The sequence below is a fragment of the Pararhizobium sp. genome (assembly GCF_035497515.1).
Lineage (GTDB): Bacteria > Pseudomonadota > Alphaproteobacteria > Rhizobiales > Rhizobiaceae > Pararhizobium.
The window spans coordinates 1-97,536 of sequence record NZ_DATJDJ010000112.1 but is presented as its reverse complement, the minus strand read 5'-3'; the positions used below and the strand labels follow the sequence as shown (position 1 = coordinate 97,536).

The window sequence follows — 97,536 nt, the reverse complement described above, 5'->3', positions numbered from 1 at the left end:
ACGGCGGCCTCGAGAATATTGCCGGTGCCGGTGCGGGCGACCCCGGTGAGGGCGGCAAGTGCCGCGGCGACCTCGCTTGCACTGCGGCGGCGCCTGGTCTCCTCGATACGCCTGATCTGGGCGGCACGCACGGCGGCATTGTCGATGTCGAGAATGTCGAGATCGTCCTCGGTTTCCAGCCGGTACCTGTTGACGCCGACGATGACGTCCTCGCCCTTGTCGACGGCCGCCTGGCGGCGGGTGGCGGCCTCCTCGATCAGCCGCTTGGGCAGGCCCTCAGTGACGGCCTTGGTCATGCCGCCGAGCACCTCGACCTCCTCGATCAGCGCCCAGGCTTTTTCAGCAAGCTCCGACGTCAGGCTTTCGACATAGTAGGAGCCGGCCAGCGGATCGACCACCTTCGTCACGCCGGTTTCGTGCTGCAGGATCAACTGCGTGTTGCGGGCAATACGCGAGGAAAATTCCGTCGGCAGCGCGATCGCCTCGTCGAAGGAATTGGTGTGCAGCGACTGCGTGCCGCCGAGCACCGCCGACATGGCCTCGAACGCGGTGCGGACGATGTTGTTGTAGGGGTCCTGTTCCTGGAGCGAAACGCCGGAGGTCTGGCAATGGGTGCGCAGCATCAGCGACGACTGCTTCTTCGGCTGGAACTCCTGCATGATCCGGGTCCAGAGCAGGCGGGCGGCCCGGAGCTTGGCGGCTTCCATGAAGAAGTTCATGCCGATGGCGAAGAAGAACGACAGGCGGCCGGCGAAGGCATCAACATCAAGACCCTTGGCGATGGCCGCACGGACATATTCTCGCCCGTCGGCAAGGGTGAAGGCCAGTTCCTGCACAAGCGTCGCACCCGCTTCCTGCATGTGGTAGCCGGAGATCGAGATCGAATTGAATTTCGGCATTTCGCGGGCGGTATAGTCGATGATATCGGCGACGATCCGCATCGAGGGCTCGGGCGGATAGATATAGGTGTTGCGGACCATGAACTCCTTGAGGATGTCGTTCTGGATGGTGCCGGACAATTGCGCCCGCGACACGCCCTGTTCCTCGCCCGCGACGATGAAGGAGGCAAGGATCGGGATGACCGCGCCGTTCATGGTCATCGACACCGAGATTTTTTCGAGCGGAATGCCGTCGAACAGGATCTTCATGTCCTCGACACTGTCGATCGCCACGCCGGCCTTGCCGACATCGCCCTCGACTCGGCGGTGGTCCGAATCATAGCCGCGATGGGTGGCAAGATCGAAGGCGACGGAAACGCCCTGCTGACCGCTCGCCAGCGCCTTGCGATAGAAGGCATTCGAGGCTTCGGCGGTGGAGAAGCCCGCATATTGACGGATGGTCCAGGGCCGGCCGGCATACATGGTGGCACGCGGCCCGCGGGTGAACGGCGCAAGGCCCGGCAGCGAGCCGAGATGATCAACAGCTTCGAGATCGGTCTCGGTATAGAGCGGCTTGACGGCGATGCCTTCCGGCGTCTGCCAGGTCAGGGCATCCGGCGAGGCTTTCAGTTCGCGTTCGGCAAGGGCGGACCAGTCTTCGATCGTCTTGTCGGACATCACTCGAACTCCATGATCAACTCATCCACCGCAAGGCTCGCACCCGCAGCCACGGCCACGCGCTTGACGGTGCCGCGGCGTTCGGCGCGCAGGATGTTCTCCATCTTCATCGCCTCGACGGTGGCGAGCGCCTGGCCGGCTTCGACGGCTTCTCCAGCGGTTACCGTAACCGTGGTGATAACGCCGGGCATCGGGCAGAGCAGCATCTTCGACGTATCCTGCGGCAGCTTCTTCGGCATCAGCCGAGCAAGCTCGGCCACGCGCGGGCTGCGGACATGGGCGGTGACATCCATGCCGCGCCAGCGCAGCCGGATACCGGTGCCGACGAGGTCGATCTTGACGCCCATGGCGGTACCATCGACATTGAACCGGGCATGGCTGCGGCCGGGCGTCCAGTCGCCGGCGACGGCCAGGCGAATGCCGCCGTCCATCTCGACATAGGCGCCATCGGCGGAATAATCGAGCGTCAACGCCTGTTCCCGGCCGGCAAAGCTGACGACCCAGTCCTTGCCGATGACGCGGCGATGATTGCCGATCGTGCCGGAAATCTGCGCCGCCCGGCTCTGCAGCGCCTGGTGAACGAGCGCTGCGACGGCGGCAAGCGTCCGGCCCGAGGCGGGGTCCGGTTCGACGCCCTGGAAGCCTTCGGGAAATTCCTCGGCGATGAAGGCGGTGGTGAGCCTTCCCTCGCGAAAGCGCTCATGCTGCATGACCGCCGACAGGAAGGGCAGGTTGTGGCCGATGCCCTCGACTTCGAAATTGTCGAGCGCCGCACTCATCGCATCGACGGCAGTCAATCTGTCCGGCGCCCAGGTGCAGAGCTTGGCGACCATCGGATCGTAATACATCGAGATTTCGCCGCCCTCGAACACGCCGGTATCGTTGCGCACCACGGTGCCATCCGGTTGCGGGCCTTCCTGCGGTGGGCGATAGCGGGTGAGACGCCCAATCGAGGGCAGGAAATTGCGATAGGGATCCTCGGCATAAAGCCGGCTTTCGATCGCCCAGCCATCGAGCCGGATATCCGCCTGACCGAAGGAAAGCTTTTCCCCGGCGGCGACGCGGATCATCTGCTCCACGAGATCGATGCCGGTGATCAGCTCCGTCACCGGATGCTCGACTTGCAGGCGGGTGTTCATTTCGAGAAAGTAGAAATTGCGATCGCCATCGACGATGAATTCGACCGTACCCGCCGAGTAATAGCCGACCGCCTTTGCCAGCGCGACGGCCTGCTCGCCCATGGCTTTGCGCGTTTTCGGGTCGAGGAAGGGCGACGGCGCTTCCTCGATGACCTTCTGGTTGCGCCGCTGGATCGAGCATTCGCGCTCGCCGAGATAGAGCACTGTGCCGTTGATATCGCCGAGCACCTGGATTTCGATATGGCGCGGCTGGGTGACGAATTTCTCGATGAAGATGCGATCGTCGCCGAAGGAGGCTTTCGCCTCGTTCTTCGAGGATTGGAAACCCTCGCGCGCCTCCGCGTCGTCAAAGGCGATGCGCATGCCCTTGCCGCCGCCGCCGGCAGACGCCTTGATCATCACGGGATAACCGATCTCGCTGGCGATCTTCACCGCCTCGTCGGCATCCGCGATCAGCCCCATATGGCCGGGCACGGTGGATACACCGGCTTCGGCGGCGAGCTTTTTCGAGGTGATCTTGTCGCCCATCGCCTGGATCGCGCCGACCGGCGGGCCGATGAAAGCGACGCCCGCCTTTTCCAGCGCGGCAGCAAAAACGGCGTTTTCCGACAGGAAGCCGTAGCCCGGATGCACCGCATCGGCCCCGGTCTGGCGGATCGCATCGAGGATCCGGTCGATGACGATATAGGACTGGTTCGACGGCGCCGGCCCGATATGCACCGCCTCGTCGGCCATTTTCACATGCAGCGCATCACGATCGGCATCCGAATAGACCGCGACCGTCGCAATACCCATCTTCCGCGCCGTCCGGATGACCCGGCAGGCGATCTCGCCACGGTTGGCAATGAGGATTTTCTTGATCATGGATGGCTGACCTCGCTCATTCGGCGGTTTTCTTGATGCCGCGCGCCGTGGCAGCATCCTTCTTCTCATCCTCGAAAGCCTGCGGGAAATTCTTGCGGGCCAACGGCTCGTTGAATTTCAGCAATGCCTCGTAGGACGCCGGATCGAAGCCCCTTTCCGCCGGCAGCAGTTCGCGGCCGAACAGGCGGCAGAGCCGCTCTCCGTCCAGATTACCCCGCTGGAACGGCGTCGTGCCGAAATACTGCCAGAGGGCCTGGACAAAGCCAATATCCGCGAGCGCGACAGTCTGATCCATGGTGCGCTGCCGCGGCCAGGCGGTCAAAGGGGTCACCCTGGAGTTCGCCCGGCGCAGGGTGAATTGCCATTGCGTTCCGAGCAGGCCGGCCGGAAAGCCGCGATGCTTGGGCATTTCGGGGGTCTTGGCCATCGCGTCACACCTCGAACACGTCTTCGAACGATTCCGGAAAGCTCTTGCGCGCCACCCGTTCGTCGATCTGCAGCAGGGCTTCGTAGGATGCGGGGTCGAAGGGGCTTTCGGCGGGGATGACCTCGCGGCCGAACAGGAGGTTGAGCCGCCCGGCATCGAGATTGCCGCGCTCGAACGGTTCCGTGCCGAAATGATGCCAGAGGGCATGCAGGAAAGCGGCATCGACCTTCTGCCCGGTCGTGTTTGGACGCGCGAGGCGGGTCAGCGGTTTCAGCGGGGTAACCGCCTTCTCGTTCGGTCTGCGGATAGTGAAATGATGGCCATGGCCGGGCAGGCCGGAGGGGAAGCCCCGGTGTTTCGTCATCTCGGTCCGTTTGGCCATCTTGTTTCTCCTTACGCCTTTGCCGCGTCGGTCGGGGCGATCTTGTCCTGCGTCTTCGTCTCGAAGTCGGAGGCGTCGTGGCGCTCGTGCAATTGTTCGGCCGGATCACCCATCACCCGGTTGACCATGCGGCCGCGCTTGACGGCCGGACGTTCGGCGATCTCGGCGGTCCAGCGCTGGACATGCCTGTAGCTCTGGACGTCGAGGAAGGCGCCGGAATCGCCATATTGCTTGCCCTGCGCCAGGTTGCCGTACCAGGGCCAGGTGGCGATGTCGGCGATGGTGTATTCCGCGCCGCCGAGATAGCGGTTGTCGGCCAGATGCCGGTCGAGCACGTCGAGCTGGCGCTTCACCTCCATGGCGAAACGGTCGATCGCATACTGGATATGCATCGGCGCATAGGCATAGAAATGGCCGAACCCGCCACCGAGATAGGGCGCGGACGCCATCTGCCAGAACAGCCAGTTCATCGTCTCCGTGCGGGCCTTGTGATCTCCAGGCAGGAAGGCGTCGAATTTTTGGGCGAGATAGAGCAGGATCGAGCCGCTTTCGAAGACGCGGGTCGGTTCAGGCGCCGAATGGTCCATCAGGGCCGGGATCTTCGAGTTCGGATTGACATCGACGAAACCGGAACCGAACTGGTCGCCATCGCCGATCCGGATCAGCCAGGCATCGTATTCGGCGCCCGCATGGCCGGCGGCCAGCAATTCCTCCAGCATGATCGTCACCTTGACGCCATTCGGCGTCGCCAGCGAATAGAGCTGCAGCGGATGTTTTCCGACCGGCAGCACCTTGTCATGGGTGGGACCTGCGATCGGTCGGTTGATATTGGCAAAGGCGCCGCCATTGCCCTTGTCCCAAGTCCAGAGCTTGGGGACTTCATAGCCGGCGGGAAAATTATCGGCGGGGGATTTTTCGGTCATGGACGGGTCCTTGATGGTGGCGACGCATGCGGGAAGGGCAGCATAGCCGGCTGGTCTGAATTCTCTCCGTCATCCTCGGGTCAAGCACGAGGATGGCGACATTAGTGTGCTGGGCATCTTCACCTCACAACGGGATCGTGTCGTGCTTGCGCCACAGCTGTTCCTTGCGCTTGTTCCTCAGCGAGGCGAAGGCGCGGGCGATACGTTTGCGCGAGGAATGCGGCATGATCACCTCGTCGATGAAACCGCGTTCGGCGGCCTTGAAGGGATTGGCGAAGTTGACCTCGTACTCGGCAGTGCGGGCGGCGATCTTGTCCGGGTCGCCCAGTTCGGAGCGATAGAGAATCTCGGTCGCGCCCTTGGCGCCCATCACTGCGATCTCGGCGGTCGGCCAGGCATAGTTGACGTCTGCGCCGATATGTTTCGATGCCATGACGTCATAGGCGCCGCCATAGGCCTTGCGCGTGATCAGCGTCACCATCGGCACGGTGGCTTCGCTGTAGGCAAACAGCAGCTTGGCACCGTGCTTGATGACGCCGCCATATTCCTGCGCGACACCGGGCAGGAAGCCGGGCACATCGACCAGCGTCAGGATGGGAATGGAGAAGGCGTCGCAGAAGCGGACGAAGCGGGCGGCCTTGCGTGACGAATCGATGTCCAGGCAGCCGGCCAGCGCCATCGGCTGGTTGGCGACGACGCCGACGCTCTGGCCTTCGATGCGGATGAAGCCGGTGATGATATTCTTCGCAAAGGCCTGCTGCAGCTCGAAGAAATCGCCTTCGTCGGCGATGGCCAGGATCAGTTCCTTCATGTCGTAGGGCTTGGTCGAGCTATCCGGGATCAGCGTGTCGAGCCGGCTTTCGATGCGGGCCGGGTCGTCGTGGAACGGACGGACCGGCGGCTTCTCGCGATTGTTGAGGGGCAGGAAATCGAACAGCAGGCGGACCTGTTCCAGTGTCTCGATATCGTTTTCATAGGCGGCATCGGCAACGGAGGATTTTTTCGTGTGGGTGCCGGCGCCGCCGAGTTCTTCAGCGGTGACGATTTCGTTGGTGACGGTTTTCACCACGTCGGGGCCGGTGACGAACATGTAGGAAGAATCACGCACCATGAAGATGAAATCGGTCATCGCAGGCGAATAGACGGCACCGCCGGCGCAAGGGCCCATGATGACGGAAATCTGCGGGATGACGCCGGAGGCCTCGGCATTGCGGCGGAACACTTCGGCATAGCCGGCAAGCGAGGCGACGCCTTCCTGGATACGGGCGCCACCACTGTCGTTGAGGCCGATCACCGGCGCGCCATTGCGCATGGCCATGTCCATGATCTTGCAGATCTTCTGCGCATGGGTCTCGGAGAGAGAGCCGCCGAGCACGGTGAAGTCCTGGGAGAAGACATAGACCTGGCGGCCGTTGATCGTGCCCCAGCCGGTAACGACGCCATCTCCGGCGACCTTTTGCCCTGCCATGCCGAAATCGACCGCGCGGTGGGTGACATACATGTCGTATTCTTCGAAGGAGCCTTCGTCGAGCATCACCTCGATGCGTTCACGCGCCGTCAGCTTGCCCTTGGCATGCTGGGCGTCGATCCGCTTCTGGCCGCCGCCCAGACGGGCCTCGGCGCGCTTGGCTTCCACAGTCTCGATAATGTCGCGCATGCCGCCTCCGGTCGTCTCTGCCCTCTGCTTACCCGGAAACGGGCTTGAAGGAAATCGCCGATCGCAGATGCGGGCGTGACCGGCGAAAACTTTGGTATGAGGGCGAGGGGCGGCGAGCGCCGGTCAGGCCCCGCCGCGCGCTCGGTTTCGGGAAGGTTCAGGCCGGGTCCGCGCCCATGACGAGGCCTTCGATATCGTGCTTCTGTACGATCGGCTCGAGTTTTTCGACGACTCGGCAGACGAGATGCTTGCGCGCCTTTTCCGGCAGGGCGTCGTAATAGTCCTGCGTCACCATCATGTCGTGCAGTTCGGCATGCCCGGCGCCGGGCGCATCGACGCCCAGAACCATGACTGGCCGGGCGATCGGGGACAGATGCTCGGTGCCGCGATGCATGGTGAGCGCCGAGCGGCAGGAAATGTCGCCGCGCTGTGGAAACTTGCGGACCGCCCGCTCCTGGTAACGGCCCCAGAGCGCCTTGTCGGGAAACATTTCGTGTTTCCACTCCCGCCCGTCGTCCCACTGCGTGCCTGGGGCGACCTCGAACGGTCCCATGTCGGGGGTGACATCGACCCCGGTGAGGTTGAAGGCCAGCGAGGTGATGCGGTGATCGACATATGTGTCTGATGGCGAAGGGAAGTCGCGATGCCAGGGCTGGTAACGCGCGCCTTCGAACGGCACGTCGAAACCGATCTCGACGATCTGGTAATCCGGTCCCAGCGCGTTTTCGCACATGGCGATCACCCAAGGATGCATGATGAGGTCGGCGAAGCCGCGAAAATCCTGCGGATGGATTTCCACGTACCATCGGCGCGGCCCGCGCCCGACAGCACTTCCCGGACGCTGGATGGCCGACCAGAAGGCATTCATCATGTCTTCCTTCATCGCATCCGCCCATTCGGTGGGGAACGCACCCTTCAGGCCGGTAATGCCGTCCGCCTGGAGGGTCTTCAGATTGGTTTCGATGTCGAACTGCACCGGTGCATTGATGGTCATGTCCTGTCCTCCTTGATAAGGTGAGGGTAGTTCAATTAATAATTATTAGTCAATATGCTTATGAGAATTAATAAAGTAGCCTGAGGCGGGATTCAGGAGCAGCCTGTGACGAAAACGAAACATGAAAAACCGCCGCGCCGCGTGACGATGACTGATGTGGCGAGGCTCGCGGGATGCTCGCAAGCGACCGTGTCCTTCGTGCTGAACAACGCGACCGGCGTGAAGATTTCCGCCGAAACCCGCGGCAAGGTCATCGAGGCCGCCCGCAGTCTCGGATATGGTGCCGCATCGCTCATCCATCGGCCGCTCCTGAAGAATATTCGAAGCGGCTCGATCGGCTTCCTGTGTGACCAGCTCGCCACCAGTCCCGAAGCGGTCAACGCGATCGAGGGCGCGCGGCAGGCCTGCTGGGAAGAGGGCGTGACCATCCTCGTCGCCCAGAGCATGGGCAATTCGGACATGGAGAAAAAGGCGGTCGAGACCATGCTGCGCGGCGGCATCGACGGGCTGATCTACATGACCATCTTCACCCGCCAGGTCACGCCGCCGGAGTTTCTCCACGATCTGCCGGTGCCGATCGTCCTGCTCAACTGCTTCTCGGCGGATCACTCGTTTCCCTCTGTCGTGCCCGATGAAACGGCCGGTGGCTTCGATGCGACCAATGCCCTGATCCGGCTTGGCCATCGCCGCATTGCCACCATAATCGGCGAACCCTTCATGTCGGCGACGCAGGACCGGTTGAAAGGTTACAGGAAAGCGCTTGCCAAGGCCGGCATTGCCTATGATGCGGATCTGGTGGCGGAGGGAAACTGGTCGCCGACCTCCGGGTTTGAGGCGACGCAGCGGTTCCTGGCGCTGAAGGAGCGGCCGACAGCGTTCTTCTGCCAGAACGACAGGATGGCGTCGGGCTGCTACAACGCCTTGCGCGATGCAGGCTTGAATATTCCGCAGGATGTCTCGGTGATCGGGTATGACGATGACGAGCTCTGCCGCCATGTGCGGCCGCAGCTTTCCACGCTGATCCTGCCACATCGGGCGATGGGCGCATGGGCGATCGGACAACTGGAAACGATGACGCCGCGCACGGCGCAGACCTATCCGCTGACCAAGATGGATTGCAATCTCATCGAGCGTGCTTCACTGGCCGGAACCGGACAGGCGGTTCCGGCCAGATGAGAGCGGTTTTACCCGAGGACGGTCTTCAGTGCCGAAATGACCGTGTTCTGGTCGGCTTCTGTGAGCTGCGCATACATCGGGATGGAAATCGTCCGGCTGTAATAGTCCTCCGCGTTGGGGAACGACGCGCGGTCGAAACCCATGCGGACATAATACGGCTGGCGATAGACCGGGATGTAATGGACGTTGACGCCGATGCCGGCGGCGCGCAGCGCGTTGAACGCCTCCAGGCGATTGACCGGAGCATGGTCCGTCAAAAGGATTGGGTAGAGATGCAGGCCCGACCGCTGGAAATCCGGCTCATGAGGCAGGGTCAACGGCAGGTCGGCGAGTGCGCGATCGTAGATCACGCGGCGTTCGTGCCGGGCGTCGATGAACGAATCCAGCCGGGCAAACTGGCTGGTGCCCAGTGCCGCCTGAAGATCGGTCATCCGGTAGTTGTAACCGAGCTCCAGCTGCTCGTAATACCACGGGCCTTCCGATCCATTTTCCATGCGGGAGGCGTCGCGGGTGATGCCATGCGTGCGCAGCGTAAACAGGCGGTGCGCCAGTTCCGGATCGTTGGTGGTGGCAAGGCCGCCTTCCGCCGTCGTGATGATCTTCACCGGATGGAATGAGAAGACGCAGATATCGCTATAGGCGCAATTGCCGACCGGCGCGTTGTGATAGCTGCCGCCGATCGCGTGGCTGGCATCCTCGATGATGCGGAAGCCATATTTGTCGCGCAGCTTGCCGAGGCGGACCATGTCGCAGGACTGGCCGGCGAAATGAACGGGGACGACGATCTTCGGCAGCTTGCCGTCGCGCTCGGCCACTTGCAACTTGGCTTCCAACGTATCGAGGCACATGTTGTAGGTGGTTTTGTCGATATCGACGAAATCGACCTGAGCGCCGCAATAGAGCGCGGCGTTCGAGGAGGCGACGAAGGTGATCGGCGACGTCCAGAGCCAGTCGCCTGGCCCAAGATCCAGCGCCATGCACGCCACATGCAATGCGGCCGTCGCGGAACTCATGGCAACGCCGAAGGCGCTGCCGCAATAGCCCGAAATCGCGGCTTCGAAAGCCGCGATCGCCGGTCCCTGAGTGATGAAATCGCTCAGAAGGGTGGTGCGGACGGCTTCGATGTCCGCTTCGCTGATATCCTGACGGCCGTAAGGGATCATTGCTGGGCGATCTTGTTGAATTCGCGGATTTCTTCGACGGTCATGAAGTGCGGGTTGCTGCCCGACTCGTAACCATGGCCGCGCTCGACCGGAACACCCTTTTCGCCAAGCGCGTTGACGTTGAACTGGACGTCGCGGTCGTGGAACTTGATCGTCGGCTGGATGACGAAGTGATCGGCAAATTCCAGCGTCAGGTGGCTGTCGTCGGCCGGGCACATGACTTCATGCAGCTTCTCGCCCGGGCGGATGCCGATGATTTCGTGCGGGAGACCCGGTGCCATCGCGGTGGCGAGATCGGTGACACGAACCGATGGGATCTTCGGAACGAAGATTTCGCCGCCGTGCATGCGCTCGAAGTTCTTCAGAACGAAATCGACGCCCTGCTGCAGCGAAATCCAGAAGCGGGTCATGTCGGCATCGGTGATCGGCAGGCTCTTGGCGCCCTGGGCAACCAGGTTTTCGAAGAACGGAACGACCGAACCGCGCGAACCGACGACGTTGCCGTAGCGCACGACGCCGAAGCGGGTCTTCTTCGAGCCGGTCATGTTGTTGGCGGCGACGAAAAGCTTGTCGGAGGCGAGCTTGCTGGCGCCGTAGAGGTTGATCGGGTTGGCGGCCTTGTCGGTCGACAGGGCGATGACCTTGGTGACGTTGTTGTGCAGCGCCGCGGTGATGACGTTCTGCGCACCGTCGACATTGGTCTTGATGCATTCGAGCGGATTGTATTCGGCGGCCGGAACCTGCTTCAGGGCGGCTGCGTGAATGACGTAATCGACACCTTCCATGGCAACCGCCAGGCGCTGACCATCCCGGACGTCGCCGATCAGATAACGCATCTGCGGCGAGTTGTAGGTCTGCGCCATTTCGTATTGCTTCAGTTCGTCGCGCGAGTACACGATGATCTTGCGGGGATTGTAACGGGAAAGAAGTGTGCTGACATATTTCTTGCCGAAGCTTCCGGTGCCACCGGTAATCAGGATATTCTTGTCGTTAAACATCGTTCTCACTCTTTTGATTTATTGCATAACCCGTCACATGGGTTGTCCGCATGAGCGATTGCCCGATAGCGTCCCTGTTATCCATCTGGGTGTAAAACGGAAACAATACCCCTGAAGTGCGTAAGTCCTGTGAAGTGGATCGCGAACGCGATTTTGAGCTTTCCTCAAGCTTTACTATAGCTGAACAGAACGCCCTCCGCCTGTCCGGCATCGATGACCGATTTTACGGCCTTGAAGAGTTCGGATGCCCTGGCAACGCGCAGGCCGTTCCCTTCCTTCGGCTTGTCTCCACTATATATTTTTTCTTCCCACAACCGCTTCTCCATGCCTTCGACATCCGTTAAAACGCCTTTTTCGAGGTCGCGGACGAAGATCGAGAAGGTCCTGGTATCCGTCTTGCCGTCCCATCCCGTGTAGTTCCCGGTGAAATCCTTGTGATAGCGGTAGGGCACGTCGCATATTTCCTCGACGTGGTGGTAAAACGTCATACTGTTCTGGCCAGGCATATCCAGAACGGCAACCTTGCCGTCCAGTTCGATGATTTTTGCGAACGGAGAATCCTTGCCATAGGCGCTCTTGTTGACGATCCCGGCAAACTGGTCCTTCGCCGCGCCGATGACCGCAAAGGAGTAGACGGGATGACCGGTCCGCACGGCACCGGGAGAGGCGCGCGCGGCTTCGGTCAGCGTGCCCATGTGGGATGGCGTTTCGCGGATGTCGAAATCGGCACCCTTGCAGAAGTCGAAGTTGAACAACGGAAAGATCACCGTGCCGCCGGGCCCGACGGCATCGATGAACGACTGGAGAATCTGGGTCGGTGTATAACCGAGACCACACGTTCTTTTGATGCTGCTGTGGATGAGAACGATGTCGTTCTCATTGATTCCGGCGTCCCGCCAATGGCGCGTCAAATTTTCCGTCACGGCAATTTCCCTCTTTTGCCTTTAAACCTTCGCCACCGTCTTGATCATGTCCATTTTCTGCAGTTCCCGCAAAATTGGCATCAATTGATCGGCACCGCAGCCGATTTTCGCGGCAATTTCCAGAAGGCCGCGTTTTCCATCGGCGAGCGACAACATCATCAGAAGACGATTCAGCGTCGTGCGATGATCGGTAAAGCCATCGCTGGAGCTTCCCCGGTTCATCGGTGAGTTGATGGTCGGGTAGAGTCCGCGCCGGCCGAGTTGAGGCTCGCCGTGAGGGTGTGTGTTTTCCAGATGACTGTCGTGGAGATCGAACACTTCGATGAATTCGGCAAGCGCATCGGCGGCGCGCTCCACCTGTTCGATGCGCATGAACCGCTTGTCATCGGCGGAGGTATGATATTCGACAAACTGGCCGTAGACCGTGCGGGCCGCCTGGATAACCGGAAGGTTGAAGCCCGGAGAGCAGAACTGCCGTTCATCCGAACCGGATATCGGCGTGAATTCGCGGATTTCGAATTTCTTCGGATACCAGGTCGCAAAGGTTCTTGCGAGCGAGTCGATGGGACCGGGCGTGCCCACCCAATCCTGCCGCGACATCTTGAAGCTCAGCGTATCGCGGTGACCGCCAAGGCATGTCAGCACCAGGCCGCCCACGAGCCGCTTGCCGATCTCCTCGCCGAAGCGGCTGAGATAGCAGATCGATCCGATCGTTTCCGGGCAGAGCAGGAAGAGATAGGTGTGACGCCGATACGGCATCGCCTTGATCCGCTCGTACATGCGCAGCAGACCCAGCGGCCCGGACAGCTCGTTGTTGGCCATGCTTGGATGGCAGAGATAGGACGATATCAGGATCGTCTTGTCGGATTCACCCGGCAGCACGGATGTGGCGAAATTCACCGCTCCCGGTTGCAGCTTCGTGCGGATGTCGACGACATATTGCCCCTCCTGCAGCTCTTCGCGCTCGCGATGAGTGAGGCAAAAACCCCAGCGAGGGCTGTAATAGCTGGTGACATAGGGAATGGCGTCCGGCAGATGCGGCAAGGAATGCAGGTGTGGCTGCAGATCGGCCAAAGACAGGGTAGCCGAGTGCGGGATCGAATAGTTCACGAGATGGAGATTGTTTTGCGCAAAGTCGCAAACGACATTTCCATCCGGTCCGATCAGCCTAGCGCTTTCGACAGACCACTCATCGGGAACCGTCCAGTCCAGGACGGTTTCGCCGCTGGCAACGCCATGCATTTCGAGCGGCATGTATTCACCAAGAATTTCAAGGCTTTCCCGCAGGCCGGGTCCCGTTATGCTTCGGCAAATCGGAAACAATTTATCGAAAATGGAAGAAAGATCAAACATGGGTTCAAAACTTCTCGTTATCGCCTAAGCGCTCAATTGCATCGGAGGAACAAATATATGGCTGTTTTCGGCGCCGGGTTCCTTTCCGGTTCCGAGCGCACGCGCGGTCAGTTCTAATACGGCCGGATCGTCCGTTTTCTTCAAATCTTCGCTGTACCAGGTTGGTGGATACAGCGTTTTATTGGTCACGGGTCGCGTGTGGTAGCGGTATGGCAGGGTGAAATTGTCGCTGGCCATGTAGGTCAGCCAGCAGGCTGCCCGCTCGCGAATGTCTTCCGCCATCACGATCGGCTTCTCGAAGCGAAGCATGCGCTCGAAGTCCGCACGGTCCTTGGGGACGGGATGTCCGATCGGGTAGTCGATCGGGGCAAAATGTCCGGCAAGAATGCAAGGAATGCCCATGATGCCAAGCTCGATCGTCGTCGTGCCGTTATAGATGAGGCCGATATCGATCAGTTGCTCCATGTCATGCATATCAAACCAGCGATGGCCCAGAACCATGACGTTTTCGCTCGACGGATTCTTGATGAGGTCCGTGAAGAGCTCATTCGGGAAGGTCGCGATCTCGTTGTTCATCTCATGCGGATGCGGCTTGATCAGCAGAAGCGTATTGCTGCCATCGACGGCATCGACGCAATGGTTGATCCAGTCCTGCATGTTGGCATGGGCCGGGCCGCCGTCGAACGGCAGGCCTGAATCACAGACCACCTTGCCGAAGGCGCAGGCAACCTTGCCGCCCTTCGCGCGCCATGCGGCGATTTTCTCCCTGGCTTCCAGCGCCTCCGGCGGAGGTATTTTGACGCCGCTTGTCGAACGCTTCACCCGCGTGACGTTTTCGAAGCGTTCCAGCATTTCCGGCGCCTCGAGGCGGCGCTCCTCATAATAGCGCTCGAAATTCTCCGGCACGGGAAAGCTTGCGGAGCGAACGTTCTTGTAGCGCGTCATGTTTCGCAGCACGAGGCGCTGGGACACGTTGGTGGAAAAGTTCGTGAAGTAGTTCTGATAACCATTGGCGGCATGCAGGAAGAAGAAGGTCTCGGAATTGCCTCTCCGGTCACAGAAGAAACGATGCAGGGAGTCCGGCAGGCGATTGTTGTAAAGGGACATGGTCGCAAAACGCAGGCCCGTCTGCTGCTGGACGCCCAGAGCATAGTCCAGAACCCGGGCCGTACATCGTGTCCAGCTCGCCAGTCCGCTGATATAGCGCTGCAGGGATGGGCAGCCGTAATCGACATTGTAGCAACGACGGTTGATCGCCGCATCCTCCCAGATCGGATGCGACAGATCCAGATCACCCCACCGTAGGCGGCCAGTCGCCGGCTCGAACGTAAAGTCGGCGACATCCGGCAGGATTTTCGCACGGCTGGGGTGAATGGAACTCATGCGCATGACGGCGCCGTTCATGGCGTCGATCACGGCAATCCCGGTCTTTTCGATTGGAAGAAGCCCCTCGACCGTCGGGACGACGGCCCAGCCCTGCCGCTTCATCTCCATCAGGACCTGGATAGGATAAAGCCGCAACTGGCTGATATTGCGGGGCGATACCAGAACGACGCCCTTGGGGTTCCTGGGCTGCGGGACGCTTGAAAAGATCGTCGCCGTCTTCTCGAGGAATTTCAGTTCGCCGATACGATTGATGAGCTGATAGCTCAATGTCGGCGAGAAACGGCCAGGTTGGGACAGCAGCTGGCCATAGATGTTATAAACGATCGTGACGGCGTCCTTGAACCTGCCCTGCCGCTCGACGATATTGACGTATTCGAGCGAGCACGGCATCAGTCGGAACCGTTGGGGCAATGTGTTGAACATCGCGACCGCGTCCTTGTAGCGGCCTGAGCTTTTTGCCCAGCGGAAGTAGCTTTTCACGTCCAGCGCCCTGGTCGGCTGCAGGTGAGCCACATGGGCGATGATCGTGTTGGCATGCTTGATGTCCGCCATTTCGGACGAAATTTCCGCGGCGGCAGGCCAGATCGACGGCTGATACATGACTTTGCGGGAAAGGCTGACGCATCTGCGGATAATCTGCTCGCTCTCGTCCGTGAGCCCCAGCTTCCGGGTGAGATTGAGCATCGCGCAGAGTTCGGAAACAACCTGCCTCGGCCCGCCAGCTTTCTTGTCGCTACGCTGGAAAATGTCGGGGTTTTCCTCGATAAGCTCAAGCACCCGCTTTCTCGCAAGATCGTATGCGTCGGCATAGCTGGTGACGCGTCGCACGCCTTGACGGAGCATTTCTCCGATCACGTTCAGCTTCGTCTGCAATGTCGGCGCTTCATGGAAGTCGCGGTCACATGCATCGAGATATTCTGTGTGCAGACGTCCCTGGAGATAATGCTCCTTGAACCGAAGGAGCTGTTGGGTCACTTCTGGAAGCGCCTGCTGCTCGGCATCCTGCGTCGTCGCGGCCTCCTGTTCGAACACCTCTTTTTCGACGAGCGCTTCCTTGTAATTCGTGGAATCCGGCTGCTGGCCGTTCTCGACGGAATCCGCGGTTAATTGTTCCGCCTTGAGCTCGCCCTTATCGACGATATTGCCGTAATTCATTGAATCATCGACGAAATCCATTTGATCGCGGGCGATCTGGTCGACGGTTCGCCAGCAGTTGCGCAGGGCGGTGAAACGGCGCTTTTCTATCGGGTTATCCGCCAGATGAGGTCTCTGCAATTCACGGGCAACCGTCTGGCTTGCTTTGCGGTATTCCCCTTTCATCGCCTCACACATGGTGACGATGTGAATGAGATAGACGCTGCGTGGATATTTTTTCCGGACCGCCAGAGCGGCCTTCAACAGCCGGCGTCGTCCGCTTTCCTGTACGATTTCCCGGGAGATTAGCCGACCCACTTCGAATGGCGCGGTCCTGTCCATTTTCTCCAGTTGAGCGAGACGGACGAAAATCCTGTGAAAGTCCTTGAGCCTGATACGCTTCAGCAGCTTGCCGTTGGCCAGCCGCGCCTTGTAATCTTCAGCCGCGTCAAAATTTCCGGCGATCCGGCTCATCTTTTCAAGTTGGCGGAGCATTCGAAGTGTAGCCGGGCCGTTCTTGTCCGCGATCTTGAGCGCGGGTAGGGCAAGGCGAGACATTTTCAGGTCGGCAAGCCACCCACCCACCACGCGGGGCGTATGGTAGAGAAGATCGTGTGTGATGCGCGAAAGGAGGCCGGTTTTGGCGTGTACTGCTTTCTGTGTCAAACGTCGTTCCTCTCCAGCAGGTCCCAGCTCATCGGCGTACCACGGCTGACGTCGCGGCCGATGCGGCGGCCGAGCAGCATTTCGTAGTATTTCGGCGCAAGGCCCGAGCCTGGGCGGATACGGCGCAGCGACGTCTCCGTCAGGACGTCACCGGCCTTCAGGTCTTCGCCGATATAGAGCGAGCGGCGCTTCTTGCGACCTGCCATTTCGGACGCGGTGCCGCCGAAATGGATGTGGCCGAGCGCCAGGTAGGCACGTTCGGTTTCCTCGACCAGACTCTTGAATTCGTCCGGCTCCAGCGAGAAGGCGGAATCGACGCCACCTTCGCTGCGGTCGATGATGAAATGCTTCTCGATGACGCTGGCGCCGAGCGCGATCGCGGCAACCGACGCGCCGATACCGAGCGTGTGATCCGAGAGGCCGACATTGACGCCGAACGTCTTCTGGATCTGCGGGATCGTGACCAGGTTGGTGTTCTCGGGCGATGCCGGATAGCTCGAGGTGCACTTGAGCAGCGTCAGGTTGGTACAGCCATTGGAAAGTGCCGCTTCGACAGCTTCCTCGATTTCGGCGATCGTCGCCATGCCGGTGGACATGATCATCGGCTTCTTGGTGCGCGCGACGGTCTTGATCAGCGGAATGTCGGTCAATTCGAAGGATGCGATCTTGTAGCAGGGTGCATCGAGGGATTCGAGCAGTTCGACCGCGTCGTCGCTGAACGGGGTCGAGAAGCAGAGAATGCCCTTTTCCTTCGCGCGATCGAAGATCGGCTTGTGCCATTCGGCAGGCGTCTTGGCTTCCTCATAGAGATCATAGAGACGGCGTCCGGCCCAGAGCGACTTCGGATCCTTGATGGAGAATTCGCCCTCGTCCATGTCGAGCGTCATGCTGTCGGCTGTGAAGGTCTGGATCTTCAGCGCATGCGCCCCGGTGGCGGCTGCCGCATCGACGATCTCCAGGGCGCGCTGCAGGGACGCATTATGATTGCCCGACATTTCGGCGATGATGAAGGGTGATCCATCCACCTTGAAGCCGTGCGCAGCGCCAAGTTCGTCCTTCAGTGTGAGCATGCGAAAACACCTTTCAAATGAAATATCGCGGCTTTTCAGCCTGTCAGGCCGCGCGATGGCGCGTATTGCGAAAATCTTCGAGACCACCGCGCAAGGAGTAGCGCGGTTCCCATCCCAGTTCTGCGCGGGCTGCCTCCAGATCCATAACGGTTCGGGGCGCCTTTTTCTTCACTTCATCTTCGATAGAAAGATTGCCGTCATTGTCGAAGACGGCATTGACGGTTTCAGCGATTTCCAGCACCGGCAAGGCCCGGCCGCCGCCGATATTGAAAACTCCCCCCGCGCAAGGTGCACGCAGAGATGACAAAATTGCGGCAGTCGCATCACGGATGTAAACTTGATCGATGCGGTAGTCCATATTTCCCTTCAGTACGAGCGTTTCGCGCCGGCCGGCCTGGTCGATGAATTTCATCAGTGCGGGCGTGCCTTTTTCGCCGTGGCCGTACACGGCGGCAAAACGCAGCGACAGGGCGGCGAGGCCAAGAATCCGTCCCATCATCTCGACGCAGGATTCGCCCATCAGTTTCGACAGGGCATAGGCATTGATCGGCCGCGTGGGCGAGGTCTCGCGATAGGGCAGGCCGCTCGATGGAGAATAGACGGCGATCGTCGAGGCGTAGACGACCTTCTTGACGCCCACCGCCCTGCAGGCGGTCATCAGGTCGGCGACGGCCTCGACATTGGGACTGAGAAACGGCGTGACGTCGTTCGGGTCGTCCTCGCGGGTCATGCGGCGGCCGGCGAGATGCACGACGGCATCGACACCCTGAAGTGCTGCCTTGAGGCTGTCGCGGCTGTAATCCGTCTGGCGACGGTCGCCACCATCCACTCCATCGCGGCCCAGCACGATGGGCATATAACCGGCCGCCTTCAGGTCATCGACGAGATATCGGCCGATGAAGCCTGAACCGCCGGTGACCGCGATCGTGCCGGTTTCAATCTTCATGCGGACTCCCGCACATAGTAGCCAACGACTTCCAGCGTGCCGTTCACGGCGCGGACAGCCTCGCCGTCATCATAGCGGTATTCGTGGTAGACCGCGTTGACAGGCTTGGGGAACCTGCTTCTGTCGAGGCCGTCGCCCGGAGGCATCTGCTGGAACATCAGTTCCATGTTCGGGCCGGAATATTCGGGCGCGACATGGTTGACCTGCTTGCCCGTCAGGGTATCCACGGTCATTTCGATGAGATCGGCGCCATACGAGGCCTTGATCAGCCGCCACATATGGCAGCCGTCGAGACGCGGCGCGATTTCGACGACGCGCGGGCCTTCCCTGGTGATGATCATCTGGAAATAGAGCACGCCGGCCTTGTGGTTCATCCTGGCCAGGATCGCATCGACCAGCGCCAGCGCTTCCCGCTGCTGTTTTTCGGTGATGTGGATCGGCGGGATGAGATGGCCGGCCGGCAGGCCGAGAGCCAGGTCCTTGTGCACGAGACGCTCCGACAGGGCCTTCATTTCCGTCTTGCCGTTGTTGATCAGCACGTTACAGGAGACTTCGACGCCGTCCAGATAGGCTTCGACGATAGCCTTCTTCGACCGGGAAATTTCCAGTCCATGGACGATGGCCGCATTGAGTTCGGCCGCATTGGAAACCTTGAGGACGCCGCGCTGGCCTTGGCCGTCGACCGGTTTGACGACGCAGGGGAAATCGGTCCAGCCGGCGGCTTCCTCGACCGATGATACCTGCATGAAGGGGACGGGGCTCAGGTCATGCTGCTTCAGGAAAGCGCGAAGGGTTGCCTTGTTGTCAAGCAGGTCGATGAAGGCGCTGTCGAAGAAATGCGGCAGGCCCATGCGCTCGCTCAGCGCCACGACCGACTTGATCGCCACGTCGGACGAGATCGAATAGATGATGTCGACCTTGTGCTTGCGCGCCACGGCCTCGAGTGCATCGAGATCGACGATATTGATGTGCTCCACGACGTCACAGAACTGCTGGCCGACTTCGCCGACGATCGGCGAGCAGCCGATCACTGTCCAGCCGATCGACTTCAGATGGCGGATCAGATCCGCCTGACCTGCATTGGTACCGAGAACAAGAGCCGTCTTCGTCATATTTCATCTCTCTCAAGGAGGGCCGAGACCAGGCGCTGCCCTCCGGATTTATCCACCATCGCCTGTCCGCGAAGCGCCATGTCCGTCCTGCGCGCCGTGTCGGACACCAATGCCTCCAGGGCGTCGCGAATCATCTCCACCGTAACCGTATCGACCGTGCCGAGCATCTCGGCTCCGGTCTGCTCCGCCCAGCCGCGGCATGGGCGCAACTGGTTGGGCGCCAGCGCGATCAGCACCATCGGCAAGGTACACAGAGCGGCCTCATAGCTCATGGTTCCGCCCGCAATTATGACGAGATCGCAACAATTCATCAGGACGGCGACATTTTTTGGGTGGATGTGAAATTCCGCACGGCCCGGTGGCAGCGTCGCGACATGGGCCGCGTGCTCTGCATTGCGGGGGTTGCTGTTGCCGGAAACGATCACGGCGGTCACGCCCTCGGCGCCCGCTGTGTCAGCAAGCGCGTCCAATGTCAGCCGGATCGCGCCGAGGTCGTCGCCGCCGCCGAAGGAGACGAGGATACGCCGCACCGGCCGGCCGGCCGGGCGGATATCCAGTTCGCTGAATTCAGGACGCAGGACCGCGTATTTCGGCCCGAGAAGCAGTTGTGCGTCCGGGTTCTTGACATAAGTGGCATAGTCTTCCGCCCGCTCGTAAGGGCTCGAATTGACGATGATATCCGCGTGAAAGTCCCACGGCTTGCTGGCGTCGAACTGCTGCATGAAACGGATGCCCTGCGCCTTCAGGCTGGCCTGGTAGGCAGGATCGACGCGATAATCGTCCATCACGGCGTGAACCGCGCCGGCCTCGCGGCAGATGGCGATGAAGTCCCTGGCGTCCTGCTCGGGGCCTTGCTCGCCCGACATTGGGATCCAGCGAACGAACAGGGTGTCGTCATTGGGCTCGCGCAGATCCTCGGACGGGCCGACGATGGTGCAGGCATGGCCTGCCTCGGTCAAAAGACGCGCCATCTCCCGGCACCGCATCAGGTGACCCAGGCCAACACGCGAACTGGCGTTGCAACGAAATACGACAGGCAAGGTCATCCGGTGCGTGCCACTCCATTCTTGATCGCAAACAGCAGTTCGGCGAACTCCCAGTCCTCCGGCGTGTCGATATCCTGAACGCGGCTGCGCGGCAGGAGATAGGGACGCGACAGCGGTGAAAACATCGGATGCCGATCCATGAAGGCATCGCGCCAGCCCCAGTAGAACTGTCCGGCATCGTGGAACGCCTCGGGCAGATCCTGGCTGCGGGTCTTCTGGTACTCCGGGTACAGCATGGTGACACCCAGCGCGCCATCGCGCAGCATGGCGCGCTGTACCGGATGCGGATAGGTCGCGGCGGCAAAGACGAAATTCGGGACCGGCGGCTGGTCGAGAAGGGCGCGGGCAGCGACCAGATCCTCCGCCTCGATGAGCGGGCTGGTTGCGTAGATGCAGCATGCCGAGACGACCCGCTTGCCAAAGCACGATTCGGCTTGCGAAATCGTGTCGTTGATCGCGTCGCGGGCCGGGCTGTGATCATTGGAGAACTCGGCCGGGCGCCGGAACGGCACGCTTGCGCCCGCGGCGATTGCAACTTCCGCGATCTCGTCGTCATCGGTCGAAACGATGACATGGTCGAAGAGTTGGCTCGACAAGGCAGCGCGAATAGGCCAGGCGATCATCGGTTGACCGCCGAACAGCTTGATGTTTTTCCGCGGGATGCGCTTGCTTCCACCACGCGCCGGAATGATAGCTATCTGCATGCAATCGTCCGCCCTAGCTTCCTGCCAGAGCAGGGTTAATGATAGAAAAGAATCGCGCTGTAAAGTCTTGCGTTGTAAAAAACTCGGTGCGGAAGGTATTTCCATCCTTCGGTAAAGGCTGCTTCTGGATTTTCTGGCCCGGAGAAACCGGCTGAAAACTGAAGGTGAGCCGCGTGAAAACCGGGTGGAATGGACCAAAAAACGGTCGTCCCCGACCGACACTGCATGCTTGCTCGCCAGAAGACCAACGACGAGAGTGCCGCCCGACATGCTGCCATGGATTGCACGGGAGAGATGAAATGGCCGACACCGCGGTTCGGGCCCCGATCTGGTCAAGTCCGAACCCAATCCATTCGTGCTCATGCTCCGCACCCATCATTCGCTGCATGGTGTCACCGCGCGCGCCGAAGCCTCATCTGCGCCGCCTTGCCATCTGGTGGGGCTGGTTCCCCGGAGTCGATCAGTCCAATTTCGTCCGCGGCGACCTGCAAAGATGCAGTAAGTGTAAGGCAGGCACTTTATTTCTGGGGAACAATCAGTTCAAAAATGTGTTGTATAACCCTCCCGGCACGTTCAAGCGGCGTGCCGGCACACATAATTTCAATTGAACGTGACACACGCCTGATTTACCGGTGCTTTGATTGTGATTGGTCGAAGCCGCGGGGCATTCGAACAGTCAAGACGGGAAGACCCAGATAAAGGCAAGTTTGGTTGATGAAGGTTCCGACGCGAATTCGTTTTTTGGGCGACCACAGCGAGGAACATTGCGGCTGCGAGGCTGTCACGGATGTCATCCAGGCAATCATTGCTCAGCGGGGCGTAATCGTCGGCCCGAAGGATGATTTCGATGCGCTCGTCGTCAACGGCGAAGGCTCGATGCATCATGGCCGCAAGAACTTCCTCAGCAAGATGCATGAAATCCGCTTGGCGCAGGAACGCGGCAAGCAGACTTATCTGATCAATACCGTCTGGGATAACAATCCGCGCGGTTACGATGATTGCCTCGCCAATCTCGACGGCTTCTGGGTGCGCGGCGTTGCGAGTTCGCGCGATCTCCTGGAGCGGCACAATCTCGAGATCCCGCATTTTATCGATTTGAGTTATTTCACCGAGATCGATGAGACGGTCGCCGCCGTCGATCTCAAGCAGTCCATTGTCGTGACCGATGTCTATGCGCCGCAGTTCGGCTTTGTCTGGCTTCCCAAGTCAAAGACCAAGGGCTGGATCAATATCGACATGCGCAAGCATTCGTGGTCGTCCTTCGTCCGCAGCCTGCGTACGGCGAAGCTGCTGGTTACCGGGCGGCACCATGGAATGTATGCGGCCTGCCGCGCCCGCATCCCGTTTGTTCCCATCGCTGGAAACTGCCACAAGTTCGAGGACCTCCTGGAAAGCGCCGGGGTGGAGATCCCGATCGCGCAGGATCTGGCCGACGCGAACACGCTCGTCAAATGGGCGCTGAGCAATCGGGGCGAGTATGAGAAGCTGTTCGCCTGGATGGACGAGCAGCCGCAATGGACCTTCAACGATACGGACGTCATGCCGCCACCCTCGACGTACATCATTCCGCCGCGTCGTACTTTGCTGCAGCGTGCGAACGATGCAACGACACGGCGCAATTGTGCCGAGGCCTCCGTTCTCTGGAAGGAACTGCTTGCTCAGCATGGCGAGCGCCTGCCTTATGCCCGCAATGCCTGCCTCGCCTTTTTCGGAAATGGCGATGTCGAGATCGGCATGGAAATCCTTGCCAGGACGCGGTTGAACAAGCCGGCTTCCATCATCTTTGCCAAGCTCCTGATGCAGGTTGCACGCCAGCAGCATATCTGGAATGGGCGCGAGGAAACCGAAGGCTGGTGGCCATGGCTGAGGGAAGCCGCCTATCAGACCCAGTGGGGAGAGATGGAGACTTCCCATGCCCTTGCCGCGCAGGCTTTGCGGAAAGTGCTGGAAGACCATGGTCCCGTGATGGCTTCCAGTGTCAGCTTCTTCTTCGCCTGCAAGCTCGTTCATCTCAATCATCATAGCCATGCCTTCGAGTTTCGCGAGCGGAATACGATCGAAGGGGTTCCGGACTGGATCCGGGATCAGGAAGATGTCCTCCTCAACGCACTCTGCCGCCGGTTCGACCAGGATGCCCTGCGGCTTCTCGATGCGGTGCAGGCCCAGGAATGCTGGAACGATCCGGCTTTCCGCGCTATCGTCATCCGCTATCGGACGCTGTTTTCCGGTCCGACCAGCGAACTGGTGCGGGAACTGAACCTGCACTGTCGGGAGTTCCCCAAGCACGCGGAATTGCGGGAACTGTTCTATTCCGTTGCCGGCGAGCTCGGCAAACTGGATTTCGTCAAGAAGCGCTTTGCCAAGGAAAAGGCCAGGATCGAGCGCGATGCGCTCGGGCTCCTGCCGCTGGCGTATTTTCTGGTGCGCAACGGCCTGTCGATGTCGCCCAAGCTCAAGGCGCGCGCCAACCTGTTCACGGCGTTCCAGCGCGGACGCAAGGAATTGGCGGAGCTTCTCGCCGACACGAGCAAGAGTGTCGCTGTCGTCGGCAATTCACCGGTCGAACTGGGCAGCCGGAATGGAGAACGGATCGATACGCATGATATCGTGATCCGTTTCAACGATTTCGTCGTCGATCCGCCTTTCGACGAGGATTATGGATCAAGGACGGACATCCTGTTCCAGACCTATTTGATTTCGTCCGAATCCAATGCCCAAATGCAGGCGAACAATGGTCTTCTGGTTCAACGGCATGCTTTCCACGTGTTCGAATCGCGGGACTGGGAGCCGGTCCTGAAAATGGCGACAGCGGGGCAGCGCTTCGCTTATTTCCCGCGTGACGCCTATATTCTCGCGGCAAAGATTCTGGAGGCGACGCCGAGCGCGGGATTTGCGGTTGCCAATTATATGAAACATCTGCGCGGTTTTCTCGATCGTTCCGATTTCTTCGGGTTTTCCTTCGTCGATCAGTTGTCCGGCAGCCAGAAGGCGCATTATTTCAGCGACGAGCGGCCGTCCTTCATTCATGACTGGCAGCGGGAAGCCACGGAGTTCGAAAAACTCTTTCGAACCGACGGTGAGATCGCCAGCGCGGCTGCCTGAAGCGGGGGCGAGAATCGGGCGACCGGCGATTTCATGCCGCGGCTGCTGTGTGTCGCGGCGCTGGAAAGCGTCTTCCAGGCTTGAAGGCCGGTGGTCAACGTCAAGTCGGCCTTGTTTGCGCGGAGAACTTTGACTGTATCCCGCCGATCCACATTAAGGATATCGGCAATTAAACATGCCGGAAAACCGGGAATTGTTGATTTCTTCCGAAGCATGCCTCAAGTTTTTCACGGACACAGCTATCGGAACTGATGACGTGACACTCTTTTACTTCGTTGAAATAATATACGTTTCGATAACGATAGGTTTTCTGACCGCAACCTTTATCGAAGGTTATCGCAGTCCGTGGAACTTTGCTCGTTTTGCCGGCCGGCCTTGCCAGTTGTCTCTTGTGGCCGGTCCTGCTCGTCACTTTCCTCGTGCGGCGCTCACAGCGTCCGTCCAGGCCGCAATCGTCGTCTGGTGCATCTGGTCTGTAAGATCGTAACCGAGGCTGCGGCGAACAATAACGGGGCCACATTTGTTTTGGGAACTGCTTTGCCGATGAGGCGGTGACGACACGCGCTGGCCTTCTGCCAATGCACGAGTCTCCAAGGGCGAGTCGGATGGTATGCACGCTGTAATCCAAACAGCATTCGCGTGGCCTTGTGCACGTTGGTCCCTGGGTCATGTCTCCTTAACCGATACCAGCCAGCCGGATCGCATCACAAAAACTTGTGCGCGCTCATCTTGCGCTTCGTTCGCGTTCTCCCTATTTCAGCGTCATATGTTACCGGTCACACCCTGATCCCGGATGTGACGGTTCGATGACATGGTTGAGGTGGCCCGGTGGGTCGCAACCCTGCATCTGCAGCCGTTGCGTTTCAGCAACAGTAAAAATTCCAACCTCACAAATCGGCTACGAGAACTGTAATTTTGATTGTTACAGTTCCGTCCGCATGTCATTTCGGGATGCGGTTTCGACCGCTGCCATTGGGGCTTGAATCGACATTTTGGGCTTGGAATGCTGACGAGTCAGCCACGTGAACCTGTGCCCAGTCGAAACTTGATTGGATCCGAAATGACTATCAAAGCTTTTCTTTTTGCATCTGCCGCGGCCTTGAGCACGGCAAGCGGCGCATTTGCCGCTGATGCCATCGTCGCCGCAGAGCCGGAGCCGATGGAATATGTGCGCGTCTGCGACGCGTTCGGTACCGGCTATTTCTACATCCCGGGCACGGAAACCTGCCTGAAGATCGGCGGTTACATCCGTACGGAATACCGTTTCGGCCGCGATCTGTCCGGCACGTCCGACTGGAACTTCCACACCCGTGCACAGCTTGAGTTCGAAGCAAAGAACGACACCGAATTCGGCACGCTGGCGAGCAAGATTGCTCTGCGCACGAACACGAATGATTCGGACAGCTCGAGCAACAACACCTTCCTCGACGAAGGCTATTTCGATATCGCCGGCTTCCGTGTCGGCATGCAGTACAGCTGGTGGGATGACGACCTGAGCGGCGAAACCGATGCCATCGCCAGCAACGAGACCCGTCACAACGCGATCCGCTACCAGTATGAAGCCGATACCTTCAAGGCCGGTATCGCTGTCGAAGAGCTGGAAGACGCCTATGACACGAAGCCGGGCGAGCACGCGAACAATGTCGGCATCACCGGCCAGATTTCCGGCACGGCTGGCGTGTTCTCCGCCTATCTGCTCGGCGGCTATGACGTCGATACGGAAGAAGGCGCTGTCCGCGCCATCATCTATGCCGATCTCGGCCCGGGCCAGCTCGGCGTTTATGGTGCCTACGCAACTGGCGCCAACTACTATTACGAAGAGTCCGAATGGACTGTCGGTGCTCAGTACGAACTGAAGATCAACGACAAGTGGGCGATCACTCCTGGTGCCCAGTACTTCAACAACATCGCGCTCAGCCGCAATGGCGAAGGCTTTGGTGGTGGCGACGCCTGGACCGGCGGCGTAACGGTTGACTACAAGATCACCGACGGCCTCAGGAGCAAGTTGAGCGTCCAGTATCACGACGAAGACGATGGCGATGACGAAGTCTTCGGCTTCCTCCGTCTGCAGCGCGATTTCTAAGTCACGTCGCAATGCGCCGACCGGCCGCGGACATGCGCGGCCGGCCAAAGGTTCGTCACGGATTTGATTGACCTCCGATCAGTGACGGGGGCGGCCGTTTCCCACCGGCCGTCCCACACGACAGGCAAGCCGGATCAGCCCGGAAACGGCGTCAGGACGCCATTGTCCTTCCTACCGGACACTTGCCGCCATCGATGGTCACCAATTCCGAGATTGCGTCCTCGACGGATTTCTCGCCCAGCAGGCCGAGCAGAGCCTGCTCCGCCTCCTTGCCGAGCTTCGCCGACCATTCGCTCATATTGCTGGAGATGAAGCATTCGGCGGGAATATCCCCGCGTGTCGCCCAGATCTTCTTGTCTGGCATCACCGCAAGATAGATTTCGCTCAGATAGATTTCTCCGGCGGACCGGCCAAGCCTGTATCCGCCCTGATATCCTTCCGACGAGACGAGGATGTTCTTCTGCATCAGCGGCGCAATCAATTTGCGCACAAGGCTGGGCCTGGCATCGAGCTTCGCTGCCAGCGCATCACTCGTCGAGCGAGTCTTGTTCCTTTCATTGACGGCCACTGTAATAATGATCTGCAGGGCCGACGAGAAGCGTGTGTCCATCATGACAGGACATACTAATGCAGACTTTTGAAAACACCAGTCGGTCAATGCGGACATGGTAAAACTCTCCGGCATTTTTACGCCAGAGATGACAATCGTCCATAGAGCAGGGTCCACTTTATTCGCTGACCTGGGTTTTGGTGCATTGCGTCGCAGCGAAACCTGACCCCAATATGAGGGTTTCGGCGGCCTGTTTCAATAAGGCAAATCCTCATATTGAGGGCCCATTTGTAATTTTATGTTTCTCAGTTGGCGATATCGACCGAAATTGGTGCCGGACCATATGGGCATGGGAAAAAAGCCTTTGTGCGGCTCAGAAATCGAAAGCGGATGAAGATTAGCCTCGCACCAAGCTCAATATTCTACGCGTGTCAGGCGCGGTGGCCGGTTCGGTCGGAACCCGCGCTCGCTACTCTCCAGCGATATCGGGTATCGTACCGGGCGCACTTCCGAAAAGCCGCTTCTTGAGGGCTTCTCTCACACTCTGAACGATGACGTAGAGGACAGGGATCACGACCAGTCCGAAAATGGTGCCGAGCAGTAGACCACCGAGAACCGTTGCACCGATGGCCTGGCGACTGCCCGCTCCAGCGCCCGAGGCGAGGACCAGCGGCACGACACCCAATATCGAGGCGAGGGCAGTCATCAATACTGGCCTGAAGCGCTGAGATGTGCCCTCGGTTGCCGCCTCGATAATGCTCATGCCTTCCTCACGGCGCTCTTTCGCGAACTCCACGATCAGGATGGCGTTCTTGGCTGCCAGCCCGATGAGCAGTAACAGTCCGATCTGGGCATAGATATTGAGATCGATTCCTCCAACGACGAGAGCGGCCAGAGCGCCGACGACCGCGACCGTGACCGACAGCATGACAGCGACCGGCACGCTCCAGCTTTCATATTGCGCGACCAGGAAGAGATAGGTGAAAACGATCCCCATGATGAGAATGAGCACAGTCTCGTTGCCGGCCTGCTTTTCCTGCAGCGCCAGGCCCGTCCATTCGAAGCCGAAACCGGCGGGCATCGCCTCGGCGGCCAGGCTCCCCATGATTTCCAGTGCCTGGCCCGAGCTGGTGCCGGCCGCGGCCTGCCCGTTGATCGAAGCGGACGAGAAAAGGTTGTACCGGTTGACTGAGCTTGCTCCATAGATCGTCGAGATCGAGACGAGGCTTTGCATTGGGACGAGGTCTCCCGACTGGCTCCGGACCCTCAGGCGCTGGATGTCCTCAACGCGCTGGCGGAAGGCTGGCTCATCCTGCAGCCGGACCTGATACACCCTCGAAAAGATATTGAAATCATCGACATAAGCGGACCCCAGATGGGCTTGCAGCGTGCTGAAAATGGCAGCGGGTGAAACGCCGTAGAGTTCCGCCCGCTTCCTGTCGATGTCCAGGTAAAGTTGCGGGACATCGGCCGAAAAGGTGCTGAATACGCCGGCAAGCCCGGGTGTCTGGTTGGCGTGGATGATGAGGTCGCGCATGACCTCGGCAAGCTCCTGTTGGCTCTGCCCGGTGCGGGCCTGAAGGCGGAAATCGAAGCCGCCGGTTGTGCCAAGGCCGGGAATTGCCGGCGGGTTAAAGGGCACGATCGACGCGGTTGAAACCGCCGCGAGCTCTGGGCGTAGCCGGTCGATCAGGGCGAACACGCTCTCTCCCGATCCACGCTCGCTCCATGGCTTGAGCGCGGAAATGATCATTCCGCTGTTCGAGCCGCCGCCACCGACCATGCTGGCGCCGGCGATGCCGATTGTGTTGGCGATCCCCGGAGTGCGTTGAAGAAGGGCGCTGACTTCGTTTATCGTCTGTCGGGTCCGCTCCAGAGATGCCGCGTTCGGCAATTGCACGTTGATGAACAGATATCCCTGATCCTCCGCTGGGACGAAACCCGTTGGGAGCACGCGATAGAAGCCATAGATGCCGCCCATAACGGCGACGAGGAGAACGCCCGCAAGCATCAGACGGCGTGCGAAGATTGCAAGCAGCCTGAGATAGAACCGGCGGGACGCATCCAGACCGCTGTTCAGCCTGCTGAAAATCCCGGTTTTGTGGTTCGGTGCCGGCCTGAGGATAAGGACGCAGAGCGCCGGGCTCAAAGTCAGCGCATTGATCGTGGAGAAGACGATGGTTACAAGGATCGTGACGGCGAACTGGCGGTAGAGCTCGCCGGTAATGCCTGCCAGGAATGCGACCGGTACGAAGAGCGCCGCGAGGACCAGTGTCGTCGCGACGATCGGGCCCGTGACCTGCTGCATGGTGGCGAGTGTCGCGGTGCGAATGTCCATGGAATGTTCGCTCATCAGCCGCTGGACGTTTTCCACCACGATGATGGCGTCATCGACCACGAGGCTGATCGCCAGGATGACGGCGAACAGCGTGATCGTGTTCGCCGAATAGCCCAGCAGATAAAGCACGGCGAAGCCGCCGATCAGGGACACTGGAATCGTCAGGGTCGGGATGATAGTTGCGCGCCAGTCCTGCAGGAACGCAAAAACCACCGCCACGACAAGCGCGAAGGTGATCGCGAGCGTCACGAAGATTTCGCGGATGGTCTCGCGCACGAAGGATGTCGTGTCAAAGACGAGCGTATAGGCAATGTCGTCGGGGAATTGCGTCGACAGTCTTTCAAGTTCGGAAAGTACGGCTGTCGATACCGCGAGCGCATTGGCATCGGACGACTGGTAGACCACGACGGTCGCGCTCGGGCGGCCGTTGAGCGTCGAGGCCGTGTCATAGGATTGAGCACCGAGTTCCACGCGGGCGATGTCGCGAAGCCGGACGATGCCGCCGTCGCGGTTGCTCCTGACAACGATGTCGCCGAATTCCGCCTCATTGGCGAGCCGTCCGCGCGCCGTCACCGTGAGTTGCAGTTGCTGTCCCGTCATGGTGGGGGGAGAGCCGATCTGCCCGGCAGAGGCCTGGGCATTCTGGGATTGGATCGCTGCGGCAAGATCGGCCGCGGTGATGCCCAGCGACTCCATCCGATCCGGATTCATCCAGATGCGCATGCTGTATGTCGGCCCGAACACGCTTGCCTCGCCGATACCGGGAAGGCGGGCGATTGCGTCGCGAATGTTGATTGTCGCATAGTTGCTGATGAAGACCTCGTCCCTTGTGCCTTTCGGTGAATAGATCGACAGGCCGAGCAACATGCTGGACGAGCGGCTGCGGACTGTCACGCCGGCCTGGGTGACAGCGGCTGGAAGGCGTGGTGTTGCCAGCGCCACACGATTTTGCACATTGACCTGGGCGATCGCGGGGTCCGTCCCCGCTTCGAAGGTCACGGTCAGGCTGTAAGTGCCGTTGTCGGTGCTGGACGACGACATGTACATCATGCCTTCGACGCCATTCACCTGTTCTTCGATCGGCGCTCCGACACTATCCGTCATCACCGTCGCATTGGCGCCCGGATAACTGGCGGCGACCTGTACTTCCGGAGGGGTGATCTGGGGGAATTGCGCGACTGGAATCTGCAGGAGGGCGACCGCGCCGGCAATGACCATGACGACGGCGATGACCATCGCGAAGCGCGGCCGGTCGATGAAAGGGGCCGAGATGTTCATTTGGACACCGCTGGGTGGGAGCCATCGGAACCTGTAATGATTTCGACCGTGATGCCTTCCGTAATGTTCTGGAGCCCCTCGACGATCACGGCTTCGCCGCCTTGCAGACCGCTTTCGACGATCCAGCTTCCGTTCATCTGCTCGGACACGGTGATCCGGCGCTGAACGGCTTTGTGATCCGGATCGACCAGCAGGACATATTTGCCTTCCCGGTCCTGCTGGACCGCGCCGAGGGGAACCGTCGGGCGCTCGATGCGTGCCGTTTCGGAAACGACGACCGTCACGAACTGGCCCGGAATAAGGAGAAGGTCGGGGTTGGGGAAAAGCGTTCGCACCGGAAGCGTCCCCGTTCGTTCATCGACTTCGCTTCCCAGGAATGCGCTGGCCGCCCGTTGCGCATAGGCCTGCCCGTTCGATAACCTCAGAGTCGTCGCATAACGGCTGGCAAGGTCGTCCTTGCTCACCCTGCCGGCAGCCTCCCGCAAATCGAGCAAGGCTCGATCGCTCACCGAAAAGACGACCCGAACGGGATCCATCTGCACGACGCGCGCCAATGCCGGCGAAGCGGAATTGACGAAACTGCCCACAGAAAGGGCAGCCGTTCCAATCCGTCCCTTGAGCGGAGAGGTGATACGGCTGTAGCTGAGGCTGAGTTCGGCCTGCCGCACGGCTGCCTCTGCGGACAGAATGCCTGCCGCGGCGGTGTCGCGTGCAGTCTCGCTCTGTTCTGTGACCGCTCGGGCGACCGTCTGGTTGAGGGAACGGTTCCGCGCCAGTTGCCGTTCGGCGTCGAGTAGAACCGCTTTGGCGCGGGCAAGGGCGGCGTTCGCGTCCGCCAGGTTTATATCGAGCGACCGGCTGTCCATGCGGAACAGTTCCTGACCCTTCTCGACGGAGGCGCCTTCCTCGAACAGCCGTTCATCGATGAAGCCGTCGATGCGCGAGCGAATATCGACAGCGTTAAGCGTTTCCACGCGACCCACGAATTCGTGTTTCGGCGATATGTCCTCGAGAGTGACGGTGATCGTTGCAACCTTCGGCGTGTCGTCCGCCCGTGCCGGGACTGCCATGAACTGAGAGGCTGCGATCAATGAGGCGAAGAAGAGGGCAGAAAAGCTGTCGGGGGTTCCCATCGGCTCTACTCCAGAAAACGTCAATATCCGCGGCCGAAGCCGGGAATGAAAAGCCGGAGGCGATCATCGCGTTCCGGGTGTCCGCACGGAAAGCATATTTCTGTATGACGCGAGCCGGAAAGCGGAAAATGCCTTTAAAACCCGGTATTTGCCGTCATCTGGATAAAAATGGACTCGGTGCATGGAACCGGGATAAACTGCATGGGATGCCGGTTGAGCCAGACAATCCTTTATCGGTCCTTGCGCTTCCAAAACCTGACCGCGGGATGGGTGAGGCATGCGGTGAGCAGATTCCTCATCGTGACGGCGATGTCTTGGGCGTCGCGTTCCGCACGATCCGGAAGTGAGCGATGCAGGAGCCTGCACTTCTGGCTGCCTTCGACGGCGTGATCCCCTTTGAAGTGGTATCGCTAACGCAAATGCAGCTCGTCGGGATGAATAATATGCTGGCAAACCTTCGGAAACAGGCCCGCCAGGCGCGGAACGTTCGGGTGTCCTTCATTCGAAGATTGCCGCGAGTTGCATGAATGCGGCCGCGAACGAAAGACCATGCTGGAAGGTGCCGCTGGGAAAGAAATTCAACTCCTCGATGACGACGATCGGATTGTACATCATGAAAGTGTGCGTCGCATGCACGACGAGATGGTCGGCCGCGCCCTCGAGCTTGGTGGATTCGACGGTACCTTGCCGTCGTTCGGCCCCGGAAGCACTGAGTTGAAGATGGGATTGACGGAGATGTCGCCGGCGATGATGCCGACCGGGTAGTCGGGCCTGGGCAGAAGGTTCGGAATTGCGTCCGCTCCCGTCCCGAGCTCAAGCCCGGCCGGACCATTGATCCATTCGAACGGCGACAGGTCGCCGAACACATAAGGGGTCGCGCTGACGCTCTTCGGTTTGTGACCGGACGCGGTTGAAACACGCAAACGGCTCGCTGTTCTCACAGGGTGTTCTTATGCACACGGCCGTCTTTCATGATCACCGTGAAATTCTTCTGCGGGTTTTCCAGGAGCTTGATGTCGTCGACCGGATTGCCGTCCACCACGAGAAGGTCGGCCAATGCACCGTCCTCGATGACGCCGATCTTGCCAGGATAGGGATTGCGCAGGTTGGAGAGCCCGAGTAGCTCCGCGTTGCCCGAGGTCGCCATTTGCAGCACTTCGGCGTTGCGGTACCAGTTGCTCAGATGGGTCAGCATGATGTTCTGCCGGGGGCCGAGTTCCGGTGAAAAGAGGACGTCGGAGCCCCAGGCAGTCTTGATGCCGTGCTTGCGCGCAAACTGGTAAACCCTCGGCGTTCCGGCGAAGAGCTGCTGTATGCGTTCAAGACCCGGCCCGCTTTGGGATGACGCATCCTCCATTGTCAGGAAGGGTTGCATGCTGAGCCATGCCCCCTTTTCTGCAATCATGACGGCCGTTTCCTCGTCCATGAGGTGAGCGTGCTCGATGCAGGTCACGCCGGCCTTGAGGGCGCGTTGCACGGCGCGAGGCGTATAGGCATGGATCGCGATATAGGTGTTCCAATCCTCCGCGACGCTTACGGCCGCGCGCAGGTCTTCCTCGCTGAACGTCGTCATGTCCAGCGGGCTGCGGGGGGACGATACCCCACCGCTGCCGACAAGCTTGATCTGCGAGGCTCCCTGCAGAAGCTGCTCCCTGATGCGAAGCTTCAGTTCGTCGATCCCGTCGACGATTGCGGAGCCGCCCAGGAGTTCACCTCCGCTCAGCTTGCCGCCATTCCTCGGAATCTCGTTCGGAAGACGCAGGTCCCCGTGCCCGCCGGACGTGGTGATCATGGCCCCGGACGGATAGATTCGTGGTCCGGGGATCATGCCGGCGTCGATGGCCTGCTTGAACGAAAAGACAGGCCCACCCAGATCCCGCACGGTGGTGAAGCCGCGCATCAGCGTGCGGTCGGCCTCGGCCGTCGAGGCCGCGTAGATGATGCCGGGATCCCCACCGAGCAGGAGGTTCAACGGAACCGCGGCAAAGATGGTGTGCCAGTGCGCATCGATCAGTCCGGGAATGATGACGCCGTCCCGGCAATCGAGAACGGTCGCGTCTTCCGGCGGCGGTGCATTGGTACGGTCGATCCCGGCGATCTGATTGTTGACCACGAGGACCTGAACATTGTCGGTGACTACGCCGGCCTTGCTGTCGAAAAGGCGCGCCTTGCGAAGCAGGGTCCTGGTCGGCTTGCCTCCCGCCTGCGCAAAGCCTTGTGCAGGAAAGCTGGTAGCAACGGCGGCCGCAGCCAGCCCGAATAGCAAGCCGCGCCGGGACAAGGCCTCCAGCCGGCGGGAGGCCTTTTGCAAGTCCGGACTGAAGCAAGGGCAGCCGCTATCATGAACAAGATGGCGATACTTCTTTCCGATGCGTAACATGGGCTTTCCTCTCTGGTTCCGGCAAATCGTGACAGGGCCTATTCGACCACGACATCCCCTCCGATGGCGCTTGCGCTGTCGAACAGGAAGAAGACGATGGGGGTTCCGGGCTCGGCCGTCGCGTCCGTCCGTCTTGCGCCGACCTTACCGCTACGCGCTGCGCGGTATTCCGCCACCACTTCGCCGAACGTGTTTCTCTGGATCGCGACCTTCTGGCCCGCCTCCACCGCTTCGTTGAGCTGCACCAGGAGTTCGACGAACCCTCCATGCGTCGTGATCACGGGGAACATGCCGTCGGCGATGAAGATGTTCGAGTCCTTGCCGGTACGGCCCATCGGCCCCGGCAGGATGCCATGATGCTTGATCACGTTCATCGTTCCTTCCACGAACAGATCTATCATCTCGTGGTCGAAAATGCGTGGCCGGCCGATTTCCGGCGTGAATGCTGGAATGCCCGCATCGATCAGGGCATTGGCAAGAAGGCCCGGCTCGGCCTTGTTGTCGAAGATCTGCTCGATTGGGTAGAGTTCCGCCATCGCGCGGACGTCCGGAAGATCCATCCGGGCGAGGTGGAATGCCGTCATGTCCATTCCCGTGGCGGCGGTATGGAAGTCGATCCCATAGTCGAGATTGGGCCGAAGCAGCCGGTTGAAAACGAGGCCCGCATGCCGCAAAGCTGCCTCCGGCGCCTGCTCATTGCCGGGAAAGAGGCGGTTGATGTCGATCAGGTCGATGCCGCGGCTCGAGCTTGGCCACCGGCGGGCCATCCCTTCCAGCGCGGGGCGGGAGATGTCGAAGACGGCCATCACCGTGCCTGACATCGCGGCTGGATCGAGCTGTTTCATCACTGTTTGGATCGCGTGGACGGGGCTCATCTCATCGCCATGCACGCCGCTCATCAGTCCGAGCCGCTTGCCTGGCGCAGCACCTTTGGCGACCATGACAGAGACATACCAGGTCTGGCCGGTCGGCATCTGCACACCCTTGAAATAGAGGCTGTGCGTTTTTCCGGGCTCCAAATCCGCAATGTCGAGCGAGGCGATGACCCGCTTTCCGTCGATGACATCGCCGGTATAAACGGTGCCTTGTTTGGCGACTGCCGAGCCACTGTCGCCGCCGGAGGACGTCTGGGCATTGGCCGTCGCCGTCATCAGCCCGGCCGCCCCCACCGTCGCAACCGAGGCGATCATGAAACTGCGGCGGTCCAGTCCCTCATTTTCTTGAGCCGTCATCGTTGCACTCCTCCATCCTGTCATCGACCTGCCGGCCAGCGTTGAGAAATTTTCCGTCCCCACGCCACAACCGATCTCGAACCACCAGATCAGCCGGACAGGCCAGCAACTTCCGGCGCGGCTTCCCGTATTCGCTGAACGTGTATCCGTCAGGTCCCATGGTCATCACGTTCTTCGGGGTCGCTATCGGTGCGGCCTGTACGGCGACTGTGGTGCTCATCAGGACAGGACGGGTGAAATGCCCGTGGTGGCCGCTGCTGTGACGCTGATCGGAAACACGATCAGAATCGTTGCGGTGTTGCTGATAGACTTTCGCCTGGGACGCGCCGCAATGACGGCGACCGGCAGAAGCGCGGCCACGGCGCCGTTGACCTTGGACGAGACGCTGCCTGGCCCAAGCCGTCCCGCTCAGGACCTCGAGCGCTGAACTGACCATGAAGAGTGTCACGATGATGAAGAGGACGGCAGGATCGTCGAAACCGGCAAACGTCTGGTTGAAGCTGAGGATCCCGGAGGTCCACAAGGACATGCATACCAGTATTGCCACGACAACGGCTGGCAGCGTGTTCCAGACGAACAGCACGATCGCCACAGTGATGATGGTCGCTATAGGTACCGGGCTCAATCGTGCTGTTCCTCTGAGAAGCCCGGTCCGGGTCCGGGCGCCACTGCCTGCCGGATACCGGCAGGCCATCGCGATCCGACCATTTGAGATTAGCCCGGCGGCGCGGCAAGTCATCAGCCTGGAATCCTGATGCTACGCATTCCGTCCCGGAGTCGAGAGCGACAATTTACTTTATGGCGCGAGGTCTTGACCGGGTGCGAAGTCTTCAATCAGGTTGGCGGGCGGACCGCGGCAAGTCCGTTGAGAAACAGACATTGGCACCGGGACAAGGGAAACCGCGTCGCGCGAAGCGCTGTCGTCGCCCAGGCGGAGGTCGAGACGGCGCCGGTAGCTGGCTTGTTAGAGGAAGCAGAGGACGAGGTGTGACCGCAATTCAAAGTACTTGTCTCATCATCTTTGCCACGATCGCCCTGTTTACGTGGAACAAGCTCCCGGTTATCGCTGTCGCCTGCGCTGCGGCTCTCGCCCTGTGGGCCGCCGGCCTCATCACCCTCAATCAGGCTTTTGCCGGGTTCGGCGACCGTGCCGTCCTGTTTATCGCCAGCCTTTTCGTGGTGGGTGCTGCGCTCGAAAGGACGGGCGTCACGGCCTGGGCCGGACAGATTCTCATGGCGCGGGCAGGCGAGAACAACCGCAACCGGCTTCTCCTCATTCTCATGATCGCCGTTGGCGGCCTGACGTCGCTCATCAGCGGAAGCGGCGCGGTCGCCGCGCTGATGCCCATCGCGGTGATCGCAGCGGTGCGGATGGGCCAGTCGCCCGCCCAATTGCTCATGCCGCTGGCATTTTCCGCGCATGCCGGGGCCAACCTGCTTCTGACCGGCGCTCCGAAGAATTTCCTCGTCTCGGAGGCGTTGGAGGATGCGGGCCTCGAAGGCTTCGCTTTCGCCGAATTCGCCTTTGTTGGACTCCCCTTGCTTGCCGGGACGATTCTCATCGTCCTCCTCTTCGGCAAGCGCCTGCTGCCCAGCCAGAGGGGTGCGCGGCTGCCGGCCGATTTCAGCCGGCACGCCCAGACCCTCGTTGAGCATTACGGTTTGCGCGATGGCCTGTTTCGGCTCCGCGTCAGGAAGAGTTCTCCGCTTGTCGGGCGGTCGCCCGAGAGCATCAATCTGGGGGGCTCCGGCGATCTGCAGGTCATGGCGGTACAGGCCTCCGCATCCGGCCTTCCCGTTCGCGGCCGCGCGATTACGTCGGAAGATTACCTGCTTGTTCGCGGTGCTGCGCAATCCGTCGCGGAAACGGCGTCTCGCCTGCATCTGGCCATTCGCGAAGATGCATCGTCGGAAGGCGGAAATCCCGCGTTCAATCGCCGGTCAGGGCTGGCCGAAGTGATGATTCCTCCGCGCTCCCACCTGATCGGGCGGCCCATGTACCCCGGCCTGGCAACGGAAAGTGGCGACCTGATCGTTCTGGCGGTGCGGCGGGGCGGCGAGGAAATCGACTACGCCAAACCGGAGCTGAAGGTGGGCGATACCATTCTTCTCGAAGGGAGCTGGCAAGCTCTCGACCGGCGGCTGGACGATCCCGATGTGCTGGTCGTCGATTCACCCGATCTCGTCCGCCGGCAGGCCGTGCCCATGGGCCCGGGGGCGGGGATCGCCGTCGCAACGCTCCTTGGGCTTGTCGTCATGCTGGCGTCAAACATCGTGCCGCCCGCCGTCGCAGGCCTTGTGTCCGCCTGCATTCTCGTCGGGGCGGGGGTGATCACGGTTGAGCAATCCTACCGCGCCGTCCACTGGACGACAGTGATCCTTGTCGGGGCGATGATGCCGATTTCGACGGCGATGATGGAGTCCGGCGCTGCGAAGTTCGTGGCCGATGAGCTTGTGTCTGCGATCGGCCCTGCGGGGCCGACGGCGCTGCTTGCCGGCCTTTTCATGCTTACGGCGTGCCTGGGCCAGGTCATGAGCAATACGGCGACGACAATGCTGGTCATTCCGATTGCAATGGCGGCGGCGGGCGGCATGCACATCGCGCCGCAGCCGGTTCTGATGAGCCTTTGCGTCGCCGGATCGGCATCATTCATGACGCCGATTGCCACGACGACGAACATGATGGTCATGGGACCGGGTGGGTATCAATTCGGCGACTACTGGAAACTCGGCACGCCTCTGATGGCCTGGTTTTTCATCGTGGCGGTTTTCATCGTCCCGTTGATCTGGCGGTTCTAGAGGGAGGCCGTCTGGATTTGGAAAATGCCGTCCGGACCCGACACCACGGGACGTCCAGCCTCTAACCGACGATGTTTTTCGGGTGAAATCGGAATCGATTTAAGGAATTATGCAACATATTTACAGTGTTACCTCGACCTTTGCGCGTCCTATTTGACGCGCGGCGCTGTCGTCTGGTTCTGACCTATCGGCCGCGTTCCGCCAGATAGCGCGAGAGCCTCTCGATATCTTCGGGGCTCCAGTCCTTTGGATCGGTTACCGCCAGCCAGGCCTTGAGATAGTGTTCCGGCGCGAACACATGGCCGAACCCCATGGGCGTGGTATTGGCCACCGCCATGTCTACGGCAAGCTGCAGCATGGTCACGATGGGAAACCACTGCAGATGTGGAGACACGTCCGGGCCGCGCGGCGCGTTCATCCAGTCGGGCCGGCGATAGAGGTCGCGATAGTCGAAGAAGGTGATCGCGTCGCTGGCATATTGGAGGTAGACGATCCGCATCGGCCCCCATTTCGTTTGCGCCGGCACCGTCGGGCCGTTCTGGTTCATGAAACGGAATGTCGAGCCGGTGCGAAATTCAGGCAGCCATGCTGGCGATCCGGCATTGCGCGCTTCCGTCACCTGGCGCCAAATCCTGCTTGCAAAAGGCGGCCCACTCCAGACCGCGCCCTGGATCGGGTCGCCGAGAATCTCGAAGATGTCCGTGGAGCGCTCCGAGTTCAGGGCTCCGAGGCTGAGCCCCTGCAGGTAGAGCTTTGGCCGGTGGTCATGCGGCAGGGTCGTCCAATAGCCGTAGACCTGCGCGAAGAGGGCCTGAGCCGCCTCCATGCCATAGTCGGGCTCGACCAGCAGGGAGAGGGGGCTCGAAAGATAGGAATACTGTTGCGCTACGCTGGCGATATCCCCGCGCTGAAGATATTCCACGGTGTCGATCGCGGCAGGATCGACCCAGCCGGTTCCCGTCGGCGTGATCACGACGAGGGCAGAGCGCTCAAACCCGCCGACACGTTTCAGCTCATCGAAAGCCAACTTCGCCCGTGTCGTGGCGCTGTCGCCAGCGCGAAGGCTTGCATAGACCCGTATGGGTTCCAAGGCCGGCTGGCCAGTGAATTCCGAAATGTCTTGCGCGTTCGGGCCGGAGGAAACAAAACGCCGGCCGGTCCTGCCGAGTTCCTCCCAGGCCAGCAGCGAGGCCGCGCTTCCGGTCTGAAGCGGTGATGTGGGCTGGTCGCGATCCGGCTCGAAGAGCGCGTCGAAGGCCGCAAAGGACGAATCCAGGACATGCAGCGTGTAGCGAACCAGCAGGCCGTTTGCCACCGACCAGAACAGGATGATCCCGAGCGAAAACCCCATGACGCGCGACACCCTCGGCGGGAGGACACGATCGGCACCCTTCGAAATCAGGTGAACGACGACCATGAACAGGCGGGCCAGCATCACGAGGGCGAGGAAGGTCAGGATGGCGATCAGGCTGACCTTGGTGGGATGGACGCTGCTGACCGGCTCCATTTCCATGAGCGCGTGGATCGAGTTCTGCCAATCTGTCGTGTTCCGGAGGAAGATGACTGCCAGTATAAGGCAGGCCCCCAAGACAACGATCTTGAGCCATCTTTCCAGTCGGCCGCGGGGTTCGGGCAGTTGCATGTAGCGCCAGAGCCAGCGCCAGCCAACGCCGATCGCATAGCCGATGGCGAAACATGCGCCGGAAAGACCGCCTTGGACGAGGAAGGACCGCGGAATGAGCGTCGGCGTCAGGGATGCGGCGAAAAATATCGTGCCGAGCACAACGCCCCCTGCCGACAGGGATCGCAGGAACCGTAGGACGCCGCCAACCAGGATCTGTCTCTTCACAAAGCTCAGCACGGCGGCAGCGGTGTTCCTTGCCACGGATCAGACGCCCCGATCGGCGTTGAGCCAGCCGACGCCATGCGCGACCAGATCAATCCCGAGGAATGTTCCTGTCCCCCAGCTGCTGGTTGATGGATATCCAGCCAGGGTCAGGAAGCCAGCAATCACGCCGAGCAGTCCAGAGAAGAACATCGTCGGCTTTCCGCCGCGCAGGTAGCGCACGCCAATGAAGACACGGGCAAGAACCAGCGCGATGCCGATGGCAGCATTGGGCCACCGAGACGATCGCGGATGGGTCTCATTGGCTTGGCTCATCATCGTCTGCCCCCTCAACCAACTGAAATTCGTGATGATCTATCGACGAAGCCGGCGGACATCGGTGACACGGCCGGTACGCGAGTTGAGGGCAATCTCAAAACGGCCGTTTCCGCGTCTTGCGTGATAGATGAACGTTCGGCCTCTGCAGTCGATCCGGCGGACATTCCGGAACCCCCGGTTCTGAAGAAGCCGCTGACCCTGGCTGCAGGTAATCGCACGCCCGAAATTGAGGCTCGAGCCGACATGGATGTTTATCTCCAGCGCTTGAGCCTGTGCCGGTGCCGACACAGGCAGCATGAGGCTGAGGGCGAGAACAAAGGCCGACCACATATTTTTGCGCATTTCTTCCTCCATGAAACAGAAGCTTTGAAACGTTAGGTTCCGCATCTGTACCTTGTCAAGAAGCGGCCGGGAGAGGCTTATATATTCAGACGCAACGCCTGTTTTGTGGACGATTTAATCAAAACTTCGTCGCCAGACGGAATGCGGGCATACGAAAACGCACCCGTTGCCCAACCCCTGCTGCTTCCGATCTTCGTGCCGTCAGGCCTGATCAATCTCGAGAGTGCCGCGAACCCAATTGCCGTCGGTCGTCAGTAGCGAAGGGGCGGCAAAGGGCGTCATCAGGCCGACCGTAAATACCGCGACACTCCATTTTACCATAAATGTTTCTCTCACCGTATGCGCGCGACATTCGGTTGCGATTGCCATGCTTTTCCGCGCCGATGTGTAAGGCGTTGCCGTGTTGCTGGCAACGGAGCAGGTATTGTCCTGTAACTGCCGTCGCTAAATTTGAACCTACAGCCTAGTTTCCGGATTCTAAGCTGATCACAGCCGAGCTTGCACCACTATATTCGCTAGGACGCCGCATAGGTTGCTGGTTCATTTCAGCGGATTGGCGACCATCACAGTGGAGAGAGCGATGAAAAAAGTGCTTCTGGTTTCCTTGGTCGGTCTGTCGCTTGCAAGCTGCACGGCAACTGAAAGGGGAGCGGGTGTCGGTGCCGCATCTGGCGCGATCATCGGCGGGGCAATTACCAACGATGTGCGAGGCGCTGCCGTTGGCGCGGCCATCGGAGGTGTTTCGGGTGCCGTAATCGGCAATGTGGCGGGGCAGCCCGGCCGTTGCTACTACCGCGATCGCAATGGCCGCCGCTATGTTGCGGCCTGCCCGCGCTAATTCAGCGAACGAGGCAGAAGCTGCCTCGTTTGAAGCGACAAAACGGTAACCAGCAATCGACCTACCGGTTCCAAACTCCGCTTTAAGGATCCGTTTGTTGCTCCCTCAGAGGTGACCGAATTCAGTTTGGCTTCGGGCAATGTGGCGGATATCGACAATGGCAAGCAGGGGAGGACATCCCGTCGAGACGCAGTACACGACGCATTGAATACGTGGGGAAACTGGTGCCGCGATCCGAAAGGCGCCCTTCAGCCATGAAGTCAATTTTCTAAACAGTCGGCGTCTGGAAGGCATCCGCACTGCGGATTGCCGCTATTCGTTTTGAACACTCGCCTATCCAGAGTTCAATTCCAGCGATCGCCTCGGGCGCAATTCTCAGACCTAACGGAGGCAAGACATGGCCACTGCCAATGCCGCATCGAAAACCACGATGCAAAGATTCCTCGACGGTGTCGAGAAGGTGGGCAATATGGTTCCCCACCCCGTCGTCATCTTCCTGATCCTGATCGGTATCGTCATCGTTTTGTCGGCCGTTATGGGCGCGTTGGGGACAGCGGTCACGTTCGAGCAGATCAATCCCGAGACGCATGCGATCGAGACTGCTTCGACAGGCATTCGCAGCTTGCTGAGTGTCGAAGGGATACGTTTCATGTATTCCTCGCTCATTCCCAACTTCATGAGCTTCACCGCGGTGGGGCTGATGATCGGTGCCATGATCGGTGCCGGGGTTGCCGAGGAATCCGGTCTGGTCACGGCCTTGATCCGCAAGCTCGTCATCGTCTCCCCGCGCTGGGCCCTGACCTACATCCTCGCCTTTGTCGGCATTCTCGCCAGCATCGCGGCGGATGCGGGTTACCTCGTCCTCATTCCTCTTGCCGGCGTCGCCTACCTTGCGGTCGGGCGGCATCCGCTTGCCGGCCTCGCCCTCGGCTTTGCCGCCGTGGCCGGCGCGTTCACGGTCAACATGCTGATCAAGCCGCTGGATGCGGTTCTGGTGGAATTCACCAACGATGCGGCGCGTCTGGTCGATCCGGCAGCCTCGATTGGCCTCGCGTCGAACGTCTGGTTCTCCATCGCCTCGGTGCTGTTTCTCACGGTCGTAATTGCCTTCATCACCGACCGTATGATCGCCCCGCGGCTGGGTGAGTACAAGCCGGACACATCGAACGGTGCCGTTCCGGACCAAGGCGCGACACTGTCCGCCGAGGAATCGCGCGGATTGCGGTTCGCGCTGTTCGGGCTTATCGGCCTCATCGTGGTTTTCCTCCTTCTGACGCTTCCGGCTGGAGCGCCGTTGCGCAATCCCGACACTGGCGAGTTGATCGGCAACTCGCCGTTTATGAACGGCCTTATCGCCCTCATTATGCTGGTGTTTCTGGTGACAGGCTGGACCTACGGTATCGGCGCGGGCACATTGCGTACCTTGGCGGAGGTGATCGCGGCGATCGAGAAGTCGATCAAGAACATGGGTGGCACCATCTTCCTGTTTTTCGTGCTGAGCCAGTTCGTCTCCTATTTCACCTATACCAACATCGGAACGGTCATGGCGCTCAGCCTCTCGGGCGTCCTTCAGTCTGCCAATATCGGCGCGCTGCCCTTGTTGCTCGGATTCATCATCGTGGTGGCCATCATCGATCTGCTGCTAACGGGCGCCATCGCGAAATGGGCAATCTTCGCCCCGGTCTTCGTGCCGCTATTGATGAAGCTCGGGGTCGAGCCGGAGGCCGTGCTGGCTGCCTACCGCGTTGGCGATTCACCGATGAACGCGATTACCCCGCTCAACGCCTACTTTGCTCTCGTCGTCGGCTTCGCGCAGAAATACGACAAGTCGGCGGGCGTCGGCACGATCGTCTCCCTGATGCTCCCCTATGTCGTGTGGATGTTCGTCCTCTGGACGGGTCTGTTTGCAATCTGGAAAGCGCTCGGATTGCCTTGGGGGCTGTGACGACGGCAGGTCACCAATCAAATTTAAATAATTGGAGAACATCATGAGCAACACCTCAATCCCCCTGGATGTCGCCGCGGCCGAAGAACATCTCATGCGGTTTCTTTCCGTCGAAGGCGTCACCGGGCAGGAAGCGAATATCGGCGCGGCCGTCTCCGAAGCTTTGCAGGCAATTGGCGTGCCGAAGTCAGCGATCCGTTTCGATGACGTCAACACGCGCATTCCACTTCCCACCGAAACCGGAAATCTCATCGTGGATCTTCCGGGAACGCGCCCGGGGCCGCGTCTTCTGTTCTCCACGCACCTCGACACCGTACCACTCTGCGCGGGCGCAAAGCCAAGGCGCGAGGGTGACCGCATCGTGTCCGACGGTACAACCGCTCTTGGCGGAGACGCCCGCACCGGCGTCGCGGTGCTCGTGGTGGTCGCCGAGACGCTTCTCAAGCACAAGCTCCCGCACCCGCCGATCACGCTGCTTTTCACCGTGCGGGAGGAGAGCGGGCTTCATGGGGCCCGCGAGCTGAACCCGGCCGATCTGGGTGGCGCGACGATGTGCGTGAATGTTGATGGCCAGAGTGCCTCGGACCTGATCATTGGCGCCGTTGGGCAGGAAAACTGGGAAGCGGTGATCACCGGTCGCGCATCCCATGCCGGCGTGGCGCCGGAAAAGGGCATCTCCGCGACGATGGTGGGCGCGATCGCTCTGGCCGAGGCACGGAATGCCGGTTGGTTTGGCAAGGTGGTCAAGCCGGATGGCCGGGGGACAAGCAATGTCGGCATCTTCGGCGGCAAGGACAACAAGCCAGCCGGTGACGCCACAAATGTCGTTACCGACTATACCTACATCAAGGGGGAAGCCCGAAGCCCGGAGGCCAGCTTCGCGACGAAAATCGCCAATGGCTACAGGCAAGCTTTCGCGAAGGCACAAGCCGAGGTGAAGGATCACGAGGGAGAGACGGCCGAGCTGACCTTCACTCAAACGGCGGCTTACCCGCCCTTTGAGCTGGGCAAGGATACTCCGATCGTAAAACGCGCCGCCAAGGCGATGCAGATACTCGGGATCGAGCCCGTCTATGTGTTTTCCAATGGCGGACTGGATGCCAACTGGCTCGACAAGCACGGCGTTCCCACCATCACCATTGGAGCCGGGCAGGCCGAAATCCATACCATCAAGGAGTATGTAAACCTCTCGGAGTTCGAAAAGGGTTGCCGCCTGGGCATCCTCCTGGCCACGCTTGACGACTAGTAGATTTGTAGGAAGCACGGCTTTCCTACCCGTGAGCCGCGACATCAGGTGCCGTCGGTGCTTTCGACAAGACAAGCTTCACCTGGTTTCCGGGTGAGGTCCGAGCGGCGATTTTGCTGCGTGCATGGGATGTATGGTGGTCTGCACCGTATGGCCTTGTGCCGCTCACGGTTTGGGTGGGTCAGGCAAGTCAGAACAGGGAGCGGAGCGTTTGAGCCCGATTGCATATACAGCCACCATTATCGCCGTCGTCGTCGTCCTGTTCGTCTGGAACAAGCTGCCGGTCGTCCTTGTCGCCATGGCCACCGCTCTGGCGCTATGGGCGACCGGTGTACTCACGATTGGTCAGGCTCTCGGTGGCTTCGGTGATCCGGCAGTCATCTTCATCGCGTCCCTCTTCGTCGTCAGCTCAGGGCTCGAGGTTACCGGCGTCACCGCCTGGGCCGGTCAGCTTCTGATCCGTGGCGCAGGGGAGGAAAGCCGCACGCGCCTTCTGCTTCTCACGATGGGGCTGGTGGCGCTGCTGACGGCGCTGATCAGCGTCAACGGCGCTGTTGCCGCATTGCTGCCAGTGGTGGTGGTCATAGCCGTCCGCCTCAAGCGCAACTCCTCGCAACTGCTGATGCCTCTGGTCTTCGCCGCCCATGCCGGTTCGATGCTTGCGCTGACAGGAACGCCCGTGAACGTCCTTGTTTCCGATGCTGGGACCGATGCTGGGATTGGTGGTTTCGGTTTCTTCGAGTTTGCTCTGGTGGGCGTGCCGCTTCTGGTCGGCACGATGGTGATCATCATTCTGTTCGGAGAGAAACTTCTTCCCAAGCGCGATGGCGCCACCATGCCCGCCGATTTCAGCCGCCATGCCAAGACACTGGTTGAGCAATATGGCCTCGCGAGCGGCATCTACCAGTTGCGTGTGCGGTCGAGTTCGCCCTATATCGGCACGTCGCCGTCCGGGATCGACCTCGCGGCCACTCCGGGTTTGCAACTTGTCGCCATTCAGGAGGGGGATACCGCCGGGCCGCTCCGCCGCCCTCTCATCGCCGAGGGTGACCATATATTGATGCGTGGCGATGCTGAGACCGCAGCTGCTTTTGCTGCGGAGAGGCATCTTGCGTTTCGCGACGAGAAGGCCGTAGGCCAGGGCGAAGAGACATTATTCAATCGCAGTTCGGGTCTCGCCGAAGTTGTCATCCCGCCGCGCTCGGGCCTCATTGGCGAAAAGGTGTTTCCGGGCATGGTCACGGAAAGCGGGGATCTCATCGTCCTCGCCGTGCAGCGGGCGGGTGAGGAAATTACTGCACGGAGTGCGACAAAGGATTCTGGCGGCATCGTGCTGCAGGCAGGCGATACGATGCTGCTGCAGGGAACATGGAAGGCCCTCGACGTTCATCTCGATGACCCCGATGTTCTGGTGGTGAACTCGCCCGAACTGGTCCGCCGCCAAGCCGTTCCCATGGGCCCGGGTGCGTATCAGGCCATCGCCATCCTGATAGCCATGGTTCTGCTTCTGGCAACGGGCGTCGTGCCGCCTGCCGTGGCGGGCCTTCTTGCAGCTGGTGCCATTATTCTGTCCGGAATCATGAACGTCGAACAATCCTACCGTGCCATCGGCTGGACTACCGTCATCCTTGTCGGTGCCATGATGCCGCTTTCCACAGCCATGGTGGAGACGGGCGCCGCCAAGCTGATGGCCGAGCACCTTGTTAATTTTGTCGGCGATGCCGGTCCCGTTGCCCTGCTCGCCGGGCTGTTCGTGCTGACGGCGATCATGGGGCAACTGATCAGCAATACAGCGACTGCGCTTATCGTAATCCCGATCGGCGTGGCTGCTGCGACGACAATGGGCATCTCGCCGCGCCCGGTTTTGATGAGCACGGCGGTTGCCGCCGCCGCCGCATTCCTGACGCCGATTGCAACGCCCACGAACCTGATGGTGATGGGACCGGGTGGATATGCCTTCAGCGACTATTGGAAGCTCGGATTGCCACTCCTGATCTGGTTTTTCGTTGTTGCCGTTTTTCTCGTTCCGATGATCTGGAGTTTCTGAGGGCAAGCGGCAACCGGCAGGCTTCACGTCATGCGATCTGCCGCCGGCAAGCCCCATGACGTCGCTCGGGTCTGAAAAGCTGAGCGTGGGATCGATCTACCGCGACCTGACAAGTCCGGAGAACCCGGCGACCGCGAGCAGGCTCAGGGCCCAGCCAATCACCGACTGGAAAAAGTAGTAGTTCAGCGTCATCGCTCCAGACGGCTTCATCGGGTTCGGTCTCCAGAAGTCTTTTTGCCCGATCGACAGTACCGGCAACAGAACGTCCAGTGAGTACATTACCGAATTGAACTCCGGGTAACTCGAAGCCTCGGGTTGATCGCGGAAACAGGAGAGCTGATTCTGGCCGGCTAATGCGCGTCCGGGGAAGACCTGGCCGCTCGACGGCATGTAGCGGCTTTCAGTTTGTTCAAGTCCGCACATCGTCCATTCAAGCGAGCGCAGGATGACCGGGCTGTTGGGCTTTATCGCGCCATTTCGCTGGGCGAAGGCGAACACGCCCGTACCAATTGCCCAGAACAGCATCAGCCAAAGCAGGGCCAGGAGAGGCTGACGCCCATAGCGGACGGTTATGGCCAGGATGCCGTCCCTGAACGCCAGGCCGGCGCGCAAGGCCGGATTTTTTGCGCGTGCCCGTCTTGCGCGCCGTTGCAACCGCTCCTTGGCGATAAGGACGGCGCGAGCATCCTCTTCATGGCCCATCTCCCCAAGCACCGTCGAAAGCTGTTCATAGGGCTGCGGCCAGAAATCCGATTTCCATCGCTCCGGCGCCTGGCGCGACAGCCAGTCGAGCCTGCTGGCCGCATCCACAGGACCGCCGATGATTGCACCGTACTGGCACCGGTTCATCAGCAGATCGCCGGTCTGCGGCCAGCTTTCCTGGTCATCGTCGATTGCACCGATCGTCGTTGCAGTGAGATCGAGCATGCCTTCGATAGAAGCACCCTGCCGCAGGAAGAATGCACCGTCGATGGCGGCATGATTGAGCCTAAGCGCATACCCGCCAGGCTGTGAGAGACTGGCCGAAGAGCAATCGATGTCTCCGCGGAAGCGGGCGCCAAGCAGCCTGGACTCGCCGACAATGGTCGCCCCTCTGAGAGCGAAGTCGCCGCCCGCCACGATCGCGTCGCCATTCAGGGCGACTTCACCGGGCCGCTCGATTCTGCCGCCGACCGCATTAACGTCTCCGCCGAGGCGCGCTGCCGACAGGTTGATGCCCCCTCGCACATTGGCGCCCCGCAAGAGAATGCCGCCCCTTGCGTCCAGGCCGCCGGCATCAAGGGCTATCGTGTCAGGGGAGATAATCGAGACACCATCGGCCTCGAAGCTGGCGCCGATGCGGGCCCCCGAAAACTTCATCTCTCCAGTGACAGTCGCGCCGCGAATCGAGATGCAGCCACGCGCCTCGAGCCGGTCGGCCTGCAGGCCTGGCAATACCGAGCCATCGAGGAACAAATTGTCGATGATCGCCGACCGAAGAATCGGAGAGGCTTCGAACCGGCAGTCCTTTAACCCGATGTCGCGCGGGATCCGGCAACCCTCGAGGTCGAGTGTGCCTGTCACCCAAGCTCCGCTGACCCTAACGCCCTTCTCGTGCGAATAGGAGTTGTTGTTGCCCAGAATAAGAAAGCGCAAAAGCTCCGCGCGCAACGTGCGCTCGGGATCGTCGCTCTCTGGCAGTAAGCCGTCACCCAGCCGGTCGAAATCACCGGAACTCAGATAGGCGACGATCTTGGTTTCGGCGGCGCTGAGCGGCTCGAAACGGGCGAGGCCGGGCACGGCGGTGGTGGCTCTGGCGCCCGCCTTCTCGTTCACAGGTGGAATATCCGTTTGGTGCCAGCCGATACCCGCCTCCGCACACCGCGCATTCCGGATTCCATTTTGCTTCCGTGACCTGGTCTGCTGGCGACGACGGCTTGTTTCGTCATGTGATCTTTCCTTTTGCGGTGGCAACCATCAGAAAACCAGGGGCCTCTGAAGCTTCCGTCGAGGGGATGGAATAGGACCTTCTTTCGTCAACCATGCCCGGAAGGCAGTTTCGGTTGGTTGTTTTGCGTTGGGTTCGATTGATTTATCCGTTTTCGGTTTGGGTCAAGTGGTGTGGCCCCCGGTCACATTCCGCCAACGCCAAAAAGCGTTGCGGTGCAATGACATATCGGACCTGTGGCGAAGTTTCTGGATTCTGTGCCGATCACAGCTTGATAGAGGCGGTGCTAAGCTTGACACCGGATTTACACTTTGTCGCAGCCGGTGAAGACGCTGGTCCGGCAAAAGTTGACAGCACCAGGAAACAAACTGCCGGACTGATTGGGCATTTTGAGTTCACGATCGCTTTTTGAAAGCCTCGGCAATGTCTGAAGACCAAGGAAAAATGCGAAGGCATGTGCCTGAACTGCCGCGAGGCTTGGTTTTTCTCTGGGTCCTTCTGTTTGTCCTCTGGCTCGTGATCAATGCGTCCGTGGAACTGCCGGTCGTTGCGAGCGGCGCGCTTGTATCCCTGGTCCTGTCGTGGATATTCCTTCGAAGAAGTCCTGTTTGGCGCATCGAGATGACGCCTCGCACGGCCTTCCATTTCCTTGCGTATACGGTTGTTTTCTTTGCCGAAATGGTAAAGGCCAACGTCGAGATGATACGTTATGTCTATGCACCGCGCATAGACATCCGCCCTGGCATCGTGAAAATCAACGTCCGACTGAGATCGCCGATCGGCAGGCTGGCGCTGGCCAATTCGATTGCGCTCACGCCTGGTTCGCTTGTCATGGACGTCACGGAAGACGCGATGTTCATTCATTGGCTCGACGTCAAGACCACGGATTCGGAAAAGGCGACCGAGATGATCGCCGGCCCGTTCGAAAAACATCTGGGGGCGGTCTTTGGCTGACATCTTCCTTCAGATCGCGGCTGTTTTGATCTTCTTCAGCATCGCCTTCGGAGTGTTGCGCCTGATCATCGGGAAGACGGTCGTTGATCGCGTCGTCGCCATCGACATGCTGACAGTGGTTTCGATCTCGATGATCGCGCTTTACGCCCACGTGTCGGGACGTTTTCTCTATATCGACGTTGCCCTCGTCTACGGGCTGCTGAGTTTTCTGGCTGTCCTCGCCATCGCCCGTTTTCTGGAAAAAGGGCCATAGTCATCGTGCTGGAACTCCTGATTCTGTTGGTCTGCGGCGGCATTTTGGTGAGCGGTCTTCTGGCTGTTCTACTGAATAATCTTATGGCGGCGATGATCAGCGCCGGCCTCGCAAGCCTGTTTGCGGCGGTTTCCTATGTGTTGCTGGCCGCACCCGACGTGGCCATGGCGGAAGCGGCGATCGGCTCGGGTCTTGCAACCCTGATTTTTCTCTACGCCATCCGCAAAACCAACGGCGGAAAGGAGTGAGACATGGCTGAATTGATCGGCAGCATCGTGATCCTGACCGGTGCGTTTTTTCTTTTCTCCGCTGGTCTCGGCCTTCTGCGCATGCCTGATACCTTTACCCGGATCCAGGCCGGCACGAAGGCTTCCACCCTCGGCAACATCCTGGTTCTTGCGGGCCTCGGCATCTACCATCCCGACTGGGCGTTCAAGTTGCTGATCGTTGCCTACTTCATCATGATGACCAATCCGCTGTCGTCCCACGCCCTGTCGCGGGCGGCCTACGCGATCCGCACACCCATGACGCCGACCACAATGTTCGATGCGCTGCGTGATGAAAACGAGAGGATGGAGAAGGAGGATATCGCGCCATGAAGCGTGCTTTCACTCTTCTGTTGCTCGTGGCGTTCGGCCTGGTCTTCGCCGGTCTTGTTGGCGACTACAGCGAACGCCAGACGTTGTCCTCCCTGGCGCAATACTATCTGACTGAAGTGCCCCGCGAAATTGGTGCTCCAAATGTCGTAACGGGCATTCTGATCTCGTTTCGCGGCTTTGATACACTGGGCGAAGTCGCGGTGCTTTTCATGGTGGCGGCAAGTGTCGGTATTCTTCTCGGAGGCAGGGAGAATGAACTGGAGCATCCCCCGGTCGCAGCGGGAGAGCAGACGGTTGGTCCGAGTGAACTCGTGCGAAACGGTGCGGAAGTGGTGCTGCCGCTGATTTTTCTCTTCGGTGCCTATGTCATCATGAACGGCCACCTTTCGGCGGGCGGCGGTTTCCAGGGCGGTGCCGTCGTCGCCTCCGGCGTCATGTTGTTCATGCTTGCCTATCCCCGTGGAACGATCAGCCATCGCTTCCTCAGCATCACTGAATCACTTGCAGGCGTTCTATATGTCTCCATCGGCATGCTGGGAGCGATTTTTGCGGGGGGCTTCCTCGATAGTAGAATCTTGCCACGCGGTGATTTCGGGACGTTTGTCAGCGCGGGTGCGATCCCGGTCATATCAGCCTTGCTCGGTATCAAGGTCGGTGCGGAGTTGAGTGTCATCATCGACCGGTTCCGCAGTTAAGGGGAAAAGCATCATCATGGGATTGCCGGTATCGCAGATACTTCTTGCCACAGGCTTTGTCCTTGTGCTGACCGGTCTCTGGGGCATCCTCAGGCACCGCAATATCTTGCGCATCATCATCGGATTTTCGCTTGTGGACACCGGCCTGCACATTGTCATGGTGGCAACCGGTTACGTCACTGGCGGGAGCGCACCCGTCATCGAGACGCTTTTCGGTCCGGGAAACGTCGCTCCGTTGTCGGTCGATCCAATTCCTTCGGCGCTGGTCGTAACCGCCATCGTCATCGGTTTTTCGGTAACCGCCGTCATGCTGTCGTTCGCGATCCGGCTCTACCAGACAAATAAGACTCTTTCGATCGACGCTCTCACGGAGTCGAAATGGTAGACAGCTTCCTGCAGCCGCTGAACATCTTTCTGCTCGGTCTCGGGGGCGGCTTTCTCATTCCGTTGCTATACCGGATCGCCAAGCCGCTCCCGGCGGTGGCGTTCGTCGCCTCTCTCGTGGGAATGACGCTGATTTCCGTCGTCTGCCTCTGGAGGCTGCACAACGGCGCTCCGGTCTTCGAGGTGCTGACGGCCGGGAGCCTTCCGCCGTTTTCGATCAACCTGCGCTTCGGCCCCGCGGAAGGCTTCTTTTCCCTTTGCGTCAACAGCATTGCGTTGCTTGGTGCATGGCATCTCTGGGACCGCTTGCGGGCGAGCTATCCGGCATTGCTGCTCTACCTGATCCTGATCATGGGCATCAACGGCATGGTGATGACCCGCGACCTGTTTAATCTGTTCGTCTTTCTGGAGATCGTGTCGATCGGGACCTATGGTCTTTTAGGATTCGAACGAACGCCTGCGGCACTTGCCGCAAGTTTCAAATATATCATGGCGACGGTGCTCGCCTCGTCCTGCTTCCTGCTGGGGTCTGCTCTTCTTTATCACGTCACCGGGACGCTCAATATCGATGAGATGATTGCCAATCGGGCGCTCATCACCGGCCCGATCGGAACGACGGCGTGCCTTTTCGTGCTTGCCTGCCTGGTGATCGAATTGAAGCCGTTCCCGGCGAATGGCTGGGGTCTCGATGTCTACGAGACGGCCAACAGCGGCGTTGCCGCGCTTGTATCGGTCGGCGTATCGGCGGGCGTATTCTTCGCTCTCTGCAAGTTGCTGCCGCTTTTTGAAGACTACCTTGGCATCCTCGCCGTTTCAGGCGGCATAACCTTCTTTTTCTCCAACCTCGCCGGTTTGAGGCAAAGCAACGTTCAAAGGATGCTCGGCTATTCCTCGATTGCGCAGATGGGGCTCCTGTGCCTGGCGCTTTCGTTGATGCATCAAACGGGCGTGCAGGAAACGTTGCCGCTGGTCGCGGGCGGCCTGTTTGTCAACCATCTCTTCGCCAAGGCCGGGCTGTTCTGGCTGGCCGGCGTGGTCAATCGCAAGGAGATCAACGGCTGGTCCGACATTGCCGGTCGTCCGCTGCTTTTGTCCGTCTTCGCCCTTCTTCTCGTCGCGATTGCCGGTCTGCCGCCGTTTCCGGGGTTCTGGGCGAAGTGGGAGCTCGTCATGCAGATCGCGGCAGGCGGGCGATACATCTGGATTGCTGTTATCCTGGCAGGGTCGCTGCTCGAAGCCGCCTACATGTTCCAGTGGTTCAAGCAGGCCATGCGCCCCGCTAATGAGGGAACGCCGGTGACGCCCGGTCTTGCAAAACTGGTGCCGGTGATGGGTTGCGCCGTGTTGCTGGCGGCAAGCGGCTATACCGCGGCGGCTCTTGCGGATGCCGCGTCCCTGCTGCTTGTCGCGCCGCTTTGCATCGGCCTCGGTCTCTACGCCCTCGATTGGCTTCCGGGCCGCGTCAAATGTGCCTTGCTGCTGCTGGCGGTGTCCTTTGCAGGATACTGGATCGCGCGCGACATCGAGGGTATGAGCCGGTTGTTCGCAGTGCTGCTCACGACCGGGGGGCTGGTCATCGGCTTTGCCGGTTTCTACCGCGCGGATGCGCGACCCGGCTTCTATCCGATGATGGCGATCCTGCTGCTGTCGATCGTCAGCCTGCTGCGCGCTACGACCAGCCTCGAATTTTTCTTTCACTGGGAAATCATAACGCTCTCCTCCTATTTCCTGATTACACTCGGGCGTGGCGCCCATCCCTATGCGCTGCCCTTCCTGCTGTTTTCGCTGGTGTCGGCGTTTTGCCTTCTCGCGGGCTTCGGCATGGCGACAAGTGCGAACGGAACCACGGCGCTTGCGGCATTCGCCACCGCAGGCCCTGCTGCTGCACCTGCCTTCATGCTGCTGGCGATAGGCTTTCTGATCAAGGCAGGTGCTGTCGGCGTTCATGTCTGGTTGCCCGGGGCCTATGCCGAAGCCGATGACGATCTGTCGGCTATGCTGTCTGCCGTCATCAGCAAGGTTGCCGTGTTCGGCTTGTTCATGACCACATACCTTGCTATCCGCTCCGAAGTCGGGCTGGAGATGGCGCATGTGATGGGCTGGATCGGCGTCCTGACGACGATTGCCGGTGCGATGATGGCGCTTCAGCAGAGCGACATGAAACGTATGCTCGGCTATTCCAGCATGAGCCAGATCGGTTACATCATCACCGCGATCGCCCTGATGAGCCATCTCGGCTGGGTAACGGCCTTCTACCTTGTCGCCAATCATCTGATGGTCAAGGGGATCCTGTTTCTCGCTGTTGCCGGTGTCATCCTCCGAGCCGGGACCAGGTCGCTTGAGCAGACCGGGGGCCTTGCCAGGAAAATGCCGCTTACGTTCGTGGCCGCTATCGTCGCTCTGGTCTCGATGTCGGGACTTCCGCCTTTGGCCGGTTTCGGCGGAAAATGGCTGCTCATCAGCGCGATGATGGAGAAGGGCTGGTACGGGCTGGTGATCTGTGCCGTCGTGGCGACATTCCTCGGCTTCCTCTATATGTTCCGCCTGGCGCATTCCGTCTTCCTGGCCTCACCACGCGGGACACGCAGTGACATCCGTGAGGCGCCCCTGCCGTTGCTCTTGCCGCAGTTCGTCCTGCTGGCAGGCATCCTGATCCTGTCCTTCTTTCCCAAGCTCCTCATGGATCCCGTTTCCGAAGCGATCGACCCCTATTTTGCATCCACGCTGGTTTGGCAGGGCATGTCGCTGGAAACCATCTACGGTTATTGGAACCCCGTCCCTGTCATGGTCGTCACCGTGGCGGCTGCGGCGCTGCTGCTGGCTGTGTTTCTGTTTTTCTATAGGAGGGGACGGGGTCGTTCAACTCCGGTCGGCATCGCCCGTTTCTTCACGTTCTATCGTGTTGCCTTCACGCCCCTCGTGACACCGGTTGCAAACGCATTCTGGGGCGGGATATCCGATCTGACGATCGCTGCTGGAGGTATGGTTCGAAGAACTTACACCGGCAACGGCCAGACCTACGCAATGCACGTTCTCTACTATGTCATCGCCCTGTATGCGCTCGGCATATACGGTTTCTCGATCGATTGATCCGGGTTGGAATTCGATAGGAAAAAGTGCGAGCCCTTTTTCTCGGAAAAGCAGTCTCTAACGGCTGGCGGTAACCTTTGTCATCCCGTCCAGAATGCGCGCCGGGAGAAAAATAACCAGCGATGCCGCGCCCTTGATGACGGATGCGCCATCGGCAAAAATGGCCTTGTTCGCAGGTCCCTGATCGTCCCTCAGCAAGCTGCGCATCAACTCGTTGTTATTGACGACATCCATCAGCGTCTGTGAACTGGCGAAAACGTTGTGGGTGCCGCCATCCGTGTCGGAGGCATCGAGAACGGCGATCTCATTTTTTTGAAGCATGGCGATGTCAGAACCGCTACCGACGCGCGGATGGCCGCCCGCCAGACGTCTGGAAATACCGAGTGCCCGATCCCGTCGCGAAACAACGATGGTAAATGGTTTGGGGAGCGCGCCGATGTCGTTCACCTGGCTCTGGAATACATCGACATCGATATCCGGGGCGGCAAGCACCACGCCGCCTATTCGCTCCAGGGTCTTGCGACGGCCGGTCATCGCCAGATCGCGCAGGGCTTCCATCACGACATACGACCCCATGGAGTGTCCGACCAATAGAATTCTGCTCGCTTTCGTCTGCGCGGCAATTTCGATCGTCTCGGCAAGCCCACCTCGGCCGAAGATGGCGCTGTCGCGGTCGAAGACGTAGAGCGGAAGCGAGCCGCCCGATGGCCACGCATAATGGAGCGAAACCGCCCTGATGTTGTAGTCATATGCAATCTGGGCGCTTCGAAAAACGCTGTCGGCGATGTTGTTGTTGTAGCCGTGGATAAAAATGACAATTTCGCGGTCTTTCGGCACGCGCTGCGCGAGCGCCGCATCCAGCTGTGCGATAAATTGTTTTTTTCCATCGATCGGCCGGTATGCCTGTGCGGCAAAATGCCGGGCCGGATCCGGCGTGCGGCCGCTTGTCTCAACCGTGCCGGACACGTGGTTTTGGGGGATTCCGATGTCGAACTGCGCAAAATTCAGCGCCATCGATCGCCGGGCGGAATAGGGCAGGGAAGGATTGTTTGAGCGATCGCGCGTGGTGGCGAGATAGATGCTTTCTGTCGATCTCGGCACTGCTCCGGAGGACGCAAGCGGCCCAATCACGGCGCGTGGTCCGCCACAGCCCGCGAGCGATATCAGGACGATCAGAAGTGCATACAGTCGCATGATAAAATTGACTCGGCTTGAGTTGGCGGACAAGCTTCGCAATTCTATGAACTGCAATGCGTCGGATGGGCAACCGGCTGACAGTGTTATTTCGTACATTTCCAAACTGTCGGAAAGTAATTGTGTTTTTGTGGACACGCTGATGCGCGGCTTCAGTTCACTGGTCCACGATGTATGCATTTATGGGCAGCGAAATCTGGACGTAACGCCTGGGTGCGGGATTCTATGGTGATCCCTTCGCGGCTTGAACCGCACTATAGTGCCGAAGCAGCCACTCGGTTTCGGGTTTCTGAGCAACGGGGAAAGTTTGCGGAAGGTTGAGGAGGGCACCATGTCTTCGGCTTCTGCACAACCCAGATCAATTGTAGTGATCAGGATGCGATCAGGATTAAAGCGTGCGTTGGGTTCCGTTGCTGCGAACGGTTGCCAGCGCAAAGGGAACGCTCGCGCCAGCTATCAGGTCCGTAAAGGTCTTGGCGGCCCTCCTCAGCGCAGTCACCGGTCTTCCTGGCTGCCGGATCGACGCTCCCTGGTATGTTGCCGATTATTCGCGATCCATTCTGGTCACCGCTTGCCTTCACAGTGATCGGCGGGCTGGTTGTGGCGGCTGCACTGACGCTGATCTTCCTGCCGGCGCTCTATGTTCTCTGGTTTCGCATTCCTGCCGACCCGGAACCCGCCAGGGACGAGGCGGTCTGCCGCACCCCCTGGCCGCTGGCAGCTAAAGGCAAAGGTCTCAGGACAATTCCACCACCTCCACAGATCGATCATGGCGACCCAGTATGAGGACAATGGTCGCTATCATTGTTTGTCGTTTGGTGGCGCAGGACGTGTATTGATTCAACTGGAAGGGCGCCACAAAAAGAGACGCGATGCACAGTCGCAGGATTCTGCGCTAATTCCTTCGGAGCATTCGGCGATATGATCTGAGCCTGCGTTTTGCGCGTGTTCGGAGTTTATTCATTGGAGCAGCCATGTCTGATTTGATTGCAATCGTTTACCCCACCGAAACGAAAGCTGAAGAGGTACGCCAGCGCTTGTTCGAGCTGCAGAAAGAGTACCTGATCCAACTCGGCGACGCTGTCATTGCAGTCAAGGCCGACAATGGAAAAGTGAAATTGAATCAATTGGTCAACACCACGGCTGCGGGTGCGACGTCGGGCAGCTTCTGGGGATTGCTCATTGGCATGCTGTTTCTCAACCCGCTCGTGGGTGTGGCCGTTGGCGCAGCATCCGGTGCCATCGGCGGCGCTCTGACAGACGTCGGCATCAACGACGCCTTCATGAAAGATCTTGCCAGCAACCTTCAGCCGGGTAACGCAGCGTTGTTCGTTCTGATCCGGGAGATGACTGCCGATAAGGTCCTCAAGGAAGTATCGAGCTATGGCGGCGTGGTCCTCAAGACCTCCCTTGACGAAACAAAGGAACAGGTTCTGCGCGACGCATTGCAAAAGGCCACGCCAGCCGAATAGTTCCGGGCCATTCGACGCCAGCATCCAGCCCGAAATCACGTTTGACCGAGGGCACACCGCCAAGATGGCTGTGGAGCGGTGAAGAAGCGGTTCCACAATGTCGGTGGGCAATCCCGCTGACCGTGGCGTCAGCATGCGCTGATGCCACCAAGCCTGGCGTCCGGCTACGCCTTTCCGATGTGGCTGAAGAACCTCCGAGGTGAGACCATGGCAAAAACGGGTGAAGAGCCAATGGCCGGTTCGCTGGTGACCGGAATTCTTGTCCTCGCCCTGTTTCATTTCGCGCAGTCGATCATTGCGCCGCTTGTGGTCGCGCTGTTTATCATCGCGCTGGTCTGGCCGTTTCAGTCCACATTGGAACGCAGGCTTCCCAAGCTCGCAGCTTTGCTTGTTACACTGGTCGTCACCGTCGTGGTCATCGCTGCCGTTGGTTCATCGGTGGCATGGGGTTTGAGCAAACTCGGCCATTGGCTCTTTCTCAATGCAGATCGGTTCCAGGCTATCTATATCGATTGGACAGGTTGGCTAGAGGAGCATGGGGTTGCTGTCGCCGGACCTTTGACCGACCGTTTTGACGTGAGCTGGCTTGTCAGATTTTTGCAAAGCATGGCAATACGGGTCAACAGCCTTGCCGGGTTCGCCCTTCTCGTCTTTATCTTCGTCATGCTCGGTCTGCTCGAGGTCAAGGATTTCAATGCTCGGCTTGGCATGCCTGCGGCGCAACCGTATGGCACGCGCATGCTCGTCGCAAACCGCGAGATCGGCTCGAAACTGCGACGCTTCATGATGGTACGCACGTTCGCCAGCGTCCTCACCGGTCTCGTGGTCTGGGGGTTTGCGCTCGTCGCCGGGCTGGAGCTTGCCGCGGCTTGGGGCGCGATTGCATTTGCGCTCAACTATATCCCGTTTCTCGGGCCGTTTGTCGCAACGGCATTTCCGACCCTCTTTGCGATCGCCCAGTTTGAGTCATGGCAGATGGCCGTTCTCGTCTTCATGAGTCTCAACCTTATTCAATTTATCATTGGCAGTTACCTGGAGCCGCGATTAACCGGAGCATCCCTGGCGATATCGCCCTTTGCCGTGATGTTTTCCGTGTTTTTCTGGAGTTTCATGTGGGGCATTCTGGGCGCCTTCGTCGGCGTGCCAATGCTGATTGCGTTCATCGTCTATTGTAGCGGCATGCCTTCGCGTCAATGGATAGCGACATTGTTGTCGGGCAAGGCAAGGATGGAACCTGTTGGCCCGCCCTGAAAATCGCCCTGCGCGGATGGAACGGCAAGGAGGGTGAGTGAATGATTTTTCTCTTAAATAAGCCTCTGTGATGCAGTCATCAAATATTAACCAATCGTGCTTCATTGAGGTAAATAATGCTTTTCCGATCGAAAAAACACGTTATGGTTGACGTGCGTACTGGAAATAGGTGCTTTTGCCTCGGAGGCCATTTCCTCACCTGATGCATTGCTTCGTCGTAAAGCGCGAATGGCATTCTATTGCCTTTCTCGTGATGGCAGCCCTGGCGTGAGGTTGATCGCCTTCTTCCGATTTGATTACACCCCGGCGGGACGCCGGATCGAGGCGCGATACGACTGAACTGAATGACGAATCGGCCCATGTAGCTTCCGGATTGGGGGAGAAACGATGCGAACCGAAGAACACAGTATGCGTGCCTTTGACGCCAGTCCCATGCCGGCATACGGGGTGCCCGATGCTCAACATCCCCGAGCACTGCGGGCAGAACATCGGGTCGAGGTGGCACCGCATCTGCCGTCCTTCGAATTTTCGGTTTCAGGGCTTGCTCGATCGGACCAGTTCGCTGCCTGGCATGACACTTTCGCACCTATACTCGAATTGACAGAAATCAATGATTCAACCAGCGAATTCCATGGCGCACAGGTGCTTTGGGATCTGGGGAGCCTCGTCTTCGCACAAATCATCACAGACGAACTGGCGTTCACCAGCCTTCCCGGACATGTCAGGCGGGAGCCGCTTGACCACTGGGCGATCACGCTATTGCTGTCGGGAAGGAACAGGACAGATTCCGAGAGAAGGACGTTTTCAGGTGGTCCGGGTGAGGTTCAAATTCATCCTTTTGGTCGCCCGTTCGCCGGTGATATCTCGAAAAGCGAGATGCTGATGCTGTTTGTGCCCCGTGATTTCAGCCACGAAACGGCGGTTGCCCTCAGTTCGGCGGAGCTGTCGAAGCTCGGGACTGGAATGGGCAGTTTATTTTCGGACTATTTGATCGGGGTCGCCAATCGGCTGCCTCTGCTCACGCAAGACGATCTGCCTGGGCTGGTTGCTGCCACGCGCGCTATGATCCTTGCCTGCGTGTCGCCGTCAACCGAAAATATCGAGGACGCGGCGGAGCCGATCACGGGGGTGCTTCTCGAAAGAGCTCGGAAAATCGTGCAGACGCATCTGTTCGATCCGAGATTGGGCGTCGAATTGGTGCGGCGGGAACTTGGCGTCTCTCGCACAAGGCTTTACAATCTTTTTGAGCCCTTCGGCGGCGTAATGCACTACATTCAGCATCGCCGTTTGCTCGGCGCGCATTCGGCCCTCGCTGATTCTGACGACCACCGACTTATTCTGAGAATTGCCGAAGAGCATGGTTTTTCGGATGGTGCCGAATTCAGCCGGGCCTTCAAGCGGGAGTTCGGCTACAGCCCGAGCGAGGTGAGGAAGGGAGGTCAAGGCGCCGTGCCACTTCCGCGAGACCGGAGCTTGGTGGAATGTGCAGCCGGGGAGCGGTTGAGCGTGCTCCTGCGCCGATTGCAGGGCTAGAGCCTTCAAGGCGGGCGGCTGCTCGACGTTCCGCAAAAAAAATCGGGCTCGGGCGGCAATAAACTGATCTTCAAGCGCGACAGTTTTTCGAGCAAGCCTGATCTGGCTGTCGTGAGATCTTTCGTCCGCGAGGAAATGACAACCAGCTGCCAGCAAAAGGTCCGCGCGAGATCGCGCGGCACCCGCATCCGGCAATAGAAGGTGCTGTTGTGCACCATCAGCCGTTCAGGCAGTGTTTTCATGCTTTGAGTGCCCCGACTATAACACGCGCTGTTACAGCTGGGACATTATTGATAAGCACGAAAGTCCCTGAATAAGATCAGGGGCTTAGAATGGAATGGTGCCCAGAAGAGGACTCGAACCTCCACACCCTTTCGAGTACCAGCACCTGAAGCTGGCGCGTCTACCAATTCCGCCATCTGGGCGACGGACGGGGATGTACGGGGCTCACGTGCAGGTGTCAACAGGGTTTTTGAACTTTTCTTGAAAGGTTCAGGGAAGATGGCATTAAGTTATTGTATGGAAACGATATTTACGAGAAATCATTTCCGCTGGAAAGACCCTGCGCGCGCTTATCCCCGCTGTGATCCGAACGCGCGAATCCGGGCGAGGCCCTGTTCAAGCAATGACTCGGCCTTGTCTGCGGTTTCGGCCTCCACATAGCAGCGCATTTCCGGCGCGTTGCCGGATGGGCGGAAGTGGATAATGCTCAGATCCGACAGCGTCACGCGCAATCCGTCGATGTCGCTCACCGATTGCGGCGTCCCGATCGGCTTCAGGAAAGCGGAAAGATTGTCCATGCCTGCACGCAGATGGGCCATTAACGCTGCGCTCGTTTCAAGCGGGAAATTTTCGATACGGTCGGCAAGCGCCACCGGCAGGGCAATGTCCGTCACGATTGACGAGAGAGGTCGCTGGCGATGTGCGGCAAGCGAAAGGAGTGCCAGCACCGGCAGGAAGCTGTCGCGCGTCGGCAGGGCCTTCAGCACCGTACCGTTGAGCATGAAGTCCGTCGCCGTCAGCGTGCCGCCATTGGCCTCGAACCCGACGACACCCGTCTTGCCGTCACGCGCGGCGTCCTGCATCGCCTCGATGACAAACGGGGAACCAACACGGGTGCGCAGCACCGAAAGCCCCTCCTGGCGCTCCAGGCCGGAATTGGAGGTGATCGGCGTCACGGCAACCGTTGCTCCGACGAATTGCGCGGCGATCAATCCGAGCAGGTCGCCGCGCAGGGGCAGGCCGGTCTCGTCGCTGACGAGCGGGCGGTCACCGTCACCATCGGCCGAAACGATCGCATCCAGCTTGTGTTCGCTGGCCCAGCCCTTGAGCAGGCCGATGGTGGCGGGCGAGACCGCTTCCGTGTCGACCGGGACGAACTCAGCGGAGCGCCCGAGCGGAACGACGTCGGCGCCGTAATGGGCGAGAACCTCGACGAACATGTCGCGGGCCACCGTGCTGTGCTGGTAGACGCCGACCTTGAGGCCGGACAGGGCGTCTCCCGGCAGGATTGCCTTGTTGCGGGCGAGAAAAAGGCTTTCGGCTTGCGCCACATGATCCTCGGCCTGTCCCGGCGTCGCATCGATCGCGGATGCCTGCGCCCTGAATGCGTCCGCGGCAGCACCGATCGCCTGCTCGTCGGCCTTGGCGATCTCGCCGTCCGGGCGATAGAATTTTATGCCGTTGCGGTCTGCTGGGATATGCGAGCCGGTGATCATCAGGCCGGCGGCGCCCTTCTCAAGGCCGTAGAGTGCCAGCGCCGGGGTCGGAACCGTGCCGCAATCCTGAACCGTCAGGCCGGCGCGGGCGAGCGCACCAGCGCAGATTGCCGAGATCGATGGGCTGGAATCACGAAAGTCGCGGCCGAGCAGGATGGGATCGCCGGGGCTGGCTTGGCCGGAGGACAAAAGGTATTGCGCGAAGGCGGTTGCGTAGAGGGCGGCGGCCGGACCATTCAGGTCACTGGACAGGCCGCGCAGGCCGCTTGTTCCGAATTTCAAACTCAATGGATTCTCCGTCAGGCTGACAGTTTTTTGAGTGGGCATTGCGTGACTTGATCGAAATAGTGGGGCATTCTGGATTTTCAAAAGGATTGGACGTCATCGGACGCGGAAATACGCAGTCGGGGAAAAATTGTGAATAAAACAAAAACACTGATCGTCATATGGAGCAGGGACGGCAACCGAAGCAAACCCTTTTGGGAGAAATGAGGACACAAATGGCGGGATTTAAAGGTTTCGTTGTTGGTTGCGTGCTCAGCGCAGCCTCCATCATCACACCTGCGGCGTCCACGCAGGCGTTTCCACTTTCACCGTCCGATGCGAAGATCGAGCGTCTGGCGGATGTGCAGACGATTGCCAGTCGCGGCCACCGCGTGCCGGAATATCGCGGCGGACATAATCGGCATTACCGGCCAGGCTATGGTTATCGTCCATACCGGCCGGCATATGGATACCGGCCTTATCGGCCGTATTACGGTTACCGGCCCTATCGTCCATATTACCGGCCGTACTACCGCCCGGGCGTCAGCGTCTATGTCACGCCACGACCCTATTATAACCAAGGGTATGGCGGCTCGCACGTGGACTGGTGCTTGGCCAGATACCGTTCCTACAATCCGGCGACCAACCGTTTCCTGAGCTATGGCGGCGTCTACAAAGTCTGCAACTCGCCATATCGCTGAAAATCGCTCCGTGGCAGGAGCGGCGCCGGGATTCCGCCGCTTCTGGTTACGCCCGTTCAGACGACAATGGCATCCCAGGCCCAAAGTATCGCGGCATAGCGCGCCGCCTTGCCGGCCGTGACATAGACGAGGAAGACGAGAAATGGCGTTCGCAACAGCCCGGCCGCCAAGGTCAGCGGATCGCCGATGACCGGCAGCCAGGAGAACAGCAGGATGGGCTGGCCGAAACGGGCAAACAGCATTTCCGCCTTCTGCCGGTTTGCCGGGCCGACAGGAAACCAGCGGCGGTTCTCGAAGCGGGTGAGAAAACGGCCGAGCGTGTAATTGACGACTGCGCCGAGCACATTGCCGGCCGTGGCTGCCAAGAATAGGGCGAAGAGAGAGGCGTTGGGAAGGCTGGCGGTTGCAAGCAGGGCCGCCTCCGATACGCCGACGAGCAGGGTTGCCGACAGGAACGCGGCGCTGAAGACGCCGAACAACAGGCCTATCGTCAAGGCGTCAGGTCCGGTCCGTATGGCCGAGATCGCGATCCGGCTCGATGATGTCGCGAACGCGCTGCTTCAATTCCTTCGGTCCCGGAAAGCCGCCGTCGCGCTTGCGCTCCCAGATCAACGTGGCATCCACGTGGATCTCGAAATTGCCGCCGGTGCCGGGAATGAGCGCCACTTCACCAAGGCTATCACCGAATGTCGAGAGCAGTTCCTGGGCCATCCAGGCCGCGCGCAACAGCCAGTTGCACTGGGTGCAGTAGAGGATCGTGATGCGCGGCTTTTCGTTCATGGCTGTTTCCGTGGTTTCGAACGGGCGGACGTTACCGACCGGGGGAAGGCGCCGCAACCCCACGCATCTCTCACGACAATGTCAACTAAGTTTATCAGGTTCCAGCCGGCCGTGCCTTGTCCCTCGCGGGTTTCGCAGCAAGAAATGCTGCATTGCAAACGTTCAGAGGACGCACCATGACAGACATCACCTCCACCCGCCCGCCGGCGATGATTCCCGCCCTGCAACGGCTCTATCTGCCGTTCGACACGACCGCCGAGACACTGCTGCGCGTGATCGCCGGTGTCCTGCTCGTCACGCATGGCTATGGCAAGATCATCAATCCGTTCGGCGCCGCCGGCATGGTGGAAAGTCTCGGCTTCTATCCCGGCGTCTTCTGGTCGCCGTTGCTGGCCGCCACGGAATTCTTCGGTGGTATTCTCGTCGCGCTCGGCCTGTTTACCCGCCCGGCATCCTTCGTCGCGATGATCGTGCTGCTGGTCACCGTCTATTTCCATGGCATTGTGCGGGGCGAGGGCCTTGGCGGCGCGGAAAAGTCCATCCTCTGGGCGGCGATCTTCCTGTTTTTCGCCATTCGCGGTTCGAATTCGCAGTCGGTGGACGCCAAGCTCGGCGGGCAGATCTGAGTTTTTCGGCGCCGCGGCTATTGCATAATTCCTTAAATCGGAATCGATTTGAGGATAAAATTATGCAGCATATTTAAAGCGTTACAGCGCAGATCGTCATTTTTGACGCGCGGCGCTGTAAAGTGTCGCGGCGCCATTTTCCAATCGAAAGTTTCAGCGGCTTGTAGGTATCGACATCGATCCGGCCAGCTTTGAGCAGGTCGATTGACGTGCCATCGGCAAAGCCAGTGGCAGCAACGATATCGAACCCTTCGACGCTGCAATCGGTCTCGATCTTGGCCTTAGTGCCTGTATCAACCGATGAACCACCCAGCACCGCCGGAAGCTGTATTATCGCAAACCTCGCCGGATGCTGCCCGGATGCCAGACAGCAAAATGGCGGCCGAAGCCGCCATTCTGAAAAGTGTGAGGTTCAACCCGAAGGCCATTACAGCGTACGGGTGATATGCTCGACGCGGAAGCACTCGATCGTGTCGCCGGCGCGGATGTCTTCGTAGTTCTCGAAGGCCATGCCGCATTCCTGGCCCATCGGCACTTCGGAGACTTCGTCCTTGAAGCGCTTGAGAGTCTTGAGCTTGCCTTCGTGGATGACGACGTTGTCGCGCACCAGGCGAACGCCCGCACCACGTTCGACCTTGCCTTCGATGACGCGGCAACCCGCGACCTTGCCGGTCTTGGTGATGTTGAACACTTCCAGGATTTCGGCATTGCCGAGGAAGGTTTCGCGTCTTTCCGGAGAAAGAAGACCGGACATCGCCGCCTTCACGTCATCCACCAGATCGTAGATGATGTTGTAGTAGCGGATTTCGATGCCGGCACGCTCGGCAGCCGTGCGGGCCTGTACGTTGGCACGAACGTTGAAGCCGATGATGGCGGCGTTCGAGGCTTCCGCCAGCGAGATATCGGATTCGGTGATGCCACCGGCGCCCGAATGAACGATGCGTGCCCGGACCTCGTCGGTGCCCAGCTTGTCGAGAGCGCCGGCAATGGCTTCGATCGAGCCCTGAACGTCGCCCTTGATGACCAGCGGGAATTCCTTCAGGCCGGTATTCTGCAGCGTCATCATCATCTGCTCGAGCGAGCCGCGCTGGCCGGACGCACGGGCAACCGCCTTGTCGCGGGTCAGGCGCTGACGATATTCCGAGATTTCGCGGGCACGGCTTTCATTCTCGACGACAGTGAACCGGTCACCTGCCTGCGGCGTCCCGGAAAGGCCGAGGATCTCGACCGGAGTAGCAGGGCCGGCGGACTTCACATGCTCGCCCTTGTCGTTGACCAGCGCGCGCACGCGACCCCACTGGTCGCCGGCAACGATGATCTGTCCGGGAGACAGGGTACCCTTCTGGACGAGCACGGTCGCGACCGAGCCGCGACCACGGTCGAGCTGGGCCTCGACGACGGTGCCTTCGGCGGAGCGGTCCGGATCGGCCTTGAGGTCGAGAATTTCCGCCTGCAGCAGGATGGCCTCGAGCAGTTTGTCGAGGTTCATGCGGGTCTTGGCCGAAACTTCGACGTCGAGCACTTCACCGCCCATGGATTCCACGAAGACTTCGTGCTGGAGCAACTGCTGGCGTACCTTGTCCGGGTTTGCCTCGTGCTTGTCGATCTTGTTGATCGCAACGATGATCGGAACCCCGGCAGCCTTGGCGTGGCTGATGGATTCGATCGTCTGTGGCATGACGCTGTCGTCGGCCGCGACGACGAGGACGGCAATGTCGGTCGCCTGCGCACCGCGGGCACGCATCGCGGTGAACGCCGCGTGGCCGGGGGTGTCGATGAAGGTGATCTTGTTGCCGTTCTGCTCGACCTGGTAGGCGCCGATATGCTGCGTGATGCCGCCGGCTTCGCCGGAGACGACGCTCGTCTGGCGGATGGCGTCGAGCAGCGAGGTCTTGCCGTGGTCGACGTGACCCATGATCGTGACGATCGGCGGACGCGATACCATCGCGTTGTCGTTGTCGGCATTGTTGAAGAGGCCTTCTTCCACATCCGATTCCGAAACGCGCTTGACCGTGTGGCCGAATTCGCTGGCGATGAGTTCCGCGAGGTCGGCGTCGATGACGTCGCCCGGCTTCATCATCTGGCCTTCCTTCATCAGGTACTTGATCACATCGACGGCCCGTTCGGCCATGCGCTGCGACAGTTCCTGAATGGTGATGGTTTCCGGCAGGATGACCTCGCGGACAACCTTTTCACGGGTTTCCTGCATCTGGCTGCGCCGAAACTTTTCTTGCCGGCGGCGCATGGCGGCCATGGAGCGGCTGCGCGGATTGCCGTCGTCGGCAAGCGCGGCCGTCAGCGTCAGCTTGCCCTTGCGGCGCTCCTCTTCCGTCTTCGGACGAGCCGGAACCTTGGCCGCTTCAGGACGAACGACCTTGCCACGCGCCGGAGCAGCAGCGCCGCCACGGTTTGGACGCGCCTCGGCATCTTCCGTTTCCGATTTGCGACGGACACCCGCCGGCGGTATCACCGTCGTCGTGGTCGCAGGCTTTGCGGTCTGCTGTGCTCGGGCCAGATCTTCCGCCTTGCGGGCCGCGACGGCGGCGGCCTGTGCTTCAGCGGCCTGTGCTGCTTCCGCTGCGACCTTTTCGGCTTCGCGTTCAGCCGGCGTACGGGCTGCTTCCTCGGCTGCGAGGCGTGCAGCCTCTGCCTGCTCGGCCTTCAGGCGCTCGGCCTCTTCGGCCTGGCGGCGTGCTTCTTCGGCGGCGCGGCGCTTGGCGTCTTCAGCATCACGGATCTGGGCTTCGGCCAGCGCACGGCGGCGGGCGTCGATCTCACCAGCCGAAAGCTGGTTGAGAACCACGCCGACACGCGGGCGATTGTTGTTGTCCTGGCGATTGTCCTGCTGGCGCGGCTGTTGCTGCGGGGCAGGGCGCGACGCCTGTTGCTGTTGCGCGGGCGCCGGGCGCGGCTCGGGAGCGCGTACGACGGGAGCAGGCGTTGCAACGATCGGTGCAACCGGCTTTTCGTCTTCCGGCCGCATCGGGCGCCGCTTGCGTGTTTCGACCACGACTGCCTTCGTCCGGCCGCGACCCATGTCCTGCCGAACAGTTCCCTGACTGACCCCGGAGGGCTTCAGGGTCAGCGTCTTCTTGGCTCCGCCGAAGTTCTTGTCGTCGTTGTTGTCGGTCATTCCGTTCCGTTCCTAAGATCAGGGCCGGATGCGTATCACCAGACCCCGCCGTTCGATTTCTTTTCTACAATCGCGGTATTGCCGGCCTGCGCCGGTGACCCGCGTCATTGTGTCGGCAAGCCAGATTCGGCGCCAACGGCTCGAGCGGGGACGGTTCCCCGATATCGTTCGAGCATGTTTGCGCGCTTCACTACACCCTCACCCGCCTGCCCTGCAAGCGCGCAAGCATGGATAAAAGCATTCTGGCCCAAAAGCCCGTCCATTTCCGCCTCGGTGAAGAAGCGGAAGGAGGGTATTTCCTGTCCATCATCGGCGACAAAGCTCATGGCCTTGCGCGCCTGGTCAATCTTTCGCACCCCGTCGGGGGCGGCATCCACCGCGTGGAAGGTGGCAAGTGCTGCCATTGCCCGCACGGACTGTTCCACTTTAGAGGCGCCGCTGACGAACTGGGCTGCCTTGCGCGCCATGTTCATCATGCCGGCGAGTTGCATCGCCAGCAGACGATCGACCTCATCGGCCAGCTCCGGTCCCGCTGTCACGTCGGCCTTCTTCAGGCCGCGCGCGAACAGCTTCTTGGCGATCGCCTTTTCCAGCACCGTCCTTTCGGCGCTCACCCAGCAACCGCGCCCCGGCAATTGCTTCTTGAGGTCGGCAACCACCCGGCCGTCAGGCCCGGCGACGAAGCGGATCAACGTTTCCGGCGTACCGCCCTGCCGTGTCACGATGCACATGCGGCCGTTCACTGCTTCACCATCGATGTCCCCGACGGGGTCCTTGTCTTCGATCAACATGCGTGTTCAACCAGCATGGCGATTTTCAAGCAGCATCATCAGCCCGATCACGATCAGCAACGCCCTTTCAGGCGTCCTGTTCCGCGCCTTCCACGACTTCGAGAGCCTCTTCCTCGCGCGCCAGATCCTCTTCGGTAATCCAGCCGGCGGCAAGACGCGCCTGCAGGACCATGCGTTCGGCTTCGACGCGCGAAACCTCGAGCTTGGAGAACAGGCCTTCGAACTTCTTGGTTTCGCCGTCCTTGCGTTCCGACCAGCCGACCAGATCGTCGGCGGCGCAGCCCGCGAAGTCTTCCATCGTCTTGATGCCGTCTTCACCCAGCGCAACCAGCATCTGGCCGGTCATGCCGTTGATCGAACGCAGCTCGTCGGAAACGCCGAGTGCAACGCGCTTGGCATCCATTTCGGCTTCCAGTCGATCGAGATATTCGCGCGCGCGGGTCTGCAGTTCGCTGGCGGTGTCCTCGTCGAAGCCTTCGATCGAGGCAATTTCGTCGAGCTCGACATAGGCGAGCTCTTCGACAGCGGCAAAGCCTTCCGATGCGAGAACCTGGCCGACCATTTCGTCGACGTCGAGCGCTTCCATGAACAGGTTGGTGCGCTCGTTGAATTCCTTCTGGCGGCGTTCCGATTCCTCGGCTTCCGTCATGATGTCGATGTCCCAGCCGGTGAGCTGCGAGGCGAGGCGGACGTTCTGGCCGCGGCGGCCGATGGCCAGCGACAGCTGTTCGTCGGGAACCACGACTTCGATGCGCTCGGCATCCTCGTCGAGAACCACCTTGGTGACTTCAGCCGGCTGCAGCGCGTTGACGATGAACGACGCCGGGTTCTCGTTCCACGGAATGATGTCGATCTTCTCGCCCTGCAGTTCGCCGACGACGGCCTGAACGCGCGAGCCGCGCATGCCGACGCAGGCGCCGACCGGATCGATCGAGCTATCGTTCGAGATCACGGCGATCTTGGCGCGCGAGCCGGGGTCGCGGGCAACCGAACGGATCTGGATGATGCCGTCGTAGATTTCCGGAACTTCCATGGTGAACAGCTTCACCATGAACTGCGGATGCGTGCGCGACAGGAAGATCTGCGGGCCGCGCTGTTCGCGGCGCACGTCGTAGACGTATGAACGGACGCGGTCGCCATAGCGCATGTTCTCGCGCGGGATCATTTCGTCGCGGCGGATGATGCCTTCGCCACGGCCGAGATCGACGATGACGTTGCCGTATTCGACGCGCTTGACCGTGCCGTTGACGATTTCGCCGATACGATCCTTGAACTCGTCGAACTGGCGGTCACGCTCGGCTTCGCGCACCTTCTGGACGATGACCTGCTTGGCCGACTGGGCGGCGATGCGGCCGAAATCCATCGGCGGCAGCGGATCGGCGATGAAGTCGCCGAGAACGGCGTCCGGATTGCGGTCGCGGGCCAGTTCGAGCGGGATCTGCGTCGAGTAATCCTCGGCGTGCTCGACCACTTCGAGAAGGCGCTGCAGCCGGATTTCGCCGGTCTTGGAATTGATGTCGGCGCGGATATTGCTTTCCGAACCGTAGCGCGAGCGGGCCGCCTTCTGGATCGCATCGGCCATGGCGGCCAGAACGATTTCGCGGTCGATCACCTTTTCGCGCGCGACGGCATCCGCGATCTGCAGAAGTTCGAGCCGGTTAGCACTCACTGCCATATTAAAGTCTCCGTCTGATTGCCGGGGCTTCATCGTCGAAGCGGCCCGCGCCCATGAACTCAATTGATCGGCGAATCTTCGTCTTCGAAGTTTTCGTTGGCAGCCATTCCCTGTGCGGATTGTGCTGCCTTCGCCTTCTTGTCTGCGGTCAGCGCATCGCGGATCAGGTCGTCCGTCAGGATCAGCCTGCCTTCGGCGAACGCCGTGAAGGGAATCACCACGCGGGGTTCTTCGCCGGCAGCCGGCTGATCGCGCTCGATCGTAAAGCCTTCGTCGTCGGCCGAAACGATCGTGCCGCGAAAACGCTTGCGGCTATCAACCAGGACCGACGTCTCGCACTTGATAAGATGGCCAGCCCAGCGGCTGAAATCCGACTTGCGCACCATCGGACGGTCGATGCCGGGCGACGATACTTCAAGATGATACTCCCGATCGACTGGATCTTCCACATCGAGAACCGGCGAAATCGCGGTGGAGATCGTCTCGCAGTCTTCGACGGTCATCGTACCGTCAAGGCGTTCCGCCATGATCTGCAGCGTGGCACCGTTCTGCGAGGACAGGCGAACCCGAACCAGCTGGTATCCCATCGGAACCAGCACAGGCTCGATGATGTCGGCGATCCGCTGGTCGATCCCCGTCTCGGTGACCAGGCGCGGTTCCTGCGTGTTTTCTGCCGTTGTCGTATCGGACAAACGATGCTCTCCCAAAACATCGGTAATAAAAAAGAGCGGGTCCTGACGGGCCCACTCTTCATCAACCGATCAAGAATTTGAGGGTCATATACGCTCGATTATCCGCAAATGCAAGATATCACCGCTTGGCATCCAAAATGGCGCACGATAAGGCCAAGTGGCAAAATCCCGCCGGGCTTGGCGCTTTTGCTTGCCCGGCGGGTCATGTGGTCTAGATTGGGCTGACAAGAGCAATCCAACACAGACAGGGTGGACAGCGTTGCCGCATCGACTATCGCCATTGGCACCGTTCAAGCATGACACGTTCCGCGTCATCTGGGTGGCGAGCCTCGCGTCCAATTTTGGCGGCCTCATCCAGGCGGTGGGCGCGGCCTGGATGATGACGTCGATCACGTCCTCGGCCAACATGGTGGCGCTGGTGCAGGCGTCGACCTCGCTGCCGATCATGCTGTTTTCGCTGGTTTCAGGCGCGCTGGCCGATAATTTCGACCGGCGGCGGATCATGCTGGTGGCGCAATGTTTCATGCTGCTGGTGTCGGCTCTTTTGACCGTCTTTGCCTATTACGGGCTGATCACGCCCTGGCTTCTGCTGTTGTTCACCTTCCTGATCGGCTGCGGCACGGCGCTCAACAATCCGTCCTGGCAGGCTTCCGTGGGCGACATGGTGCCGCGAGATGTGCTGCCGGCCGCCGTGGCGCTCAACAGCATGGGCTTCAACATCACCCGTTCGGTCGGTCCCGCCATCGGTGGCGTCATCGTTGCTGCGGCCGGAGCAGCCGCCGCTTTTGCCGCCAATACGCTCAGCTATTTCGCCATTCTTTTCGCACTGGTGCGCTGGCGCCGGGAGGAGACGCTGTCGACGCTACCGCGCGAATCGATGGGGCGGGCGATTTCCGCCGGTCTTCGCTACGTCGCGATGTCGCCGAATATCGGCAAGGTGCTGGTTCGCGGCTTCGTCTTCGGCCTCTCCGCCAGTGCCATCCTGGCGCTCCTGCCGCTGGTCGCCCGCGATCTCGTTGCCGGCGGGCCGCTGACCTATGGCATCATGCTGGGAGCCTTTGGGCTTGGGGCGATCGGCGGAGCACTTTTGAGCGCTCTGCTGCGCGAGCACATGTCGAGCGAATGGGTCGTGCGGATTGCCTTTGCCGGCTTTGCCATCAGCGCGCTCGTCACCGCCTTCAGCCCCTATGGCTGGCTGACCAGCCTTTCCCTGCTTCTGTCCGGCGGCGGTTGGGTGCTGGCCCTGTCGCTGTTCAACACGACCGTGCAGCTATCGACCCCGCGCTGGGTGGTCGGCCGGGCGCTGTCGCTCTATCAGACAACGACCTTTGGCGGCATCGCCGCCGGCAGCTGGATATGGGGCCAGCTGGCGGACATGCACGGTCCTGCCGCTGCGCTGATCATTTCCGCGCTTTTGATGGCCGTCGGCGCCGCCATCGGGCTTCGGCTGCCGCTGCCGGAATTCCAGTCGCTCAATCTCGATCCGCTCAATCGCTTCTCCGAGCCGTTGCTGAAGCTGGACCTGAAGCCGCGCAGCGGCCCGATCGTCGTGATGATCGATTATGAAATCGCCGAAGAAGACGTACCGGAATTCCTCACCGCCATGGCCGAGCGTCGGCGCACCCGTATCCGTGACGGCGCTGGCCAGTGGGGGCTGATGCGGGACCTGGAAAACCCGACGGTGTGGACCGAGACCTATCATGTGCCCACCTGGGTGGAATATGTCCGTCACAACCAGCGCCGCACCCAGGCGGACGCTGTGATCGGCGACCGGCTCCTGGCGCTGCATCGGGGGGGCGTCGCACCCCGCGTGCACCGCATGATTGAACGCCAGACCATCCTTCCCTACGATTACGAGCGCTACAAGCAACAGGTGGACATGCACTGAGCACCCGCCACTTCGATCCCGAAAGGGATTTCCATCTCTGAGCTGATCAAGTTTCAGGGGAGGACGGCTTTTTCGCGTTTGAAAATACTCACCCGCATGGTTGACTAATTTCTGATATTTCTATATTCAACCATTAAGGTGAATAAATGGACGATGATGCTCTGTCACGGGTGCTGAAGGCGGCGGGCGATACCACGCGGCGGCGCATCCTGACGCTGCTCGTGCAGGAAGGGGCGCTCCGGGTAACCGCGCTTGCAGCCCATTTCGACATGTCGCTCAATTCCGTCTCCAAGCACATCAAGGTGCTGGAGGAGGCGGGGCTCGTCACCCGCCGGACAACGGGCCGCGAACATTTCATCACGGCTGAACTCGAGCCGTTGAAACTGACGGAGGACTGGTTCGCGCAGCTGAAATCCATCTGGGAATTGCGTCTGACAGCGCTGGAAAGCCTACTCGTTTCAAAGGAAGAGAATGATGAATGAGCTTGAACTGACACTGAACCGCACGATTGCCGCGCCGCGCGAAAAGGTCTTCAACGCCTGGCTCTCGCCGACGATGCTTTCCAAATTCATGGCGCCGCCGTTCGGAAGCTCAGAGCCGACCCGGGTCACGAACGATCCGGTCAAGGGCGGCCGTTTCTCGATTGTCATGGTAACGCCGGACAAGGACATTCCGCACGCTGGCACCTATCTGGAGATCGATCCCTTCTCGCGCCTCGCCTTCACCTGGGAATCGCCCTACTCGCTCGACGACAGTGTCGTGACGATCGACCTTGCTGAAGTCGATCCAAAGACGACCCGGATCACGCTGAAGCAGGTGAAATTCAAGAGCGAGGAAGCACGCGAAGGCCATGAAAAGGGCTGGAACGCTATCCTGACGCTGCTGGAAGAAAATCTCGCCTGAGCCGGGCATCACGCCGGACGGGGCAAACGGCTTCGTCCGGCGGCTACAGTTTGCCGAGCATGTTTTCTTCCGGATAGCAGGTCGGAGCCATGCCGTTGTCCGCCTGCCAGCGGCCGATCGAGCGGCGGGTCTTGAAGCCAGGCAGGCCGTCGGCCTTGCCGATGTCATGGCCTTGGGCTTCCAGCGATTTCTGCATCGTCAGCACGTCCGAGCGCAGCATCTTGCCGACATTGCCGAACTGGCCCTTGAATGCGCCGCCGCCGGAGGCGATCCGATCGGCAAGATTGCCGATGAACAGCGCGTAGAGGTCGGAATTGTTGTATTCCTTGATGACGTAGAAATTCGGCGTGACGATGAATTCCGGCCCGTGGCGGCCGGCCGGCACCAGCATCATGCCATCGGCTTTGGCCTCGCCCGATGGAAAAGCCTTGCCGGAAATCCGCGTGATGCCGCTCGCCGCCCATTGGCCGATCGGCTTGGCCAGATCCGGTCCTTCCTGCGCGCAGGACACGTTCGCCGGGATTTTGACCTCGAAGCCCCAGTCGCGGCCGCGCTGCCAGCCTTTTTTCGCCAGGTAATTGGCGATGGAGGCCAGCGTGTCCGGCGTCGATTTCCAGATGTCGCGCCGGCCGTCCCCATCGAAATCGACGGCATATTTGAGGAAGCTCGTCGGCAGGAACTGTGGCTGGCCCATGGCGCCAGCCCAGGAGCCCTTCATGTCCGCCTCGCGCACATCGCCGCTGTCGAGAATATGCAGCGCCGCGATCAGTTCGCGCCGGAACAGGTCGCCACGCGTCGACATGAAGGCCTTGGTTGCCAGAACATCCATGATCGGATGGGGAATTTTGGCTCTGCCGAAGCCGGATTCGCGACCCCAGATGGCAACGACGATCGGCCCGGGAACACCATAGGTCTTCTCGATCCGCCGCAGCGTCGCGGCATTTTCCTTGGCCAGGCTGCCACCGGTGGTGGCCAATCCCTGCAGCCGCTTTTCGGAAAAATAGGCGCCCGGCGAGGCAAACTCCGCCTGGTTCTGCTTCTGCGTGCTCGGCGGCCTGGTGCCGGGCGGCACGAGATCGGGCAGGTCCCAGTCGAGCTTCACATCGGCAAAGGCAGCCCTGAAGGATTTTTCGGAGATGCCGGATTTTTGGGCTTCCGGCCACAGATCGGTCTGCAGCCATTGGCGGAACTGGGCTTCGGTGTCGGCCTTGGAGGCGGCGAGGGTGGGGGAGGATGAGAGGAGGAGCAGGGTGAAGGCTGCCGTCAGCGTCTTCCGGAGAGTGCCCCCCTCTGTCGGCGGCGCCGACATCTCCCCCACAAGGGGGGAGATGAGCCGAGACTGTCGTGCCCCGCTGACGAGGCGATCAATGAAGGAAATGAACAATCGCCCCCCTTGTGGGGGAGATGTCACGGAGTGACAGAGGGGGGTAGGGTGCGGCATATCCAGGGTTCTCAAATCGCCGTCCTCGCCCTCAATGCCGCCGTCAGCGTGCCCTCGTCCAGATAGTCCAGTTCGCCGCCGACGGGAACGCCGTGCGCCAGGCGGGTGATCTTGACGCCAAGGCCGTCGAGCTGGTCGGTGATGTAATGCGCTGTCGTCTGGCCCTCGACGGTGGCGTTGACGGCGATGATCAGTTCGCGCACACCGCCCTTCGATACACGCTCGACCAGTCCCTTGATGTTCAGATCGTCCGGTCCGACGCCGTCGAGCGGCGACAGCGTACCGCCGAGCACGTGATAGGCCGTGTTCATCGCGCTGGCCCTTTCCAGCGCCCAGAGGTCGGACACGTCCTCCACCACGATAATGACGGAATTGTCGCGCCGGTCGTCGGAGCAGACGCTGCAGGGATCGATCGTATCGACATTGCCGCAGCAGGAGCAGATGCGCACCTTGGCATGGGCCTGGCCCATCGCATCGGCCAGCGGGCCAAGCAACTGGTCCTTCTTCTTCACCAGGTGCAGCGCCGCACGCCGGGCCGAGCGCGGCCCGAGCCCGGGCACTTTTGCCAGGAGCTGGATGAGTTTTTCGATTTCGGGGCCGGTGACTCGCTTTGCCATGCGGCGGTTCTACCCCATATCCAACGGGAACGGAATCGCTGAAAAGAGGGTGTCGCGCATGAAAATCCTGGCCGTCTGCACAGGCAGTGCCGAAGTCCTGGTCGGCAAATCCTACAAGACCGGCATCTTCAAGCATCCCGTCGAAGCCGGCGTAATGGTCGATCGCGAAGGCCTGATCGGCGACAGGATCTGCAACCGCAAGCACCATGGCGGCGTCGACCAGGCCGTCTATGCGATGGGTTCGATCGATCTCGACTGGTGGTCGAAGGAGCTTGGGCGTGATCTGGAGCCCGGCACATTCGGGGAAAACCTCGTGATCGAAGGCGTAGACTGCCGCAAGATTTCCGTCGGTGACCGGTTCGAGACGGAAACGGTCGAACTGGAGGTAACCTCGACCCGCATCCCCTGTGCCACGCTGTCCGCCCGCATGGGTGATCCGGGTTTCGCAAGGCGTTTCAACAAGGCCGGGCGGCCGGGATTCTATTGCCGCGTGCTCAAGGATGGCGTCGTACAGGCTGGCGATGCCGTCACCTGCCATGCCTATTCCGGTCCGCCGGTCACCATGCCGGAATTGCTCGAAAGCTACGGGCAGAATCTCTCCGACGAAGACAGGTCCCGCTATCTTGCGGCACCGATCCATTACAAGCTTCGAGCCAAGCTCACCAGCGCATGAGCCTGGCCGGAATTGCCGAAATTTTCCGGGTATCGGTTTTAACCATCTGTTTAACTTCCGCTTTATTTCACGCTCCCCGCCATCTATGAGAACGGGTGTCGTCAGGCCTTCATTGCATCTCAGCCTTTCGCGACACATTGATCATCTTGCGGATACAGCGAAAACCGGAGCGAACCTGCGAGCGCGAGTGTTCCTTCGGCTGCGTGCCTGTCCGCACAACGGCGGCAAGGGCTGATCATGTTTGGATTGAAGCGATTTGCAGACTGGAGCCGCCGGCTCTGCATGTTGGCGCTCGTCATGCTTCTCGGCGTCTCGATCCACGACAATGCCGCGCTGGCAGGCGGAAAGGCCGCAAGCAACCCGGAAATCATGCGCCTGCAGCGCCAGATCGCCGCAAATCGGGCCTTCGAGGTGAAATACAGCTGCGCGATGCGTTCCAGCTTCGCCTGCCGGGAAATTGCCAAGCGCATCGCCCAAACCAGCGTCCGTCTCGCAAGCCTTTCGGTCGCCCCGCGTCAGAGCGATCAGCAGCAGTCTGCTGTCGCCAGGAACCTGCAGGCCAAGCGCCAGATGAGTGCCCGGATCAGCGCGAGAACCATGGCCGCGGCCTATTCCCTGCCGCGCAGCAAGGCGAAGATCGAGACGCGCTGCGTCCGACTTTCCGACGGCTATTATTTTCCGACCCCGAACTCGGGCTACAACACGGCAGACGACATGCAGGCGATCGCCGGGCAGTGCAAATTCATCTGCGATGATCCGTCGATGGATGTCTTCCGGATGACCGGCACAGACCGCAACACCGACGAGATGGTGTCTGTCACGACCGGCCTGCGCTATGCCGATCTGCCCAATGCCGGTGCCTATCGCGCCGTATCGCCGCTCAAGACCTGCGACATGGCGAAGTTCTACAAGACAGTGCTGGCAAGAACGCCGGTTGCAAGCGGCGAGACGACGGAAATTTCCGGGACGGCAACCGAGGAAACGGCAGAGGCTGCCATCGACATGGTTCTGCTTGGTGATGTCGGCCTGCGTGGCTCCGCGTCCTTCGTTCCGGCGCCAGTCCGCAAGATCCGTATCGTCGGCGCAGCTTACCTGCCGGTCAACTGACGCAGATCAGAACGGGAATTTCATGCCGGGCGGGATCGGCAGGCCGGCGGTCAGCGCCTTGGTCTTTTCAGCAGTGATGGCTTCGGCCTTGTCCTTGCCGTCCTTGTGGGCGGCAACGATCAGGTCCTCGAGGATTTCGACATCGTCTTCCTTGAAGAGCGACGGGTCGATCTTGATGCCTTTGAGGTTGCCCTTGCCGTCCATGCGGACGGTGACGAGACCGCCGCCGGAGGAGCCGTCGACTTCGAGCGCGGAAATTTCTTCCTGCATCTTCTCCATCTTGGCCTGCATTTCCTTGACCTTGCCCATCATGCCCATGATGTCACGCATCGCCCTATCCTCTTCTTGTCTACTGTAAATGCCTGGAGCTAGTGTTCGATATCGTCGCCGGGCAGAATGTCGCCGTCTTCGGATTCAGCAGCGGCAACCACAAGGGTTTCGTTTTCCTCTTCCGGCTCCGGTCCCTTGATCCTGACATCGGTGATCTTGGCGCCGGGAAAGCGGGCGAGGATGGCGGCGACATCAGGATCCTGGCGGGCATCGCTGACACGCTTTTCCTGCGCCCGCGTTTCCGCCTCGATCAGTGTCGGCTGACCGGGTTCGCGGCTGAGAATGACCATCCAGCGAATGCCGGTCCAATCCTCCAGCTTCTTCTGCAGTTCGGCGACCAGCGTCTTCGGTGCATCATCCGGCAGGTTGAGTTCCAGCCGTCCCGGTTCGAGGCTGACCAGCCGCACGAAACCGCGCACCAGTGTCTTCAGCTTGATGTCGCGATTGGTGCCGCAAAGATCGGCGATATCGCTGACGGAGCGGAGCGAAACCTTGGGCTCGGGCTTGGCGGCGGGCGCTTCGACCGGCCGGTGTTCCATCATGCCGACGGCGATCGGTTCCGGCGGTGCGACATCGGGCACCGCGCGCAACATTGTCGCGCCGTTTTGGGTCGTGCGCTGGGCTGGCTGCATGTCGCTACCGCGCGCCTGGACCAGGCCACCACCGATGGATGCCTGCGCACCACTGCCATTGCCGCCGTTCGAGGCAGGGGACGGCCGCTGGCTTTCGCCATTGGACAATTCGAGCAAGCGGCGGGCCGCGTCTTCGGGAGATGGGAGATGGGCGGCATGCGCAAGCCGGATTAGCACCATCTCAGCCGCACCGGCCGGGCGCGAAGAGCTTTCGGTTTCCGGAATGCCCTTCAGCAGCATCTGCCAGATGCGCGACAGGGTCGTCACTGCGACAGACGAGGCGAATTCCGCGCCGCGTGAGCGTTCGATCTCGCTCAGCGACTGATCGTTGGAAGCATCCGGGACGAATTTTAACCGTGTGACCAGATGGGTGAAGTCGGCAAGATCGGTCAGCACGACGGAGGGACTGGCGCCGGCCTCGTATTGCCCGGCGAATTCCTCCAGCGCGGCTGCCACGTCGCCTTTGACGACATGCTGGAAGAGATCGACGATGCGGGCTCGGTCGGCAAGGCCGAGCATCGAGCGCACGGCCTCCACCTCGACAATACCACCGCCATGGGCGATCGCCTGGTCGAGCAACGACAGGCCATCACGCGCCGAGCCTTCGGCGGCGCGCGCAATCATCGCCAAGGCATCCTGATCGGCGGAAATGCCTTCCTTGCCGAGAATGGTGGTGAACAGACCGACGAGATCCGACGCGCCGATGCGGCGCAGGTCGAAGCGCTGGCAGCGCGACAGCACGGTAATCGGAACCTTGCGGATTTCGGTGGTCGCGAAGATGAACTTCACATGCTCCGGCGGCTCTTCGAGCGTCTTCAGCAAACCGTTGAAGGCCTGCGTCGAGAGCATGTGCACTTCGTCGATGATATAGACCTTGTAGCGCGCCGATACCGGGCGATAACGCACCTGCTCGATGATCTCGCGGATATCGTCGATACCGGTATGGGAGGCGGCGTCCATCTCGATGACATCGACATGCCGGCCTTCCATGATCGCCTGGCAATGCTCGCCGGGGATCCTGAGGTCGATGGTCGGCTTGTCGATCTCTGATGTCTTGTAGTTGAGCGCGCGGGCAAGGATGCGGGCGGTTGTGGTCTTGCCGACCCCACGAACGCCGGTCAGCATGTAGGCCTGGGCGATACGGCCGGTCTCGAACGCGTTGGTGAGCGTCCTGACCATCGGTTCCTGGCCGACCATCAGGTCGGAGAAATCCTTCGGCCGGTATTTGCGCGCAAGCACGCGGTAGGCGGCGGGTTTTTCGGATGTCGGGATCAAAGTGTCTTCGCTCATCGCCCTTTTTTCCCCAGACGGGGCCGCTCGGCTGCAAATCATGTCCGGGTGGACAGAAGAAAAAGGGTGGGAGGCTGGCACGATGACCCGTGCCTGGCTCGTTGGGGCTGCTTCCTTCCGGACCTGACCCGGTTGGCGAGTGGCTCGTCCACCACCAACCTCCCGGCTCTCATATCGGCAATATCCAAACCAAATGCAAGCCAAGCCTTCAAAAAACTGCTATCGATGTTGAAACAAAAGACAAATCACCGCTCAGGGAGAGCCGCTTGCCTACCTTCGATATCGACGAACGCCTTCAACGCGACGGATTGCTCATCGCGACACTTGGACTTTGCCAGTTGCGCGTCAACAACGATCGCCGCTGGCCCTGGCTGGTGCTCATTCCGCAGCGCAATGGTGTGTCGGAAGTGTTCGACCTCACGCCGCTTGATCAGGCGATGCTGACATTCGAGACGAACATGGTCGGCGTGGCATTGAAAAAGGCGACGGGGGCGACGAAGATCAATGTCGGCGCGCTTGGCAACATTGTCCGCCAGCTCCATGTCCATGTCATCGCCCGCAACGAGGGAGATGCCAACTGGCCGGGGCCGGTCTGGGGTTTCGGCGCAGCCGAACCCTGGGACGATGACGAGCGCAAGGCATTCGCAGCACGGATACTGGAAAATCTCTGACATGACGAAATCGATCTTCGACCTGCACAGCCCGCATCCCGAACCCAGCACCCTCGTCGCCTTTGCGGAAAATCATCTGGACAGGCAGTCCGAGCATCGGGCCGATGATTGCCTGGAGGCGGCCTTTCGCAAGGTGGGCGCGCATGCCTTCGCCTTTTCGGCCGGCAAGCTGGTCGTCAAGCATGACGAGAAGATCATCGATCCGCTGTTTGCGCCCTACGAGCTTGCCGGGCTCGAACCGGATCTCGACGAAGCCATCCTGCTCGGCTTCCTGCCCAATGGCGAGCCGCGCCTGGCGGTGCCGATCGGGCTGACGGAGGAGGCGCTGCCTGAACCCTTCAAGCTCGCCGATGGCCGCACGCTCTATCGCCAGCAGATGTTGACGGACGAACTGCTTGGCCAGTTCGCCCAGGCCTCCAGCCTGATGACCTGGAACGCAACAAACCGCTTCTGCGGCAAATGTGGATCGGCGATGGAAGGCAAGGCCGGCGGCTATCGCCGCGTCTGCACCGCCTGCGGCCATATGATCTTTCCGCGCACCGATCCGGTGGTGATCATGCTGACGATTGATCTGGAGCGCGATCTCTGCCTGCTCGGCCGCAGCCCGCATTTCCCCGAAGGCATGTATTCCTGTCTCGCGGGTTTCGTGGAGCCGGGCGAAACGATGGAGAACGCGGTGCGGCGCGAGACGCTGGAGGAATCCGGCATTCGCGTCGGTCGCGTCCGCTATCATGCGTCGCAGCCCTGGCCGATGCCGCACACGCTGATGACCGGCTGCTATGCCGAGGCAAAATCCCGCGACATCCATCGTGATGATCAGGAACTGGAAGATTGCCGCTGGTTCACCCGCGAGGAAACGGCTGCGATGCTGGCGCGAAATACCGGCGTATCGCTGACAGGTGGCGAACTAGGCACACCGCCGAAGGGGGCCATCGCTCATCAGTTGATGCGCGACTGGCTGGACTGGCCGAAATAAGAACGCCCGGCAGTGCCGGGCGTGGTCAGTTTTAATCTTGAATTCCGCCCCCGTTCAGAAATTCCGCTGGAGGCGGATTGTACCGCCGATGGCGCTGCCGTTTCCGCGCACGCCGTCAAACTCGGTGTAGTTGATTTCCGGCTGCAGCTTCAACATGCTGGTGACCATGTATTCGACGTTGAGTGCACCGGCGAAAGTGCCGTCGTCCTCATAGGCCGCCTGCGCATTAAGCGAGGTCTTTTCGTTGACCTTCACGGCAAACCCGCCCCAAGCGGCCCAGTCACCACTCCACGGACCGTAATAATTCAGCCGGCGTGTGCCGCCCGGACCCTTGCTGTTGTCCCAATCCGACTGGTAACCGCCCATCACCCAAGCGGAAAACGTGTCGTTGAATTTGACATCGACGCGAACCTTGCCACCGAATGCCTCGGCCTCTGTGTCGTAGCCGCCGATGAAGGCGATGCCGGTGTCGTGATCTTCATTGGTAAAATAGCGCAAGCCTCCGATCACGTGCGGGAAGTCGGCGCCGTCATACGAGACAGTGGGTGTTGGTGCGAAGCCGGTATCGTAGCTGCCCGAGCCCTCTTCCAGGCCGATCAGGGCCGCAAAGCCGGCATCGCCGCCATAGACGTAGCTGACCTGGTTCGTCCGATCGCCGGTATAATCGATCACGTCGTCGTTGATGATGTTGCCGGCCGAGTTGAGCCAGATGTCATATCGGGAATCGCCATAGCCCGCGCGAAATCCCGCGATCTCGATGAACGCAGCATTGAGATAGGTATTGGTGTCGGTGCTGTTGTTGGCGTCGCTGCGCAACTCTATGAAGCTGTCCAACGTGCCGAACTCGGTGTCTGATTTCGCATCGAAAGTTAAGGTGCCACGCGTGAACGCGTCCCATCCGTTGCTCGTGCCATCATAGGGGTTCTCGCCGTAGTTCGAATCGAATCGGACATAACCGCCGATCTTCAGGCAGGTCTGTGTTCCCGGAATGTAGAAATAGCCGGTACCAAAAGCATCGCAGACGCGGACATATTCCATCGGCTCCGGTTCGGCGGCGACGATCGCGTCGGCCGCGTATGCTCCTGTCGAAACCATCAAGGCGGCAGTAGAAGTGAGAAGAAGGGTCCTGATTGCCATTGGCCAACCTTTTGTTGCGCATGCCGCTGAAGGCTCACAAGCGCCTGTCATTGCCGAAAGGGCATTGCGCGCTGCGAATCGGCCAGCACTCAATGCGGCGAACAAACGAATCCATCACAAAATAATCACTTTTCCGTGCGGATTTCCAGCTACTAAATCTCGCCACCCTGGGTAGGTGTTTTAGAGTTACAGCACCAGCCGCATCGGATGGGCGATGTAGGAGCCGAGGATGCGGACCTTCTCCGAAAAATATCGAAGTTCATCCAGTGCCTGGCGCACATGGGCGTCGTCCGGATGCCCCTCGATGTCGGCATAGAACTGCGTGGCAATGAACTTGCCGCCGAGCTGGTAGCTCTCCAGCTTGGTCATGTTGATACTGTTGGTGGCAAAGCCGCCCAGCGCCTTATAGAGGGCCGCCGGGATGTTGCGGACGTTGAACACGAAGGTGGTGACGATGACATCCGTCTCGGCCGCGCGCCGGATGATCTTCGGATCGCGCGAGAGTATGACGAAGCGCGTGACATTGTTTTCAGTATCCTCGACATTCTCGGCGACAATCTCGAGATTGTAGAGGTCGGCGGCAAGGCGCGGGGCGAGCGCCGCCATCGACCGGTCGCCCATTTCCGAGACGAGCTTGGCAGCACCTGCGGTGTCGCCGGCCACGATCGGCTTCCAGCCATTGGCGCGGACGATCTTGCGGCATTGGCCGAGCGCATGGATGTGGCTGTGGACGGTGCGGATCTCGTCGCGCGTCACGCCCGGCAGAACCATCAGCTGGAACCGGATCGGCATGAAATATTCGCCGGTGATATGCAGCCGCGATTCGGGCAGGAGATGATGGATGTCGGCGACGCGGCCGGCGATCGTGTTTTCGATCGGGATCATCGCCAGGTCGGCCTCGCCGTTTTCGACGGCGAGGAACGCATCCTCGAAGGTCTGGCACGGCAGCGGTTCCATGTCCGGAAACATGTCGCGGCAGGCCATGTCGGAATTGGCGCCATAGTCTCCCTGGAACGAGATCCGGTTGGTCTTGGTGATCATGCTGGTTTCCGATCAGGCTTTCGCGGCGAGCACACGGCGCGCCTTTTCAAGGTCGGCCGGGGTATCGACGCCCAGCGGAATGGATTTGACGATCTCCACGTCGATGCGCATGCCGGCTTCGAGCGCGCGCAGCTGTTCCAGCGATTCGCGCTTTTCCAGCACGGACGGGGACAATGAGACGAATTTCTCGAGTGCGGCGCGTCGGTAGGCGTAGAGCCCGATGTGATGATAGAGCGGTCCCTTGCCGTGCGGTGCGGTGGCTCGGGTGAAATAGAGCGCCTTCAACCGCGTGTCGGAGAGGGGCGAACCGACGACCTTGACGACGTTGGGATTGACCTTTTCTTCCTCGTCCTCGATTTCCACGGTCAACGTGGCGATATCGACCTGCGGGTTTTCCAACGGCCTGAGAGCCGCGCGGATAGTCTCCGGTTCGATGGTCGGCAGGTCGCCTTGCACATTGATGATGATTTCAGCCTTGCCGCCGGGATCGCTCTTCTGCAGTGCTTCATGGATGCGGTCGGAGCCGGACTGGTGGTCGATGCGGGTCATGACGGCTTCGAAGCCGGCATTGACGACCGCGTCGAACGTGTCCTGGTGATCGACCGCGACGACGATCCGGCCGGCCTGCGCGTCGCGGGCCCGAAGCGCCACCTGAACGATCATCGGCAGGCCGCAGATGTCGGCGAGCGGTTTGCCGGGCAGGCGCGTCGAGGCCATGCGCGCGGGAATAAGGATGAGGGTTTTGTCGAAATAGTCGCTATTCATGCCTAGGCCTTCAAAAGACGCGGGAAAAGTGTCAAAAGGTCTCAGTCCAGCGCGTATAATGTCTGTTGCAACACAAAGCCAAAAGACATAGGTTCCGCGCGATTTCAAGATAGGCTGGCGTTTTGTTTGCGCCGGTTGCAAGGGGAGCATTGGCGGATGAACTCGTATGTGAACATGGGCGTAGGTGCCTTCCTGGGTACGGTCTTTGTTTTGATGTCCGTATCGATCGCATCGGAAGGCATCTTCCATTCGGAAACGCCCGAGAAGGAAGGCTTCGCCATTATTGCCGAAGAAGGCTCCTCGGAAGCCGCCGGCGGCGCCGCTGAAGAAGCGGAAGTCGATATCAAGCCGCTGCTGGCCGGTGCCGACGCGACTGCCGGTGCGGCTGTCTTCAAGAAATGCGCAAGCTGTCACACCGCCGAGAAAGGGGGCCCCAACAAGGTCGGCCCCAATCTTTGGGGTGTCGTCGATCGTCCGATCGCCTCGCATGAAGGATTTTCCTATTCGGCTGGCATGAAGACCTTTGCCGAAGCCAATAAGACCTGGACTTACGATCACCTGAGCTTCTTCATCGAAGCGCCGAAGAAGCACGTTCCGGGCACCGCGATGGGCTTTGCCGGCGTCAAGAAGCCGGACGAACGCGCCAACCTGATCGCCTGGCTGCGTGAACAGGCCGATTCGCCGGTGGCCCTGCCCGATGCATCGGCTGCCGCAACGCCGGCCACGGAAGGCGACGCTGCAAAGCCCGCCACCGAAACGGCTCCGGCACAATAATTCGACGCCGTTTCATCCGGCATTGGGAAGACGGACAAGCCCGGTCATCGTACCGGGCTTTTTCATGCCCGGATTATGGGGTCCGGTCTTTACAGCAGGATATAGGCCCAGGCGGAAACAGAGATGACGCCGAGCGCGGTGGTGATGGTGATCGTCGAAGAGGCCAGCCCGTGACCGACATTGAAATGATTGGCGATCAGCCAGGCGTTGACGCCGGTCGGCACGGATGATGTCAGAACCAGCGCCGCCGTCCAGTCGCTGTTGAGGCCAAGCAACTGGCAGGCCCCGTAGACGGTCGCCGGCAGGACGATCAGCTTCAGTGCGCTGGTGACGGAGGCAAGGCCGGTATTGCCGGCTAGGCCGTATTTGTCGAGCGCCATGCCGATGGAAACGAGTGCGGCGGGCGCCGCCACTCCGGCAAGCTGATCGACAATGATCTTGACCGGCCCACCGAGCGGCATGCCGATCAGATGGGCCAGTGCGCCGAGCACGAGGCCGATAACGAGCGGATTGCGCACCAGATTACGCAGGATGCCCCGGAGCAGCCGCAGCGGGCTTTGTCCCGGCTTGCCGCTGGTCTTGCGCTCGGCGCGCTCCATCAGGACGGTGCCGGCAATCATCATCACCGGCAGGTGGACACAGAGGAGGATGGAGAGGGCCACCACGCCTTCCTCGCCGACGCTGCGCGAAACGAGCGGCAGGCCGACAAAGACCGTATTGGCAAAGGCTGACGAGACGCCGGCGAGAACGCCGATCCGCGCATCCTTGCGAAACAGCAGCGTCGCCGCGAAATGCCCGATCGTCCAGGTAACGGCGACGCCGGAGAAATAGGCGACCCAGAGAGGCCAGGGCGACCCGTCCCTGAAATCCGCCTCGGCAATGGTGCGAAACAGCAGGACCGGAACCGCGACGCGGAAGACGAAGTCCCCGAGCGCATCGCCGACCGTCGCCTTCAGATAGTCCATCTTCACGATCAGCCAGCCCAGAAGGATGAGGACGAAAATCGGGACGACATTCAGGAAGACATCAGACATCAGGCGCGGCCTCGTGGCGATTGAGCTTCCGCCATAGACCCATTGCGCGCCATGCCGCAACCCGAAGACGCGCCGAACGCCCCTCGGTGCATACATTTCACGCAAGGCTCATATGACAACATGGTAATAGGAGGTTGTCCTATGATCGAAAAATGGTGGCAGGAACCCGTTGTCCTGGAACTCGACGGGATCGGACGATACCGGATCATCCGCAATACGCGCGAAGCGGCGGAATGCCTGCTCGACAAGTGGCCGGTTCATGACGGCACGGCCTACAAGGCGGCGATCCGCATGTGCGGACATGTGTTGCGCGGCGAGCAGCCGGTCGATTATGCACGACAGGATTTCATTGCCGCCGCCGTCGAAGCCTATATCCATATCCAACTCGGCACCTCGCTCAACACCTGATCTCGAAGGTGCCTTCGTGCTCCTGGTGACCGGTTTGTGTACCCAAACAGCGATGTCGTGGGCCGTGAGGACATTGACGGGATTGCGGAACATTCAAGAATAGCTCGCGTTGTCTCCATGAAGGACACCACTGCGATGCGCAAACAGATCTACATTCGTCCAGACGACCATCCGGACCTGACGGACGATGATCTGGCGGGCAAGGTCCTTCGCTATATCCAGTATGTTTCGCTCATCGACACGTCGCAACTCTCGGTAACGGCCTATGGCCGCACCGTGGTGCTGGGCGGCTATGTATCCTGCGAAGCCGAGATCGGTTGCATCGAGGAAGCGGCCGCCGCGGTCATCGGCGTGCATCTGGTAGAAAACCATGTGGAAATCGTGCGGCACTGACGCGCCTATTCCGGAGCCTTGCATCCAGCGTCCACTATCACTCGAAATTGAAAAAGAAAGCATCCCCAGCCCTGCGGCAGCGGTGCGTGTGGTTTGTCAAAAGACGAACACGGCGATCAGCAGAAGGATCGGCAGAGGCACGCCGATCAGCCACATCAGCAACTGGCGGAACATCAATTGCCGGTATTCCCGGTGCGCCTCACTCCGTTGGGTTTCAGAAACAATCATCGTCGTTCGTCCTTCAGAGCGGGCCGCCTGTGACGGGGTTCACGACGGGCCTCTCGCTGTCGTCTCCATGCCCGGCCGGCTGGACCATCGGCGGCGCCTTCGATGTCTCATCGGCGTGCGATGGCTGGCCGGGCGCCCTGTGGACGTCCTTCGGCTTTTTCTGTTCAGGCGTGGCGTTGGTATCATCGGTGGACATTGAGGGCTCCTTACGCCATCCCTGCGGGATCGCCGATCGGCAGCAGCGCCGGGTCGAGAACGGGGTCGTTCGGATTCCTGGTGTCGCCCTTGTCGATGACAGGAGGCTTTGCAGGCTTGTCCTGCGAACGGTCCGGCAGGCCGGGTGTCGATTGCGGGCCGCGCGGGCTTTCGTCGTCTGGGACCGGAATGGTGGTGGGCATGATCTTACTCCTTCGTTTGGAGCAAAACGACGCGCATGGCCGGATGGTTCCGCGGAGTTTTTACGGACGTTCAGCGAGATCGGTTGAAATCTCTCGGGCAGCGAGCGTTTGAGGGGAGAAGGACCTTCTCCACCTCGGTCTAGTTGAACAGCGCGCGTTCGTCCTGAAGCGCGTCCTCGAAATCCGTCGGCTTTTTCTTCTGCTTCATGTCGCCCGAGACAATATTGGCCGGTGTCGCGACCGTGGTTGCCGCGACCTTGCCGACGGTATTCACGGTTCCGGCCACCAGTGCGGTGATGCCGTCGCCGACGCCGATCGTGGAATCGGTCAGGGTCTGGCCGGTGACGAGCCGCTGGCCGATCAACTGGACGATCGCCGGGCTTTCGGCAAACTTGCCGTGGTTCAGACGGTCCCCGGATTTCACCTTGGTCAGATCGACAACGGTGATCCCGGCCATTTCCAGCTTGGTTTTATACGGCTCCTCGGCCGGATTGATCTGTCCAAGCCGCTGGACGTCGCCGGAAATATAACGTGACAGCGCCAGCGCCCTGTCGTCCTGCGAGACGAATATCGTGAAGTTCGGCTTGTCCGGGCCAAGCTCGGTCCACTGGCGGGCAAACACATCGACATCGATGTCGGGCGAGGCGAGGATGACGTTCTCGATCTTCTTCGGCAGGCCGCCTTCGCGAATTGCCATTTGCCGGATCGATTCCATCGCCAGCCATGTTCCCATCGAATGGGCGAGGATGGTGATGTCCTTGATATTCTTGTCCTCGACCAGCGCCTTCAGCGTCCGCTCCAGCGTCGTGCGCGAATAGTTGGTGCTTTCCTTATCGTAGTTGTAGTCAAACACCTTGGCGCGGGAGGGCCAGGTGAAAAGGACGGGGGTCACGTCGGCGCCGGAATCGTGGACGATCTGGGCGAAGCGGAAAACCGAATCCTCATAGGTATTGTTGAAGCCATGGATGAAGACCATGGCATGGCCGCCCTTCGAATGACGGCGCACCCAGTCATGCCCTTGCTCGACGGTCGAGAGCGGCTGGACACGGACGACGGTGAAATCCGTCGCCGGATCGGGCGGCAGTTTCTTCGGCCACTGAACGGTGCCGGACGCGCGAACCGTGTCGGATGGAATGGATACCGCGACATCGGTGATCGACGGCTGCACGCTGCGCTCGCCGGAAAACAGGGTCGCGGGATCGTCCGAGGGCCGGCGGCTGGTCGCCACCAGCATGTCCACCACGGCGCCGCCTTGCGGCTCGGCCGCCAGGGCAACCGGCTGCATGACGCCCTTCGCGTGGCCGCCACAGCCGCTGAGTGCGATGACGAGCGGAAGAACCAGAGTCACTTGTCCAAAGAATCGCGCCATGGGTGACGGACTGCGGACGGCATTCGACATTGAGGTCATGACGGCACTTCCGACGAGAATACGAGACTGCAAACTGCCCAATTTGCGGAAAGAGTCCGCCCATAATCAGCGGTACACGTCAAGTCGGCTGCGCGCAACTGGCCGGAGCCAGATCAGTCATCGCACAGCTTCATATTGCATTTTTGACACAGAAGCGCCACGACTAGAATATGCCGCGCCCCGTGATTGCTGCAACGCAGCGATAACTCCCGATTTCGGCGCAGTGTCGCAAACGTCGTCCGACAGCTCCTCAGAGCAAATGACCGGCGCCTCCGTCTGTTCGTCCGCGCGGTGGCCCGCAATACCAGGGTTGCCGGGGAGTTGCCGTGGAAAGCCTATCTCCCAACCATGCGGCGAATTCATATTGATTATGCCACCGCCCGCGCGCTAAACGTCCGGCAAGGCGGGTCTGACACGACGATCGCCAGTAAAGAGCCTGAGGCGACCGTGCGAAGATTTGTTGCTATCCTGAACCATCGGCTCCACTTGTTTCTGTCTCGGAACAGCAATAAGGGCGGTGCGGATTCGATCCTTGAACGATCTCAAACGAGGAAAATCGCGCGTCCGCGCGTCAGCGATTCCGGCGCGCCGCGTCCCCTTGAAAGACCAAGCGCGTTTGACGGGATTGATTGCCTGGCTTCCGATAAAGCCATCAAGGATATGATGGTCGTGGACAAGACGGACGTAATGTCCCGCCCGGTGAAAACCAGATTGGGAAAACTGGCGCATGTAAGCAAGAGCCGGTTCGATGTGGTCTTCGATGATTGCGCGATCGAATGCTACCAGATGAGATCATCCCGCAAGAAGCTGTACGTCTTTTTCTCCGGCGCCGGACGGAAGGGAAAGACCGCGACGAAGTTCGACAGGCTGACATGGTCCCGGATTTTTGACGGTATCTGTCTTTATATCGAAGACCCGATGTACAAGAATTTCCCGGAAGTCGATGTAGGGTGGTACTACGGGACTAGGACTGTTTGCTACCTCGACCATATCGTCGAACTCGTGTCCGAGTTCGCCAGGGTCAATGCGGTCGATAGCGAGGATATCTATCTGATCGGCTCTTCCTGCGCAGGATACGCGGCAATCTATGCGGCCGATAAGATTGCCGGATCAACGTCGATATCGTTCAATCCGCAGATTGTTCCGGCCGCATGGGACAAGAACAGACGCTTTTTCAATGCGACGGGCATCGACCTGGAAGGTGATGACAGGTTCGGTCGAAACGATATCGCGGAATCATTCGACAATGCGGCATCCCGCTTTGTGATCGTCTCGAATGTGCGATCGCAAAGAGATTACGCTGCGCAGATCCGCCCGGTCTTTGCCGCGCGCGGGATCGAGCCGCATTACGGGCTCAATGTCATCAACAATGCATATATCATTCTTGCGGACATGCTGCATCCATTCGACCATGGCGCTTTTCCAGGGCCGATGGAAACAAAGGTTCTGCTTTCTCTCCTGAATGATGGCGTAGGAAATGACGCTCTCGTTCCCTATGCGGAAATGTTGAAATCCTCTTTCGAGACCGCGACTCGGCTGAGCTATATGACGCTCTGGTCGGAATTCCTGACCAGCGATTTCCCGGATTTCATAACGGTTCCGGCTTCCTGCGACAAGAAAAGCTGCCGACTGCCGGTCAAGGGTCTTCCCGTTACTTGCTATTACCAGGCCTATATAGACTTCACCAAGGAAAAATGCGTCGTGTCTTTTTATGTTTCGGATAAAAAGATATTGAAAAATGATAAGTATATCAAATTGATGCAGGATCTGGCGGAAGCGTCGGGCGGGGTGATGAAAAGCAACAAGGATAGTCTTTTCGTTCACTCGGCCAATGTAAGCCATGCCGATCTGGATCTTGCAATGGCCCGGTTTATCGCAAAGACGAGCAACCGCATCTTCCGTCATTTTGGAGTTTAAGAAAAGTGACAGCCTTTGTCAGATATCTAGGCCGTCTGTCGATCGACCGGGATTGAGTGTTCGATCAGGTGGCGTTTGACCCTGTTTGCGATCCAGGACTTGGTGTTGTCGGGATTTGTCAAGTCGATCGCGTAATCCTTGCGGTACAGATACCAGAATTTATGCAGGTCAGCATTGCTCAGCTTTGACTTGCCGACTTCAAACTGTCGTTCAAAGTCGCCACGGTGCTCGCAGACGAAGCACGCGCTCATATAGTCGGCGCGACCGAAAACATAGACAGGCTTCTCATACGTGAGGGCCTCCGCACCGACGCCGGAATTCACGACGCAGACCGCGAGTGAAGAGGCGATGATGTCGTGAATATTGCCGTTCGTGACGGTGATTCTTCCTGCCTCGGCCTGTTCATTGAGATAGGCCTTAATCTCACTGGACTTGCATGCCGGGTGCCGCTTGACGACGACTGCTATCCCCTTGGCTTCGCAGGTCTTGATGACCTCTTCCATCATTTCGAAGGGCGTGGCGTAAGCCAGGCTTTGAACAGAATCGCCGATAACCTGCAGGCCGACAAAAACGAATTTTTCCGGAAGCGCTTCCGTCGTTTCCGGCTGGACGTATTTTGAAAGGCGCTGCGTTGTCATCGAGATTTTGTCGTCGGCGAAAAAGCCATCGGCTTCCGTCTGTGACACCTTGCCGAGACGTTCTTCGTTCAATTCGGAAAATGAGGACCAGCCCGCATATCCCCGGTCATCGAAACTGAACAGGGATCTCCGATCGGTTTCCTTGAAATGAAGCCCTCGCGTATTGCCAGAAACGGTGTGATACGAGAAATACGGTTGATTGAGGTCAATTTCACTGTGTGTGTGAATTTGGCTTCGCACCATGTAGGGGACACCTTCCGCCTCCAGCGTCTGCACTACATTTTCGAGCGCAATGCGAATGTCTGAACGGAAGCCTGGATAATCGATGACATTGCTTCTCATCATGGCCGAAGGAACGATGAGGGTGACCTCGCCGTGCCGGCTGATCGGCTTCTGGCGACCTGCCCGTTCCAGGATATTGCGGCGCGCTTCGTCGATGACGTGGGCTATGTGGTCAAGGGAAGCCTTGAGCTCGAGCGCTTGCGTAAGAAAGCTCTTGGCTTTTATGCCATGGGCAATCGCCAGTCGAGCAATGCTGATCGCGCCTGCGACGTCAAACACCGCAAGGCTGCCGACCACGGCCTCGCGCCAGTGCTTGCGCAACAACTTCTTGTTCAATCTCACCGCATCGATGTCGGATATGGCCCGATTGATTGCGCGAATGAAAAGATCTTCGCGCAAGGCTGTCTCAGCGGATCGGGCGGCATTGATCGCCATGTCAATGATGATGCGTTTCGGCTCGCTATCCAGGAAATCCAATGATGAAGATGCCAGGGCTGCATGATTTTGAAGCTGATAATAGATGCCGCGACGCTCAATCGCGCACTGGCGCCGTGTCTGGAACGTTTTGAATGTGCCCTCCAGCGCGTTCAAGGCTTCCTCCAGTTTTCCTTCCGAACGTAGAATGGCGGATTGAAGGAGGCTTTTCAGATCTGGGTGCAGCAGGTGGCACTCCAGCAGTTTTCGTGTGCCGGAACTGGGCGACATCCGCAACGCGCGGCGATGCATGTTCCTGATCATCGCATAGGTCGGCGGGTAGCGACGGGCATAGGCGACAAGCAGCTCCTCTGCCCGCTCGACCTTCCCGACACGCTCGGCGGCCATGATTCTGCCCTGCAGGATCAATCGATTGAGTTTCCTCGCCCGTAGAATTGATGTCGCTGCCGCTCCCGCACCAAGAGCAAGATCAATCGACTTGGCATGTTTGCCGGCTTTAATGGACCGTTCGACGTAACCGATGACTTTTTTCATACTCACTCACGAACATTCTCGATTCCTGACGGCATTGCCGGTCCGGTCGATTGGCGGTTTACGCGGTAATGATTTGGCGGAAAGATGGCAGAGCTTTCAAAAGCGCGACATGCGCACTCCAATTAGCCGGCTATCTGCCTGCAGGCGTGCTCTGGCACATTGATAAGACGATTTGATGAATCCCGTTTCATCGCGTTCATAAAAATTTCCCTATACTCCAATTGTCTTCGAAAGAGCTGGCTGGCAGCTTGGAATATCATTTGATGCGGCAATAACGTGGGTGGTTAAACTGCGCGTTGGCCGGAAAACATTAATTGTTCTACTGCGGATTGTGTCGAAGGCAGCAATAACGGTATTTAGGCAATTTCGCAAGGCAACTTGACGTAATTGCTCGAAGATAAATGCATCCTAAACGTTCGTTTATGCGTGTATCTGATGAATTCTGAGGAAAATGGCGGACAGAGCGGGATTCGAACCCGCGATACGCTCTCACGTATACACACTTTCCAGGCGTGCGCCTTCAACCACTCGGCCACCTGTCCGTTTTCAATCACACCGGCGGTTGGGTCCGGTGGATCAGAGACAAGCGTTTGCTTTCTCCTCAGGCCCGTTCGGCAAAGGCCGACCGGATATTCGCGGGCGAAAACCAGCGAACCGCCGCCGTATATACCGATGCGCTCCCCCGGATCAACTGCTTTCTGATAGTTTTTCGACTTCTTGTGCGCCGCCGCCGCCAACGGGCGCATTGCGCTTGCGCAATGACATGCCTATTTCTTGTTGAAGCCGGTCGAAAGGCGCGCCTGTCGGCGGCAATTGGGAGATGCCCTATGCGGTTCATGCTGCGGTTTGCGAGCTTTCTCGCCTTGGTTGCCGGGGTCCTGGTGGCGTCGGTGGATGCCATACAGTCCGTGTCGGCGTCGCAGCCGGTGCTGACGCCTCTCGCAACGGCGCTGGCTGCGGGCGGTCCATCGACGGCGGCGCTGGTGCAATCGCTGGAGCGGCCGCATGCTGGCATTGCCATGCTCGATCCGCTGATCCGATGGTCGTTGCAGCAGCCGGCCTTCGTCTTCCTTTTCCTGATCGCGCTGATGCTGTGGATGATCGGCTACAAGCGGCCGCCGGTCGCGGGTCGGTTTTCGGCCTGAAACCTGAGGCGGGCACAACTCAAGAGCATCATTGCGATCTCATCCGCACCGCCAAGCCGCGCTCCGACAGGAGACGGCTTTTTTGCGCGCGGATGCTGGAGATGGCTTCTGTCCATGCGCAGGTGAAAATGGCATGGCGAAAAGGTCACAATGGCCGGAAACGGGCTTCTGCGCCATGTTTGAGCAATTGCAAAGATTCGGTTTCTGGATTAGTCGAAAAAATGACTAATATTAGCAGGTTTTGCCATCGCCTGCACCCTTGAGACCTCGATGACCTTTCAACCGCGCATGAACAACAGGATTTCCGGCTTTTCCGTCATCGGCGGCCTGAACCGGCGCGAGTGGAATGGCGTTGTCGCCGATCTGTGGGATGTCGAATGTGCGCCGGCGGCCGGCGGCTTTTATGTCGCGGATGATCCCCGGCTGTTCATCGTGCTCGATGCGAAGGGCGGCGGGCGGCGCAATATCCGCTTGCGCCAGACGCATCAGGCGGTCGCCGAGGATAGCCGCCGGCAGGTGATTTCCTATATTCCGGCCGGCATGGAACTCTGGGCGGAAATGGTCGATATCGACTATGTCCGCCATCTCGACCTGCATTTCAACGTCGATATCCTGAGCCGCCGCTTGGGCGAGGATCTCGATCGTGGCCAGCTGGATATTCCGCGACTGATGTTTTCGGAACCACGCTTTCTCGCCCTTGCCGAGCTGATCGCGACCGAATGCATCAATCCGCAGCCATTGCATGATCTGTATGGCGATGGCCTGTCGGTGGCGCTGTTCATCGATGTGATGAAGCTCGCCCCGGTGAAAACCCGCAAGCGCAGCGCACTCGCCTCCTGGCAGTTGCGCCGTTCGATCGATTATATCGAGGACAATTGCCTGCGCGGCATCCGGCTGGAGGAACTGGCGACGCTCACCGGCCTGTCGCAATCCTATTTCAGCCACGCGTTCAAGGCCTCCACCGGCCTGCCGCCGCACCAATGGCAGATGAAGGCCCGCATCGGGCGCGCCAGGCAGTTGATGCTCAACGGCGACCTGCCCATGAGCGTGATCGCCGCCGAAACCGGCTTTGCCGACCAGGCGCATTTCACCCGCGTCTTCCGCAAGGTTGTCGGCGCCACGCCGGCCAGTTGGGCGAAAAGCCAGAGGGCCTGACTGCATTTCACCGGTGTGCCATGCGGAATATGGACCAGAATCGTTCAATTACCGCAGCCAGAGACAATCCGACCTTTAATAGTTGAGATAAATACTCATCTTATATTCATGACATTGCCGGATTTCGCAGCGCCGACGGGGGCCAAGGGCGGGGCCGGTTTCCAGCTGGGGTAATCGACATATGCAGATCAAGGGGACTGGTCTTTATCGCGTGCTGATGGCAGGCGCGGCAATCGCCGTCGTAACACTGCCGCAGGCCGCCGTGGCACAGGATGCGGCGGGTGGCGCGACACAACTCGAGCGCCTGACGGTCGAGGGTGGTGAGGGTGCCACCGACCGGGAAGCAACCGGTCCGGTTGACGGCTATGTCGCCAAGGCCACCGGCACGGGCTCCAAGACAGCGACGCCGATTTCCGAAATCCCGCAGTCCGTCTCGGTTGTCGGGCGCGAGGAACTGGCCGACCGCGGCGTCGTGACGAAAATCGACGAGGCGCTGCGCTACACGGCGGGCGTCACCGCCGAACCCTTCGGCACTGACCCCGATACGGACTGGTTCTACATCCGCGGCTTCGACGCCTCGCAGACCGGCGTCTTTCTTGATGGCCTCAATCTGTTCACCACAGGTTTCGGCGGCTTCCAGACGGACGCCTTCATGCTCGAACGGGTCGAGGTTCTGAAGGGGCCGGCTTCGGTGCTCTACGGCGGCTCCAACCCCGGCGGCATCATCAATCTCGTCAGCAAGCGGCCGCTGGACGATCCCCACTACTACACGGAAATCGGCATCAATAATTTCGGCAATGCTTTCTTTGGCTTCGACGTCAACGACAAGCTGACGCAGGACGGTGCTGCGGACTACCGTGTCACCGGAAAGGTCTCGGGCGGAAACAATTACAGCGATTTTTCCGAGGATCTGCGCGGCTTCATCCTGCCACAGGTCACCTATTCGCCAGACGACGCGACGACGCTGACGGTCTACGCCAACGTCTCTTCGTTCGAGCAGACGCATATCGGCAACGGCTTCCTGCCCTATGTGGGGACAGTGGTCGATGCGCCTTTCGGAAGGATCGATCGCGACGCATTCTTCGGTGAACCGGACAAGGACACCGGTCGCTACGACCAGCAGGCCATTGGCTACGAAGTCAAGCATGAGTTCGACAATGGTTTGAAGCTGTCGCAAAACCTGCGCTACGGACATCTCGACAAGCACGAACTGCTGTTCTACCCGAACGGCTACGTCAACACGACCGATCCGGCCGACCCCGGCTATTTCCAGCTGGCCCGCATCGGTTTCGAGCACGACACGACGGTCGATACGTTCGCCATCGACAATCGCGCGGAAATGGAGTTCGACACAGGTCCAGTGAACCATCAGGTTCTCGCCGGCCTCGACTACAAGCACTTCGAGATCGATCAGGTGCAGGCGGTGCCAGCCTGGCCGGCGACTGCGACCCCGATCGATCCTGTCAATCCGGTCTACGGTCTCCCGCAGCCGCCGATCGACGGCGTCTACATCAACCAGAAAACCACGCAGCAGCAGATCGGTCTGTACGTACAGGATCAGCTTCGCTTCGGCGATGGCTGGATTGCGACCCTCAACGGGCGCTATGACTATGTCGATACCGAGACCCACAGCGGTCCGACCTACTGGGATCCCACGCAATCGTCCACCTATCAATACAGCGACGCGGCGTTCAGCGGTCGCGCCGGTCTCGCCTATGAGTTTGACAATGGCCTGACGCCTTACATCAGCGTTGCGACCTTCTTCAGCCCGGTCATCGTCGCCTCGGTGACGCCGAACAACAAGCCGGAAGAGGGCGAGCAGTACGAGGCGGGCATCAAGTATGAACCCACTTTTATCGATGGCTTGCTGACGGCGTCCGTGTTCCAGTTGACCAAGCGCAACGTGGTCGTGACGGACACGCTGGGCATTTCCACCCAGTTGGGCGAGGTGACCTCCACCGGTGTCGAGCTGGAGGGCAAGGTCAATCTCAACGAGAACTGGAAGATTTTGGCCGCGTACAGCTATACCGACCTGGAAATCACCGAGGACACCAATCCGGCGCTTGTCGGCAAGCGTCCCTATGTCGTACCGGAACAGCAGGCCGCGCTCTGGCTCGACTACGTCGTCACCGACGGCGCGCTTGAAGGCGTCAGCATCGGGGGTGGTCTGCGTTACCAGGGCAAATCTGCCGCCGACAAGGAAAACACCGCCTTCGTTCCCGACGCGCTGGTAGCCGACGCGGCGATCCGTTACCAGAAGAACGACTGGGCAGCTTCGCTCAACGTCTCGAACCTCTTCGACAAGGAGTATGTCAAGGGTTGCCAGGGCTTGACTGTCTGCGGCTACGGCGAGCAGCGGACGATCACGCTGAAGCTCAGCAAGAAGTGGTAAGCTCTTCGACCGGATTTCGAACGGCCGCCGCGCGAAAGCGAGGCGGCCTTTTGTTCGTTTGAGGATCGGTTTATCAACGGTGACAGGAACCGTCAC

86 protein-coding genes, 2 tRNA genes and 1 other RNA gene are annotated in these 97,536 nt (G+C 60.0%); 37 read left to right on the top strand and 52 right to left on the bottom strand.

The genetic code is table 11. From position 1 onward, the window contains the following. From scpA to VL202_RS12370, 7 genes are all read right to left on the bottom strand, one after another. Positions 1-1,556: methylmalonyl-CoA mutase (gene scpA, locus VL202_RS12400; protein WP_325464420.1), on the bottom strand; the 1,556-nt coding region annotated here is incomplete at its 3' end. Continuing rightward, complete coding sequence (locus VL202_RS12395) at positions 1,556-3,559, bottom strand: acetyl/propionyl/methylcrotonyl-CoA carboxylase subunit alpha (protein WP_325464419.1); 2,004 nt, start codon at positions 3,557-3,559, stop codon at positions 1,556-1,558. The genes VL202_RS12395 and scpA, both read right to left, overlap by 1 nt. A gap of 16 nt (positions 3,560-3,575) precedes the next feature. Then, a complete protein-coding gene (locus tag VL202_RS12390; RefSeq protein WP_325464418.1) occupies positions 3,576-3,986 on the bottom strand; it encodes a hypothetical protein in 411 nt (136 codons plus the stop codon). A 4-nt stretch (positions 3,987-3,990) separates the two neighbouring features. Continuing rightward, on the bottom strand, positions 3,991-4,368 hold the full coding sequence (locus VL202_RS12385; protein WP_325464417.1) for a hypothetical protein: 378 nt from the start codon (positions 4,366-4,368) through the stop codon (positions 3,991-3,993). Between the two features lie 11 nt (positions 4,369-4,379). Then, positions 4,380-5,291: a glutathione-dependent disulfide-bond oxidoreductase gene (gene yghU, locus VL202_RS12380; protein ID WP_325464416.1), complete on the bottom strand. Its 912-nt coding sequence runs from the start codon at positions 5,289-5,291 to the stop codon at positions 4,380-4,382. A 124-nt stretch (positions 5,292-5,415) separates the two neighbouring features. Continuing rightward, positions 5,416-6,948, bottom strand: a complete 1,533-nt coding sequence (locus VL202_RS12375; protein ID WP_325464415.1) for an acyl-CoA carboxylase subunit beta — start codon at positions 6,946-6,948, stop codon at positions 5,416-5,418. A 157-nt stretch (positions 6,949-7,105) separates the two neighbouring features. Beyond that, positions 7,106-7,942, bottom strand: a complete 837-nt coding sequence (locus VL202_RS12370; protein WP_325464414.1) for a phytanoyl-CoA dioxygenase family protein — start codon at positions 7,940-7,942, stop codon at positions 7,106-7,108. Positions 7,943-8,047: 105 nt separating this feature from the next. Here VL202_RS12370 and VL202_RS12365 point away from each other — a divergent pair, with 105 nt between their 5' ends. Beyond that, positions 8,048-9,118 carry a LacI family DNA-binding transcriptional regulator gene (locus tag VL202_RS12365; protein ID WP_325464413.1) on the top strand — a complete coding sequence of 357 codons (1,071 nt, stop codon included), beginning with the start codon at positions 8,048-8,050 and terminating at the stop codon, positions 9,116-9,118. Between the two features lie 8 nt (positions 9,119-9,126). Here VL202_RS12365 and pseC read toward each other — a convergent pair whose 3' ends face one another. The 10 genes from pseC to pseF all read right to left on the bottom strand — a co-directional run bounded on the left by pseC (position 9,127) and on the right by pseF (position 21,619). After that, complete coding sequence (gene pseC / locus VL202_RS12360) at positions 9,127-10,281, bottom strand: UDP-4-amino-4,6-dideoxy-N-acetyl-beta-L-altrosamine transaminase (RefSeq protein ID WP_325464412.1); 1,155 nt, start codon at positions 10,279-10,281, stop codon at positions 9,127-9,129. Continuing rightward, positions 10,278-11,279, bottom strand: a complete 1,002-nt coding sequence (gene pseB / locus VL202_RS12355) for a UDP-N-acetylglucosamine 4,6-dehydratase (inverting) (protein ID WP_325464411.1) — start codon at positions 11,277-11,279, stop codon at positions 10,278-10,280. Before pseB ends, pseC begins: the two co-directional genes overlap by 4 nt. 164 nt (positions 11,280-11,443) lie before the next feature. After that, positions 11,444-12,202 carry an AAC(3) family N-acetyltransferase gene (locus VL202_RS12350; protein WP_325464410.1) on the bottom strand — a complete coding sequence of 253 codons (759 nt, stop codon included), beginning with the start codon at positions 12,200-12,202 and terminating at the stop codon, positions 11,444-11,446. A 21-nt stretch (positions 12,203-12,223) separates the two neighbouring features. Beyond that, entirely contained in the window at positions 12,224-13,555 is a 1,332-nt protein-coding gene (locus VL202_RS12345) for a DUF4910 domain-containing protein (RefSeq protein WP_325464409.1), read from the bottom strand. A gap of 24 nt (positions 13,556-13,579) precedes the next feature. Next, the gene (locus VL202_RS12340) at positions 13,580-16,741 is read right to left on the bottom strand and encodes a hypothetical protein (RefSeq protein ID WP_325464408.1); all 3,162 of its coding nucleotides are present in this window, start codon (positions 16,739-16,741) and stop codon (positions 13,580-13,582) included. Further along, entirely contained in the window at positions 16,738-17,811 is a 1,074-nt protein-coding gene (pseI, locus tag VL202_RS12335; protein WP_325464407.1) for a pseudaminic acid synthase, read from the bottom strand. Before pseI ends, VL202_RS12340 begins: the two co-directional genes overlap by 4 nt. Positions 17,812-17,854: 43 nt before the next feature. After that, positions 17,855-18,757, bottom strand: coding sequence for an NAD(P)-dependent oxidoreductase (locus VL202_RS12330; protein ID WP_325464406.1), 903 nt, complete (start codon positions 18,755-18,757; stop codon positions 17,855-17,857). Further along, positions 18,754-19,869, bottom strand: coding sequence for an ATP-grasp domain-containing protein (locus VL202_RS12325; protein ID WP_325464405.1), 1,116 nt, complete (start codon positions 19,867-19,869; stop codon positions 18,754-18,756). The genes VL202_RS12330 and VL202_RS12325 overlap by 4 nt, the downstream gene beginning before the upstream one ends. Next, a complete protein-coding gene (gene pseG, locus VL202_RS12320; RefSeq protein ID WP_325464404.1) occupies positions 19,866-20,915 on the bottom strand; it encodes a UDP-2,4-diacetamido-2,4,6-trideoxy-beta-L-altropyranose hydrolase in 1,050 nt (349 codons plus the stop codon). Before pseG ends, VL202_RS12325 begins: the two co-directional genes overlap by 4 nt. Continuing rightward, positions 20,912-21,619: a pseudaminic acid cytidylyltransferase gene (gene pseF / locus VL202_RS12315; RefSeq protein WP_325464403.1), complete on the bottom strand. Its 708-nt coding sequence runs from the start codon at positions 21,617-21,619 to the stop codon at positions 20,912-20,914. The genes pseG and pseF overlap by 4 nt, the downstream gene beginning before the upstream one ends. Before the next feature lie 741 nt (positions 21,620-22,360). On the opposite strand from pseF, the gene VL202_RS12310 reads away from it, so the two are divergent. Beyond that, positions 22,361-24,721, top strand: coding sequence for a glycosyltransferase family 29 protein (locus VL202_RS12310; RefSeq protein ID WP_325464402.1), 2,361 nt, complete (start codon positions 22,361-22,363; stop codon positions 24,719-24,721). A gap of 1,060 nt (positions 24,722-25,781) precedes the next feature. Next, positions 25,782-26,804 (top strand): porin, encoded by a 1,023-nt coding sequence (locus tag VL202_RS12305; protein WP_325464401.1) that lies wholly within the window; start codon positions 25,782-25,784, stop codon positions 26,802-26,804. 151 nt (positions 26,805-26,955) lie between these two features. On the opposite strand, the gene VL202_RS12300 is transcribed toward VL202_RS12305, so the two are convergent. From VL202_RS12300 to VL202_RS12290, 3 genes are all read right to left on the bottom strand, one after another. Next, complete coding sequence (locus VL202_RS12300; protein ID WP_325464400.1) at positions 26,956-27,471, bottom strand: RrF2 family transcriptional regulator; 516 nt, start codon at positions 27,469-27,471, stop codon at positions 26,956-26,958. A 352-nt stretch (positions 27,472-27,823) separates the two neighbouring features. Further along, entirely contained in the window at positions 27,824-30,970 is a 3,147-nt protein-coding gene (locus VL202_RS12295; protein ID WP_325464399.1) for a multidrug efflux RND transporter permease subunit, read from the bottom strand. Continuing rightward, positions 30,967-32,103 (bottom strand): efflux RND transporter periplasmic adaptor subunit, encoded by a 1,137-nt coding sequence (locus VL202_RS12290; protein ID WP_325464398.1) that lies wholly within the window; start codon positions 32,101-32,103, stop codon positions 30,967-30,969. Before VL202_RS12290 ends, VL202_RS12295 begins: the two co-directional genes overlap by 4 nt. Before the next feature lie 549 nt (positions 32,104-32,652). On the opposite strand from VL202_RS12290, the gene VL202_RS12285 reads away from it, so the two are divergent. Continuing rightward, positions 32,653-32,868, top strand: a complete 216-nt coding sequence (locus tag VL202_RS12285) for a hypothetical protein (protein ID WP_325464397.1) — start codon at positions 32,653-32,655, stop codon at positions 32,866-32,868. A gap of 172 nt (positions 32,869-33,040) precedes the next feature. Here the strand turns inward: VL202_RS12285 and VL202_RS12280 are convergent, their stop codons facing one another. The 3 genes from VL202_RS12280 to VL202_RS12270 are packed head-to-tail and all read right to left on the bottom strand — an operon-like array spanning position 33,041 to position 36,340. Beyond that, positions 33,041-34,483, bottom strand: coding sequence for an amidohydrolase family protein (locus VL202_RS12280; RefSeq protein ID WP_325464396.1), 1,443 nt, complete (start codon positions 34,481-34,483; stop codon positions 33,041-33,043). 38 nt (positions 34,484-34,521) lie between these two features. After that, positions 34,522-35,715 carry a succinylglutamate desuccinylase/aspartoacylase family protein gene (locus VL202_RS12275; protein ID WP_325464395.1) on the bottom strand — a complete coding sequence of 398 codons (1,194 nt, stop codon included), beginning with the start codon at positions 35,713-35,715 and terminating at the stop codon, positions 34,522-34,524. After that, positions 35,696-36,340 (bottom strand): hypothetical protein, encoded by a 645-nt coding sequence (locus VL202_RS12270; RefSeq protein WP_325464394.1) that lies wholly within the window; start codon positions 36,338-36,340, stop codon positions 35,696-35,698. Before VL202_RS12270 ends, VL202_RS12275 begins: the two co-directional genes overlap by 20 nt. A 362-nt stretch (positions 36,341-36,702) precedes the next feature. Here VL202_RS12270 and VL202_RS12265 point away from each other — a divergent pair, with 362 nt between their 5' ends. Next, positions 36,703-38,514 carry an SLC13 family permease gene (locus VL202_RS12265; protein WP_325464393.1) on the top strand — a complete coding sequence of 604 codons (1,812 nt, stop codon included), beginning with the start codon at positions 36,703-36,705 and terminating at the stop codon, positions 38,512-38,514. A 184-nt stretch (positions 38,515-38,698) separates the two neighbouring features. Here VL202_RS12265 and VL202_RS12260 read toward each other — a convergent pair whose 3' ends face one another. Beyond that, positions 38,699-40,351: an alpha/beta hydrolase gene (locus VL202_RS12260; RefSeq protein ID WP_325464425.1), complete on the bottom strand. Its 1,653-nt coding sequence runs from the start codon at positions 40,349-40,351 to the stop codon at positions 38,699-38,701. 51 nt (positions 40,352-40,402) lie between these two features. Then, complete coding sequence (locus VL202_RS12255) at positions 40,403-40,675, bottom strand: hypothetical protein (RefSeq protein WP_325464392.1); 273 nt, start codon at positions 40,673-40,675, stop codon at positions 40,403-40,405. On the opposite strand from VL202_RS12255, the gene VL202_RS12250 reads away from it, so the two are divergent. From VL202_RS12250 to VL202_RS12230, 5 genes are all read left to right on the top strand, one after another. Beyond that, entirely contained in the window at positions 40,652-41,056 is a 405-nt protein-coding gene (locus VL202_RS12250) for a hypothetical protein (protein WP_325464391.1), read from the top strand. The genes VL202_RS12255 and VL202_RS12250 overlap by 24 nt on opposite strands. Before the next feature lie 544 nt (positions 41,057-41,600). Further along, positions 41,601-41,858 (top strand): glycine zipper family protein, encoded by a 258-nt coding sequence (locus VL202_RS12245; protein ID WP_325464390.1) that lies wholly within the window; start codon positions 41,601-41,603, stop codon positions 41,856-41,858. Positions 41,859-42,255: 397 nt separating this feature from the next. After that, a complete protein-coding gene (locus VL202_RS12240; protein ID WP_325464389.1) occupies positions 42,256-43,803 on the top strand; it encodes an AbgT family transporter in 1,548 nt (515 codons plus the stop codon). A 43-nt stretch (positions 43,804-43,846) separates the two neighbouring features. Then, a complete protein-coding gene (locus VL202_RS12235; RefSeq protein ID WP_325464424.1) occupies positions 43,847-45,049 on the top strand; it encodes a M20/M25/M40 family metallo-hydrolase in 1,203 nt (400 codons plus the stop codon). 211 nt (positions 45,050-45,260) lie between these two features. Beyond that, positions 45,261-47,096, top strand: a complete 1,836-nt coding sequence (locus tag VL202_RS12230) for an SLC13 family permease (protein ID WP_325464388.1) — start codon at positions 45,261-45,263, stop codon at positions 47,094-47,096. A gap of 96 nt (positions 47,097-47,192) precedes the next feature. On the opposite strand, the gene VL202_RS12225 is transcribed toward VL202_RS12230, so the two are convergent. After that, on the bottom strand, positions 47,193-48,911 hold the full coding sequence (locus tag VL202_RS12225) for a hypothetical protein (RefSeq protein ID WP_325464387.1): 1,719 nt from the start codon (positions 48,909-48,911) through the stop codon (positions 47,193-47,195). Between the two features lie 520 nt (positions 48,912-49,431). On the opposite strand from VL202_RS12225, the gene VL202_RS12220 reads away from it, so the two are divergent. Genes VL202_RS12220 through VL202_RS12190 form a run of 7 tightly spaced genes read left to right on the top strand, consistent with a single transcriptional unit; the run spans position 49,432 to position 54,998 of the window. Beyond that, positions 49,432-49,977: a Na+/H+ antiporter subunit E gene (locus VL202_RS12220; protein ID WP_325464386.1), complete on the top strand. Its 546-nt coding sequence runs from the start codon at positions 49,432-49,434 to the stop codon at positions 49,975-49,977. Then, the gene (locus VL202_RS12215; RefSeq protein WP_325464385.1) at positions 49,970-50,230 is read left to right on the top strand and encodes a monovalent cation/H+ antiporter complex subunit F; all 261 of its coding nucleotides are present in this window, start codon (positions 49,970-49,972) and stop codon (positions 50,228-50,230) included. The genes VL202_RS12220 and VL202_RS12215 overlap by 8 nt, the downstream gene beginning before the upstream one ends. A gap of 5 nt (positions 50,231-50,235) precedes the next feature. Next, entirely contained in the window at positions 50,236-50,478 is a 243-nt protein-coding gene (locus VL202_RS12210) for a hydrogenase subunit MbhD domain-containing protein (protein ID WP_325464384.1), read from the top strand. Between the two features lie 3 nt (positions 50,479-50,481). Further along, on the top strand, positions 50,482-50,829 hold the full coding sequence (gene mnhG / locus VL202_RS12205; RefSeq protein ID WP_325464383.1) for a monovalent cation/H(+) antiporter subunit G: 348 nt from the start codon (positions 50,482-50,484) through the stop codon (positions 50,827-50,829). Continuing rightward, the gene (gene mbhE / locus VL202_RS12200; protein WP_325464382.1) at positions 50,826-51,524 is read left to right on the top strand and encodes a hydrogen gas-evolving membrane-bound hydrogenase subunit E; all 699 of its coding nucleotides are present in this window, start codon (positions 50,826-50,828) and stop codon (positions 51,522-51,524) included. Before mnhG ends, mbhE begins: the two co-directional genes overlap by 4 nt. 16 nt (positions 51,525-51,540) lie before the next feature. After that, the gene (locus VL202_RS12195; RefSeq protein WP_325464381.1) at positions 51,541-51,909 is read left to right on the top strand and encodes a sodium:proton antiporter; all 369 of its coding nucleotides are present in this window, start codon (positions 51,541-51,543) and stop codon (positions 51,907-51,909) included. Continuing rightward, on the top strand, positions 51,903-54,998 hold the full coding sequence (locus tag VL202_RS12190; RefSeq protein ID WP_325464380.1) for a complex I subunit 5 family protein: 3,096 nt from the start codon (positions 51,903-51,905) through the stop codon (positions 54,996-54,998). Before VL202_RS12195 ends, VL202_RS12190 begins: the two co-directional genes overlap by 7 nt. Before the next feature lie 57 nt (positions 54,999-55,055). Here the strand turns inward: VL202_RS12190 and VL202_RS12185 are convergent, their stop codons facing one another. Beyond that, positions 55,056-56,192 carry an alpha/beta hydrolase gene (locus tag VL202_RS12185; RefSeq protein ID WP_325464423.1) on the bottom strand — a complete coding sequence of 379 codons (1,137 nt, stop codon included), beginning with the start codon at positions 56,190-56,192 and terminating at the stop codon, positions 55,056-55,058. 534 nt (positions 56,193-56,726) lie between these two features. Between VL202_RS12185 and VL202_RS12180 the strand changes: the two genes are divergently transcribed. From VL202_RS12180 to VL202_RS12165, 4 genes are all read left to right on the top strand, one after another. Further along, positions 56,727-56,978: a hypothetical protein gene (locus VL202_RS12180; RefSeq protein WP_414692844.1), complete on the top strand. Its 252-nt coding sequence runs from the start codon at positions 56,727-56,729 to the stop codon at positions 56,976-56,978. Positions 56,979-57,166: 188 nt separating this feature from the next. Next, positions 57,167-57,664, top strand: a complete 498-nt coding sequence (locus VL202_RS12175) for a DUF1269 domain-containing protein (protein ID WP_325464379.1) — start codon at positions 57,167-57,169, stop codon at positions 57,662-57,664. A 231-nt stretch (positions 57,665-57,895) separates the two neighbouring features. Beyond that, a complete protein-coding gene (locus tag VL202_RS12170; RefSeq protein WP_325464422.1) occupies positions 57,896-58,915 on the top strand; it encodes an AI-2E family transporter in 1,020 nt (339 codons plus the stop codon). A gap of 387 nt (positions 58,916-59,302) precedes the next feature. After that, positions 59,303-60,448, top strand: a complete 1,146-nt coding sequence (locus tag VL202_RS12165; protein ID WP_325464378.1) for an AraC family transcriptional regulator — start codon at positions 59,303-59,305, stop codon at positions 60,446-60,448. 5 nt (positions 60,449-60,453) lie between these two features. Here VL202_RS12165 and VL202_RS12160 read toward each other — a convergent pair whose 3' ends face one another. The 3 genes from VL202_RS12160 to VL202_RS12150 form a co-directional block, all read right to left on the bottom strand. Beyond that, entirely contained in the window at positions 60,454-60,690 is a 237-nt protein-coding gene (locus VL202_RS12160; RefSeq protein ID WP_325464377.1) for a DUF6538 domain-containing protein, read from the bottom strand. A 96-nt stretch (positions 60,691-60,786) separates the two neighbouring features. Then, positions 60,787-60,873: transfer RNA gene (locus tag VL202_RS12155), tRNA-Leu, on the bottom strand. A 147-nt stretch (positions 60,874-61,020) separates the two neighbouring features. Further along, the gene (locus VL202_RS12150) at positions 61,021-62,454 is read right to left on the bottom strand and encodes a phosphomannomutase (RefSeq protein WP_325464376.1); all 1,434 of its coding nucleotides are present in this window, start codon (positions 62,452-62,454) and stop codon (positions 61,021-61,023) included. Between the two features lie 212 nt (positions 62,455-62,666). On the opposite strand from VL202_RS12150, the gene VL202_RS12145 reads away from it, so the two are divergent. Next, a complete protein-coding gene (locus VL202_RS12145; RefSeq protein WP_325464375.1) occupies positions 62,667-63,131 on the top strand; it encodes a BA14K family protein in 465 nt (154 codons plus the stop codon). A gap of 56 nt (positions 63,132-63,187) precedes the next feature. Here VL202_RS12145 and VL202_RS12140 read toward each other — a convergent pair whose 3' ends face one another. Continuing rightward, entirely contained in the window at positions 63,188-63,571 is a 384-nt protein-coding gene (locus tag VL202_RS12140; protein WP_414692847.1) for a YqaA family protein, read from the bottom strand. A 58-nt stretch (positions 63,572-63,629) separates the two neighbouring features. Next, the gene (locus VL202_RS12135) at positions 63,630-63,911 is read right to left on the bottom strand and encodes a SelT/SelW/SelH family protein (protein ID WP_325464373.1); all 282 of its coding nucleotides are present in this window, start codon (positions 63,909-63,911) and stop codon (positions 63,630-63,632) included. Positions 63,912-64,120: 209 nt separating this feature from the next. Between VL202_RS12135 and VL202_RS12130 the strand changes: the two genes are divergently transcribed. Continuing rightward, positions 64,121-64,537 carry a DoxX family protein gene (locus VL202_RS12130; protein WP_414692846.1) on the top strand — a complete coding sequence of 139 codons (417 nt, stop codon included), beginning with the start codon at positions 64,121-64,123 and terminating at the stop codon, positions 64,535-64,537. Between the two features lie 73 nt (positions 64,538-64,610). Here VL202_RS12130 and VL202_RS12125 read toward each other — a convergent pair whose 3' ends face one another. The 5 genes from VL202_RS12125 to rimP all read right to left on the bottom strand — a co-directional run bounded on the left by VL202_RS12125 (position 64,611) and on the right by rimP (position 70,828). Beyond that, positions 64,611-64,853, bottom strand: a complete 243-nt coding sequence (locus VL202_RS12125) for a hypothetical protein (RefSeq protein WP_325464371.1) — start codon at positions 64,851-64,853, stop codon at positions 64,611-64,613. A gap of 111 nt (positions 64,854-64,964) precedes the next feature. Continuing rightward, positions 64,965-67,670 (bottom strand): translation initiation factor IF-2, encoded by a 2,706-nt coding sequence (gene infB / locus VL202_RS12120; RefSeq protein ID WP_325464370.1) that lies wholly within the window; start codon positions 67,668-67,670, stop codon positions 64,965-64,967. Positions 67,671-67,774: 104 nt separating this feature from the next. After that, positions 67,775-68,461: an RNA-binding protein gene (locus VL202_RS12115; RefSeq protein ID WP_325464369.1), complete on the bottom strand. Its 687-nt coding sequence runs from the start codon at positions 68,459-68,461 to the stop codon at positions 67,775-67,777. A gap of 67 nt (positions 68,462-68,528) precedes the next feature. Further along, positions 68,529-70,136 (bottom strand): transcription termination factor NusA, encoded by a 1,608-nt coding sequence (gene nusA, locus VL202_RS12110; RefSeq protein WP_325464368.1) that lies wholly within the window; start codon positions 70,134-70,136, stop codon positions 68,529-68,531. 59 nt (positions 70,137-70,195) lie between these two features. Further along, complete coding sequence (gene rimP, locus VL202_RS12105; protein ID WP_325464367.1) at positions 70,196-70,828, bottom strand: ribosome maturation factor RimP; 633 nt, start codon at positions 70,826-70,828, stop codon at positions 70,196-70,198. A gap of 259 nt (positions 70,829-71,087) precedes the next feature. Between rimP and VL202_RS12100 the strand changes: the two genes are divergently transcribed. The 3 genes from VL202_RS12100 to VL202_RS12090 all read left to right on the top strand — a co-directional run bounded on the left by VL202_RS12100 (position 71,088) and on the right by VL202_RS12090 (position 73,619). Continuing rightward, positions 71,088-72,716: an MFS transporter gene (locus tag VL202_RS12100; protein ID WP_325464366.1), complete on the top strand. Its 1,629-nt coding sequence runs from the start codon at positions 71,088-71,090 to the stop codon at positions 72,714-72,716. A gap of 146 nt (positions 72,717-72,862) precedes the next feature. Beyond that, entirely contained in the window at positions 72,863-73,198 is a 336-nt protein-coding gene (locus tag VL202_RS12095; protein ID WP_325464365.1) for a metalloregulator ArsR/SmtB family transcription factor, read from the top strand. Then, a complete protein-coding gene (locus tag VL202_RS12090; protein WP_325464364.1) occupies positions 73,191-73,619 on the top strand; it encodes an SRPBCC domain-containing protein in 429 nt (142 codons plus the stop codon). The genes VL202_RS12095 and VL202_RS12090 overlap by 8 nt, the downstream gene beginning before the upstream one ends. A gap of 43 nt (positions 73,620-73,662) precedes the next feature. On the opposite strand, the gene VL202_RS12085 is transcribed toward VL202_RS12090, so the two are convergent. Together VL202_RS12085 and recR are read right to left on the bottom strand one after the other, a co-directional pair. After that, positions 73,663-74,928, bottom strand: a complete 1,266-nt coding sequence (locus VL202_RS12085) for a lytic murein transglycosylase (protein WP_325464363.1) — start codon at positions 74,926-74,928, stop codon at positions 73,663-73,665. 143 nt (positions 74,929-75,071) lie between these two features. After that, complete coding sequence (gene recR / locus VL202_RS12080) at positions 75,072-75,677, bottom strand: recombination mediator RecR (RefSeq protein WP_325464362.1); 606 nt, start codon at positions 75,675-75,677, stop codon at positions 75,072-75,074. Between the two features lie 58 nt (positions 75,678-75,735). Between recR and VL202_RS12075 the strand changes: the two genes are divergently transcribed. Further along, the gene (locus VL202_RS12075) at positions 75,736-76,350 is read left to right on the top strand and encodes an MOSC domain-containing protein (RefSeq protein WP_325464361.1); all 615 of its coding nucleotides are present in this window, start codon (positions 75,736-75,738) and stop codon (positions 76,348-76,350) included. 237 nt (positions 76,351-76,587) lie between these two features. After that, entirely contained in the window at positions 76,588-77,457 is an 870-nt protein-coding gene (locus tag VL202_RS12070; protein WP_325464360.1) for a DUF2865 domain-containing protein, read from the top strand. Positions 77,458-77,463: 6 nt separating this feature from the next. Here VL202_RS12070 and VL202_RS12065 read toward each other — a convergent pair whose 3' ends face one another. From VL202_RS12065 to ffs, 3 genes are all read right to left on the bottom strand, one after another. Continuing rightward, a complete protein-coding gene (locus VL202_RS12065; RefSeq protein WP_062582432.1) occupies positions 77,464-77,787 on the bottom strand; it encodes a YbaB/EbfC family nucleoid-associated protein in 324 nt (107 codons plus the stop codon). Between the two features lie 38 nt (positions 77,788-77,825). Continuing rightward, entirely contained in the window at positions 77,826-79,709 is a 1,884-nt protein-coding gene (locus VL202_RS12060; protein WP_325464359.1) for a DNA polymerase III subunit gamma/tau, read from the bottom strand. Positions 79,710-79,775: 66 nt separating this feature from the next. Then, positions 79,776-79,872: signal recognition particle sRNA small type (gene ffs, locus VL202_RS12055), an RNA gene on the bottom strand. Positions 79,873-79,975: 103 nt separating this feature from the next. Between ffs and VL202_RS12050 the strand changes: the two genes are divergently transcribed. Beyond that, positions 79,976-80,380, top strand: a complete 405-nt coding sequence (locus tag VL202_RS12050) for an HIT family protein (RefSeq protein WP_325464358.1) — start codon at positions 79,976-79,978, stop codon at positions 80,378-80,380. A gap of 1 nt (position 80,381) precedes the next feature. Then, the gene (gene nudC / locus VL202_RS12045) at positions 80,382-81,356 is read left to right on the top strand and encodes an NAD(+) diphosphatase (RefSeq protein WP_325464357.1); all 975 of its coding nucleotides are present in this window, start codon (positions 80,382-80,384) and stop codon (positions 81,354-81,356) included. A 54-nt stretch (positions 81,357-81,410) separates the two neighbouring features. On the opposite strand, the gene VL202_RS12040 is transcribed toward nudC, so the two are convergent. The 3 genes from VL202_RS12040 to VL202_RS12030 all read right to left on the bottom strand — a co-directional run bounded on the left by VL202_RS12040 (position 81,411) and on the right by VL202_RS12030 (position 84,299). Beyond that, positions 81,411-82,493, bottom strand: coding sequence for a porin (locus VL202_RS12040; RefSeq protein WP_325464356.1), 1,083 nt, complete (start codon positions 82,491-82,493; stop codon positions 81,411-81,413). Between the two features lie 186 nt (positions 82,494-82,679). Beyond that, a complete protein-coding gene (locus VL202_RS12035) occupies positions 82,680-83,534 on the bottom strand; it encodes a prephenate dehydratase (protein ID WP_325464355.1) in 855 nt (284 codons plus the stop codon). A gap of 12 nt (positions 83,535-83,546) precedes the next feature. Further along, entirely contained in the window at positions 83,547-84,299 is a 753-nt protein-coding gene (locus VL202_RS12030) for a 3-deoxy-manno-octulosonate cytidylyltransferase (RefSeq protein ID WP_325464354.1), read from the bottom strand. 156 nt (positions 84,300-84,455) lie between these two features. Between VL202_RS12030 and VL202_RS12025 the strand changes: the two genes are divergently transcribed. Next, entirely contained in the window at positions 84,456-85,073 is a 618-nt protein-coding gene (locus VL202_RS12025; RefSeq protein WP_325464353.1) for a cytochrome c family protein, read from the top strand. Between the two features lie 89 nt (positions 85,074-85,162). On the opposite strand, the gene VL202_RS12020 is transcribed toward VL202_RS12025, so the two are convergent. Beyond that, positions 85,163-86,107, bottom strand: a complete 945-nt coding sequence (locus VL202_RS12020; RefSeq protein WP_325464352.1) for an AEC family transporter — start codon at positions 86,105-86,107, stop codon at positions 85,163-85,165. Between the two features lie 141 nt (positions 86,108-86,248). Here VL202_RS12020 and VL202_RS12015 point away from each other — a divergent pair, with 141 nt between their 5' ends. Continuing rightward, positions 86,249-86,515: a DUF982 domain-containing protein gene (locus VL202_RS12015; protein ID WP_325464351.1), complete on the top strand. Its 267-nt coding sequence runs from the start codon at positions 86,249-86,251 to the stop codon at positions 86,513-86,515. A 135-nt stretch (positions 86,516-86,650) separates the two neighbouring features. Next, positions 86,651-86,908 carry a BON domain-containing protein gene (locus tag VL202_RS12010; protein ID WP_325464350.1) on the top strand — a complete coding sequence of 86 codons (258 nt, stop codon included), beginning with the start codon at positions 86,651-86,653 and terminating at the stop codon, positions 86,906-86,908. A gap of 96 nt (positions 86,909-87,004) precedes the next feature. On the opposite strand, the gene VL202_RS12005 is transcribed toward VL202_RS12010, so the two are convergent. From VL202_RS12005 to VL202_RS11990, 4 genes are all read right to left on the bottom strand, one after another. After that, positions 87,005-87,136 carry a hypothetical protein gene (locus tag VL202_RS12005; protein ID WP_325464349.1) on the bottom strand — a complete coding sequence of 44 codons (132 nt, stop codon included), beginning with the start codon at positions 87,134-87,136 and terminating at the stop codon, positions 87,005-87,007. Between the two features lie 13 nt (positions 87,137-87,149). Beyond that, entirely contained in the window at positions 87,150-87,332 is a 183-nt protein-coding gene (locus VL202_RS12000) for a hypothetical protein (protein ID WP_325464348.1), read from the bottom strand. 10 nt (positions 87,333-87,342) lie between these two features. Then, positions 87,343-87,534 (bottom strand): hypothetical protein, encoded by a 192-nt coding sequence (locus VL202_RS11995; protein WP_325464347.1) that lies wholly within the window; start codon positions 87,532-87,534, stop codon positions 87,343-87,345. 139 nt (positions 87,535-87,673) lie between these two features. Beyond that, positions 87,674-88,933 carry an alpha/beta hydrolase gene (locus VL202_RS11990; RefSeq protein WP_414692845.1) on the bottom strand — a complete coding sequence of 420 codons (1,260 nt, stop codon included), beginning with the start codon at positions 88,931-88,933 and terminating at the stop codon, positions 87,674-87,676. Between the two features lie 300 nt (positions 88,934-89,233). On the opposite strand from VL202_RS11990, the gene VL202_RS11985 reads away from it, so the two are divergent. Then, the gene (locus VL202_RS11985; protein WP_325464346.1) at positions 89,234-90,859 is read left to right on the top strand and encodes a hypothetical protein; all 1,626 of its coding nucleotides are present in this window, start codon (positions 89,234-89,236) and stop codon (positions 90,857-90,859) included. Positions 90,860-90,885: 26 nt separating this feature from the next. Here the strand turns inward: VL202_RS11985 and VL202_RS11980 are convergent, their stop codons facing one another. Together VL202_RS11980 and VL202_RS11975 are read right to left on the bottom strand one after the other, a co-directional pair. Next, complete coding sequence (locus tag VL202_RS11980; protein ID WP_325464345.1) at positions 90,886-92,748, bottom strand: hypothetical protein; 1,863 nt, start codon at positions 92,746-92,748, stop codon at positions 90,886-90,888. Between the two features lie 452 nt (positions 92,749-93,200). After that, positions 93,201-93,290: transfer RNA gene (locus VL202_RS11975), tRNA-Ser, on the bottom strand. 285 nt (positions 93,291-93,575) lie between these two features. Here VL202_RS11975 and VL202_RS11970 point away from each other — a divergent pair. The 3 genes from VL202_RS11970 (at position 93,576) to VL202_RS11960 (ending at position 97,440) form a co-directional block, all read left to right on the top strand. After that, positions 93,576-93,893 (top strand): hypothetical protein, encoded by a 318-nt coding sequence (locus VL202_RS11970; RefSeq protein WP_325464344.1) that lies wholly within the window; start codon positions 93,576-93,578, stop codon positions 93,891-93,893. 270 nt (positions 93,894-94,163) lie between these two features. After that, positions 94,164-95,048: an AraC family transcriptional regulator gene (locus VL202_RS11965; RefSeq protein ID WP_325464343.1), complete on the top strand. Its 885-nt coding sequence runs from the start codon at positions 94,164-94,166 to the stop codon at positions 95,046-95,048. Positions 95,049-95,229: 181 nt separating this feature from the next. Next, positions 95,230-97,440 carry a TonB-dependent siderophore receptor gene (locus VL202_RS11960; protein WP_325464342.1) on the top strand — a complete coding sequence of 737 codons (2,211 nt, stop codon included), beginning with the start codon at positions 95,230-95,232 and terminating at the stop codon, positions 97,438-97,440. Positions 97,441-97,536 lie beyond the last annotated feature (96 nt).

Excerpts from the sequence above, each read along its gene's own strand:
- VL202_RS12395 (WP_325464419.1), bottom strand. The coding sequence starts at position 3,559 with ATGATCAAGAAAATCCTCATTGCCAACCGTGGCGAGATCGCCTGCCGG.
- VL202_RS12390 (WP_325464418.1), bottom strand. The coding sequence starts at position 3,986 with ATGGCCAAGACCCCCGAAATGCCCAAGCATCGCGGCTTTCCGGCCGGC.
- VL202_RS12385 (WP_325464417.1), bottom strand. The coding sequence starts at position 4,368 with ATGGCCAAACGGACCGAGATGACGAAACACCGGGGCTTCCCCTCCGGC.
- yghU (WP_325464416.1), bottom strand. The coding sequence starts at position 5,291 with ATGACCGAAAAATCCCCCGCCGATAATTTTCCCGCCGGCTATGAAGTC.
- VL202_RS12375 (WP_325464415.1), bottom strand. The coding sequence starts at position 6,948 with ATGCGCGACATTATCGAGACTGTGGAAGCCAAGCGCGCCGAGGCCCGT.
- VL202_RS12370 (WP_325464414.1), bottom strand. The coding sequence starts at position 7,942 with ATGACCATCAATGCACCGGTGCAGTTCGACATCGAAACCAATCTGAAG.
- pseC (WP_325464412.1), bottom strand. The coding sequence starts at position 10,281 with ATGATCCCTTACGGCCGTCAGGATATCAGCGAAGCGGACATCGAAGCC.
- pseB (WP_325464411.1), bottom strand. The coding sequence starts at position 11,279 with ATGTTTAACGACAAGAATATCCTGATTACCGGTGGCACCGGAAGCTTC.
- VL202_RS12345 (WP_325464409.1), bottom strand. The coding sequence starts at position 13,555 with ATGTTTGATCTTTCTTCCATTTTCGATAAATTGTTTCCGATTTGCCGA.
- pseI (WP_325464407.1), bottom strand. The coding sequence starts at position 17,811 with ATGCTCACACTGAAGGACGAACTTGGCGCTGCGCACGGCTTCAAGGTG.
- VL202_RS12330 (WP_325464406.1), bottom strand. The coding sequence starts at position 18,757 with ATGAAGATTGAAACCGGCACGATCGCGGTCACCGGCGGTTCAGGCTTC.
- VL202_RS12325 (WP_325464405.1), bottom strand. The coding sequence starts at position 19,869 with ATGACGAAGACGGCTCTTGTTCTCGGTACCAATGCAGGTCAGGCGGAT.
- pseG (WP_325464404.1), bottom strand. The coding sequence starts at position 20,915 with ATGACCTTGCCTGTCGTATTTCGTTGCAACGCCAGTTCGCGTGTTGGC.
- pseF (WP_325464403.1), bottom strand. The coding sequence starts at position 21,619 with ATGCAGATAGCTATCATTCCGGCGCGTGGTGGAAGCAAGCGCATCCCG.
- VL202_RS12305 (WP_325464401.1), top strand. The coding sequence starts at position 25,782 with ATGACTATCAAAGCTTTTCTTTTTGCATCTGCCGCGGCCTTGAGCACG.
- VL202_RS12300 (WP_325464400.1), bottom strand. The coding sequence starts at position 27,471 with ATGTCCGCATTGACCGACTGGTGTTTTCAAAAGTCTGCATTAGTATGT.
- VL202_RS12295 (WP_325464399.1), bottom strand. The coding sequence starts at position 30,970 with ATGAACATCTCGGCCCCTTTCATCGACCGGCCGCGCTTCGCGATGGTC.
- VL202_RS12290 (WP_325464398.1), bottom strand. The coding sequence starts at position 32,103 with ATGGGAACCCCCGACAGCTTTTCTGCCCTCTTCTTCGCCTCATTGATC.
- VL202_RS12285 (WP_325464397.1), top strand. The coding sequence starts at position 32,653 with ATGCTGGAAGGTGCCGCTGGGAAAGAAATTCAACTCCTCGATGACGAC.
- VL202_RS12280 (WP_325464396.1), bottom strand. The coding sequence starts at position 34,483 with ATGTTACGCATCGGAAAGAAGTATCGCCATCTTGTTCATGATAGCGGC.
- VL202_RS12275 (WP_325464395.1), bottom strand. The coding sequence starts at position 35,715 with ATGACGGCTCAAGAAAATGAGGGACTGGACCGCCGCAGTTTCATGATC.
- VL202_RS12250 (WP_325464391.1), top strand. The coding sequence starts at position 40,652 with ATGGGTCTCATTGGCTTGGCTCATCATCGTCTGCCCCCTCAACCAACT.
- VL202_RS12255 (WP_325464392.1), bottom strand. The coding sequence starts at position 40,675 with ATGAGCCAAGCCAATGAGACCCATCCGCGATCGTCTCGGTGGCCCAAT.
- VL202_RS12245 (WP_325464390.1), top strand. The coding sequence starts at position 41,601 with ATGAAAAAAGTGCTTCTGGTTTCCTTGGTCGGTCTGTCGCTTGCAAGC.
- VL202_RS12240 (WP_325464389.1), top strand. The coding sequence starts at position 42,256 with ATGGCCACTGCCAATGCCGCATCGAAAACCACGATGCAAAGATTCCTC.
- VL202_RS12235 (WP_325464424.1), top strand. The coding sequence starts at position 43,847 with ATGAGCAACACCTCAATCCCCCTGGATGTCGCCGCGGCCGAAGAACAT.
- mnhG (WP_325464383.1), top strand. The coding sequence starts at position 50,482 with ATGGCTGAATTGATCGGCAGCATCGTGATCCTGACCGGTGCGTTTTTT.
- mbhE (WP_325464382.1), top strand. The coding sequence starts at position 50,826 with ATGAAGCGTGCTTTCACTCTTCTGTTGCTCGTGGCGTTCGGCCTGGTC.
- VL202_RS12195 (WP_325464381.1), top strand. The coding sequence starts at position 51,541 with ATGGGATTGCCGGTATCGCAGATACTTCTTGCCACAGGCTTTGTCCTT.
- VL202_RS12190 (WP_325464380.1), top strand. The coding sequence starts at position 51,903 with ATGGTAGACAGCTTCCTGCAGCCGCTGAACATCTTTCTGCTCGGTCTC.
- VL202_RS12185 (WP_325464423.1), bottom strand. The coding sequence starts at position 56,192 with ATGCGACTGTATGCACTTCTGATCGTCCTGATATCGCTCGCGGGCTGT.
- VL202_RS12180 (WP_414692844.1), top strand. The coding sequence starts at position 56,727 with ATGTTGCCGATTATTCGCGATCCATTCTGGTCACCGCTTGCCTTCACA.
- VL202_RS12175 (WP_325464379.1), top strand. The coding sequence starts at position 57,167 with ATGTCTGATTTGATTGCAATCGTTTACCCCACCGAAACGAAAGCTGAA.
- VL202_RS12170 (WP_325464422.1), top strand. The coding sequence starts at position 57,896 with ATGGCCGGTTCGCTGGTGACCGGAATTCTTGTCCTCGCCCTGTTTCAT.
- VL202_RS12165 (WP_325464378.1), top strand. The coding sequence starts at position 59,303 with ATGCGAACCGAAGAACACAGTATGCGTGCCTTTGACGCCAGTCCCATG.
- VL202_RS12160 (WP_325464377.1), bottom strand. The coding sequence starts at position 60,690 with ATGAAAACACTGCCTGAACGGCTGATGGTGCACAACAGCACCTTCTAT.
- VL202_RS12145 (WP_325464375.1), top strand. The coding sequence starts at position 62,667 with ATGGCGGGATTTAAAGGTTTCGTTGTTGGTTGCGTGCTCAGCGCAGCC.
- VL202_RS12135 (WP_325464373.1), bottom strand. The coding sequence starts at position 63,911 with ATGAACGAAAAGCCGCGCATCACGATCCTCTACTGCACCCAGTGCAAC.
- VL202_RS12130 (WP_414692846.1), top strand. The coding sequence starts at position 64,121 with ATGATTCCCGCCCTGCAACGGCTCTATCTGCCGTTCGACACGACCGCC.
- infB (WP_325464370.1), bottom strand. The coding sequence starts at position 67,670 with ATGACCGACAACAACGACGACAAGAACTTCGGCGGAGCCAAGAAGACG.
- VL202_RS12115 (WP_325464369.1), bottom strand. The coding sequence starts at position 68,461 with ATGTTGATCGAAGACAAGGACCCCGTCGGGGACATCGATGGTGAAGCA.
- nusA (WP_325464368.1), bottom strand. The coding sequence starts at position 70,136 with ATGGCAGTGAGTGCTAACCGGCTCGAACTTCTGCAGATCGCGGATGCC.
- VL202_RS12095 (WP_325464365.1), top strand. The coding sequence starts at position 72,863 with ATGGACGATGATGCTCTGTCACGGGTGCTGAAGGCGGCGGGCGATACC.
- VL202_RS12090 (WP_325464364.1), top strand. The coding sequence starts at position 73,191 with ATGAATGAGCTTGAACTGACACTGAACCGCACGATTGCCGCGCCGCGC.
- VL202_RS12085 (WP_325464363.1), bottom strand. The coding sequence starts at position 74,928 with ATGTCGGCGCCGCCGACAGAGGGGGGCACTCTCCGGAAGACGCTGACG.
- recR (WP_325464362.1), bottom strand. The coding sequence starts at position 75,677 with ATGGCAAAGCGAGTCACCGGCCCCGAAATCGAAAAACTCATCCAGCTC.
- VL202_RS12075 (WP_325464361.1), top strand. The coding sequence starts at position 75,736 with ATGAAAATCCTGGCCGTCTGCACAGGCAGTGCCGAAGTCCTGGTCGGC.
- VL202_RS12070 (WP_325464360.1), top strand. The coding sequence starts at position 76,588 with ATGTTTGGATTGAAGCGATTTGCAGACTGGAGCCGCCGGCTCTGCATG.
- VL202_RS12065 (WP_062582432.1), bottom strand. The coding sequence starts at position 77,787 with ATGCGTGACATCATGGGCATGATGGGCAAGGTCAAGGAAATGCAGGCC.
- VL202_RS12060 (WP_325464359.1), bottom strand. The coding sequence starts at position 79,709 with ATGAGCGAAGACACTTTGATCCCGACATCCGAAAAACCCGCCGCCTAC.
- nudC (WP_325464357.1), top strand. The coding sequence starts at position 80,382 with ATGACGAAATCGATCTTCGACCTGCACAGCCCGCATCCCGAACCCAGC.
- VL202_RS12040 (WP_325464356.1), bottom strand. The coding sequence starts at position 82,493 with ATGGCAATCAGGACCCTTCTTCTCACTTCTACTGCCGCCTTGATGGTT.
- VL202_RS12035 (WP_325464355.1), bottom strand. The coding sequence starts at position 83,534 with ATGATCACCAAGACCAACCGGATCTCGTTCCAGGGAGACTATGGCGCC.
- VL202_RS12030 (WP_325464354.1), bottom strand. The coding sequence starts at position 84,299 with ATGAATAGCGACTATTTCGACAAAACCCTCATCCTTATTCCCGCGCGC.
- VL202_RS12025 (WP_325464353.1), top strand. The coding sequence starts at position 84,456 with ATGAACTCGTATGTGAACATGGGCGTAGGTGCCTTCCTGGGTACGGTC.
- VL202_RS12020 (WP_325464352.1), bottom strand. The coding sequence starts at position 86,107 with ATGTCTGATGTCTTCCTGAATGTCGTCCCGATTTTCGTCCTCATCCTT.
- VL202_RS12015 (WP_325464351.1), top strand. The coding sequence starts at position 86,249 with ATGATCGAAAAATGGTGGCAGGAACCCGTTGTCCTGGAACTCGACGGG.
- VL202_RS12010 (WP_325464350.1), top strand. The coding sequence starts at position 86,651 with ATGCGCAAACAGATCTACATTCGTCCAGACGACCATCCGGACCTGACG.
- VL202_RS12005 (WP_325464349.1), bottom strand. The coding sequence starts at position 87,136 with ATGATTGTTTCTGAAACCCAACGGAGTGAGGCGCACCGGGAATACCGG.
- VL202_RS12000 (WP_325464348.1), bottom strand. The coding sequence starts at position 87,332 with ATGTCCACCGATGATACCAACGCCACGCCTGAACAGAAAAAGCCGAAG.
- VL202_RS11995 (WP_325464347.1), bottom strand. The coding sequence starts at position 87,534 with ATGCCCACCACCATTCCGGTCCCAGACGACGAAAGCCCGCGCGGCCCG.
- VL202_RS11990 (WP_414692845.1), bottom strand. The coding sequence starts at position 88,933 with ATGTCGAATGCCGTCCGCAGTCCGTCACCCATGGCGCGATTCTTTGGA.
- VL202_RS11980 (WP_325464345.1), bottom strand. The coding sequence starts at position 92,748 with ATGAAAAAAGTCATCGGTTACGTCGAACGGTCCATTAAAGCCGGCAAA.
- VL202_RS11970 (WP_325464344.1), top strand. The coding sequence starts at position 93,576 with ATGCGGTTCATGCTGCGGTTTGCGAGCTTTCTCGCCTTGGTTGCCGGG.
- VL202_RS11965 (WP_325464343.1), top strand. The coding sequence starts at position 94,164 with ATGACCTTTCAACCGCGCATGAACAACAGGATTTCCGGCTTTTCCGTC.
- VL202_RS11960 (WP_325464342.1), top strand. The coding sequence starts at position 95,230 with ATGCAGATCAAGGGGACTGGTCTTTATCGCGTGCTGATGGCAGGCGCG.